Annotated in this window: 94 protein-coding genes (1 of these 94 cut by a window edge); 45 read left to right on the top strand and 49 right to left on the bottom strand. The window is 71.1% G+C overall.

Translation table 11 applies throughout. The features are described from left to right. Positions 1 to 177: 177 nt before the first annotated feature. Positions 178 to 1,104, bottom strand: coding sequence for a LysR family transcriptional regulator (locus ACFYWJ_RS16055; protein ID WP_355277453.1), 927 nt, complete (start codon positions 1,102 to 1,104; stop codon positions 178 to 180). 67 nt (positions 1,105 to 1,171) lie between these two features. Next, positions 1,172 to 2,680: an NAD(P)/FAD-dependent oxidoreductase gene (locus tag ACFYWJ_RS16050; protein WP_355277455.1), complete on the bottom strand. Its 1,509-nt coding sequence runs from the start codon at positions 2,678 to 2,680 to the stop codon at positions 1,172 to 1,174. Positions 2,681 to 2,751: 71 nt separating this feature from the next. Here ACFYWJ_RS16050 and ACFYWJ_RS16045 point away from each other — a divergent pair, with 71 nt between their 5' ends. Further along, entirely contained in the window at positions 2,752 to 3,306 is a 555-nt protein-coding gene (locus ACFYWJ_RS16045; RefSeq protein WP_355277457.1) for a GNAT family N-acetyltransferase, read from the top strand. On the opposite strand, the gene ACFYWJ_RS16040 is transcribed toward ACFYWJ_RS16045, so the two are convergent. Beyond that, on the bottom strand, positions 3,295 to 4,092 hold the full coding sequence (locus ACFYWJ_RS16040) for a tyrosine-protein phosphatase (RefSeq protein ID WP_355277458.1): 798 nt from the start codon (positions 4,090 to 4,092) through the stop codon (positions 3,295 to 3,297). The two genes, ACFYWJ_RS16045 and ACFYWJ_RS16040, sit on opposite strands and share 12 nt — an antisense overlap. A 61-nt stretch (positions 4,093 to 4,153) precedes the next feature. Continuing rightward, a complete protein-coding gene (gene zapE / locus ACFYWJ_RS16035; RefSeq protein ID WP_355277461.1) occupies positions 4,154 to 5,173 on the bottom strand; it encodes a cell division protein ZapE in 1,020 nt (339 codons plus the stop codon). Positions 5,174 to 5,208: 35 nt separating this feature from the next. On the opposite strand from zapE, the gene ACFYWJ_RS16030 reads away from it, so the two are divergent. The 4 genes from ACFYWJ_RS16030 to msrB all read left to right on the top strand — a co-directional run bounded on the left by ACFYWJ_RS16030 (position 5,209) and on the right by msrB (position 9,475). Further along, positions 5,209 to 5,970, top strand: coding sequence for a pyrimidine reductase family protein (locus tag ACFYWJ_RS16030; RefSeq protein ID WP_355277462.1), 762 nt, complete (start codon positions 5,209 to 5,211; stop codon positions 5,968 to 5,970). A gap of 32 nt (positions 5,971 to 6,002) precedes the next feature. Next, entirely contained in the window at positions 6,003 to 7,556 is a 1,554-nt protein-coding gene (locus ACFYWJ_RS16025; protein WP_355277465.1) for an alpha/beta hydrolase, read from the top strand. Between the two features lie 84 nt (positions 7,557 to 7,640). After that, positions 7,641 to 8,981, top strand: a complete 1,341-nt coding sequence (locus tag ACFYWJ_RS16020) for a glycosyltransferase family 87 protein (protein ID WP_355277468.1) — start codon at positions 7,641 to 7,643, stop codon at positions 8,979 to 8,981. A gap of 65 nt (positions 8,982 to 9,046) precedes the next feature. After that, on the top strand, positions 9,047 to 9,475 hold the full coding sequence (msrB, locus tag ACFYWJ_RS16015) for a peptide-methionine (R)-S-oxide reductase MsrB (protein ID WP_355277471.1): 429 nt from the start codon (positions 9,047 to 9,049) through the stop codon (positions 9,473 to 9,475). Positions 9,476 to 9,524: 49 nt separating this feature from the next. On the opposite strand, the gene hemQ is transcribed toward msrB, so the two are convergent. The 4 genes from hemQ to hemE form a co-directional block, all read right to left on the bottom strand. Next, a complete protein-coding gene (hemQ, locus tag ACFYWJ_RS16010) occupies positions 9,525 to 10,220 on the bottom strand; it encodes a hydrogen peroxide-dependent heme synthase (RefSeq protein WP_355277473.1) in 696 nt (231 codons plus the stop codon). 69 nt (positions 10,221 to 10,289) lie between these two features. Then, the gene (locus ACFYWJ_RS16005; RefSeq protein WP_355277476.1) at positions 10,290 to 10,445 is read right to left on the bottom strand and encodes a hypothetical protein; all 156 of its coding nucleotides are present in this window, start codon (positions 10,443 to 10,445) and stop codon (positions 10,290 to 10,292) included. A 125-nt stretch (positions 10,446 to 10,570) separates the two neighbouring features. After that, complete coding sequence (locus tag ACFYWJ_RS16000; protein ID WP_355277479.1) at positions 10,571 to 11,929, bottom strand: protoporphyrinogen oxidase; 1,359 nt, start codon at positions 11,927 to 11,929, stop codon at positions 10,571 to 10,573. A gap of 197 nt (positions 11,930 to 12,126) precedes the next feature. Continuing rightward, complete coding sequence (gene hemE, locus ACFYWJ_RS15995; protein WP_355277481.1) at positions 12,127 to 13,182, bottom strand: uroporphyrinogen decarboxylase; 1,056 nt, start codon at positions 13,180 to 13,182, stop codon at positions 12,127 to 12,129. A 317-nt stretch (positions 13,183 to 13,499) separates the two neighbouring features. Between hemE and ACFYWJ_RS15990 the strand changes: the two genes are divergently transcribed. Together ACFYWJ_RS15990 and ACFYWJ_RS15985 are read left to right on the top strand one after the other, a co-directional pair. Further along, positions 13,500 to 14,051 (top strand): DUF3000 domain-containing protein, encoded by a 552-nt coding sequence (locus tag ACFYWJ_RS15990; protein WP_355277831.1) that lies wholly within the window; start codon positions 13,500 to 13,502, stop codon positions 14,049 to 14,051. A gap of 22 nt (positions 14,052 to 14,073) precedes the next feature. Further along, the gene (locus tag ACFYWJ_RS15985) at positions 14,074 to 15,321 is read left to right on the top strand and encodes an HRDC domain-containing protein (protein WP_355277484.1); all 1,248 of its coding nucleotides are present in this window, start codon (positions 14,074 to 14,076) and stop codon (positions 15,319 to 15,321) included. Positions 15,322 to 15,372: 51 nt separating this feature from the next. Here the strand turns inward: ACFYWJ_RS15985 and ACFYWJ_RS15980 are convergent, their stop codons facing one another. Genes ACFYWJ_RS15980 through ACFYWJ_RS15970 form a run of 3 tightly spaced genes read right to left on the bottom strand, consistent with a single transcriptional unit; the run spans position 15,373 to position 18,106 of the window. Continuing rightward, positions 15,373 to 16,419 carry an ABC transporter substrate-binding protein gene (locus ACFYWJ_RS15980; RefSeq protein ID WP_355277487.1) on the bottom strand — a complete coding sequence of 349 codons (1,047 nt, stop codon included), beginning with the start codon at positions 16,417 to 16,419 and terminating at the stop codon, positions 15,373 to 15,375. 3 nt (positions 16,420 to 16,422) lie between these two features. After that, the gene (locus ACFYWJ_RS15975) at positions 16,423 to 17,310 is read right to left on the bottom strand and encodes an ABC transporter permease (RefSeq protein ID WP_355277490.1); all 888 of its coding nucleotides are present in this window, start codon (positions 17,308 to 17,310) and stop codon (positions 16,423 to 16,425) included. After that, positions 17,300 to 18,106, bottom strand: a complete 807-nt coding sequence (locus ACFYWJ_RS15970; protein ID WP_355277492.1) for an ABC transporter ATP-binding protein — start codon at positions 18,104 to 18,106, stop codon at positions 17,300 to 17,302. The genes ACFYWJ_RS15975 and ACFYWJ_RS15970 overlap by 11 nt, the downstream gene beginning before the upstream one ends. A gap of 165 nt (positions 18,107 to 18,271) precedes the next feature. Here ACFYWJ_RS15970 and ACFYWJ_RS15965 point away from each other — a divergent pair, with 165 nt between their 5' ends. The 4 genes from ACFYWJ_RS15965 (at position 18,272) to ACFYWJ_RS15950 (ending at position 22,804) form a co-directional block, all read left to right on the top strand. Continuing rightward, complete coding sequence (locus ACFYWJ_RS15965; RefSeq protein ID WP_355277494.1) at positions 18,272 to 20,359, top strand: ATP-binding protein; 2,088 nt, start codon at positions 18,272 to 18,274, stop codon at positions 20,357 to 20,359. Continuing rightward, positions 20,356 to 21,033: a response regulator gene (locus ACFYWJ_RS15960; RefSeq protein ID WP_355277496.1), complete on the top strand. Its 678-nt coding sequence runs from the start codon at positions 20,356 to 20,358 to the stop codon at positions 21,031 to 21,033. Before ACFYWJ_RS15965 ends, ACFYWJ_RS15960 begins: the two co-directional genes overlap by 4 nt. A gap of 341 nt (positions 21,034 to 21,374) precedes the next feature. Continuing rightward, entirely contained in the window at positions 21,375 to 21,893 is a 519-nt protein-coding gene (locus ACFYWJ_RS15955; RefSeq protein WP_355277499.1) for a hypothetical protein, read from the top strand. Between the two features lie 77 nt (positions 21,894 to 21,970). Continuing rightward, positions 21,971 to 22,804 (top strand): class I SAM-dependent methyltransferase, encoded by an 834-nt coding sequence (locus tag ACFYWJ_RS15950; RefSeq protein ID WP_355277502.1) that lies wholly within the window; start codon positions 21,971 to 21,973, stop codon positions 22,802 to 22,804. Positions 22,805 to 22,852: 48 nt separating this feature from the next. Here ACFYWJ_RS15950 and dxs read toward each other — a convergent pair whose 3' ends face one another. Next, positions 22,853 to 24,751 carry a 1-deoxy-D-xylulose-5-phosphate synthase gene (gene dxs, locus ACFYWJ_RS15945; RefSeq protein WP_355277505.1) on the bottom strand — a complete coding sequence of 633 codons (1,899 nt, stop codon included), beginning with the start codon at positions 24,749 to 24,751 and terminating at the stop codon, positions 22,853 to 22,855. A gap of 304 nt (positions 24,752 to 25,055) precedes the next feature. Between dxs and glsA the strand changes: the two genes are divergently transcribed. Beyond that, the gene (gene glsA / locus ACFYWJ_RS15940; RefSeq protein ID WP_355277833.1) at positions 25,056 to 26,864 is read left to right on the top strand and encodes a glutaminase A; all 1,809 of its coding nucleotides are present in this window, start codon (positions 25,056 to 25,058) and stop codon (positions 26,862 to 26,864) included. Between the two features lie 67 nt (positions 26,865 to 26,931). After that, the gene (locus ACFYWJ_RS15935; protein ID WP_355277508.1) at positions 26,932 to 27,603 is read left to right on the top strand and encodes an SIMPL domain-containing protein; all 672 of its coding nucleotides are present in this window, start codon (positions 26,932 to 26,934) and stop codon (positions 27,601 to 27,603) included. An 80-nt stretch (positions 27,604 to 27,683) separates the two neighbouring features. Here ACFYWJ_RS15935 and ACFYWJ_RS15930 read toward each other — a convergent pair whose 3' ends face one another. Next, on the bottom strand, positions 27,684 to 29,051 hold the full coding sequence (locus ACFYWJ_RS15930) for a TRAM domain-containing protein (RefSeq protein ID WP_355277511.1): 1,368 nt from the start codon (positions 29,049 to 29,051) through the stop codon (positions 27,684 to 27,686). After that, positions 29,048 to 31,045, bottom strand: coding sequence for an APC family permease (locus tag ACFYWJ_RS15925; RefSeq protein WP_355277513.1), 1,998 nt, complete (start codon positions 31,043 to 31,045; stop codon positions 29,048 to 29,050). The genes ACFYWJ_RS15930 and ACFYWJ_RS15925 overlap by 4 nt, the downstream gene beginning before the upstream one ends. A gap of 172 nt (positions 31,046 to 31,217) precedes the next feature. On the opposite strand from ACFYWJ_RS15925, the gene ACFYWJ_RS15920 reads away from it, so the two are divergent. Together ACFYWJ_RS15920 and ACFYWJ_RS15915 are read left to right on the top strand one after the other, a co-directional pair. Next, a complete protein-coding gene (locus ACFYWJ_RS15920) occupies positions 31,218 to 31,883 on the top strand; it encodes a TrkA family potassium uptake protein (RefSeq protein WP_355277516.1) in 666 nt (221 codons plus the stop codon). A 5-nt stretch (positions 31,884 to 31,888) separates the two neighbouring features. Then, the gene (locus tag ACFYWJ_RS15915) at positions 31,889 to 32,560 is read left to right on the top strand and encodes a TrkA family potassium uptake protein (RefSeq protein ID WP_218716949.1); all 672 of its coding nucleotides are present in this window, start codon (positions 31,889 to 31,891) and stop codon (positions 32,558 to 32,560) included. Positions 32,561 to 32,601: 41 nt separating this feature from the next. Here the strand turns inward: ACFYWJ_RS15915 and ACFYWJ_RS15910 are convergent, their stop codons facing one another. From ACFYWJ_RS15910 to ACFYWJ_RS15900, 3 genes are all read right to left on the bottom strand, one after another. Beyond that, on the bottom strand, positions 32,602 to 33,222 hold the full coding sequence (locus ACFYWJ_RS15910; protein WP_355277519.1) for a sigma-70 family RNA polymerase sigma factor: 621 nt from the start codon (positions 33,220 to 33,222) through the stop codon (positions 32,602 to 32,604). Between the two features lie 129 nt (positions 33,223 to 33,351). Next, positions 33,352 to 34,089 (bottom strand): DUF3159 domain-containing protein, encoded by a 738-nt coding sequence (locus tag ACFYWJ_RS15905; protein ID WP_355277521.1) that lies wholly within the window; start codon positions 34,087 to 34,089, stop codon positions 33,352 to 33,354. 3 nt (positions 34,090 to 34,092) lie between these two features. Then, a complete protein-coding gene (locus tag ACFYWJ_RS15900; RefSeq protein WP_355277522.1) occupies positions 34,093 to 34,500 on the bottom strand; it encodes an OB-fold nucleic acid binding domain-containing protein in 408 nt (135 codons plus the stop codon). Positions 34,501 to 34,574: 74 nt separating this feature from the next. Between ACFYWJ_RS15900 and ACFYWJ_RS15895 the strand changes: the two genes are divergently transcribed. Next, the gene (locus ACFYWJ_RS15895) at positions 34,575 to 35,360 is read left to right on the top strand and encodes a serine aminopeptidase domain-containing protein (RefSeq protein ID WP_355277525.1); all 786 of its coding nucleotides are present in this window, start codon (positions 34,575 to 34,577) and stop codon (positions 35,358 to 35,360) included. 88 nt (positions 35,361 to 35,448) lie between these two features. On the opposite strand, the gene ACFYWJ_RS15890 is transcribed toward ACFYWJ_RS15895, so the two are convergent. Together ACFYWJ_RS15890 and dut are read right to left on the bottom strand one after the other, a co-directional pair. Next, positions 35,449 to 36,354 carry a DUF3710 domain-containing protein gene (locus tag ACFYWJ_RS15890; RefSeq protein WP_378831321.1) on the bottom strand — a complete coding sequence of 302 codons (906 nt, stop codon included), beginning with the start codon at positions 36,352 to 36,354 and terminating at the stop codon, positions 35,449 to 35,451. 5 nt (positions 36,355 to 36,359) lie between these two features. Further along, a complete protein-coding gene (dut, locus tag ACFYWJ_RS15885) occupies positions 36,360 to 36,830 on the bottom strand; it encodes a dUTP diphosphatase (RefSeq protein WP_218716944.1) in 471 nt (156 codons plus the stop codon). A gap of 72 nt (positions 36,831 to 36,902) precedes the next feature. Between dut and ACFYWJ_RS15880 the strand changes: the two genes are divergently transcribed. Beyond that, entirely contained in the window at positions 36,903 to 37,439 is a 537-nt protein-coding gene (locus ACFYWJ_RS15880; RefSeq protein WP_355277530.1) for a DUF3093 domain-containing protein, read from the top strand. 16 nt (positions 37,440 to 37,455) lie between these two features. Here the strand turns inward: ACFYWJ_RS15880 and ACFYWJ_RS15875 are convergent, their stop codons facing one another. Further along, complete coding sequence (locus ACFYWJ_RS15875) at positions 37,456 to 37,758, bottom strand: DUF4193 domain-containing protein (RefSeq protein ID WP_218716942.1); 303 nt, start codon at positions 37,756 to 37,758, stop codon at positions 37,456 to 37,458. A gap of 374 nt (positions 37,759 to 38,132) precedes the next feature. Here ACFYWJ_RS15875 and cei point away from each other — a divergent pair, with 374 nt between their 5' ends. Then, on the top strand, positions 38,133 to 38,816 hold the full coding sequence (gene cei / locus ACFYWJ_RS15870; RefSeq protein WP_355277532.1) for an envelope integrity protein Cei: 684 nt from the start codon (positions 38,133 to 38,135) through the stop codon (positions 38,814 to 38,816). Positions 38,817 to 38,861: 45 nt separating this feature from the next. On the opposite strand, the gene ACFYWJ_RS15865 is transcribed toward cei, so the two are convergent. After that, positions 38,862 to 39,758 carry an inositol monophosphatase family protein gene (locus ACFYWJ_RS15865; RefSeq protein WP_355277535.1) on the bottom strand — a complete coding sequence of 299 codons (897 nt, stop codon included), beginning with the start codon at positions 39,756 to 39,758 and terminating at the stop codon, positions 38,862 to 38,864. Positions 39,759 to 39,853: 95 nt separating this feature from the next. Here ACFYWJ_RS15865 and ppgK point away from each other — a divergent pair, with 95 nt between their 5' ends. From ppgK to ACFYWJ_RS15850, 3 genes are all read left to right on the top strand, one after another. Then, positions 39,854 to 40,612 (top strand): polyphosphate--glucose phosphotransferase, encoded by a 759-nt coding sequence (ppgK, locus tag ACFYWJ_RS15860; RefSeq protein WP_355277537.1) that lies wholly within the window; start codon positions 39,854 to 39,856, stop codon positions 40,610 to 40,612. Positions 40,613 to 40,856: 244 nt separating this feature from the next. Then, positions 40,857 to 42,224, top strand: a complete 1,368-nt coding sequence (locus ACFYWJ_RS15855; protein WP_387162676.1) for an RNA polymerase sigma factor — start codon at positions 40,857 to 40,859, stop codon at positions 42,222 to 42,224. A 245-nt stretch (positions 42,225 to 42,469) separates the two neighbouring features. Next, positions 42,470 to 43,360, top strand: coding sequence for an MHYT domain-containing protein (locus tag ACFYWJ_RS15850; protein WP_355277538.1), 891 nt, complete (start codon positions 42,470 to 42,472; stop codon positions 43,358 to 43,360). Here ACFYWJ_RS15850 and ACFYWJ_RS15845 read toward each other — a convergent pair whose 3' ends face one another. Genes ACFYWJ_RS15845 through ACFYWJ_RS15835 form a run of 3 tightly spaced genes read right to left on the bottom strand, consistent with a single transcriptional unit; the run spans position 43,361 to position 45,494 of the window. After that, positions 43,361 to 44,539, bottom strand: coding sequence for a cation:proton antiporter (locus tag ACFYWJ_RS15845; protein ID WP_355277541.1), 1,179 nt, complete (start codon positions 44,537 to 44,539; stop codon positions 43,361 to 43,363). 5 nt (positions 44,540 to 44,544) lie between these two features. Next, on the bottom strand, positions 44,545 to 45,027 hold the full coding sequence (locus ACFYWJ_RS15840) for a TrkA C-terminal domain-containing protein (protein WP_355277544.1): 483 nt from the start codon (positions 45,025 to 45,027) through the stop codon (positions 44,545 to 44,547). A 38-nt stretch (positions 45,028 to 45,065) separates the two neighbouring features. Continuing rightward, on the bottom strand, positions 45,066 to 45,494 hold the full coding sequence (locus tag ACFYWJ_RS15835; RefSeq protein ID WP_387162680.1) for a DUF952 domain-containing protein: 429 nt from the start codon (positions 45,492 to 45,494) through the stop codon (positions 45,066 to 45,068). Positions 45,495 to 45,841: 347 nt separating this feature from the next. Here ACFYWJ_RS15835 and ACFYWJ_RS15830 point away from each other — a divergent pair, with 347 nt between their 5' ends. Further along, a complete protein-coding gene (locus ACFYWJ_RS15830; RefSeq protein ID WP_029903635.1) occupies positions 45,842 to 46,036 on the top strand; it encodes a hypothetical protein in 195 nt (64 codons plus the stop codon). Between the two features lie 93 nt (positions 46,037 to 46,129). On the opposite strand, the gene ACFYWJ_RS15825 is transcribed toward ACFYWJ_RS15830, so the two are convergent. Then, positions 46,130 to 46,888, bottom strand: a complete 759-nt coding sequence (locus ACFYWJ_RS15825) for a TetR/AcrR family transcriptional regulator (protein ID WP_355277548.1) — start codon at positions 46,886 to 46,888, stop codon at positions 46,130 to 46,132. Positions 46,889 to 47,013: 125 nt separating this feature from the next. Here ACFYWJ_RS15825 and ACFYWJ_RS15820 point away from each other — a divergent pair, with 125 nt between their 5' ends. Together ACFYWJ_RS15820 and ACFYWJ_RS15815 are read left to right on the top strand one after the other, a co-directional pair. Next, positions 47,014 to 48,753: a DEAD/DEAH box helicase gene (locus ACFYWJ_RS15820; RefSeq protein WP_355277835.1), complete on the top strand. Its 1,740-nt coding sequence runs from the start codon at positions 47,014 to 47,016 to the stop codon at positions 48,751 to 48,753. Next, complete coding sequence (locus ACFYWJ_RS15815; RefSeq protein ID WP_355277551.1) at positions 48,753 to 49,295, top strand: hypothetical protein; 543 nt, start codon at positions 48,753 to 48,755, stop codon at positions 49,293 to 49,295. The genes ACFYWJ_RS15820 and ACFYWJ_RS15815 overlap by 1 nt, the downstream gene beginning before the upstream one ends. Positions 49,296 to 49,333: 38 nt before the next feature. Here ACFYWJ_RS15815 and ACFYWJ_RS15810 read toward each other — a convergent pair whose 3' ends face one another. After that, on the bottom strand, positions 49,334 to 50,068 hold the full coding sequence (locus tag ACFYWJ_RS15810; RefSeq protein ID WP_355277554.1) for an SDR family oxidoreductase: 735 nt from the start codon (positions 50,066 to 50,068) through the stop codon (positions 49,334 to 49,336). A gap of 147 nt (positions 50,069 to 50,215) precedes the next feature. Here ACFYWJ_RS15810 and ACFYWJ_RS15805 point away from each other — a divergent pair, with 147 nt between their 5' ends. After that, positions 50,216 to 50,818, top strand: a complete 603-nt coding sequence (locus ACFYWJ_RS15805) for a TetR/AcrR family transcriptional regulator (protein WP_355277555.1) — start codon at positions 50,216 to 50,218, stop codon at positions 50,816 to 50,818. Positions 50,819 to 50,828: 10 nt separating this feature from the next. Here ACFYWJ_RS15805 and ACFYWJ_RS15800 read toward each other — a convergent pair whose 3' ends face one another. Further along, on the bottom strand, positions 50,829 to 52,508 hold the full coding sequence (locus ACFYWJ_RS15800; RefSeq protein ID WP_355277838.1) for a DEAD/DEAH box helicase: 1,680 nt from the start codon (positions 52,506 to 52,508) through the stop codon (positions 50,829 to 50,831). A gap of 397 nt (positions 52,509 to 52,905) precedes the next feature. Between ACFYWJ_RS15800 and ACFYWJ_RS15795 the strand changes: the two genes are divergently transcribed. Then, positions 52,906 to 53,895: a YihY/virulence factor BrkB family protein gene (locus ACFYWJ_RS15795; RefSeq protein WP_355277841.1), complete on the top strand. Its 990-nt coding sequence runs from the start codon at positions 52,906 to 52,908 to the stop codon at positions 53,893 to 53,895. Here the strand turns inward: ACFYWJ_RS15795 and ACFYWJ_RS15790 are convergent. After that, a complete protein-coding gene (locus tag ACFYWJ_RS15790) occupies positions 53,868 to 54,104 on the bottom strand; it encodes a DUF3039 domain-containing protein (RefSeq protein WP_355277558.1) in 237 nt (78 codons plus the stop codon). The two genes, ACFYWJ_RS15795 and ACFYWJ_RS15790, sit on opposite strands and share 28 nt — an antisense overlap. A gap of 143 nt (positions 54,105 to 54,247) precedes the next feature. Between ACFYWJ_RS15790 and ACFYWJ_RS15785 the strand changes: the two genes are divergently transcribed. Next, on the top strand, positions 54,248 to 54,607 hold the full coding sequence (locus tag ACFYWJ_RS15785; protein WP_355277844.1) for a DUF3099 domain-containing protein: 360 nt from the start codon (positions 54,248 to 54,250) through the stop codon (positions 54,605 to 54,607). Here ACFYWJ_RS15785 and ACFYWJ_RS15780 read toward each other — a convergent pair. Further along, positions 54,578 to 55,969: an MFS transporter gene (locus tag ACFYWJ_RS15780; protein WP_355277560.1), complete on the bottom strand. Its 1,392-nt coding sequence runs from the start codon at positions 55,967 to 55,969 to the stop codon at positions 54,578 to 54,580. The genes ACFYWJ_RS15785 and ACFYWJ_RS15780 overlap by 30 nt on opposite strands. 201 nt (positions 55,970 to 56,170) lie before the next feature. Here ACFYWJ_RS15780 and ACFYWJ_RS15775 point away from each other — a divergent pair, with 201 nt between their 5' ends. From ACFYWJ_RS15775 to ACFYWJ_RS15765, 3 genes are all read left to right on the top strand, one after another. Further along, entirely contained in the window at positions 56,171 to 56,917 is a 747-nt protein-coding gene (locus tag ACFYWJ_RS15775) for a VOC family protein (protein ID WP_355277562.1), read from the top strand. A gap of 339 nt (positions 56,918 to 57,256) precedes the next feature. Further along, on the top strand, positions 57,257 to 58,774 hold the full coding sequence (locus tag ACFYWJ_RS15770) for a methyltransferase (protein WP_355277564.1): 1,518 nt from the start codon (positions 57,257 to 57,259) through the stop codon (positions 58,772 to 58,774). A gap of 168 nt (positions 58,775 to 58,942) precedes the next feature. Continuing rightward, positions 58,943 to 59,911, top strand: a complete 969-nt coding sequence (locus ACFYWJ_RS15765) for a sigma-70 family RNA polymerase sigma factor (protein ID WP_022566390.1) — start codon at positions 58,943 to 58,945, stop codon at positions 59,909 to 59,911. 111 nt (positions 59,912 to 60,022) lie between these two features. Here the strand turns inward: ACFYWJ_RS15765 and ACFYWJ_RS15760 are convergent, their stop codons facing one another. Then, a complete protein-coding gene (locus tag ACFYWJ_RS15760; RefSeq protein WP_355277567.1) occupies positions 60,023 to 62,767 on the bottom strand; it encodes a GNAT family N-acetyltransferase in 2,745 nt (914 codons plus the stop codon). Next, a complete protein-coding gene (locus tag ACFYWJ_RS15755; protein ID WP_355277569.1) occupies positions 62,760 to 64,001 on the bottom strand; it encodes an acetoin utilization protein AcuC in 1,242 nt (413 codons plus the stop codon). Before ACFYWJ_RS15755 ends, ACFYWJ_RS15760 begins: the two co-directional genes overlap by 8 nt. A 129-nt stretch (positions 64,002 to 64,130) precedes the next feature. On the opposite strand from ACFYWJ_RS15755, the gene ACFYWJ_RS15750 reads away from it, so the two are divergent. After that, on the top strand, positions 64,131 to 64,817 hold the full coding sequence (locus tag ACFYWJ_RS15750) for a metal-dependent transcriptional regulator (RefSeq protein ID WP_355277572.1): 687 nt from the start codon (positions 64,131 to 64,133) through the stop codon (positions 64,815 to 64,817). Between the two features lie 3 nt (positions 64,818 to 64,820). Next, positions 64,821 to 65,801: a UDP-glucose 4-epimerase GalE gene (gene galE, locus ACFYWJ_RS15745; protein WP_355277574.1), complete on the top strand. Its 981-nt coding sequence runs from the start codon at positions 64,821 to 64,823 to the stop codon at positions 65,799 to 65,801. 13 nt (positions 65,802 to 65,814) lie between these two features. Here galE and ACFYWJ_RS15740 read toward each other — a convergent pair whose 3' ends face one another. After that, positions 65,815 to 66,978, bottom strand: coding sequence for a DUF4192 domain-containing protein (locus ACFYWJ_RS15740; RefSeq protein ID WP_355277577.1), 1,164 nt, complete (start codon positions 66,976 to 66,978; stop codon positions 65,815 to 65,817). Between the two features lie 137 nt (positions 66,979 to 67,115). After that, positions 67,116 to 67,856: a sensor domain-containing protein gene (locus ACFYWJ_RS15735; protein WP_355277580.1), complete on the bottom strand. Its 741-nt coding sequence runs from the start codon at positions 67,854 to 67,856 to the stop codon at positions 67,116 to 67,118. A 195-nt stretch (positions 67,857 to 68,051) separates the two neighbouring features. Between ACFYWJ_RS15735 and ACFYWJ_RS15730 the strand changes: the two genes are divergently transcribed. The 4 genes from ACFYWJ_RS15730 to speD all read left to right on the top strand — a co-directional run bounded on the left by ACFYWJ_RS15730 (position 68,052) and on the right by speD (position 73,982). Then, positions 68,052 to 68,996 (top strand): PAC2 family protein, encoded by a 945-nt coding sequence (locus ACFYWJ_RS15730; RefSeq protein ID WP_355277582.1) that lies wholly within the window; start codon positions 68,052 to 68,054, stop codon positions 68,994 to 68,996. Between the two features lie 56 nt (positions 68,997 to 69,052). Continuing rightward, positions 69,053 to 71,551, top strand: a complete 2,499-nt coding sequence (locus ACFYWJ_RS15725; protein WP_355277585.1) for a DUF3516 domain-containing protein — start codon at positions 69,053 to 69,055, stop codon at positions 71,549 to 71,551. A 104-nt stretch (positions 71,552 to 71,655) separates the two neighbouring features. Beyond that, positions 71,656 to 72,771 (top strand): type III PLP-dependent enzyme, encoded by a 1,116-nt coding sequence (locus ACFYWJ_RS15720; protein WP_355277588.1) that lies wholly within the window; start codon positions 71,656 to 71,658, stop codon positions 72,769 to 72,771. Positions 72,772 to 72,779: 8 nt separating this feature from the next. Further along, positions 72,780 to 73,982 (top strand): adenosylmethionine decarboxylase, encoded by a 1,203-nt coding sequence (gene speD, locus ACFYWJ_RS15715; protein ID WP_355277591.1) that lies wholly within the window; start codon positions 72,780 to 72,782, stop codon positions 73,980 to 73,982. A gap of 68 nt (positions 73,983 to 74,050) precedes the next feature. Here the strand turns inward: speD and ACFYWJ_RS15710 are convergent, their stop codons facing one another. Further along, positions 74,051 to 74,659, bottom strand: coding sequence for a TetR/AcrR family transcriptional regulator (locus ACFYWJ_RS15710; RefSeq protein ID WP_355277593.1), 609 nt, complete (start codon positions 74,657 to 74,659; stop codon positions 74,051 to 74,053). 154 nt (positions 74,660 to 74,813) lie between these two features. On the opposite strand from ACFYWJ_RS15710, the gene ACFYWJ_RS15705 reads away from it, so the two are divergent. The 3 genes from ACFYWJ_RS15705 (at position 74,814) to ACFYWJ_RS15695 (ending at position 76,969) form a co-directional block, all read left to right on the top strand. After that, positions 74,814 to 75,374: a hypothetical protein gene (locus tag ACFYWJ_RS15705; RefSeq protein WP_355277596.1), complete on the top strand. Its 561-nt coding sequence runs from the start codon at positions 74,814 to 74,816 to the stop codon at positions 75,372 to 75,374. After that, a complete protein-coding gene (locus ACFYWJ_RS15700) occupies positions 75,371 to 76,312 on the top strand; it encodes an alpha/beta fold hydrolase (protein ID WP_355277598.1) in 942 nt (313 codons plus the stop codon). The genes ACFYWJ_RS15705 and ACFYWJ_RS15700 overlap by 4 nt, the downstream gene beginning before the upstream one ends. A 96-nt stretch (positions 76,313 to 76,408) precedes the next feature. After that, entirely contained in the window at positions 76,409 to 76,969 is a 561-nt protein-coding gene (locus ACFYWJ_RS15695; RefSeq protein ID WP_355277601.1) for a hypothetical protein, read from the top strand. A 56-nt stretch (positions 76,970 to 77,025) separates the two neighbouring features. Here ACFYWJ_RS15695 and ACFYWJ_RS15690 read toward each other — a convergent pair whose 3' ends face one another. The 6 genes from ACFYWJ_RS15690 to ACFYWJ_RS15665 all read right to left on the bottom strand — a co-directional run bounded on the left by ACFYWJ_RS15690 (position 77,026) and on the right by ACFYWJ_RS15665 (position 80,607). Continuing rightward, on the bottom strand, positions 77,026 to 77,238 hold the full coding sequence (locus ACFYWJ_RS15690) for a 4-oxalocrotonate tautomerase family protein (protein WP_355277604.1): 213 nt from the start codon (positions 77,236 to 77,238) through the stop codon (positions 77,026 to 77,028). Positions 77,239 to 77,252: 14 nt separating this feature from the next. Continuing rightward, positions 77,253 to 77,993 (bottom strand): SDR family NAD(P)-dependent oxidoreductase, encoded by a 741-nt coding sequence (locus ACFYWJ_RS15685; RefSeq protein ID WP_355277607.1) that lies wholly within the window; start codon positions 77,991 to 77,993, stop codon positions 77,253 to 77,255. Between the two features lie 81 nt (positions 77,994 to 78,074). Then, on the bottom strand, positions 78,075 to 78,665 hold the full coding sequence (locus ACFYWJ_RS15680) for a TetR family transcriptional regulator C-terminal domain-containing protein (RefSeq protein ID WP_355277608.1): 591 nt from the start codon (positions 78,663 to 78,665) through the stop codon (positions 78,075 to 78,077). A gap of 47 nt (positions 78,666 to 78,712) precedes the next feature. Further along, on the bottom strand, positions 78,713 to 79,315 hold the full coding sequence (locus ACFYWJ_RS15675) for an energy-coupling factor transporter transmembrane protein EcfT (RefSeq protein WP_355277610.1): 603 nt from the start codon (positions 79,313 to 79,315) through the stop codon (positions 78,713 to 78,715). Next, positions 79,312 to 79,992, bottom strand: coding sequence for an ABC transporter ATP-binding protein (locus ACFYWJ_RS15670; RefSeq protein WP_355277611.1), 681 nt, complete (start codon positions 79,990 to 79,992; stop codon positions 79,312 to 79,314). The genes ACFYWJ_RS15675 and ACFYWJ_RS15670 overlap by 4 nt, the downstream gene beginning before the upstream one ends. A 21-nt stretch (positions 79,993 to 80,013) precedes the next feature. After that, positions 80,014 to 80,607 (bottom strand): biotin transporter BioY, encoded by a 594-nt coding sequence (locus ACFYWJ_RS15665; RefSeq protein ID WP_355277613.1) that lies wholly within the window; start codon positions 80,605 to 80,607, stop codon positions 80,014 to 80,016. 186 nt (positions 80,608 to 80,793) lie between these two features. On the opposite strand from ACFYWJ_RS15665, the gene ACFYWJ_RS15660 reads away from it, so the two are divergent. Next, positions 80,794 to 81,888, top strand: coding sequence for a LuxR family transcriptional regulator (locus ACFYWJ_RS15660; RefSeq protein ID WP_355277615.1), 1,095 nt, complete (start codon positions 80,794 to 80,796; stop codon positions 81,886 to 81,888). A 10-nt stretch (positions 81,889 to 81,898) separates the two neighbouring features. On the opposite strand, the gene ACFYWJ_RS15655 is transcribed toward ACFYWJ_RS15660, so the two are convergent. From ACFYWJ_RS15655 to ACFYWJ_RS15645, 3 genes are all read right to left on the bottom strand, one after another. Continuing rightward, positions 81,899 to 82,546: a serine protease gene (locus tag ACFYWJ_RS15655; RefSeq protein WP_387162804.1), complete on the bottom strand. Its 648-nt coding sequence runs from the start codon at positions 82,544 to 82,546 to the stop codon at positions 81,899 to 81,901. Positions 82,547 to 82,631: 85 nt separating this feature from the next. Then, the gene (locus tag ACFYWJ_RS15650) at positions 82,632 to 82,868 is read right to left on the bottom strand and encodes a hypothetical protein (protein ID WP_355277618.1); all 237 of its coding nucleotides are present in this window, start codon (positions 82,866 to 82,868) and stop codon (positions 82,632 to 82,634) included. A gap of 107 nt (positions 82,869 to 82,975) precedes the next feature. Further along, complete coding sequence (locus ACFYWJ_RS15645) at positions 82,976 to 83,884, bottom strand: hydrogen peroxide-inducible genes activator (protein ID WP_355277620.1); 909 nt, start codon at positions 83,882 to 83,884, stop codon at positions 82,976 to 82,978. Between the two features lie 109 nt (positions 83,885 to 83,993). Between ACFYWJ_RS15645 and ACFYWJ_RS15640 the strand changes: the two genes are divergently transcribed. The 3 genes from ACFYWJ_RS15640 (at position 83,994) to ACFYWJ_RS15630 (ending at position 85,978) form a co-directional block, all read left to right on the top strand. Beyond that, positions 83,994 to 84,581 carry a peroxiredoxin gene (locus tag ACFYWJ_RS15640; protein WP_019048020.1) on the top strand — a complete coding sequence of 196 codons (588 nt, stop codon included), beginning with the start codon at positions 83,994 to 83,996 and terminating at the stop codon, positions 84,579 to 84,581. Positions 84,582 to 84,620: 39 nt separating this feature from the next. Further along, on the top strand, positions 84,621 to 85,160 hold the full coding sequence (locus ACFYWJ_RS15635) for a carboxymuconolactone decarboxylase family protein (RefSeq protein WP_355277623.1): 540 nt from the start codon (positions 84,621 to 84,623) through the stop codon (positions 85,158 to 85,160). 116 nt (positions 85,161 to 85,276) lie between these two features. Next, positions 85,277 to 85,978, top strand: a complete 702-nt coding sequence (locus ACFYWJ_RS15630; protein ID WP_355277625.1) for a PhzF family phenazine biosynthesis protein — start codon at positions 85,277 to 85,279, stop codon at positions 85,976 to 85,978. A gap of 2 nt (positions 85,979 to 85,980) precedes the next feature. On the opposite strand, the gene ACFYWJ_RS15625 is transcribed toward ACFYWJ_RS15630, so the two are convergent. Then, on the bottom strand, positions 85,981 to 87,048 hold the full coding sequence (locus ACFYWJ_RS15625; protein ID WP_355277627.1) for a hypothetical protein: 1,068 nt from the start codon (positions 87,046 to 87,048) through the stop codon (positions 85,981 to 85,983). Positions 87,049 to 87,106: 58 nt separating this feature from the next. Next, entirely contained in the window at positions 87,107 to 87,697 is a 591-nt protein-coding gene (locus tag ACFYWJ_RS15620) for a DUF5134 domain-containing protein (RefSeq protein ID WP_355277629.1), read from the bottom strand. A gap of 116 nt (positions 87,698 to 87,813) precedes the next feature. Here ACFYWJ_RS15620 and ACFYWJ_RS15615 point away from each other — a divergent pair, with 116 nt between their 5' ends. Beyond that, positions 87,814 to 88,305 (top strand): GNAT family N-acetyltransferase, encoded by a 492-nt coding sequence (locus ACFYWJ_RS15615; RefSeq protein ID WP_355277632.1) that lies wholly within the window; start codon positions 87,814 to 87,816, stop codon positions 88,303 to 88,305. 15 nt (positions 88,306 to 88,320) lie between these two features. On the opposite strand, the gene ACFYWJ_RS15610 is transcribed toward ACFYWJ_RS15615, so the two are convergent. Both ACFYWJ_RS15610 and ACFYWJ_RS15605 read right to left on the bottom strand, forming a co-directional pair. Beyond that, positions 88,321 to 89,544 carry an aminotransferase class III-fold pyridoxal phosphate-dependent enzyme gene (locus ACFYWJ_RS15610; protein ID WP_355277635.1) on the bottom strand — a complete coding sequence of 408 codons (1,224 nt, stop codon included), beginning with the start codon at positions 89,542 to 89,544 and terminating at the stop codon, positions 88,321 to 88,323. A 54-nt stretch (positions 89,545 to 89,598) separates the two neighbouring features. Further along, a complete protein-coding gene (locus tag ACFYWJ_RS15605; RefSeq protein WP_355277636.1) occupies positions 89,599 to 90,240 on the bottom strand; it encodes a Pr6Pr family membrane protein in 642 nt (213 codons plus the stop codon). Positions 90,241 to 90,432: 192 nt separating this feature from the next. Here ACFYWJ_RS15605 and hrpA point away from each other — a divergent pair, with 192 nt between their 5' ends. Further along, complete coding sequence (gene hrpA, locus ACFYWJ_RS15600; protein ID WP_355277639.1) at positions 90,433 to 94,638, top strand: ATP-dependent RNA helicase HrpA; 4,206 nt, start codon at positions 90,433 to 90,435, stop codon at positions 94,636 to 94,638. Between the two features lie 12 nt (positions 94,639 to 94,650). Here the strand turns inward: hrpA and nrdR are convergent, their stop codons facing one another. Both nrdR and ACFYWJ_RS15590 read right to left on the bottom strand, forming a co-directional pair. Then, positions 94,651 to 95,124, bottom strand: coding sequence for a transcriptional regulator NrdR (gene nrdR, locus ACFYWJ_RS15595; RefSeq protein WP_355277642.1), 474 nt, complete (start codon positions 95,122 to 95,124; stop codon positions 94,651 to 94,653). Between the two features lie 54 nt (positions 95,125 to 95,178). Continuing rightward, positions 95,179 to 95,411, bottom strand: partial view of a hypothetical protein gene (locus tag ACFYWJ_RS15590; protein ID WP_355277644.1) — the 3' end only. 976 nt of this gene lie beyond the right edge of the window; only the last 233 of its 1,209 coding nucleotides appear in the window; its start codon lies off the right edge, out of view — the gene reads right to left on this strand; it ends in the stop codon at positions 95,179 to 95,181.

Here is a 95,411-nt window from a genome sequence, read left to right as displayed (position 1 = left end):
CGCTGCCGACAGCCCACGCCGAGCTCCGACGCCGGCGCCCAGTCCGCGCCGAGACCCGAAAACCGCGCCAGCTCTCCGCCACCGAGGACGGTCGGACGTCGGCACCGTCAGCCGGTTCAGCTCTCGGCTGTGGACCGGTGCGGCGGCACTGTCGGGCCGTGGGACGTCGCCAGCCGGTCAGGCAGGCGCCACGACCAGGTCGGGGCGTGGGGCCTCGCGCAGGACGGTGCCGATGAGGTCGCGCAGGGCGCGGTGACCCGCGTCGGCGGTATTGCGCGGGTGCCAGGCCATGGCGACGACGGGGGCCGGGAGCGGGAGGGGGATCTCGAAGGTCGTCAGGCCGAGGGAGAGGGCGGCGGGGCGGGCGAGCAGTTCCGGGGCGGGACAGACCAATTCGGTGGTGGCGACGGTGAACAGCGCGGTGGACAGGTCGGGGACGGTGGCGACCACGCGCCGGGTGCGGCCGTGCAGGGCCAGGCGGTCGTCGATGGGGCTGTGCGTGCGGCCGGTGGCCGAGACCTCCAGGTGCTGGGCGGAGGCGTAGGCGGCCACGGTGGGGCGGTCGGCGCCGAACGGGTGCCCCGCGGCGGCGAGGCCGATCCAGCGGTCGGCGAACAGGCGGGTGACCACCGTCTCAGGGTCGGTCTGGCCGATCATGCCGACCTCCACGTCGACCCGGCCGTCGCGCAGGGCGACCACCGTGTCCGCGGCGTCGGCGGCCAGCACGCGCACCGTGACGCCGGGCAGCTGGGCGCGGACCGCGGCCAGCAGCGGACCGGTCAGCCGGGGAGCGACCGAATCGGCCACCCGGACAACGAAATCGCGATGGCGGCCCGCCCCGGTGTCGTCGCGGGCGGTGAGCAGCAACCGCGCCTGGTCGACCAGTCCGGCGACGTCGTGGCGCAGCTCCAGCGCCCGCGGGGTCGGCACCAGCCGGCGACCGGAGCGCACCAGCAGCGGGTCGCCGAGGACCGCGCGCAGCCGGGTGAGGGTGCGGCTCATCGCCGAGGTCGACGTGTGCAGACGCCGGGCCGCCTCGGTCACGCTGTTGGTCTCCAGCAGTGCGTCGAGGGCGAGCAACAGGTTCAGATCCAGCGCGTCCACGCGAGGATTATCACCAACGCGAGGATCACCGCCAAGTGTTGTCGCGGCGGCGATCCTGCGTGTCGGGCTACCGCTCGGCAACCGGCGCGGGCGCGGGTGCCACGGGGACGGTCGCCGGATGTTCGCGCAGCACCCGCCGGTAGGTGGCGGGCCGCACCGGGCGCACCCACTGGGCCAGCCTGCTGGTCAGCGGCAGCGGGGTGCGCAGGTCGTCGAGCATCTCGTCGATATTGGCCAGCGAGAACGGCACCACCGACGCGCCCTGGGCGTGATAGCCCGCCGAGCGTTCCCGCGACCAGTGCAGCCGCTCGTCGATCTCGGAGTTCATCTGCTCGGGCATCGGCGGCACGAACTTCCCGGTGAGCAGCCCGGCGATCCAGTGCGCGCCGACTTCCGCGCTCAGCGCGCTCACATTGGAGCTGTTGTAGCCGGCGAAGGTCAGGTTGGGCACCTCGACCGGCAGGATGTTGCGGAAGAGCCGGAAATCGCCCACCTCGTCGGTCAGGCTGCGCCGCACGAACGGGGTCAGGAACGGCACCTCCTGCTGGTATCCGGTGGCGCAGACGACGATCTCGGCCAGCTTCAGCGTGCCGTCGGACAGGCGCACGGCGGGCCCGTGCTGCCCGCCGATCAGCTCGGTGACCTCGGTCTCGCGGTGGACGGTGATCCGGCCCGCCTCGACCTGCTCGGCGAAGCCCTCGGTCGCCAGGCTCGCGCTGCTGTTGGTCATCTCCTCGATGCCGCCCGTCGGCAGCAGATCGAGCTCGCGTAGCCGGAGCTTGCGGGTCACCCGCTCCTGGACCAGATCCAGGTTCGCCTGCCGCAGGCTGAGCGCGTCGAGCCAGCGCTCGATGCGGCGCGGCTCCCGCGACCGGAAGTGCGCCTCGCCGAGGCGGGTGAGCAGCAGTCGCTCGTAGTCGAGGCCGAGATCGAGCGTGCGCGGCATCTTCCAGGTGAGCCTGCGCGCGACGACGCTGGTCTCGTCGGCCAGATGGCTGACGGCCTCGGCGACATCACAGGCCGACTTGCCGTAGCCGATCACGACCACGGAGCGGTCGCGGGCCTGCTCGACGTCGTGGAAGTCCGACACGTGCACCAGCCGCCCGCCCGCGGCCGCGAACGCCGCCGCGCCGGGCAGCGCGGGCAGCACCGGGTCGCTGAACACGCCGTTGGCGACGATCAGGTGATCGCAGGTGGTGCGGTGCACGCCGTCGCGATCGCGGACCTCGAGCAGCCAGCCGCTGTCGACCGGGTCGGCGGCGACGACCTCGGTGCCCAGCCGCAGGTGTTCGGCCAGACCGAACTCCTGGACGTACCCGGCCAGGTAGGCCTGGATCTGCTGGCCGTCGGGCCAGCGCGGGAAGTCCTCGGGCATCGGGTAATCGCTGAAGTGGTACCGGACCTTGCTGTTCTGCGCGCGCAGCCCCGGATAGCGTCGGGTGGCGCTCCACACACCTCCGACATCAGGGGCCCGGTCGAACACCTCGACCGGGAAACCCGCCCGACTCAACACTTTCGCGCAGGCCAAACCCGCCACTCCCGCACCGACGATCCCGATGCGGCTACCGCTCGTCATGGCGAGGAGAGTACTCGGCACCGGCGCGCGGGTGCCACCGCCGCCGGGCCGACCCGTGCTGTACTGGAACTATGACCAACAGTTCCGTCGTCGTCGATCGGGCCGGGCTCTGGGATGCCGAGGAGCTCAGTGACGTCGCCGCGGCGACCTTCCCGCTGGCGTGCCCGCCGGAGGCCACCCAGGGCGATATCGAGATCTTCCTCGAGCAGATGCTCTCGGGCGAGCGGTTCGGCGAGTACCTGTCCGATCCGGAGCGCACGGTCCTCAAGGCCGTCGAGGGTGACGAGATCGTCGGCTACGCCATGCTGGTGGCGGGCAGGCCGACCGATCCGGAGGTGGATGCCCAGGTCAGCCCAGGTGCGGTGGTCGAGCTGAGCAAGATGTACGTGTTGCCGGGGCACCACGGCAGCGGCGTCGCCGCGGCCCTGATGACCGCGGCGGTGGCGACCGCCCGCGACGCCGGCGCTGCGGTGCTGTGGCTGGGCGTGAACCAGGCCAACGAACGCGCCCAGAAGTTCTACGCCAAGCACGGTTTCACCCAGGTGGGCACGAAGACGTTCCCGGTCGGCAGCCAGGTGCACTCCGACTTCGTCTACGAACGGGCGCTGGGCGACTCAGTCGAGTAGCGCGGCCCGCAGCGCGGTGACCTCGGCGTCGGACAGGCCGAGGCCGTCACGCACGTAGCCGTCGAAGCTGCCGTAGCTCTGGTCCGCCTGGTCGAACGCGGCGTCGAGCCAGCTCTGCTGGACGCCGTTGAGCGGGTCGGTGGGCGCGGCGCCGCGGTAGACGTTGGAGGCCAGGTAGTCCGCGGTGACGGTGGCCCGGTCGACGCCGAGCACGGTCAGCAGGACCGCCGAGGTCCAGCCGGTCCGGTCCTTGCCCGCACTGCAGTGGTAGAGCACGCCGGTGCCGTCGGCGGCGATGATGTCGCGCAGCACGGCGGCGAACGCCTCGTTCGCGCCGGGCGCGGTGATGAACGCGCGGTACATGCCCTCGCCGCCGAACAGCGCGCCAGCCAGGATCAGCGGCGGCGCCTGGCCGATGACGTCGTAGGAGTTGCCGACCGCGCCCGCGGGCAGCCGGTCGGCGCCGAGGCCGCGCTCGTAGCCGGTGCGCAGGTCGTCGACGACGCGCACGCCGAGGGCGCTGAGCCGGGCCAGATCCTCGGGGGTCGCCTTGTCCAGCGCGCCGGTGCGGAACACCAGCCCGGTGCGCACCCGGTGCCCGTCGGTGGTGCGGTAACCGCCCGCGTCCCTGGCGTTCTGGACGCCGGTGAGGCCGAGCAGCCGATCGGCGGTGGTCTCACTGGCGGGCGCTGGTGCGGCCACGGCCTGGCCGAGTGCCGGACCGAGCAGCACCGCCACTCCGGTCGCGGCGGCCAGACTCGCGCGCAGAGCACGGCTACGGGTCACGACAGGGCTCCTTCGACGACGCCGGGTCACGGTCAGGACGAACGTACCCGGCGCCGGTCGGTTACGCGGCGGCGGCCTCGAAGCGCGACAGTGCCAGCAGTCGCGAGATCGCGCGCAGGTACTTCTTGCGGTAGCCGCCGTCGAGCATCTCCTGGGAGAAGATCTCGTCGAGCTTGGCGCCGGAGACCGTCACCGGGATGCTGGCGTCGTAGAGGCGGTCGGCCAGCACCACGATGCGCAGCGCGACGGCCTGGTCGGTCACCGGGTGGACGCCGGAGATGAACACCGAGGTCACGCCGTTGATCAGGGCGCCGTACTTCGACGGGTGCAGCGTGCTCAGGTGCTTCAGCAGCGCGTCGTAGTCGTCGAGGGTGGAGCCCGGGGTGGTGGCGGCCCGTTCGGCCAGGATGTCCGGCGAGGTCGGCTCGGGAGCGGGCGGCAGGTCGCGGTGGCGGTAGTCGGGACCGTCGACGCGCACCGGCTCGAAGATGGAGCCGAGCTTCTTGATCTCGCGCAGGAAATCCTGTGCGGCGAAACGGCCCTCGCCGAGCTGGCTGGGCAGCGTGTTGGAGGTGGCCGCGATCGAGACGCCCGCTGCGGAGAGTTCGGTGAGCAGGCGCGAGACCATGGTCGTGTCGCCCGGATCGTCGAGCTCGAATTCGTCGATGCAGAGCAGGCTGTTGCCGGAGAGCCGCTCGACGGCGTTGACGAAGCCCAGCGCGCCGACCAGGTTGGTCAGCTCGCCGAAGGTGCCGAACGACTTGGGCGCGGGCGCGCTGTGGAAGATCGAGGCGAGCAGGTGGGTCTTGCCGACGCCGAACCCGCCGTCGAGGTACAGACCGGCGCCGCTGACGGCCTTCTTCTTGCCGAACAGGCTCTTCTTGGACGCGGCCTTGTGGATCTTGGCGACCTGACCGGCGAATTCCTCGGCCTTGGCGACCGCGGCGGCCTGGCTCGGTTCCTTGGGGTCGGGAATGTAGGAGGCGAAGCTGACCTCGTCGAACATGGGCGGGGGCACCATCTGCGCGACGAGCTGGTCGGCCGGGACCTCCGGATGGCGATCGACGAGGCGTTCTTGCATGAACGAATCGTACGGACGTGGTTGCATCGGATCCTATGCAGCGTATCCACAATGTGACCCAGCTCGCAGACCTCGACGACGACGCACTGGCCAGGTGCTATGCCTACCCCCGCCAGCTGGAACGACCCTGGGTGCGCGCCAACTTCGTCAACAGTATCGACGGGGCGTTCACCGTCGACGGGGTCTCGGCGGGACTGGGCACCGACGCTGACCACCGCGTGTTCGGGCTGCTGCGGGAACTGGCGGAGGTGATCGTCGTCGGCGCGGGCACGGTGCGCGCGGAGGACTACGGCGGCGCGCACCCCGATCCGGACCGGCGGCGCGCGCACTTCCGGCACGGGATCGGCGGGTCGGCAGACGGCACGCCGCCACCGATCGCCGTCGTCACCGCGAGCGCGCGCCTGGATCCGGCGTCGCGGTTCTTCACCGACGCCGAGACCGCCCCGCTGATCATCACCACCGCCCACGCGGCACCGGAGCAGGTCGACGCGCTGGCGGCGGCGGGCGCGGAGGTGGTGGTCGCCGGGGAGGCCGCGATCATGCCCGCCGCGCTGCTGCGGGTGCTCGCCGAGCGCGGCCTGCAGCGGGTGCTGTGCGAGGGCGGTCCGCACCTGTTCGGCCAGCTGGCCGAGGCCGATCTGGTCGACGAACTGTGCCTGACCACCGCGCCGGTGCTGGTGGGCGGGGCGGGCGGGCGAATCTCGCTGTCGGCGAGCGGTTTCGACATCCCGATGCACCGCAGGCAGCTCGTGCTCGCCGAGGACGGCACCGTACTGGCCCGCTGGGCCCGTCGATGAAACCTGGCGCCGAACCTGGCAGTGTGTAGCCCATGCGCTGGACTCGGGCCGCGGCGACGGCCGCGACACTGTCGATCATGCTCGCGGGCTGCGGGGCCGGACCGTCGGATCGGCCCGTCGTCGCTGTCGAGCGGCCGGGGGTCGGTGGCGCGCAGACCGAGACACCCACGGTGCCCGAACCGGCCACGGCGGAGACCCCCAAGACCGACCTGGCCTGGAAGGACTGCACCGCCGCCACGCTGGGTTCGCTCGACTTCGGTCCGGCCCCGGCCGGGCTGGTGCTCGAATGCGCCGACTTCTCCACCCCGATCGACACCGCGGGCACCGTGCTCGGCACGTTCCGGGCGGGCGCGCTGCGGGCCCGGCTGCCGCAGACCCCGGCCGACGCCGCGCCGCTGGTGCTCACCTCCGGCGCCGATCGTTCCTCGGCCTCGACGCTGGCCGGGCTGGCGATCGGGCCGAACAGCGCGCTGCTGGCCGCGCAGCCGATCGTCGCCGTCGACCGGCGCGGGATCGGCGCCTCCCAGCCCATCGACTGCATCCCGGCGCAGCTGCGCGCGGTGATGACCGACCTCGGCCAGTTCGGGATCGGCAGCGACGACCAGGTCGGCGCCGTGGCCGGCTACAGCCAGGACGCCACCATCGCCTGCCGCGACTTCCTGCAGCCCTACGAGGGCACCTTCGACGCGCCGCACGCGGCCGACGACATCGAACAGCTGCGCAAGCAGTGGCAGGTCGACAAGATCAACCTGCTCGGCACGGGCAACGGCGGCAAGGTCGCGCTCAGCTACGCCCGCCGCTACGGCGACCACCTGGCCCGGCTGATCCTGGACGCCCCCGAACCGGTCGGCGCCGACCTCACGACGATGACCGAGGCCGCCGTCACCGGCGCCGAGGCCGCCGTGACGGCGTTCGCCCAGCGCTGCAAGGCCGCCAACTGCGCCCTGGGCGCCGACCCGCGCGCCACCGTCATCGGGCTGGTGGCCAAGGCGAACAGCGGCGGCCTCGGCGATATCTCGGGCGCCGACCTCTCGACCGCGCTCACCGGCTTCCTGTCCAGCCCGCGCGGTGACCAGGCGAGCCGGGTCACCGCGCTGGCCGACATCCTCGCCGCCGCCGACCGCGGCGACCGCGCCCCGCTGGCGGCGCTGGTGGCCCGCGAATCCGCGGCGATCAACTCCGACGGCGAATTCGTCAACCGGTGCACCGACAGCCAACAGCCCCCGACCCCGGACCGGGCCCGCGAGCTCGCCGGAACCTGGGCCGGCAAATATCCGGTTTTCGGTCGCACCGCCGCGATCGGGCTGATGGTCTGCTCGGCCTGGCCGGTCTCGACCGCGCCGCCGCTGCCGACGAAGCTGGACCTGCCGGTGCTGGTGTTCGCCGGTGCCGCCGACCCGATCGTCGGCGGGGCCGCGGCCTCGGTCACCGGCGCGCTCGGGGCGGCGGGCGCCCGGCACGCCACCATGACCTGGCAGGGCTGGGGGCACCCGGTGACCGCGCACTCCGGCTGCGCGCAGAAGGCGGTCGCCGACTACCTCGCGGAGGCGAAATTGCCCGCCGACGGCGGTGCCTGCCCCGCCTGATCCAGGTCGTACGACCATGTGATTCCGGCGCGTCGGACGGGTCCGGCGACACCATCGCTACCCGATCCGGTGTACCGTGCCCCAGTGTTGTTCCGACAGCTCGAGCCCCGCACCGCTCGCACCTCCGCCGAGGTGATCAAGTTCGCACTCTGGCCCTTCGCGGTCATGACCGTGCTGAACCGTGTCTTCATCAAGGCGGTCAACGGATTCGTCACCGACGACTACCGGCCTGTGTACAACGCCTCGTTCGAGTTCCTGAACGGCAGGCCGCTGTACACCGCCGACTTCTCCTCGGTCGACCCGCACTATCTGTACTACCCGAGTGGAACGCTGCTGATCGCGCCGGTGGCGGTCATCGAGTACGAGCTGTCGCGCTGGCTGTTCATCGGCCTCAACGCCGTCGCGATCCTGATCGCCTGGTACCTGCTGCTGCGCCTGTTCAAGTTCGGTCTCGGGTCCGTCGCCGCGCCCGCGCTGCTGCTGGCGATGTTCGCCTCCGAGACTGTCACCAACACGCTGGTCTTCACCAATGTCAACGGCTGTCTGCTGCTGGCCGAGATGGTGTTCCTGCACCTGTTGCTGGCGCGACGCGACCTCTGGGCCGGTGTCGCGCTGGGGTTGAGCATCTCGGTCAAACCCACGCTGGCGCCGCTGCTGCTCGTCGCGGCCGTGCGCGGCCAGTGGAAGGTCTTCATCACCGCGCTCGGCGTGCCGCTGACGCTCACCGCGATCGCCTGGCCGCTGTCGGCGGATCCCGAGAAGTTCTTCACCCGGGTGGTGCCGTATCTGGCGCAGACGCGCGACTACTTCAACAGCTCGATCGGCGGGAACGGGCTCTACTACGGCCTGCCGCACTGGCTGATCCTGCTGGTGCAGGGTGTGATGGCCGCGGTGGTCGCGGTGACGCTGTGGCTGCTGTGGCGCTACTACCGCGACGACGAGCTGTTCTTCGTCACCACGTTCTCCGGGGTGCTGCTCACCGCGTCGTTCCTGCTGCTCTCGCTGGGCCAGATGTACTACTCGATGATGCTGTTCCCGTTCCTGCTGTCGGTGGTGCTGCGCAATTCCGTGCTGCGCAACTGGCCCGCCTGGCTGGCGATCTTCGGGTTCATGACCTACGACAAGTGGCTCTCGGACCGCTGGCAGAGCACCGGGCGCACGCTCGAGTACCTGCGGGTGACCTTCGGCTGGGGTCTGCTGCTCGTCGTCGTGTTCTGCGTGCTGGGTGACCGCTACCTGGCCGCGCGCCGCGAGGGCAGGCTGCGGTTCGGCATCGACCCGGCGTGGATGGCGAGCGCGCCGGATTCGCGCGACGGTTCCGACGACGACAAGCCCGCGCCCGCCGCGGTCTCCCCCGCGCCCGATCGCGACGATCCCGTCGCGCCGGAAGAGCCGGTCGACGACCGCGAACCCGCGCTGAAATAGAGCACGGCCCGTGCTGTGACGCGACGATCGCGGCGCGCACCGGCCGAAACCATTAGCGTGGAGTGATGAGTTCCGATACTTCGTTACCCACGCCGCGCATCCAGCTGACGCCGCAGCAGTGGCGGGCGAAACTGGACCCGCAGGAATACGCCGTTCTCCGCGAGGCCGCCACCGAGCGCCCGTTCGTCGGGGAATACACCGACACCAAGACCGAGGGCGTCTACACCTGCCGCGCCTGCGACGCCGAATTGTTCCGCAGCACCGAGAAATTCGACTCGCACTGCGGCTGGCCGTCGTTCTTCGACCCGGCCGATTCCGACGCGGTGATCCTGCGCGCCGACGACTCGCTCGGTATGCGCCGGGTGGAGGTGCTGTGCGCGAACTGCCACAGCCACCTCGGCCACGTCTTCGAGGGCGAGGGCTACGCGACGCCCACCGACCAGCGGTACTGCATCAACTCGATCGCGCTGCGCCTGCAGCCCACCGAGGACTGACACGACGAAGGGCCCGGTCGAGGCGACCGGGCCCTTCGTCGTGTCCTGACTACGGCAGCGCGGTGACCAGCTGGTCGACCTCGACGCGCGGGCCGGTGAAGAACGGGATCTCCTCGCGCACGTGCAGGCGGGCCTCGGTGGCGCGCAGGTCACGCATCAGGTCGACGATGCGGTGCAGCTCGGGGGCCTCGAAGGCGAGGATCCACTCGTAGTCGCCCAGCGCCATCGAGCTGACGGTGTTGGCGCGCACGTCCGGGTAGCCGCGGGCCGCCTTGCCGTGATCGGCGAGCATCTTGCGCCGCTCCTCGTCGGGCAGCAGGTACCACTCGTAGGACCGCACGAACGGGTACACGCAGATGTAGTTGCCCGGGTCCTCCCCCGCCAGGAACGCGGGGATGTGGCTCTTGTTGAACTCCGCCGGGCGGTGCACCGCCACATTGCTCCACACCGGGGCGCTGGCCCGGCCCAGTTCGGTGGTGCGCCGGAAGTCGGCGTAGGCGGCCTGCAGGTCCTCGACGCGCTCGGCGTGGGTCCACAGCATGAAGTCGGCGTCGGCGCGCAGGCCGGCCACGTCGTAGATGCCGCGCAGCACGACACCCTTGTCGGCCAGGCCGTCGAAGAACGCCTGCGCCTCCTTGATCGCCGCGGCCCGGTCCTCGCCGAGCACGCCCGGCTGCACCTGGAACACCGAGAACATCAGGTAGCGAATGGTGGAGTTGAGGGCCTGATAGTCGAGTCGCGCCATGGATCCATGGTGCCACTGCGGTGATTTCGCCTGCCGGGTGGGCGGGGATACGGGTTCCGCCGGTGGTCGTCAGTCGGTCACCGGCCTGCCCGCCCGCCACGGCGAGGTCTCGTCGCTGCCGAAAACCGAGGTCACGGTGGTCGCCGCACCCGCGTGCAGTTCGACCGGGCCGAGCTCGGGGTCGAGGATCAGGGTGCGGGTGGGCTGGTCGCCGGTGGTCGTCACAGCGCGCGATCATGCAGCATCGCTATCGAACCCGGTCGGGGACACGCCGGGTGAGTGCGTCGAGACATGTCCAGCCCCGTGGATCGGCGCAGCGGTCGTCGACCCGGCCGCTGTCCGCGGCGACCCTACTCGACGGTGGAGGTGAGGGCGCTCGCGATGCGGTCGGCCGCGGCGGTGCCCGAGGCGACGCAGGCGGGGACGCCGACGCCGTGGAGGTAGGCGCCCGCTACGGCGAGGCCGTCGAGGTCGGCGACGGCGGTCTCCAGGGTGGCGATGCGGTCGGTGTGGCCGGGGGCGTACTGGGGCAGGCCGCCGGGCCAGCGCTGGACGACGGACTGGAGGGGGGCGATCTCGGCGCCGGTCACCGTGGTCAGGTCGGCGACGGCGGCGGCGACGAGTTCCTCGTCGGACCAGGACAGCGGGGCTTCGTCGCCGAAGCGGCCGAAGGACGCGCGGACCAGAGCGACCTCGCGGGCGCCGAGGTGCGGCCACTTGCGGCTGGACAGCGTGAAAGCCTTGGCGCGCAGGGGTTCTCCGGTGGCGACGAGGATGCCCGAGTTGTCCGGCAGGCCGGTGGCGAGCGGCAGCGCCATGGCGACCAGCGCCGAGGAGGACAGGTCGATCTCCCCGGCGGCCGCGGCGGCGACCGGCGACACGTGGTGCAGCAGCCGGGCGGTGACCGGGGCCGGGGTCGCCAGGACGACGGCGTCGACGAGGCCGATCGGGTCGACCACCCACCCCCGGGGCGCGGTGGCCACCCGGGTGGCCGCGAGGGTGGTGACCAGGCGCGCGGCCGACGCCGTGGTCAGGGCGGCGAGCAGGGCGCCGTAGCCGTCGCGCAGGCCGCCGAAGACCGGCGCGGTGCTCGGCGGCGGCAGGGCCTCGCGGACCGCGTCGGTGAGGCTGCGGGCGCCGCGGTCCAGGGCGGCGGCGAGGGTGGGCAGCGCGGCGCGGACGCCGATCGAGGCGCTGGTGCCCGCGTAGACGCCGCCCAGCAGCGGGTCGACACTGCGCTCGACCACCTGTGGCCCGAAGCGATCGGCTACGAGACTGTGCACGTCGACATCGGCACCCGGCGTCCAGTCGAAGGCGCGCTGCGGCTCGGCCGCGACCCGCGCCAGCGTCGCGTCGTCGACGAGCCCGCGCAGGGACTCGGCGTCGGAGGGGATACCCATCAGCGTCCGCCCTGGCAGCGGATGCGGCGCCCCCTGCGCCCACACCAGCGGCCGCTTGCCCGCCGGGCGGACGAGCTGGTCGGCGATGCCGAGCTCGGTCATCAGCTCGATCACCTCGGGCCTGCGCCCGACGAACGCCTCGGCGCCGAGATCCAGTGGCTCCCCGGCCAATTCGCCGGTGTGCAGCACGCCGCCGACCCGCGCGCGCTGCTCGAGCACCACGATATCGGCCTCGGCGCCCAGCCGCTGCCGCAGTCGATACGCCGCGACGAGCCCACTGATGCCGCCACCGATGATCGCGATCCGCATGCTTCGACCGTAGTCGCGCGGCGACGACCGCCGGAACTCACACCCTCGACGCTGTCACCGGGATCACCACCCACGCCCCGGATCTCCGCGAGCGCATCCACGCCGGAACCAGCAGGAGGTACCAAGGCGCGGCCATCGAGCTGTCGACCGGCGACTGCCGACCCCGTCCCACCGGACGGGGCGGGCGCGACGGGAAACTACAGCGAGTGCACCAGGTCGACGAGCGCGGTCAGCACGCCCGGATCGGTCTCGGGCTGCACGCCGTGTCCGAGGTTGAAGATGTGGCCGGTCGCGCCGAGGGTGATGGCGTCGTCGGCCTCGCGCAGGATGCGGCGGGTCTCGGCCTCGACCGCGTCGAACCCGGCGAACAGGATCGCCGGATCCAGGTTGCCCTGCAAGCCTTTTCCGGCGCCGACGCGGCGCACGGCCTCGGTCAGCGGCACCCGCCAGTCGACGCCGACCACGTCCGCGCCCGCCTCGCCCATCGCCCCGAGCAGCTCGCCGGTCCCGACCCCGAAGTGGATGCGCGGCACGCCCGCGGCGGCGACCTCGGCGAACACGCGCTCCGAATGCGGGAGCACGAACTCGCGGTAGTCGGCCAGCGACAGCGCGCCCGCCCAGGAGTCGAACAGCTGCACCGCGTCGACCCCGGCGGCCAGCTGGGCCTGCAGGAACGCGATGGTGATGTCGGTGAGCGTGCCGAGCAGGGCGTGCCAGGTCTTCGGGTCGGCGTGCATCATCGCCTTGGTGCGCTCGTGCTGCTTGCTCGGCCCGCCCTCGACCAGGTAGGACGCCAGGGTGAACGGCGCGCCGGCGAACCCGATGAGCGGGGTGTCGCCGAGCGCGTCGGTGAGCAGGCGCACGCCCTCGGCGACCGCGCCGACCTCTTCGGGCCGCAGCCGCGGCAGGGCCCGCACATCGGCCTCGGTCCGCACCGGCGAGGCGACGACGGGGCCGACGCCCGGCACGATGTCGAGGTCGATGCCCGCCGCCTTGAGCGGAACGACGATGTCGGAGAACAGGATTGCCGCGTCGACGCCGTGGCGGCGGATCGGCTGCATGGTGATCTCGCACACCAGCTCGGGGTCGAAGCAGGACTCGAGCATGCCGATGCCCTTGCGCAGCTCCCGGTACTCGGGCAGCGAGCGGCCCGCCTGGCGCATGAACCACACGGGGCGCCTGCTGGGCGTCGCGCCGGTGGCGGCGGCCAGGAAGGGGGCATCGGTCAACCGGCGGCGGGTGTAAGTGCTCATCACCGCCCATCCTAAGCGGCCATCGCTGCCGGCTCCGGAGCGCCACCTCACCCCCGATCGGGTGGGCGATCCCGCCACGACCGCGGATCGCCGACGGAATTCCCCCGCGTCGCGCATCGCGCATCCCATCGACGCCGAGAATGCGCCCTGCGCAACACAGCCCGCGCACGACGCGCACAGGCGGCGCGCCTCCGACGACGCCGGGCACGCACGGTCTACCGTTTCTCCTCGTGACACCGCTCGACATCCGCGACGGCGCCGCACCGACCGGGGGAACGCCCCGCGAGCCTGCTTCTTTCCGGGCGGCGGTCGATGCGATGGGCACCGCAACCGTGCACCCTCGAATCGAGCTGGCGCCTATCCGTCCCCCGCAACGGTTGGCGCCGTTCTCCTATGCGCTCGGCGCCGAGGTCACCCACCCCGACAGCGCCATCGTGCCGATCGATTCCGAGGGCGACGCCTTCGGCAGGCTGATCCTGCTGCACGACCCGGACGGCGACGAGGCCTGGCACGGTGTGTTCCGGCTGGTCGCCTACATCCAGGCCGACATCGATGCCGCGCTCGCCGCCGACCCGCTGCTGCCCGAGGTGGCGTGGAGCTGGCTGGTCGACTCCCTGGAGTCGCGCGGCGAGCCGTTCACCGCCCTCGGCGGCACCGTCACGGCCACCAGTTCGGTCCGCTACGGCGACATCGCGGGCCCGCCCCGGGCCCATCAGCTGGAGCTGCGCGCCTCCTGGACGGCGATGAACACCGAGATGCGGCGGCACGTGGAGGCGTTCTGCGAGGTCCTGGCCTTCGCCGCCGGGCTGCCACCCGCCGGGATCACCCATTTGCGACCGGAGTCCTATACCCGCACCGATCACCCTTGATCGCCACGTAGAGTTCACGTTTATGCCGGTCGCCGAGGATCCAACCGCAGCAGAGCCCCTGCTCGCCCCCGCCGAGGGGGTGCCACCCGTGCTGGCGACCGCCGACGAGGTCGCCGCGGCGGCCCGCACGCTGGCCGCGGGCACCGGTCCACTGGCCGTCGACGCCGAGCGTGCGTCCGGTTTCCGCTACTCGGCGCGGGCGTACCTGATCCAGCTGCGCCGCGCGGACGCCGGCTCCTTCCTGATCGATCCGATCCCGGTGACCGACGCGCTGACCCCGCTGGCCGAGGCGATCAACCCGCTCGAATGGGTATTGCACTCGGCCGACCAGGATCTGCCCGGCCTGGCCGAACTCGGGCTGCGCCCGGCCCGGCTGTTCGACACCGAGCTCGGCGGCCGGATCGCCGGCTACGAGCGCGTCGGCCTGGCCGCGATGGTGGAGAACCTGCTGGGCCGCTCGCTGCGCAAAGGGCACGGGGCCGCCGACTGGTCGACCCGCCCGCTGCCCGACGAATGGCTCAACTACGCCGCCCTGGACGTGGAACTGCTGCTGGAACTGCGCGACACCGTCGCCGCCGATCTCACCGATCAGGGCAAGATCGAGTGGGCCGCCGAGGAATTCGAGCACGTCCGCACCATGGAGCCGCCCGCGCCGAAGGCCGATCGCTGGCGGCGCACCTCCGGCATCCACACCCTGCGGCGCCCGCGTCAGCTGGCGATCGTGCGGGAACTGTGGACCACCCGCGACGAGCTGGCCCGCGCCCGCGACGTCGCGCCCGCCCGCATCCTGCCCGACGCGGCGATCGTGGCCGCGGCCACCGGCGAACCGCGCAGCATCGCCCAGCTGCGCACCCTGCCGGTCTTCGGCGGCCCGCGCCAGCGCCGCTACTCCCGTGACTGGCTGGCCGCGGTCGAACGCGGCCGCACCCTGCCGGACAAGGAACTCCCCCCGCTGACGCTGCCCTTCGACGGTCCGCCCCCGGTCAACCGCTGGGAACGCCGCGACCCCGCCGCCGCGGCCCGCCTGACCACCGCGCGCGGCGCGATGGGCGAGCTGTCCACCGAGTACGCCATCCCCGTCGAGAACCTGCTCTCCCCCGATCTGGTCCGCAGGCTGTGCTGGGACGGGCTGCCCGACTACAAGAACGTCGGCGAGCCCGACGAGCTGTCGGCCACGATCGAGGAGTTCCTGCGCGCGGGCGGCGCCCGGCCGTGGCAGCGCGCGCTGGCCGTGCCCGCCCTGACCAAGGCACTGACCCCCGACGCCTAGCGCCTCGGCCCCACCGCTGGACGCGGCAGGGCCGAGGGCGCCGGACACCGATCAGGGTGCGGGCTGCGCCTGCTCGACAAACCGGTTGGTGTAGGTGGCCGCGAGGTCGATCCGGTCGCGGACCGGGGCCACATTGCGCGAGTACTGACCGAGGATGCGCAGAACATTCTGGGCGCCTTCGGTTTTCATGAGGCCGTCACCGTTGAACATGCCGATCGAGTCCCGGATCGACTGCACATAGAGGGCCGGATCGCTGCCCGCGTACTGCGAGGGCATCGTCGCGGCGATCTCCTCCGGGGTGTGGGTGTCGATCCAGCGCAGGGTCTGCACGAACGCGTTCGCCAGCTTCTGCACGATCTCCGGATGCGCGGCGACGGTGTCGCATTTCATGTAGAGCGAGGAGGCGGGGTACAGACCGCCGAGCGCGGCGCGGGTCCCCTCCTCGTTGCGCATGTCGGTGAGGATCTTCGCGTCGCCGGACTGCACCATCTTGGCCACGGTCGGGTCGGTGGTCATGCCCGCGTCGATGCCGTCGTGGTTCATGCCGGCGATGAAGGTCTGGCCCGCACCGACTTTCACCCGGGTGTAGTCGGAGGTGCTCAGGCCCGCCTGGCCCGCCAGCGCCTGGGTGAGGAAGTCGGTGGACGAGCCCAGCGAGGTGACGCCGAGTTTGCGGCCTCGGAAGTCGGCCGGGGTACGGATGTCCTCGGCATCGGCGGTGGCGACCAGCTCCACCTCCCCCGGCACATCGGCGAACTGGACCACGGTCTGCAGGCACTGGTCCTTGGCCTGCAGGTCGATGGTGTGGTCGTAGAAGCCGACCACGGCCTGCACGTCGCCGGTGAGCAGCGCGGTCTCGGCGCTGGCGCCGGACTGTTCACCGAGCAGCTTCACGTCGAGGTCGTTGGCGTCGAAGGCACCGAGTTGCTGGGCCAGCATGGCGGGCAGATAGATCACCTTCTCCAAACCGCCCACCATGATGGTGATCTGGGGCCTGCCGTCGGCCATCGGGATGGTGCGCGAGTCACGGCAGCCGGTGGCCACCAGCAGCGAGCTGATCGCGAGCAGGGCGACGGCGAGCGTCTTGCGGTACCTCATCGCCTACACCCCGTGCCCGGACTGCGCCTGCGAGGGACGCCATTTCAGCAGCCGGTTCTCCGCGACGCCGATCAGCCATTCCGCCATCAGCGCGACCACGGTGATGATGATCATGCCCGCGTAGATGCCCGCCGCGTCGAAGGTGCCCTGCGCGTTGGAGATCAGCAGGCCCAAACCCTTACTGGCACCGGCGTATTCGCCGACGACCGCGCCGATCAGCGCGAAGCCGAAGGCGGTGTGCAGGCTGGACAGGATCCAGGTGGTGGCACTGGGCAGCACGATCGACCCGAGGATCTGGCGCTTGCTCGCGCCGAGGATGCGCGCGTTGTTGATGACGTTGCCGTCGACCTCCCTGGCGCCGGTGAAGGCGTTGAAGAACACCGCGAAGAACACCAGCACCACCACGGTCGCCACCTTGGACTCCAGGCCGAGACCGAACCAGATGATGAACAGCGAGGCCAGCACGATGCGCGGAACGGCGTTGAGCGCCTTGATGAACGGCGCGAGCACATCGGCCCAGTAGCGGCTGCGGCCCAGCAGCGTGCCCAGGACGACACCGGCCACGGTGCCGATAACGAAGCCGAGCACGGCTTCCTGCACGGTGGTGAAGATCTGCAGCCAGATCGAACCGAACTGCGTTCCCTCGGTGAACCATTCGACCAGGCGGTCCCAGATGAGCGAGGGCTTGGAGTAGAAGAACGGGTCGATCCACACGCTGGCGACCAGTTCCCACGAACCCAGCCACAGCGCGATGAGCGCGGCCCGCAGGCCCCACACCCGCAGCTTGGACCTGCGGTGTTTCGCCTTGACCCGGGCCAGGATCTGGTCCTCGGTCTCCGCCTCGACCTCCGGCACGGTGACCGCGATCTTGTCCATCGTCTCAAGCGACACGGGTCGCTCCCTTCGTGCGCGCCGCCTCGACCTGATCGCGCAGCGTTTCCCAGATTTCCTTGTAGAGGTCGCGGAACTCCTCGGTGAGCCGCACCTCTTCGACATTGCGCGGCCGCTCGAGGGTGACGCGGAAGTCGCCGCACACCGTCGCCGGGCTCGCGGTCATCACCACGACCCGATCGGCCAGGGCGATGGCCTCCTCCAGGTCGTGGGTCACGAAGATCACCGCGGCGTCGGTGCCGGCCCACACGCGCAGCAGTTCGTCCTGCATGAGCTGGCGGGTCTGCACGTCGAGCGCGCTGAACGGCTCGTCCATGAGGATGATCTCGGGCTCGTTGACCAGCGTCTGGGCCAGCGCGACGCGCTTGCGCATGCCGCCGGAGAGCTGGTGCGGGTAGTAGTCCTCGAACCCGGCCAGGCCGACGATGCGCACCCATTCGGCGGCCTTCGCCTTGGCCTGCGCCTTCGACACGCCACGGAAGCGCGGGCCGAGCGCGACATTGTCGATGACGCTGCGCCAGGGCAGCACCGCGTCCTGCTGGAACATGTAGCCGATGCCGTCGGGAATGCCGTCGACGTCCTTGCCGCGCACCAGCGTCCGGCCCGCCGAGGTCGGCTCGAGGCCGGACACCAGCGAGAGGGTGGTGGACTTGCCACACCCGGTCGGGCCGACCACGGCGACGAATTCGCCCGCCGCGACCGTGAAGTCGATGTTCTTCACCGCCGTGTGGATGCCACCGTCGGTTCCGGGGAAGCGCTTCGTCGCGCCCCGGAGTTCGATGAGTGGATTGCTCATTGCTGCTCCTGTGTCCGGCGCCGCTGCTGTGATGTGCGGCCGCTATCGAAAGATAAGTGGGCTGGGTCACAGGGCGCGCGCTTGTGCGCACAACCAGCGCAACCAGCGATTCCGCAGGTTCTGCGCATTGTGCTCACGCGTTCGGGGCGTGCTTAGACTGAGCCGGTGAGGCTGTTCCCCCGGGGCGTCCGGCTGCGGACGCAGATCGTGTTGCTGCAGGTCGCGCTGGTCGCGCTGACCCTGGGGCTCGCGTTCGGGGTGTTCGCCTACCTCAGCGATCAGCGCCTCACCGCCGAGTACGGGCAGCGGGCGCTGGCGATCGCGCGGACCGTCGCCAGTGATCCGGTGGTGCGCGCGGAGGTCGCCCGGTACGCGGCCCTGCCGCTGACGCCGGGACCGTCACTGCGCGCCGAACTCGTGGCCGGGGACCTCGAGCGGACCGCCGAGGCGGCGCGACAGCGCACCGGCGCGCTGTTCGTGGTGATCACCGACGAGGCCGGGTTGCGCCTGGCGCATCCCGATCCGGCCCGGCTGGGCGAGATGGTGAGCACCGATCCGTCACAGGCGCTGGGCGGGGCCGAGGTGGTGATCAGCGAGCAGGGCACGCTCGGCGATTCGGTGCGCGCGAAAGTGCCGGTGCGCGCGCCGGATTCGGATCGGGTGGTCGGCGAGGTGAGTGTCGGCATCTCGACCGAGGCGGTGGGGGAACAGCTGAGCAGCGACCTGAGCAAGGCCGGGGTGCTGGTGCTCGGTGCGCTCTTCGCCGGCATCGCGGGGTCGATCCTGCTGGCCCGGCGCTGGCACGGGCTCACCCTGGGTCTGCAACCCGCGGAGCTGGCCGAACTGGTGCGCGAACAGGACGTGGTGCTGCACGGCATCGGGGTCGGCGTGGTCGCGGTCGACGACCGGTGGCGCACCACAGTGATCAACGACGAGGCGCGCGCCCTGCTCGGGATCGAGGGCGAGAGCGGCCGTCCGGTGGAGACGATCGGGCTCACCGCCCGCGTGCTCGCGGCGTTCCGGGCCGCCGACGGGCTCCCGGTCCAGGCCGCGGTCGGTGACCGGATCGTGGTGGTCACCGCGCGAATGGTCACCCGCGACGGGCGCTCGCTGGGCGCGGTGCTCGACGTGCGCGACCGCACCGATGTCGAATCGCTGACCCGCCAACTCGACGCGGTGCAGTCGATGAGCACCGTCCTGCGTGCCCAGCGCCACGAATTCGCCAACCGGCTGCACCTGCTCAGCGGGCTGCTGCACGGCGACCGGCCCGGCGAGGCCGCGCGCTACATCGACGAACTGCTCGGCTCCGGCCCCCTCGGCGCCGCCATGCCGGGCATCGACGCGGTCCGCGACCCGTATCTGCAAGCCTTCCTCGCCGCCAAGGCCGCGCACGCCAGGGAGAACGGCGTCCAGCTGCGGTTGGGGCCGAACACCTGGGTCGACGCGAATCTCGCTGCGCCGGTGGATGTCACGACCGTTCTCGGCAATCTGCTCGACAACGCAATCGACGCGGTACGCCCTGGTACCCCCAGCACCGCCCTGGTGAGCGCCCCGCGAGCTGCTCCCGACGACTCGGCCCAGAACTCGCCGAATACTGCTGGTGCCGAACCCGATTCGACAGCGGTGCCCGTCCGCGAGGTGACTCCACTGCCTCCGGTCGACGCGGCCCGCCGATCGGCCGAAACCCGGACAGGTTCACCGGCACTGCCCGCCGGGGAATTCCCCGACACGGATACCGCGCGAATCAGCACGGGATCCGTATCACCACCCGACACAACACCGACTGCCCCGGCAGCGACCCACACCGACACGGCACCCGCAGCACAGCCCGACCCGACAGCAGCACAGCCCGACACGGCACCCACGGCGGAGTCCGGCGAAGACCTGACCGGGTCGGGGACCGAACCGCGAGGTCGGCGTGCCGAGTCCGGTTCGCGCTTCGCCGCTTCCGCGGCGGTGGTGGAAGTCGAACTGGTGCAGGAGGGTTCGACGCTGCACATCACGGTGGCCGACAGTGGGGGCGGGGTGGCGCCGGATCTGGTGGACGATCTGTTCGCGGACGGGGTGTCGACCAAGCCGGGGGTGGGGGTGCCGGGCGGGCGCGGGGTGGGACTCACGCTGTCCAGGCAGGTGGCCAGGGCACTCGGCGGGGATGTGTGGCTGGCGTCGGCGGGGACGCCCGGCGGGGCGCTGACCGGGGCGGAGTTCATCGCGCGTCTGCCGGGCGTGCTGACCGAGGGAGAGCCGACGTGAGCCGGACCGAATTCAGCGTGCTCGTCGTGGACGACGACTTCCGGGTGGCGAACATGCACGCCGGAATCGTCGGGGCGCTGCCGGGATTCGCCGTCGGTGCGGTCGTCAACACGGTGGCCGCGGCACGACAGGCGCTGGCCGAGAACGCCGTCGACCTGGCCCTGGTGGACGTGTACCTGCCCGACGGGTCCGGGATCGACCTGGTCCGGGACCTGCGCTGCGACGCCATGATGCTCACCGCCGCCACCGAATCCGCCACGGTGCGGGCGGCGGCGTCGGCGGGCGCCCTCTCCTACCTGGTGAAGCCGTTCGATCACACCGTGCTCGCCGCGCGCCTGGCCGGATACGCGCGCTACCGGCGGATCCTGGCGGCCCCGGACGTCACCGCCCGCGACGTCGACGCCGCCTGGGACGCGCTGCGCCCGGCCCCACCCGCACCCGACCGCGCCACCACCGCGTCCTCCCCCACCCGGGAGCTGGTGTTACGGGCGGCCCAGGCCGCGGACGCGCCGATGTCGGCGGGCGAGATCGCGACCGCGATCGGCATCTCCCGCGCCACCGCCCAGCGCTACCTCGCCGCCCTCGTCACCACCGGCGACCTGCGCATGCGGCTGCGCTACGGCGCGACCGGCCGCCCCGAACAGGAGTACTCCCCCACCCGCCGCCCCTCGTAGGCGCGCGACAACCGCACCGCGCGACCACTGCACGGCAGCCCCGCGCCCACCACACCACAGCGCCCGCCCACCGCACCCGTCCACCACTGCACCGCAGCCGCGCGCCCACCACACCACAGCAGCCCACGCCCACCGCACCACGCGACCGCACCGCAGCCCACGCCCACCGGCCCACAGCCCGGACCTGGCCGACCGCGGCCCGAGCCCACCACACCGCGACCGCACCGTGATCCGCTGTCGGCGTGGCGCCGGCGACGCGGCACCGCGTCCGTTCGATGTGTACGCACGGTCACCGGTGGGTATTGAACGGGGTTACGCCCCACACGGTTTGGAGTACGGCCTTGACCGACCCGCGCTTTCCGCAGCCCTATCAGCCGCCCCGATTCCCGGTGGGCCCACCCGAACCCAACGCCGTCACCGCCATCTTCGCCGGCATCCTCGCCATCCTCGGCGGCCTGCGCGGCGTGTTCGGCGCGGTGGCCATCCCGTTCCTGACCACCGACGCCGACTTCGACCCGACCGGGTTCTGGAGCAAGATCCAAGTGCTGCTGGGGATTTCGGCGCTGTGCTCACTGGTCCTGCTCATCGGCGGGATCCTGATGCTGGCGCGCAAGCAGATCTCGCGCGTCCTGATCGGGCTGGGCGGTACCGGCACGCTGGTGCTGTCGGTCGTCACCTCGATCGCGCTGTACAACCATCTGGACGCGCGGACCGACGATTCCACCTCGCTCACCGTGTCCTTCGATTCCGATCTGAGCGTGCTCAACGCGATCGGGTTCCTGTTCAATATCGGCCTGCTGGTGCTGACCTTCCTGCCGAGCACGGGTCGCTGGCTGGCGCACCGACGGCCCGCGTACTGACCGAAATTCCCTCGACCCGGTGACCGCTCGGCGCTAGCGTGGCTCCTCGCCCGCCGTCACCGTCGAGAGGATCCACCGTGTCCGAAGCCGAGGCCATCGCCGCCAACCGGGCGAACTGGGACGACCGGGCCGATGTGCACGCGCGCTCGCGGATGTACGACGTCGACGCCTTCCTGGCCGACCCGGCCGCGATCTCGTCGGTGGTGCGCAACGACCTCGCCGTCCTGGCGCCCCATCTGCCCGGCACCGGGATCGTCGGGCGCTCGCTGCTGCACCTGCAATGCCACATCGGCACCGACACGGTGTCCTGGGCCCGGCTGGGCGCGGTGCAGGTGCACGGGCTCGACCTGTCGCCGAACTCGCTGCGGCACGCGGCGCGCATCGCCGCGGCCGACGGTCGCGACATCACCTGGGTCGAGGGCGACGCGCGCTACGCCTCCTCGGTGCTCGACCGGACCTTCGACACCATCGTGACCAGCGCGGGCACCATCGTCTGGCTGCCGGAGCTGACCGCGTGGGCCCGCTCCATCCACGACCTGCTCGTCCCCGGCGGCGTGTTCGTCCTTCGTGACGACCACCCGATCCTGGGCGCGATGGAGTTCGGGCCGTGGGAGATCAACGACGACTACCTCGCCGGCGGCGGTACCCGCACCTACTCCGACGCGGGCACCTACACCGAGGACTCAGAGGGCTCGATCACCCACACCACCAATCACGAATGGCGGCACGACCTGGGCGAGGTCGTGGGCGCGCTGCTCGGCGCGGGCCTGCGGATCGAGGCGCTGCACGAACTGCCCTACATGGATTGGCGCCCGTTCGACGAACTCGTCGCCGACGAGCGGGGCTGGACGCTCCCGCCGGGGACACCGCGCATCCCCCTGAACTTCGCCGTCGTCGCCCGGCGGCCGTGAACGCGCCGCGCGCCCGGTGACACTCACCGGGCGCGCGGGATGCGGGCGTCAGCGTGACTGCAGCCAGCCGCCGATGCGCTGGGCGATGGCCTCGGCGGTCAGCCCCAGTTCCTCGAGGATCTCCCCGCGCGAGGCGTGGTCCAGGAACTGCTGGGGCACACCGAGATCGCGGGTCGGCACGTCGAGACCGGCGTCGCGCAGACGCGCCGAGAGCGTGGACCCGATGCCACCGTGCAGGCCGCCGTCCTCGACGGTGACGACGAGACGGTAGTTCTCGGCCATCTTGACCAACGTGTCCGACACCGGGATGACCCAGCGCGGGTCGACGACGGTGACCGAGATGCCCTGCGGCTCCAGGAGTTCGGCGACCCGCATGGCCGTCTCGGCGAACGGGCCGACCGCGACGAGCAGGACGTCGCCGTGCTGGGCCTGCGCCGAGCCCGCGGCCGGGACCGCCAGCCGCAGCACGTCGACACCGTCGAGCCGTTCCACCGCGGTGATGTCCTCGGCGACACTGCCTTTCGGGAACCGCAGCACCGTCGGGCCGTCGGAGATCGCCAGCGCCTCGGCGAGTTCCTCGCGCAGGGTGGCGCCGTCGCGCGGGGCGGCGACCCGGATGCCGGGGATGATGCCGAGCAGCGAGAAGTCCCACATGCCGTTGTGGCTGGCGCCGTCGGGGCCGGTGATGCCCGCGCGGTCCAGCACCACCGTGACCGGCTGCTTGAGCAGCGCGACATCCATCAGCAGCTGATCGAACGCGCGGTTGAGGAAGGTGGAGTAGATCGCGACGACCGGGTGCATGCCGCCCAGCGCCAGCCCCGCCGCCGAGGCCATCGCGTGCTGCTCGGCGATGCCCACGTCGAACATGCGGTGCGGGAAGCGCTCGCCGAAGGGCGCCAGGCCGGTGGGGCCGGGCATGGCCGCGGTGATGGCGACGATGTCCTCGCGCCGCGACGCGTGGTCGATGAGTTCCTCGGAGAACACCGCGGTCCAGCCCTTGGCCTTCTTGCCCGCGAGCGGGCGGCCGGTGAGCGGGTCGATCGGATCGCAGGCGTGCATCTGGTCGGCGACATGGTTCTCGGCGTGCTCGTAGCCGTTGCCCTTGCGGGTGACCACGTGCACGACGACCGGTCCGCCGAAGTCCTTGGCGCGCCGCATGGCCGCCTCGAGCGCGACCAGGTCGTGGCCGTCGACCGGGCCGACGTACTTCATGCCCAGATCGGAGAACAGCTCCTGCGGGCTCACCGCGTCCTTGATCCCCGCCTTGAGCGCGTGGACCATCGAGTACGCCGAATCCCCCACCGCGGGGATGCTCTTGAGCAGACGCTTCCCGGCGTCGAGGGCGTGCTCGTAGGCGGGCTGGGTGCGCAGCGCGGTCAGCCGGTCGGCGAGGCCGCCGATGGTCGGCGCGTAGGAGCGGCCGTTGTCGTTGACCACGACCACCACCGGGCGGTCGGGCGCGCCCGCGATGTTGTTGAGCGCCTCCCAGCACATGCCGCCGGTGAGCGCGCCGTCCCCGACGACGGCGACGACGGTGCGGTTCTGCTCGCTCAGCGCGAAGGCCTTGGCCAGCCCGTCGGCGTAGGACAGCGCCGCCGAGGCGTGCGAGGACTCCACCCAGTCGTGTTCGCTCTCGGCGCGGCTCGGGTAGCCCGACAGGCCGTCGCGCATGCGCAGCGAGTCGAACCGGTCCTTGCGGCCGGTGAGGATCTTGTGCACGTAGGCCTGATGGCCGGTGTCGAAGATCAGCGGATCGGCCGGGGAGTCGAAGATCCGGTGTAGCGCGATGGTCAGTTCGACCACGCCTAGGTTGGGGCCGAGGTGGCCTCCGGTGGCGGCGACCTTCTGCACCAGGAACTCGCGGATCTCGTCCGCCAGATCCCGCAGTTGCGGCACGCTCAGCCGGCGCAGATCTTCGGGTGAATCCACCCGCGACAGCACTCCCACCTGAACTCGCTCCCTCCGGACTACTGTGTGATCCGCCCAGTGTATTTGGCCGCGCGAGCGGCCCCGGCTCGCGGCCCCTTCCGGGCGCCTCACGCCGAGGATCACAGTCGGGGCGCCGGTCGGCGCGGCACGCCGCTGAACAGGGCGCGCCGCCGCCTGACGCCGTCACCACGGGCCGCGATCGCCTGTGAGGACTATCTCCCCCGCGCGCCCCCACGGGACCGGCCACGCGGCGTCCTAGAGTGGCGCTGTGGCCGAACCGGACGGTGTTGCGCGCACGATCGACCCCGGCGTGGTGGCGGCCATGCTCGACGAGGTGTACGCGGTCTGCCGGGACGACACCTCCGGCGCGCCCGCCGACTACATTCCCGAACTGGCCGCGGTCGCGCCCGACTCGTTCGGGCTGTGCCTGGCCACCGCGGACGGGCTGATCTACCAGGTCGGCGACACCGACATCGGGTTCACCATCCAGTCGATCTCCAAGCCGTTCACCTACGCGCTCGCGCTGGCCGATCGCGGCCTGGACGGGGTGGCCGCGCACATCGACGTCGAGCCGTCGGGCGAGCCGTTCAACGAGATCGCCCTCGAGCCCGACACCCAGCGCCCGAGCAATCCAATGATCAACTCCGGCGCGATCACCGCGGCCTCGCTGATCAGCGGCCGGGACGCCGCCGACAAGTTCGAGCGGGTCCGGCGCTGCTACTCCCGCGTCGCCGGGCGGGAGCTGACGATGGATCAGGCCGTCTACGAGTCCGAGGCGCGCACCGGCTACCGCAACCGCGCGATCGGCTACATGCTGCGCTCGGTCGGCATCATCGACGTCGACCCCGACGACGCGGTCGACCGCTACTTCCGGCAGTGCTCGATCGAGATCACCTGCGCCGATCTGGCCCTGATGGCCGCGACGCTGGCCGACAACGGGGTGAATCCGAAGACCAGGGAGCGGGCACTGTCGACCGCGCTCACCGAGCGGGTGCTCAGCGTGATGACGACCTGCGGCATGTACAACGCGGCCGGTGACTGGGTGACCACGGTCGGCCTGCCCGCCAAGAGCGGCGTCGGCGGCGGGATCATCGCCGTGCTGCCCGGCCAGCTCGGGATCTCGGTGTACTCCCCGCGCCTGGACGCCCAGGGCAACAGCGTGCGCGGGGTCGCGGCCTGCCGGGAGCTGTCCCGGCGGCTCGAACTGCACTTCTGTCACGTGACCCGCGCCGCGCGCACCGCCATCCGGGCCGACTACTCGGTCGCCCAGGTGCCCTCGCGGCTGCGCCGCTCCCCCGCCGACGCCGCGGTGCTGGCCGACCACGGCGACCGCGCCCGGGTCTACGAACTGCACGGCGACCTGCTCTTCGCGGGCGCCGAGCGCACGGTGCGCTCCATCGAGAGCAAGGTCGGCGACCTCGACGCCCTGGTCGTCGACCTGCGCCGGGTCGGCGAGGTGAGCGCGGTGGCGCGCGAGATGCTGGCGGCGCTGCAGACCGCACTGGTCCGCCGGGGCTGCCGGGTCGCGCTCGTCGATCCCGAGGCCCGGCTCGGGCACGAGGCGTCGAGCCTGGACCCCGAGGATCCGCGGGGGCGGGTGTTCATCGACCGCGACACCGCGACCGAGTGGTGCGAGGACATCATCCTGACCAGGCACCGCCCGCCGGGCGCGGATCCCCGCCGCTCGATCCCGCTCGACGAACATCCGCTGCTGGTCGGCCTCGACCCCGACAATCGCACCCGGCTGGGCAAGGACTTCGAACCTCGGACCATCGCGCGCGGCGAGGTGATCGCCGATCGGGGCGACCCGCGCTGCGGGCTCTTCCTGATCCTGGAGGGCCGGGTGCGGATGACCTTCCCCGGCACCGACGGGCGCGTGCACCGGCTGGTGACGCTGTCGGCGGGGATGTCGTTCGGCGAGATCCCGATGCTGCTCGGGCAGCCGTTCGTCAACGAGATCATCGCCGAGACGCCGGTGCGGGTGGCGGTGATGCGGCCGGAGATCTTCGATCAGCTCACCCACGACCACCCGCAGCTGAAACTGGCCCTGCTGCAACGCCTCGCCGCGGGCGCGTACGCGCAGATGGAAGCCGCGGTGCGGACCCTGTCCGGCAACGCGGGCAACTACTGACGGGGAACTCGGGCCCGCGGCGAGACGTTGGGCAGCACAGCATCCTTCGACGGACGGGAGTAGCGCGGTGGGCAAGAAGACCTGGCAGGCGAGCACCACGATGGTCGGGCGCGGCACGGTCCGCGCGGTCCCGGATCTGCTCCGGGTCACGCTGTCGGTGGAGTCGCGCGCCGACACCGTCGCCGCCGCCTACGGCCGCGCCGGTGATCGGGTGAGCGCCGTCGTCGCCGCCCTGCGCGCGGCCGGGGTGAGCGACGCCGACATGGCCACCAGCGGGCTGAGCGTGCGCACGGAGACGGTCTACACCGATCAGGGACGCAGCGAGATCTCCGGCTACCTGGCCACCACCGGGCTCAGCATCGCCCTGCGCGAGGGCACCGGCACCGAGCCCGCCGAGACGGTGGCGGCCGCGGTGACCGCGGGCGGCGACGATGTCCGCCTGGGTGGCCTGACCCGGGGGATCGCCGATCCCGAGCCGCTGCTCGCCCAGGCCCGCGACGCCGCCTTCGACGACGCGAAGACCAAGGCCGAGCAGTACGCCGCCCGCGCGGGTGTCGCCCTGGGCGCGGTCGTGCAGATCACCGAGGACACGGCCGTGCCGCTCCCCCGCGCCTACGACATCAGCGCCGAGATGGACAGCGCGCCGATGCTCATGGCCCGCGCGAGCTCCCCGGTGCCGGTGGTTCCCGGGGAGACCGAGATCGGCGCGTCTGTCCGGGTCACCTGGGCTCTGGACTGATCCGGGTTCGGTGGCCGCGGGACCGGCGGCGTCCGCTGAGCGTCCAGCGGGGCCACTGCCCGCGGTGGCCCGCCGACTCCTCAGCGGTCGAGCAACGCCACGCATTCGACGTGGTGGGTGGCCGGGAAGGCATCGAAGGCACGCAGATCGGCGAGGTGGTACCCGGCGTCGAGGTACAGGCCGAGGTCGCGCGCGAACGACGCCGGGTCGCAGCCGATGTGGACGATCCGACGGGGATCGGCGTCGGTGACCGCGGCCACGATCTCCTTGCCCGCGCCCGCGCGCGGCGGATCGAGGACAACGACATCGGGCCCGTCCCCGTCGCCCCGGGTGCGCACCCAGCGTTCGACGCGGTCGGCGCTCAGGTCCAGCCACGGCAGATCGCGCAAGGCGGCGACACCGTCGGCGACGGCGGAGCGCGCCGATTCGACGGCAGCGACCGCACCGGTCTGCCCGGTCTGCTCGGCCAGGCGCGCCGCGAACACCCCGACACCGCTGTAGAGATCCCAGCCGGAGCCACCGGGCGCCAGCCCCGACCACTCCGCGACCAGGTCCGAATAGCATTGCGCGGCACCGCGATGCGCCTGCCAGAAGCCCGTGGCCGAGAGTTCCCAGCGCCGGCCCGCCACGTATTCCACGGCCCGGCCGGTGCCCGCCATCACCCACTCCTCGCGGGGCGCGTTGGTGGCCGATTTGCGGGCGGCGGCCCGGTCCCGGACCGCGCCGCGCTCGTCACCGCCGGGGCCGCCGGACTCCCGGCGACGAGTCGGTCGCTGACCACGGCCGCGGCCCGCACCGCGTGGCGTCGCCGGGCGGCCGCCGGGCTGCGCGGTGTCGGGCACCGCGGCCAGTTCCACGATGTGGCGCACACCGTCGCCGTCGACGGCGACGACCAGGTCCGAGCCCGGTGTCCAGAGCCGGTCGGCGATGCCGTCGAGCGCGCCGGGCACCGGCTGCGGGCACCGCAGGTCCGCGATCACGTCGGTGCTGCGGAACCGGTGCACCCCGGCCCGGCCCGCCCCGTCGACGACCAGCCGCACGCGCGTGCGCCAGCCACCGGTGTCCGTGCCGGCATCCCCGGCGATCGGCTCGACCGTCACCTCCCGGTCCACCCCGGCCAGCCTGCGCAGCTGCTCGGCCACCACGGTGGCCTTGAGCGCGCGCTGCGCGGCGGGCGTGGCGAAGGAGAAATCGCAGCAGCCCGCGCCGCCCGGCCCGGACACCGGGCAGGTGGCGGGCACCCGATCCGGCGACGCCTCGATGATCTCGACCGCGTCGGCCCGGCAGAACGATCCGCCGCGATCCTCGGTGACCCGCGCGCGCACCAGTTCGCCAGGCAGGCCGTGGCGCACGAACACCACGCGGCCCTCGTGCCTGCCGACACAGAATCCGCCGTGCCCCGGCGGGCCGAGCCGGATCTCGAATTCCTGTCCGCGCCACTCACTCATCGGCGACGACCCGGCTCTTCGAACCCGCGCCGCACCGACCCCGGCGCGTTCCCCTCGGCCGCCTGCTTGGCGCGGGCCGAGGAACTGAGCTGCCACGGCACACTGGTGACCATCACGCCCGGCTCGAACAGCAGCCTGCCCTTGAGCCGCAGCGCGGACTGGTTGTGCAGCACCTGCTCCCACCAGTGCCCGACGACGTACTCGGGGATGAACACGGTGACGACATCGCGCGGCGCGTCCTTGCGGACCCGCTTGACGTAGTCCAGCACGGGCTTGGTGATCTCGCGGTACGGCGATTCGATCACCTTCAGCGGGACGTTGATCTCGCTGTTCTCCCATTCGCGCACCAGCCGGCGGGTGTCGGCGTCGTCGACGTTGACCGTGATCGCCTCGAGCGTGTCCGGGCGGGTCGCGCGGGCGTAGGCCAGCGCGCGCCGGGTCGGCAGGTGCAGTTTGGAGACCAGCACGATGGAGTGGGTGCGGCTGGGCAGCACGCCGTCCCAATCGGATTCGTCGAGTTCGCGCGAGACCGAGTCGTAGTGCTTGCGGATGAGCTTCATCACGATGAAGATCGCGACCATCGTGATGATCGCGATGTAGGCGCCCGCGAAGAACTTGGTGATCAGCACGATCACCAGCACGGTGCCGGTCGCGGTGAGGCCGACCGCGTTGATCACCCTGGACCGCTTCATCTTCGACCGCTGCGCCGGATCGGTCTCGGTGCGCAGCAGCCGGGTCCAGTGCCGCAGCATGCCGGTCTGGCTCAGCACGAACGAGACGAACACACCGACGATGTAGAGCTGGATGAGCTTGGTCACCTCGGCGCCGAACAGCACGACGAACGCGATCGCGGCGCCGGACAGGAACAGGATGCCGTTGGAGAAGGCCAGCCGGTCGCCGCGGGTGTGCAGCTGACGCGGCAGGTAGCGGTCCTGGGCGAGGATCGAGCCGAGCACCGGGAAACCGTTGAACGCGGTGTTGGCGGCCAGCACCAGGATCAGCGCGGTGACGATGGTGATGAAGAAGAAGCCGATCGGGAAGCCGTGGAAGACGCTCTCGGCGATCTGCGCGATCAGGGTCTTCTGGTGGTAGTCGGCGGGCGCCCCGACCAGGTTCGCGGTGTCGTGGGCGTAGACGATGCCGATCTTCTGCGCCAGGATGATGATGCCCATCAGCAGCACGATCGCGATGGTGCCCAACATGAGCAGCGTGGTCGCGGCATTGCGCGACTTGGGCTTGCGGAAGGCGGGCACGCCGTTGCTGATCGCCTCGACACCGGTCAGCGCGGCACAGCCGGAGGAGAAGGCGCGGGCGATGAGGAAGGCGAAAGCCAGCCCGTAGAGGTGCTCGTCCTCGGCGTTGAGCCCGAACCCGGCCGATTCGGCCTGGATGTCGTCGCCCAGCACGAAGATCCGGAACATGCCCCAGCCCAGCATGACGAACATGCCCGCGATGAAGGCGTAGGTCGGGATCGCGAACGCGGTGCCGGATTCGCGGATACCGCGCAGATTGATCGCGGTGAGGACGGCGATCGCCACCACCGCGAACAGCACCTTGTGCGTCGCGACGAACGGGATCGCCGAGCCGATGTTGGAGGCCGCCGAGGAGATCGACACCGCCACCGTGAGCACGTAGTCGACCAGCAGCGCGCTGCCGACGGTCAGTCCGGCGTTGGGGCCCAGGTTCTTCGTCGCGACCTCGTAGTCGCCACCGCCGGAGGGGTAGGCGTGCACGTTCTGCCGGTAGCTGGCGACCACCACGGCCATCACGAACGCGACGGCGACACCGACCCAGGGGGCGTACATGTAGGCCGAGATGCCCGCGGCCGAGAGCACCAGGAAGATTTCCTCCGGCGCGTAGGCCACCGACGACATGGCGTCGGAGGCGAACACCGGCAGCGCGATACGTTTGGGCAACAGCGTGTGGCCGAGCGAATCGCTACGGAACGGCCTGCCGAGCAGCAATCGCTTGGCTGCCGTCGTCAACTTGGACACCGGGCTGAGCATAGAGGAGATCGCGGCCGCCTTCGCGCGCACGTCGGCGGCGCACGAGCGCGGTGTCGTGATTGTTTGTGCCGCGTCGCCCGGGGGAAAATGGGCGATGGAAGCATCCGGCGGGTACGGTCCAAGCCGGATGCCACGGGTTGGCCAGGAACGAGGGTGCACGGTGTACGTAGTGATCATGGGGTGCGGACGGGTCGGCTCGTCGCTGGCGCGCGCTCTGGTCCGGGTGGGTCACGAGGTCACGGTGATCGACCGCGATCCCAGCGCGTTCCGCCGGCTGGGCGAGGGCTTCACCGGGCAGGAAGTGATCGGTGTCGGTTTCGACCGGGATGTGCTGACCCGCGCGGGGATCGAACGCGCCGACGCCTTCGCCGCGGTGTCCTCGGGTGACAATTCCAACATCATCTCGGCCCGGGTGGCCAGGGAGATGTTCGGCGTCGAACGGGTCGTCGCCCGGATCTACGACGCCAAGCGCGCCGAGGTCTACGAGCGGCTCGGCATCCCGACGATCGCGACGGTCCCGTGGACCACCGACCGGTTCCTGCGCACCCTCATCGGCGACAACTCGACCACCACCTGGCGCGATCCCACGGGCGCGGTGGCGGTCACCCAGCTCACCCTGCACGAGGACTGGTCCGGCCGCACGGTGCGCGATCTGGAGCGCGAGCTCGGGGTGCGCGTGGCGTTCATCCTGCGCTTCGGCCAGGGTCTGCTGCCCGACTCCAAGACCATCGTCCAGGCCGACGACGTGGTCTACGTCGCGGCGACCTCCGGCAGTGTCGGTGAGGCGGTCGCCATGGCCGCCAAGGCTCCCACGAACGAGGACTGAAGAACATGAAGGTGGCCATCGCCGGAGCGGGCGCCGTCGGGCGCTCGATCGCCAGGGAACTGCTACGCGGCGGGCATCGGGTGATGCTGCTGGAACGTCAGCTCGACCACATCGACCCGCCCGCCATCCCGGACGCCGTGTGGGTGCACGCCGACGCCTGTGAGCTGTCGCTGCTGGAGAACGCGGGACTCGAGACCTACGAGGTCGTCATCGCCGCCACCGGCGACGACAAGGCGAACCTGGTGCACAGTCTGCTCGCCAAGACCGAGTTCGGTGTCCGCCGGGTGGTCGCGCGGGTCAACGATCCGCGCAACGAATGGCTGTTCAACGAGTCGTGGGGCGTCGACGTGGCGGTGTCGACGCCGCGGCTGCTCGCCTCGCTCGTCGAGGAAGCCGTCTCGGTCGGCGATCTGGTGCGGCTGATGACGCTGCGGCAGGGCCAGGCCAACCTGGTCGAGATCACCCTGCCCGCCGACACCCAGCTCGCGGGCAAGCCGGTCCGCAGCCTGGTCATGCCGCGCGACACCGCCCTGGTGACCATCCTGCGCGGCGGCCGGGTCATCGTGCCCCAGCCCGACGACCCGTTCGAGGGGGACGACGAACTGCTGTTCGTCACCTCGGTGGAGGCCGAAGAGGACCTGCGCCTCACCCTGGCCACCCACGGCATCAAACCGTAACTCCCCGATACGGTTCCCGACGCGCGGGCGGCGCGGACGATTCAGGCGACCTTCAGCTCCGCGCGCAGCTTGTTGAGCGCGCGGTGCTGCATCACCCGCACGACGCCGGGGCTGGTGCCGATGGCCTCGGCGGTCTGGGCCGCGCTCCAGCCGAGCACGATCCGCATCACCAGCACCTCGCGGTGGTTGGGCGCGAGCACCTGCATGAGGTCGCGGGTGGCCGCGCGGCGCTCCAGCGCCAGCGCCCACTCCTCGGGGCCCGCGGCGCCGCACGCGGCGTCGGGCAGTTCGGCCATCGGGTAGGCGGTGTGCTTGGCGCGGCGGAACGCGTCGGAGACCTTGTTGGCGGCGATCCCGTAGACGAAGGCCAGGAACGACTTGCCCTGATCGCGGTAGCGCGGGATGGCGGTCACGGTGGCCATCAGCACTTCCTGGGTGACATCGTCGGCGGTGACGGTGAGATGCCCGGTGGCGCCCATCCGGGCCGAGCAGTAGCGCCGGACCAGCGGGTGCACCAGGCGCACGATCTCGGCGACGGCATCGCGATCACCGGCCGCGGCGGGGCCGATCAGCGCGTCGAGTTCGGCTCCGATGCGCTTGCTCTCCGACAGCACGGAGGCGTTCGACTTCTTCGAGACGTCGGGGCGGTGCTCGGTAGCCATCATGGTCGCCGGTCCTTTCACGATCACTGCGTTTTTCGGTACGCATTGATCGTGCGACGAACTCGACGGTGCTACCAGGCACCCCAGGGTGGGTACTTCCCCACCTCCGAAAGTGGGGCCGGTCACGCCTCAGGCGCGGGCGGAATCCGTTCCGGCGCCGGATTTCTCGATCGGCAGGTGGCCGGCCCGGCGCACCGCCCACACGGTGACCACCAGGGCCACCGCGGTCAGCGGCCAGCCCATGCCGATCCTGGCCACGGCCAGCCAGGTGGTGTGGTCGGTGTCGTAGAGCTGGGACTGGACCAGGTAGCGGGCGCCGAAGACGACCACCCACACGACGGTGGCCAGGTCGTAGAGCCTGCGGATGCGCCGATCGGCCCGCCAGCCGGTGCCGTGCCCGTTGAGCGCACCCCAGATCACCCCGACCAGTGGCCAGCGGAACAGGATCGACAGCGCGAACACCCCGCCGTACACGAGGCTGGTGTAGATGCCGAACAGGAAGAATCCCTTGGCCTCGCCCATCCGGTAGGCGATGAACGCGCACACGCCGACGCCGAGGAAGCCCGAGATCGCGGGCTGCACCGGGCTGCGCTTGTAGAGCCGCCAACCCAGCACGCCCGCGGCGACGCCGAGGGCGGCCCAGATGGCCGCGGTGAGCCCGGCGAAGGTGTTCACCGGGACGAACACCAGCACGGGCAGGGTGGAGTAGATCAGGCCGCTGATGCCGCCGAGCTGCTCGAGCAGCGTCTGCTCGGCCTGCTCGACCTCGGCGTCCACCGCGGGGTCGACCGGCTCATCGGTCGCCACCGGCAGCGCCACGGTGGGCTCGGGGTCCGCCTCGATGCGGTAGTCGTCGCTGGAGGGCATACGTCAGCTGTTCCCGCGCAATTCGTAGTAGGGGTTGAAGATCACCTTGCGGCCGTCGCGGTCGCCGACGCGGCCACGGACCAGGATCCGCCTGCCCGGCTCGATACCGGGGATGCGCCTGCGGCCGATCCAGACCAGGGTGATCGCGTCGGTGCCGTCGAAGAACTCGGCCTGCACCGTGGCGCCCGCGGCCTTGGGACACGCCTCGACGCTACGGAGCCTGCCCAGGATGGTGGCTTCCTCACCGCGACAACAGTCCACCGCGCGCCGGGCGCCGGAGGCATCGGCGGTCTCCGCCAGTTCCTCGGCGTCGAGCTGGTCGATGTCCGCGGTCAAACGGCGACCGAGTCGACGAAAATATCCCGAGTCCGGACCCGATCCCGACTTGCGTCCGCCCGTGGATGACGACATGGCACGCTTCTCCCGCTAGTTGGCCGTACACCGCCACTGTAGATGGGCAAACGATCGGCCGCTACGCTCGGTCCGTGTTGCGCTCCCCATCCCAGGTCACCGTGGTCGCCCTGCCCGGAACCGGTTCCGACGCCGATTTCGCCGCCCGTGCGTTCGGACCGGCAGCGGCCGCGCACGGACTGGCGTTCCAGGCCGTCGAACCGGACCCCCAGGCCGTGATCGCGAGCTGTACCGCGGCTTTGGACGCCGCCGCAGCGCGCGGCCCCGTCCTGGCCGCAGGGATCTCCCTCGGCGCCGCGATCGCGCTCGACTGGGCAGCCGGGCACCCGACCGCGGTGGTCGGTGTCATCACGGCATTACCCGCCTGGACGGGTGCCGAAACCGCCGCCTGCCCGGCCGCGCTCAGCGCGTCGGTTACCGCCGAGCAACTGCGCGCCGACGGGCTGGACGCGGTGATCGAGCGGATGCGCGCCTCCAGCCCGGCCTGGCTGGCCGACGCGCTCACCCAGTCCTGGCGCGGCCAGTGGCCGCACCTGCCGCGCGCGCTCGACGAGGCCGCCGCCTACGCCTGGCCGGCACTCGAGCGGCTGGCGGACACCCGCGTGCCGGTCGCCGTGGTCGGCGCGAGCGACGACCCGATCCACCCGATCGCCGTGGCCGAACAGTGGGCCGCGACGCTGCCACAGGCGCGGCTGCGTCGAGTGACCCTGGACGAGCTGGGTGCCGATCCAGCGGTACTCGGACACGCGGGCTTCGCCGAATTGGACGCGATGTCGGCCGATTCGGCGCCCACTCTGCCCGCTGCGGGACAAGCAGCGGGCAGCCCTGCGGGACAACTGATTTCGCGAGCACACGGGTAACTCGCCCAGCACGCCACCCAACCCGGCCCGGTCGGCAGCCGACTACCTCCCCACGACCGGCAGAAGTCACGGAGAGGCGGGCCGGCCGCTAGTTCAGGCCGAGCTGCTGCATGGCCGACCCGTCGGCACCGCGGCGCGGCTCGTCGGGCATCTTGGGCGGCAGCGCCGAGGCCGGCGCGGCCTGCGCGGCGGCGGCCTGGGCGGCCAGCGCCTGCTGCTGGGCGAGCACCTGCTGCTGATGAGCGGCGGCCAGCTGTTCGGCCAGTTCCTGCGGCAGCACCACCGGGAGCGGATCGCGCACCGGCAGCGGCTCGTCACCGCGCCGCACCACGGCATCGGCCAGGACGGCCCGGGCGGCGGTGATCAGCGGGCTGCGCTCGTCGACCGCGCCGGACGGACCGGCGGCGACCAGGCGAATCATCCAGCGCGGTCCGTCGACACCGATGAACCGCAGGTCGGCGCCCTCGGTGATGGCCTTGACCTCGCGGCCCCACGGCCCCTTCTCCACGGCGACGCTCGCGCCGTCACCGCGCAGCGACTCGGCCAGATCGGCGGCGACCGTGCGCCACTGCCCGGCCGACTTCGGCGCCGCGTAGGCGGCGACGGTGAGCCTGCCGTGCTCGGTGGCCAGGTGCACCGCCTGCGGGGTGCCGTCGGGGCTCATCTCGACCTGCAGCTGCCCGCCCGCCGGGACGGGAATGACCACCGACCCCAGATCGAGGCGGCGCGCGACCATCTCGTCGGACACCTCGCTGATGTCGTACGGGCCCGCGGCGGCATCCGGCTCGTGGTCGAAGTTGCCGTAGATGCGCTCGTCGGTCGGGGCGTCGTCGAAGTCCAGGTGCGCGAAGTCGGGGCGCTGGAACTCGTCGGTGTCGTACTCGTCCTCGAACTCGTCGAAGCCGTCGGCATCGGTGTAGTCGTCGGCGTCCGCGTACTCCGCGTCGTCGTAGGCCGCGTCCTCGCGAGGCGCGCGCTTCTTCTTCCCGAACAGACCCATTACGCCTCCTCACCGGCCAGGCTGGCATGCCCGCCGCTCGACCCGTATCCGCCGGTGCCGCGCGCGGTCTCGTCGAGATCGTCGACCTCGGCGAAGTCGACCAGCTCGACCCGCTGCACCAGCAACTGCGCGATGCGATCGCCGCGCCGCAGCTCGATCGCCGTGCGCGGATCGTGGTTGATCAGGCACACCTTGATCTCACCGCGATAGCCCGCGTCCACCGTGCCGGGGGTGTTGACCACGGACAATCCCGCCTTCGCGGCCAGCCCGGACCGGGGATGGATCAACCCGACCGTGCCGACCGGCAGCGCGATCGCGATCCCGGTGCCGACCAGCACCCGCTCGCCCGGTTCGATGATCACGTCCTCGGTGGTACAGAGATCGACGCCCGCGTCACCCGGATGGGCACGCGTCGGCACGGGGATGCCGGGATCGAGCCGCCGCAGCGGAATCGGTGCAAGTGCGTTCACATCGGTCGAGCCTACGCGGTCGGCGCCGGACCTTCTCGTTGCCGCCCTGGTGCGGTGACCTAGTGTTGAGGGGTGCCCGACCAGCCCCATTCGCCGACCACCGACACCGTCGACACCGAGCGCTCAGCGTCCTCGGGACACGGTGCCTCGCCCTACCGCGAACGCCTCTGGGTGCCGCTGTGGTGGTGGCCGATCGGGTTCGCCATCGCGGGCCTGCTGGCCGCCGAGATCCACATGGGCGCGCCGGGTCTGCGGGCCTGGCTGCCCTACGTGCTGCTGGCGCCGATCCCGGTCTGGATCCTGCTGTGGATGTCGCGGCATCGCCTCGAGGTCACCGTCGCGTCCGACGGTACGGCGGAACTGCGCGTCGACCGTGCCCACCTGCCGGTGAGCTTCGTCGCGCGCGCCGCGGCCGTCGCACCGACGGCCAAGAGTGCGGCGCTGGGCCGACAGCTCGACCCCGCCGCGTATGTGCAGCACCGGGCCTGGATCGGTCCGATGGCGCTGCTCGTTCTGGACGACCCGGACGACCCGACGCCGTACTGGTTGATCAGTACGCGCAGGCCGGACCGGGTCTTGGCCGCGCTCGGGCTCCCGAGCGCGGGCTGACCCGTCTCGCGTCGCGTCAGGCGGCGCAGTCCATGCAGATCAGCTGGCCGCCCTTCTCGCTGGCCAGTCGGCTGCGGTGGTGCACGAGGAAGCAGCTCGAACAGGTGAACTCGTCGGCCTGCTTCGGGACCACCCGAACGCTGAGTACCTCGTCGGACAGGTCCGCGCCGGGAAGCTCGAACGATTCCGCCGTATCGGACTCGTCGATGTCCACGACGGCGGACTGCGCCTCGTTGCGGCGGGCCTTCAGCTCCTCGAGCGAATCCTCCGACACTTCGTCGGATTCGGTGCGCCGCGGTGCGTCATAGTCGGTTGCCATGTCGTCTTCCCCTCAGTCCTTACTCCGTATATCCCGGATCGGTTCGATGGCCGTACCCCACTGGGGTCCGGCGTCCGTACCGCCCCGCCGGTGGTGCACCTCACACGTACACCGGCCGCCTATCAGCGTCGATCGAGGATCGATGACTCCGACAGCGTTCGGTTAACGCAGGACATGCCCTTGTTGTTCCCGCGACCGACCACCGTTTCACCGGTGATTATTCGATCTGGGCGGCCAGACAATAGCGGACCTACGGACAAATGTCGCAATCAAAACCCGGCCGAGTCGAAACCGACGACGAATCTTCACCTGGCGGGAAACTCGCCGAGACCTCCCGCACTCGCGCATCGCCACCGGACTCGTAGAGTGAGCGCGTGGTTTCACTGATCACCGAAGGCAGCGCGACCGATCGCGACGGCAAACCCTTCCCGCGACGGCGGCCCGAGCTCTGGCTCGCGCTCGTCCTCGTGCTGGCTCTGGTGAGCCTGTTCGTCTGGATCACGGCGTTTCGGACCCATGACGACAGCAACGAGCCGATGGCCTGCAACGCCCCGAGCACGCCGACGGCCACCAACGCGGCCCAGCCCGCCGCGCTGGGCACCCGGATGAACCCGTCCCGGCTCGACGACGTCGACCCCGCGGCCCTCTCGGAGTCGAAGGTGCGGGTCTTCAACGCCAACGGCAAGAGCGGCCAGGCCGGCCACATCGCGGCCGCGCTGGGCGACCTCGGGTTCGCGGGCGCGCCGGGGACACAGGTCGGTAACGATCCGGTCTACGTCAGCGGCGACCTCAACTGCACCGGTCAGATCCGGTACGGCGTCAACGGGCGGCCCGCCGCCGCGTCCGTGCAGCTGGTCGCGCCGTGCGCCGAGCTGATCGAGGATCCGCGCACCGACGACACCGTCGACCTGGTGCTCGGCCTGGCCTTCGGCGAATCGCTGCGCCCCGGCGCCGACGCCGAGGAGGTGCTGCGGTCGCTGAAGAACCTCGCGCCCGGCGCCAGCTCGTCCTCCATCGATCCCGAACTCCTGGACGCCGCCCGCACCGTCAAGTGCTGAGCCGAGCCACGCGCCGCGGGTCAGCATGCCCGCGGCGCGTGCGCGTCAGTCGGGCAGGGCGGTCGTCGCGCCGACCCGGGTGAGCAGGGCGGTCAGCTCGGTCGCCACGCCCGGCGCGGACACGATCGTCAGCTCCCCCGCGGCGCCACCGACGGTGACATCGGGGACGTGCACCACGGCACCGGCCTCGGCGGCGATCAGCGCGCCCGCGGCCCAGTCCCAGGCGTTGAGCCCGTGCTCGTAGTAGGCGTCGAGTTCGCCGGCCGCGACATGGCACAGGTCCATGGCGGCGGCACCGAGCCTGCGGATGTCGCGGATCTCCGGGAGCACCTCGGTGAGGAAGCGCGCCTGCGCCGCGCGCCGCTGCCTGCCGTAGGCGAAGCCGGTGCCGACGAGCGCCACCGTGAGCGAATCCTCCTGCGCGCAAGCCAGTTTCACGCGGGTACCGTCGGCGCGCACGGCGTAGGAGCCGGCCCCGCGCGCGGCGCTGTAGGTGGTCGCCGCGGCCACGTCGACGACCGCGCCCGCGACCGGTTCACCGTCGCGCACCGCGGCCACCGAGACCGCGTAGCCGGGCAGGCCGTAGAGGAAGTTCACGGTGCCGTCGATCGGGTCGACGACCCAGGTGATCGCCCCCGGCGCCGTGGCGCCGACATCGCCGCCGCCCTCCTCGCCCAGGATCGCGTCGGCGGGCCTGCGCTCGGCCAGCAGCGCGCGGATCAGCTGCTCGGATTCGGTGTCGACGACGGTGACCGGATCGGTGATGTGACCCTTGGTCGCCACCGCGCCCTCGACGGGGCCGTCGGCGGCGAACACTTCGGGTCTGCGGGCACGCACGTGCGCGGCCGCCGCCTCGGCGAGTTCGACGGCCAGCAGCCGCAACTCCTCGTGGTCGGCGGCGGTCGGGGCGAGGACGGTCTCGGACACGATGGGTTCGGGCACGACTCCATCGGATCACATGTGGCGACGCCTCGCGCGCAGGGTGACTACCGCTACTCTTTGTCAGGCACATCGGCGCGTCAGCAAGGGGTTGAACCATGTCCGCTCGGGGGCACGCATTCGGCATCGATATCGGCGGTAGCGGGGTGAAGGGCGCCGTGGTCGACCTGGCGACCGGCACGCTGACCCACGAGCGCCTCAAGATCGCCACGCCACAGCCGGCCACGCCGGACGCCGTCGCGGCCGCGGTGGCCGAACTGGTCGCGCTGGCGGACTGGGACGGCCCGGTCGGCATCACCCTGCCCTGCGTGGTGCTCGACGGCCACGCCAGGACCGCCGCCAACATCGACCACGCGTGGATCGGCACCGACGCGCGCGAGCTGTTCTCGAAGGCGCTGGGCGGGCGCGCGGTGACCGTGCTCAACGACGCCGACGCCGCCGGGCTGGCCGAGGACAGCTACGGCGCCGCCGGCGAGCTCGACGGGCTGACGCTGCTGCTCACCTTCGGCACCGGGATCGGCTCGGCGCTGCTCTACGACGGCACCCTGGTGCCCAACTCCGAGCTGGGCCACCTGGTGGTCGCCGGCGACGAGGCCGAGCACCTGGCCGCGGCGTCGGTCAAGGACCGCGAGGAGCTCAGCTACCCGCAGTGGGCCGAGCGGGTGAGCACCGTGCTGCGGCACCTCGAGGACCTGTTCTGGCCGAAGGTCATCGTGGCCGGTGGCGGCATCAGCCGCGACCACGAGCAGTGGATACCGTTGCTCACCAACCGAACTCCGGTGATCCCGGCCGTGTTGAAGAACACCGCGGGTATCGTCGGCGCGGCCATGGCCATCGACAAGGGCATCGCGCCGTAGCCCGGCGCGGAGGTCGGCGCAACGCCTGGGTGGCATCGTGCCATGAGTACCCTGGTTGGATCGTTACAATGGAACACGTCCGGCGGTGAGCCGGTGAAACCTTCCGGCCGCGGCCGGTCGCGCGGAGGCCGGTGCACAGACCGGCTCCACCCGACCGACGCACCGCCGGTGCAACCCGACCGACCGCTCCGCCGGAAAACCACTCTGGCGTGACGCCGCACGAGACCGTCACGAAAGGGCGTACGTGGTAGCCACGAATACCCGTCAGACCGCCGACTCGGCCGACGCCGACGCCGACGCCACCACCCCGGCCAAGAAGGCTCCGGCCAAGAAGGCCGCCGCCAAGAAGGCTCCGGCGAAGAAGGCCGTCGCCAAGAAGGCCCCGGCCAAGAAGGCCGCCGCCAAGAAGGCGCCCGCCAAGAAGGCCGCCGCCAAGAAGGCGACGGCGGCCGAGGGTGGCGAGGAACAGCTCGACGACGAGTCGATCGAGCTCGACGATCTCGGCGACCTGGAGGTCTCCGAGGACGAGCTCACCGACGGTGACGCCCTGGTCGAAGAGGTGGCCGAGGACACCACCGAGGAAGCCGAGACCGAGGAGCCGTCCGAGAAGGACAAGGCCTCCGGCGATTTCGTGTGGGACGAGGAGGAGTCCGAGGCGCTGCGTCAGGCGCGCAAGGATGCCGAGCTCACCGCGTCCGCCGACTCGGTGCGCGCCTACCTCAAGCAGATCGGCAAGGTCGCGCTGCTGAACGCGGAGGAGGAGGTCGAGCTCGCCAAGCGGATCGAGGCCGGCCTGTTCGCCGCGGAGAAGATGCGCGAGTTCGCCGAGGCGGGCGAGAAGCTGTCGGTGACCACCCGCCGCGATTTCAACTGGATCGTGCGCGACGGCAACCGGGCCAAGAACCACCTGCTCGAGGCCAACCTCCGCCTGGTGGTCTCGCTGGCCAAGCGCTACACCGGTCGCGGCATGGCGTTCCTGGACCTGATCCAGGAGGGCAACCTCGGTCTGATCCGCGCGGTCGAAAAGTTCGACTACACCAAGGGTTACAAGTTCTCGACCTACGCGACGTGGTGGATCCGCCAGGCCATCACCCGCGCCATGGCCGACCAGGCCCGCACCATCCGTATCCCGGTGCACATGGTCGAGGTCATCAACAAGCTCGGCCGCATCCAGCGCGAGCTGCTCCAGGACCTGGGCCGTGAGCCCACCCCGGAGGAGCTGGCCAAGGAAATGGACATCACGCCGGAGAAGGTGCTGGAGATCCAGCAGTACGCGCGTGAGCCGATCTCGCTGGACCAGACCATCGGCGACGAGGGCGACAGCCAGCTCGGCGACTTCATCGAGGACTCCGAGGCCGTCGTCGCGGTCGACGCGGTGAGCTTCACCCTGCTGCAGGATCAGCTGCAGTCGGTGCTGGAGACGCTGTCCGAGCGTGAGGCGGGCGTGGTGCGGTTGCGCTTCGGCCTCACCGACGGCCAGCCGCGCACCCTCGACGAGATCGGCCAGGTCTACGGCGTGACGCGCGAGCGCATCCGTCAGATCGAGTCGAAGACGATGAGCAAGCTGCGCCACCCGAGCCGGTCGCAGGTGCTGCGCGACTACCTCGACTAGCGCGTTTCGACACGGAGGCCCGTGTCCATCTTCGGATGGGCACGGGCTTTTTTGTTTCCGAATGCACATTCCGATCGGTCGGTATTCCCAATAAACCGGACTCGGTAACCTTTTCGTGACCAAACCCACAGTGTCGGATTGCGCTGTGAACGACACGGATTCGCGATCTTCGCCGTATCGTCACATCCAGTTTTTCGTTCTACCGCCGCCGGTTCGCGGTACTTGGCATTGAGGGTTTTCGCGGCGTGCTCGACATTTATCACTTCAGCTACGGGTGGATCACTCCCGTTCTCGCGTATTTCATGTCCGTCACCGGATGTCTGCTCGGCCTGCAGTGCGCGGCCCGCGGCCGCAACGCGGTGGAGGGGCGGGTCAGCTGGCTGGTCGGCGCCGCGATCGCGATCGGCGGAACCGGCATCTGGGTCATGCATTTCATCGCGATGCTCGGCTTCTCGATCCGCGGCGCGGAGATCCGCTTCGACATTCCGCTGACGCTGTTCAGCGCGCTCACCGCGATGGTGGTCGTCGGGATCGGGCTGTTCATGGTCAACAAGCCCCAGCCCACGCTGCGCTCGCTGCTGGCGGGCGGGACGATCACCGGGCTCGGCGTCGGCACCATGCACTACACCGGCATGTACGCGATGAAGTCGACGGCGACGGTCAGCTACGACGCGAAGATCGTCGCGCTGTCGATGGTGATCGCGGTGGTCGCCTCGATCGTGGCGCTCTGGTTCACCTTGCGCGTCAAGGGTTTTCTGGCGACGGTCGGCGCGGCCATCATCATGGGCGTCGCGGTCTGCGGCATGCACTACACCGGCATGGCCGCCATGCACGCCCACTCCGATCACCACGCGGCACCGCCCGCGGGCTCGGGCGCGATGGACCTGCTGGCCCCGCTGATCGGGGTGAGCAGCATCGTCACCATGCTGGTGTTGATCAGCGTGAGCCTCACCGAGATCGAGAACGAGGAGGCGCTGCCGCGGATGTGGCTGACCTCCCGGCGCGGGCCCCGGTCGCGCCCGCAGCGGGACGTCGCGCCGGTGGCACCGATGCCGCCACATCCCTACGTGGAACACCACACCGAGGAACTGGTCTACGACGGCGTCGGCGCCTGGCCGCGCCGGGTGGTGGACTGATCAGCTCGGCGCCAGACCCGCACGGCGCCGGGTGAATTCGACGACCGGCTCGACGACCCTGGCCGCGATCGGCCCGAGGATCGCCATCAGCAGCACGTAGGCGGAGGCGAGCGCGGCCAGCCGGGGATCGACCTTGCCGTAGGTGACCGCCAGCCCGGCGATGACGATGGAGAACTCGCCGCGCGCCACCAGCGCGGCGCCCGCCCTGGCCCGGCCCATCCGGCGGATCCCCTGCCTGCTCGCCGCCCACCAGCCGACCGCCATCTTGGTGCCCGCGGTGACCACCGCCAGCGCCACCGCCCAGCCGAACACCGGCGGGATCGCGGCCGGATCGATGGACAGCCCGAAGGCGACGAAGAAGATCGCGGCGAACAGATCGCGCAGCGGCTCGAGCAGCTTCGCCGCCTCGTGCGCGGTGGACCCGGAGATCGCGATGCCGAGCAGGAACGCGCCGACCGCGGCCGAGACGTTCAGCGCCGAGGCCGCGCCCGCCACCAGCAGCGCGGCACCGAGCAGTTGCAGCAGGAACACCTCGCGGTCGGCGCTGTCGAGCACGGCCGAGACCACCCGGCCGAACCGCAGCGCCACCACCAGCACCACCGAGATGGTGGCCAGCGCGACGGCCAGCGACACCAGCCCGCTCAGCAGGCTCAGCCCGGCCAGCATCATGGTCAGGATCGGCAGGTACACCGCCATCGCCAGGTCCTCGAGCACCAGGATCGACAGCACCACCGGGGTCTCGCGGTTACCGAGCCGGCCGAGGTCGTCGAGCACCTTGGCGACGATCCCCGACGACGAGATGTAGGTGACGCCACCGAGCACGACGGCCCCCGTCGCGCCCCAGCCGAGGATCAGCGCGACCGCGGCACCGGGCAGCGCGTTGGCCACCAGATCCACCACGCCCGCCGCCCAGGAGCGCCGCAGCCCGGTCATCAGTTCGGGCGCGGTGTACTCGAGCCCGAGCAGCAACAGCAGCAGCACGACGCCGATCTCGCTCGCCAGATGCCCGAACTCGGTGGCCGCCTCCAGCTGCAGATAGCCACCGCGCCCGAAGGCCAGACCACCCAGCAGATACAGCGGGATCGGCGACATGCCGAACCGGGCCGCCACCCGCCCGCAGATCCCCAGCGCGAACAAGATCACACCGAGCTCGAGCAGAGCCAGGGCCTGCGAGGTCACGGCGGTCAGCCGTGCGCGAGGATCTTCGCGGCCGCGTCGAGGCCGTCCGGAGTGCCGACGACCACGAGCAGGTCACCCTCGGTGAAGGTGAAGTCGGGCCCCGGCGACGGGTGCAGCTGACCGGCGCGCATCACCGCGACGATCGAGGTCTTGGTGCGGGTGCGCATGGCGGTCTCGCCGAGTGTGCGTCCCGCGTACGGTGATTCGTCGAGGATCGCGAGCTGGCGGGTGGTGATGCCCGGCAGATCGCGATGGTCGTCGTTGAGTTTGGCGACCAGCTGCGGCGCGCCGAGCAGGTTCGCCAGCACCGACGCCTCGTCGGTGGACAGCGGCACCTGGGCCGCGATCGCGTCCGGGTCGTCGTGTTTGGACACGATCAGGTCGATGTCGCCGTCGCGGTGGGCGACCACCCCGACCCGACGACCCGACTTGACCTCGAAATCCTTGCGCACTCCGATTCCCGGTAGCGCTGTGACGTCGACGTTCACACCTTCCACAGTAGTCGCGCCGCCACCGCGAATGTGGCCTACGCCACTGTGCCGCGCCGGGGCGTATCGAAGCGCCCGTCCGGGCCGGGCAGGTACGCGACGGCCTCGAGCACGGCGGCGACGGGCAGCGGCGCGTACAGGTGCGGGAACAGCATCGAGGCCGGATCGGTCGGCACCCCCGGCTCCCAGCGCACCTCGCCGGTGAACCGGGACGGGTCGAGCCAGAGCACCACCAGGTCGGTGCGCCCAGCGAAGAGCCGGTTGGCGGGCAGGTGGACCTGCGCAGGGGTGGACAGATGCACGAACCCGCTCTCCGACAGCGAGGGCGGCCTGCGTTCACCTACCCGACGGGCGTCGGCCCATTCTTGGGAAGAACACAGGTGAACAAGCGTGTGGGTGTCGGACGTCACGGGTAATCTCCGGGTAGACAACAGGATCGGACGTCCAAGACCCTGCCACAGGATCATCGGAACTCCCTCGATACGCGGTCGGCCCGGTACGTAACGAGCAACACCGCAGCGAGCGACATATCGATGAGTGACAGGGAGCGAGTGGGAGGTGGCAGCGACGGCACCGCGAGTGGTCGGCGTGGGCTCGAGAGCATGACCAGCACGTGTTCGCTTTCAGCGAAACCGCAGGTCGTGTTATCGAAAACACAAAGATTCACTTCCGGGAACAAAGCCTGAACCCCGAACGTCTGAGAGAGTAGTCGTACCACTGCTGGGAAGTAGCGGACGCGAGCCACGTGGAGTGACCACGGGGCCCACACCTAGGCGAACGGCCACGCAGCGCCGGGAGCCGGGACGGAGGAGTCATGCCAGGAACCCTGACCAGCACCCCACTGACCGCGGTCGATCGTTGCGATCGTTGCGGGGCGGCTGCCCGAGTGCGTGCCGTTCTTCCCGCGGGTGGCGAGTTGCTCTTCTGCCAGCACCACGCGAATGAACACATGGACCGTTTGCGCGAGCTCGAAGCCGTGATCGACACGGAATCCGCTCCCGCCCTCTGACCACTCCTCGCGTCCGAAACAACAACATCTGACAACAGAACACCCGACAGCGGGCGATCCGGAATCCGGACGCCCGCTGTCGCCGTCTCCGGGTCAGCCCGCCGCGTCGGCGAGGATGCCGTCGACCAGGGTCGCGACGCCGTAGGCGAAGGCGCCGTCGGGATCGGCCGGCGCCTGGTAGTGCTCGCCCACGGTCGCGCCGACCCGGCCCGCCAGCGGGAACTCCGCGGCGGGCATCACCCGTGCCAGCAGGGGTCCGTGCACCTGCCACCAGTCGGCGTCGCTGAGCTGGGCCGTCGCACCCGCCGCCGCGATGGCGAGGCGGGCGTTGCCGGTGGCGAAGTCGGTGAGCACCGCGATCGCGCGATCCATCGCGAGGTCGTCGAGCCCGATGCCCTCGATCGCGGCGAGCTGACCTTCGTAGCGGCGCATCCGGGCGGGCCCGAGCACCTGCCGCCACGGCGAGACCTCGAGCAGCCAGGGGTGCGCGATCAGCTCGGCCCGGATCCGGGCGGCCACCGCGATCATCCGGTCGCGGATCGGCAGGTCGGCCGGGATCGGCGGGTCGTCGGCGGCGACGGCGTCGACCATGAGCACCAGCAGCGCCTCCTTGCTGGGCACATAGGTGTAGAGACTCATGGCGCGCAGCCCGAGGTCGGCGGCGACCGCGCGGATCGTCAGCTTGTCGATCCCGTCGCGATCGGCCAGGGCGATGCCCGCGGCGACCACGGCGTCGACGGTGAGCCCGGGTTTCGGGCCGCGGGCGCCGGGCCTGGCGGGCAGCGCGTGCCGCCACAGCAGCTCGAGGATGCGGGTGGCCTGCGCGGTGGACTCGTCGCCGTCGGTGGGCACGCGCGGTCCTTTCTGGCGGTCGGGAACAAACTCAGTACAGTGTACGTTGTTAGGTCGTTCGCGCTGCCCGATCAGAGGAGACCGCTCTGCCCGCCACCCAGGCCACCTATCTCCCCGACCGTCACCTGTTCGCCCTGTGGACGTGGACCGGTCACGGTGCGGGCCCCGCGCCCACCGACCTCGGCGATCGGGAACACCTCACGCTGGCGCTGCCGGTCGGCGAACGCGGCGCGATCGAACCGACCGAGATCCCGGCCGCCGTGGTGACGCCCGCCGAGCTGGCCGGACTGGCTCCCGACGACCTCGCGCCGTCGACGCTGGCGTGGCGCGCGGTGCTCGCCCAGGACACCGACGTGCGGCCCGACATCCTGCCGATCGCCGCCCACGCCGTCCCCGACGCCGTCGGCACCGCGATCTTCTCGGCGGAGCGAGCCGCGCGGGTGCTCCGGGAGACCGAGCTCGCCGCTACCGAACTCACCGGCCTGCTCGACGCCACGCTGCGCCCGTATCAGGTGCGGGGCGTGAGCTGGTTGCACGAGACCGTCGCGGCGTACGGCGGCGCGGTACTGGCCGACGAGATGGGGCTCGGCAAGACCGTGCAGACCATCGGCTTCCTGCGCGGCCGGTCCGCGGGCCCGCAACTGGTGGTGTGCCCGACCTCGCTGGTCGGCAACTGGGTCCACGAGATCACGCGGTTCGCGCCCGCTCTGACGGCCGTGTCCTGGCGCGGTGGCGCGGTGCCCGCCGCGCCCGGCACGATCGTGGTCACCGGGTATCCGACGCTGCGGCTGCACGGGACCGCCCTGACCGAGACCCGGTGGGCGACCGTGGTGTTCGACGAGGCCCAGGCGCTGAAGAATCCGCGCACGCAGGTGTCGCGGGCCGCCAAGGCCCTGCCCGCCGACGCCAAGCTCGCGCTGACCGGCACGCCGGTGGAGAACCATCTCGACGAACTGTTCGCGCTGCTGCACCTCACCGTGCCGCGACTGTTCGCCCACCGCACCCAGTTCCGGCGCCGGTTCGTCAAACCGATCGAGGAGGGGTCGGCCACGGCGGCGGCCCGGTTGCGGGACGCGGTGGAACCGGTCCTCCTCGGCCGCAAGAAGATCCAGGTCGCGGCCTCGCTGCCGGCGAAGATCCACAGCGATCTGCTGTGCGACCTGACGCCGGAACAGGAACGGGTCTACGACGCGGTGCTCGCCGAGGCACTCGACGAGGGCTTCGGCTCCGGGCTGCAACGCCAGGGGCGCGTGCTCGCGGCGCTGACCGGGCTCAAACAGGTCTGCAACCATCCCGGCCTGGTCTCCGGCGACCTGGACGAACTGGCCGGGCGCTCCGGGAAACTCGACCTCTGCACCGACATCGTGGCGACCAATCTCGACACCGGCGACCCCACGCTGATCTTCACCCAGTACCGCGCGACCGGTGAGCTGCTGGTGCGGCATCTCGCCGAACAGTTCGGCATCACCGCGCCGTTCTTCCACGGCGGGCTCGACGCCGACCAGCGCGCCGGGATCGTCACCGCGTTCCAGTCACCGGACGGCCCACCGGTGCTCGTGCTGAGCCTGCGCGCGGCGGGCACCGGCCTGACGCTCACCCGCGCCGCCGACGTGATCCACTTCGATCGCTGGTGGAATCCGGCCGTCGAAGCGCAGGCCTCCGACCGCGCGCACCGGATCGGGCAGACCCGCACCGTCACGGTCACCACGCTGACCAGCTCGACCACGGTCGAGGAGCACATCGCCGCGATGCACACCCGGAAATCGGCGCTGACCGATCTGTCCGACGCGGCGGGCATCGCCGACCTGGCCCGCCTCGACGACGACGCCCTCGTCGACATCCTGCGCCGGAAGCGAGAGAACTGATGGCCGACAACGAATTCGGTTACACGCCCTGGGGCAAGGACTGGGTCCGGCTGGCCGAGCCGCTGCGCCAGACCAAGCCGGAACCGCTGCTGCCGCGCGCCCGCAGCATCGCCCGCAATCACGGCGTGCGCACCGAGATCGAGGGACGCACGGTCCGCGCGCATCTGCATCGGGGTGGTCAGGCCTCGGTCGCCCATGTCGAGGTGGTGCCGCTGACCCGGGCCGAGGTGACCACGATCGCGCGGGCGATTCCCGATTCCTCGGTGGTCACCGACGAGATGCACCGCGCGCTGCTCGACGCGGGTCACGCGCCCGCGCCGACCCTGGCCAGTACCGACTGCTCGTGTTCGGCGCGCACCGACCGGTGCGTGCACGTGCTCGCGGTGCTGTACACGATCGCCCGGCAGGTCGACGAGAATCCGCGGCTAGCCCTGGAACTCCAGGGCTATTTCGACGCGACCACCGACACCGCGGCGCCCGTCCAGGAACAGCGCTGGACCAGCATCAACGCACTCGATCCCGCGCGCTTCTTCGCGGTCTGACGCGCCGGGGCACCGCCGCCGCGCGGTGCCCCGGCGACTCAGGCGTTGGTGCCGCCGTCGATGGTGATGACCGCGCCGGTGATGGTCCGCCCGGCGGGACCGGCGAGGAAGGCGACGAGATCGGCGACGTCCTCGGGCGCGCCGAAGCGCCCCAGCGCGTTGAACTCCCGCTGGACCGGCGCGTGATCGCTGCCCGCCGGGTTCATGTCGGTGTCGGTGGGTCCCGGCTGGACCAGGTTGACGGTGATGCCGCGCGGGCCCAGTTCGCGGGCCAGCGCCTTGGTGTAGCCGTTGAGCGCGGACTTGCTCAGGTTGTAGAGCGCCAGGCCGCCGAAGAGCGCGCGGTCGGTCAGGTTCGAGCCGATGGAGATGATCCGCCCGCCCTCGCCCAGATGGGCCAGGGCGGCCTGACCCGCGACGAACGGGGCGCGCGCGTGGATGTTCAGCGCCCGGTCGATCTCGTCGAGGCCGAATTCCTCGTAGGGCTTGGCCGGGAAGATGCCCGCGTTGTTCACCAGCACGTCCAGCCCGCCCAGGTCCCGGGCGGTCCGGTCGACCGCGGCGGCGATCTGCCCCGCGTCGGCGCTGTCGGCGCGCAGCGGCAGCGCCCGCCTGCCCAGCGCCTCGATGTCGGCGGCGACGGCCTTCGCGGCGATCTCGTCGCGCTGGTAGGTGAACGCCACGTCGGCGCCCGCACCCGCCAGCTTGCGGGCGATGGCGGCGCCGATCCCCCGGCTGCCACCGGTCACCAGGGCCACGGTGCTGCTCGTCATCGGTTCGCTCCTTTGTGTAGTGATCAATACACAAATAGCCAAGCGCACGACGCCGAGCCGCGTCAAGAGTTTCTTATCGATCGATACAGAATTTACGAGCGGGGGCTCGACGAGGTAAGTTTGTCGATCGACACAGAAAGGTTCGCCATGGCAGAACGCGGCCGCCCACGCGGTTTCGATCGCGACGTCGCCCTGCGGCGTGCCATGGAGGTGTTCTGGGAACGCGGCTACGACGGCGCCTCGATGGCCGACCTCACCACCGCCATGGGCATCAACTCCCCCAGCCTCTACGCCGCCTTCGGCGACAAGGAAGCCCTGTTCCGTGCCGCGGTCGAGCTCTACGGCCGGACCGAGGGGTCACGCACGGCACGGGCGCTGCGCGAGGAATCCACCGCCTACGCCGCGATCGAGGCGATGCTGCGCGACAACATCACCACCTACACCGACCCCGGGCTGCCGCACGGCTGCATGGTGGTCCTGGCGGGCGCGACCTACACCACGCGCAACGCCTCGGTCCGCGAGTTCCTCGCCGAGGCCCGCCGGCACACCACCGCCGACATCCACGCTCGGCTCGACCGCGGCGTCGCCGACGGCGATCTGCGGCCCGGCACCGATACCGCCGCGCTGGCGACGCTGTACAGCACCGTCCTGTACGGGCTTTCGATTCAGGCCAGGGACGACGTCGGCCATGCCGAGCTCAGCGCCGCCGTCGACAGCGCGCTGCGCGTGCTCGCGGCGTCGACGACGTAGCGTCCGCGCGCTACTGGCGCCGCAGGGCCGCGATGCGCTCGGTCAGCTGGTCGGCGGTCGCCAGAGCCGTGGGCGGACCGCCGCATTCGCGCCGGAGCTCGCCGTGGATCACGCCGTGCGGCTTGCCGGTGCGATGGTGGTGCATCGCGACCAGGCTGTTGAGTTCACGGCGCAGTTCCCCCAGCTTGTCCGAGGTCGCGACCCGTTCGACGACCGCGGCGGGCGCGGGGACGGCGGCGTCCTGGGCACTGCGGTCGGCGAGCTGACGGGTCTGCCGTTCGCGCAGCAGCGCGCGCATCTGGTCGGCGTCGAGCAGGCCGGGGATACCCAGGTAGTCGGCTTCCTCGTCGCTGCCCGCGATGGTGGCGGTGCCGAAGGAGGAGCCGTCGTAGATCACCTGGTCGAGCTCGGCGTCGGCGGCCAGGGCGACGAAGGACTTCTCCTCCTCGCCCGGCTCGTCCTTGGTCTTGTTCGCGTCGATCAACAGTTCGTCGTCGAGCGCGTTCTTCTCGCGATGCGGCTTGCCGATCACGTGGTCGCGCTGGAGTTCGAGCTGGGCCGCCAGGTCGAGCAGCACCGGCACCGACGGCAGGAAGACGCTGGCGGTCTCCCCCGGCTTGCGGGCACGCACGAACCGGCCGATGGCCTGGGCGAAGTACAGCGGCGTCGACGCGCTGGTCGCGTACACGCCGACGGCCAGGCGCGGCACGTCGACGCCCTCGGACACCATGCGCACCGCGACCATCCACGGCTGGGTGCCCTTGGCGAACTCGTCGATACGGCTCGAGGACTGCGGGTCGTCGGAGAGGACCACCGCCGGCCGCTCCCCCGAGATGTGTTCCAGCAGTTCGGCGTAGTCGCGGGCGCGTTCCTGGTCGGTGGCGATCACCAGGCCGCCCGCGTCGGGGATGCCCGAGGCGCGCAGCTGGCGCAGGCGGGTGTCGGCCGCGCGCAGCACCGCCGAGATCCAGTCGCCCGCCGGGTCCAGCGCGGTGCGCCAGGCGCGCGCGGTCTGTTCGGCGCTGAGCGGCTCGCCGAGGCGGGCGGTGTGCTCCTCGCCCGCGCTGTCGCGCCAGTGCGCGTCACCGGAGTAGGCCAGGAAGACCACCGGGCGCACGACGCCGTCGGCCAGGGCGTCGGCGTAGCCGTAGGAGTGGTCGGCGCGCGAGCGCGGGAAACCGGCCTCGTCGGGTTCGTAGGTGACGAACGGGATCTTGGAATCGTCGCTGCGGAACGGGGTTCCGGTCAGCGCGAGCCTGCGCGTCGCGTCGCCGAAGGCCTCCTCGGTGGCCTCGCCCCAGCTCTTGGCGTCGCCCGCGTGGTGGATCTCGTCGAGGATCACCAGGGTGCGGCGATTCTCGGTGCGCACCCGGTGCCGCGCGGGGTGGGCCGCGATCTGGGCGTAGGTCACCACGACGCCGTGGTAGTCGCCGGAGGTGCCGCCGGTGCTGTTGGAGAAGCGCGAGTCCAGCTGGATGCCGGAGCGGGCGGCCGAGGCGGCCCACTGGTGCTTGAGGTGCTCGGTCGGCGCGACGACGGTCACCTGGTCGACCGTGCGATCGGCCAGCAACTCCGCGGCTACCCGCAGCGCGAAGGTGGTCTTACCCGCGCCGGGGGTCGCGACCGCGAGGAAGTCGCGCGGCTTGGTGGCCAGGTATTTCGTGAGCGCGCGCCGCTGCCAGGCGCGCAGGGAACCCCCCGACGCACCCCCCGCGGCCGCATCGCCCGGTGTACCCGCTTCTCTCGCCGCAGCGACGCCACCCGACCCAGTCACGCAGACGACCCTAGCCGCCCGATGCGGCGTGTCGCCAAACCGACGCGGGGTGGGCGACAGGCATCACAAACGAGCCCGAGGTCACCGGCCATTTACCTGTCACCCGCCGACACGATGCCCGGCCCGCACCACACGGACCACCGTCGTGCGGGATGCTGGAGACACCATGAGCAACGACCAGATCCGGGCAGCCGACGCGGCGCACCCGCCGCAGGCACCCCTGCCCGGCGGTCCGCCCGCGCCGCCCGCGGCCCCGGCCGGGGCCGCCGGGCAACGTCCCCGCGAACACGCCCGGGTGACGCGGTGGCTGCTCATGGCGTGGCGACTGGTGGTCCGGGTGGCCCAGAAGTGCTGGAACAACTCGATCTTCGCCAAATCGGCGGCCGCCGCCTTCTGGCAGACGCTCTCGCTCGCGCCGCTGCTGCTCGGCCTGCTCGGCAGCCTCGGCTACGTGGGCGGGCTCTTCGGCCCCGACACGGTGCAGATCGTGGAATCCAAGATCATCGCGTTCAGCCGGGAGTTCTTCAGCCCGTCGGTCGTCTCCGACCTGATCGAACCCACCGTCGACGACGTGCTCGGCCGCGGGCGCGGCGCGGTGGTGTCGGTGGGCTTCGTGCTGTCGCTGTGGGCCGGGTCCTCGGCGATGGCGACCTTCGTCGACGCGATCGTGGAGGCCCACGATCAGCAGGATGCCCGGCATCCGGTCTGGCAGCGGATCTTCGCGCTGCTGCTCTACGTGCAGTTCCTGGTGGCGGCGGTGCTGATCCTGCCGGTGATCGCGCTCGGGCCCACCCGGATCGGCCGGGTGCTGCCCGAGACCTGGCGCGAACCCGGCCTGCGCCTGATCGACACGTTCTACTACCCGATCGTCGGGTTGCTGCTGATCGTCGGGCTGACCACGCTCTACAAGCTGGCGCTGCACCGATCGCTGCCCTGGCACCGGCTCTTCGGCGGCGCGCTGGTGGCGGGGGTGTTCTTCCTGGCCGCCAGCGACCTGTTGCGCCGGTATCTGGCCTGGATCACCGCCACCGGGGTGAGCTACGGCGCGCTGGCCACGCCGATCGCGTTCCTGCTGTTCACCTATTTCCTCGGCTTCGCGGTGATCCTCGGCGCCGAGTTCAACGCCGCGGTGCAGGAGTTCTGGCCGGCCAGGGCCACCCGGATGGAGCAGGTCAAGGAGTGGCTCAGCAACCAGGTGCGCGGTGACGACGACGAACGCGACGAGGCGGCCGACGCCTCGGCGGAGGCATCGACCGCACCGAACGCGGAGCCGGTTCAGTCGCCCTTGCGCAAGCCGTCGTAGACCTTCTTGCAGTCCGGGCAGACCGGCGAACCGGGCTTGGGCGAACGCGTCACCGGGAAGACCTCGCCGCACAGCGCGACGACCATGGTGCCCATCACGGCACTCTCGGCGATCCGGTCCTTCTTCACGTAGTGGAAGAACTTGGGGACGTCGTCGCCGGTCGTCTCGTCGGTCGTGGTTTCCGGGCGTACCAGAGTGTCTGTACTCACGCCTTCCATGATGCCGCATCCCGGGCGCGTACCGCTGACCAGCCGCGTGTGCGTTCGCCGGCGTCGAGTGGAAGACTCGGGGTATGCAGTCCCACGGCGACACCCCCGGCGCCGACGAGCCGACACCGGCCCCGGAGGTGACGATGCCCGCCGCGCCGAGTTCCTCGCGCGGCTATTTCCCCGGCGCCGACGCCAAGCACCCGGTGCTCATCACCGAAGCCGCGCCGTCGCTGGACGACCAGCATCGCGCCCGCGTCCGCCGCTACACGATCATCATGGCCTTCCGCATCCCCTGCCTGATCCTGGCCGCGATCGCCTACAGCGCGTTCGAGAACCCGCTGATCTCGATCCTGATCATCGTGGCCTCGGTGCCGCTGCCGTGGATCGCCGTGCTCATCGCCAACGACCGGCCGCCGCGCACCAAGGACGAGCCGAGCCGCTGGGACGGCAGGGCCAACCAGATCGCCCTGGACTCACGCCCGCACAAGGCCATCGACGGCTGACGTCCGCGGGCGCCGCACCAGCATCGACATCAGCGCCGCCAGGCCGCACAGCGCGCCGGCGAGATACCAGGCCAGATCGTAGGAACCCTGCAGGTCGCGGATGAGTCCCGCGCCGGTGGCCGCGATCGCCGCGCCGACCTGATGGGCGGCGAACACCCAGCCGAACGCGATCGGCCCGTCGGCGCCGAACAGCTCCCGGCACAGCAGCACGGTCGGCGGGACCGTGGCGATCCAGTCCAGGCCGTAGAAGATCACGAAGACCCACATGCTGGGCTGGGTGTGCGGACCCAGCAGCGAGGGCAGGATCAGCAGCGAGAGCCCGCGCAGCGAGTAGTAGCCGAGCAGCAGGTAGCGCGGATCGACCCGGTCCGAGAGCCAGCCGGAGGCGATCGTGCCCGCCACATCGAAGACCCCGACCAGCGCCAGCAGCCCCGCCGCGGTGGTCGGCGGCATGCCGTGATCGTGGGCCGCGGTCACGAAATGCGTGCCGACCAAGCCGTTGGTCGACGCGCCGCACACCGCGAAACCGCCTGCCAGCAGCCAGAACCCGGGCCTGCGCGCGGCCGAGGCCAAGACCCTCAGCGCCCGGCCCGCGCCGCCGGCGACCGTGACGCGCGTCCCCGCGTCCGAGCCCTCCGGCGCGCCGTAGGCCCGCACGCCGACATCGCTCGGGTAGTCCCGCACGAACAACCACACCAGCGGCACCACCGCCAGCGCGACACCCGCCACGAGCACCGACGGCAGCCGCCAGCCGTGCTCGTGCGCAAGCATCGACACCAGCGGCAGGAACACCAGCTGACCGGTCGCGCCCGCGGCGGTCAGCACGCCGGTGACCAGGCCGCGGCTGCGCAGGAACCAGCGGCCGGTGATGGTGGCGACGAACGGCATCGACATCGACCCCACGCCCACCCCGACCAGCAGGCCCCAGGTCGCCACCAGCTGCCAGGCCTGGGTCATGAACACCGTCAGGCCACTGCCCGCCGCGATCAGCACCAGCGCCGAACACACCACCCGGCGGATGCCGAAGCGGTCCATCAGCGCGGCAGCGAACGGCGAGATCACGCCGTAGAGCAGCATGTTCAGGGAGATGGCGGCCGAGATCGTCGCGTGCGACCAGCCGAACTCGGCGTGCAGCGGGTCGATCAGGACGCTGGGCACCGAGCGGAAGGCGGCGGCGCCGAGCAAGGCGACGAAGCCGACGCCCGCCACGATCCACGCGGGATGCGGGGCGCGACGACGCCGGGTGGTCACCGGCGCGGCGTCGGTCGGCCGATCGATGGCCCCCGCGCCGCCGGGGACGGGCGTGGCGCGGTCGGCCGGGTCGTCGCCGGTGGGCGGCAGGGGCGCGCGGAGATCGGTCACCGGAACAGGGTGCCGGAACTTCGCGGCACGAACGAGTGGCCGCGATGACATCTTTCGTCGACATCCTGCCAACTCGCCGCCCGGCGTTATCGCGGTCGACAGCGCGCCCGTTGCCGCCTACCGTGCGGACAGGACCTCCGCCCCCGCGCCGACGATCGGTCGGCCGCGCCGGGACCCGAGCCACACCGAAACGGAGACAGCATGATTCGCTGGACGTGGGCCTTTCTCGACCGTCCCGCCACCGGTTTCGACGACTGCGTGCGATTCTGGGCGACGATCACCGGCTGCACCGTGTCCGAACCCCGGGGCGCCGACGGCGAATTCGTGACCCTGCTGCCCGCCACCGGTCCCGCCTGGCTGAAGATGCAGCGTGTCGGGGACGACGGCGGCATCCATCTCGACCTCGACGTCGACGACATCCCCGCCGCGGTGGCGAGCGCGACCGACCTCGGCGCCCGGGTCGTCACCGTCGAGCGCGACTACACCGTGCTGGAATCGCCCGCCGGACAGACGTTCTGCTTCACCCCGGTTCGCGAGGCCGCCGCGTCCGCGGACGCGACCCCACCCCCGGTCGTCGTGTCGACCGCGCCCGACGGCACCGTGACCCGCCTCGATCAGATCTGCCTGGACCTGTCCCCCGCCGACATCGCGACCGACACCGCCTTCTGGCAGGCGCTGACCGGCTGGACCCACCGGCCGGGCCGTCGTCCCGAGTTCTCCCGCCTGCGCGGCCCCGATCAGCCGCTGCACTTCCTGCTCCAGCGCCTCGACGAGCCGCGCCCCGCCGCCGCCCACCCGGACCTGGCCTCCTCCGATATCACCGCCACCGCCGCCTGGCACGAATCGCTGGGTGCCACCCGGGTCGCGGACGGCGAACGCTGGATCGTGTTGCGCGACCCGGGTTCCGCGCTCTACTGCGTCACCGGCCGCGACCCGTACACCGGCTGAACCACCCGGCCGGGACCGCCGTCGTCACCGCCCCGGGCTCCTGCCGGACGAACGATCGACGACCGGACACGATGCGCGAGTACCAGAACGAGCCTGGGCGCCGGTGACCTCTACCCCATCGACGGCCAGACAGGGTCCGGGACCGGCCTGGTGGCGGCCACGGCAGACAGCCCCATCGACGCCGGACATGGTCCGGGAGTGGCCGGTGGCGGCGACGGTTGCCAGCCCAGCACCGTCGGCACGGAGGCGGCCCCTCCAGCGGTGGGCGCGTGCAGTGCCGTACGACACGCGCCTGTAACTGGTCGATCCGGGCGCGCGTCGCCCTGGCAGAGTAGGCGGGTGCCTACGAACCCCACCGCCACCGGTTCCCTGCTCACCGCGCTGTGCCCGGACCTGCGCGCGGCGCTGATCCGGGTCGGCTACGACGCCGACACGCTGGTGGACGCGCTCGGCCCCGACGTGCACGCCGCGCTGGGCCGGTCCGAGCCGGTGCCGGTGCGCCGGGCCGCGCGGGCGGCCGGGGAGCTGGGCACGCTGATCCGGCTGCTGCTGCTCGGTGACGCGCTGCCGGAACGCGAGGTCGCCGCCGCGCTGTCGCCGGTGCGGATCGACGACGCCGTCGCGGCGGGGCTGCTGGCCCGGAACGGCGACGACCTCAGGGCCGCACTGGATCTGCGCCCGCTCGACACCGGCGCGGGCACCCGCTGGATCCTGTCCGACCTCGACGATTCGATGCGCAGGCGCACCCTCACCGAGGACCACGTCCTCGGTGTCGGGCACGCGTCGCTGTCGCTGCTGCGCGCCACACCGACCGAACCGGTGGGCACCCTGCTCGACCTGGGCACCGGCTGCGGTGTGCAGGCCGTGCACGCGGCGAGCTACGCGGGCCGGGTCACGGCCACCGACGTCAACGCGCGGGCGCTGTGGCTGGCCCAGGCCACCGCCGCCCTGAACGAACTCGACATCGAACTGCGGGAAGGGTCCTGGTTCGAACCGGTGGCGGGCCGGAAGTTCGATCAGATCGTGGCCAATCCCCCGTTCGTGGTCGGCCCGGCGCGCATCGAGCACACCTATCGCGACTCCGGGCTGGCCCTGGACGGTGCCAGCGAACTGGTGATCGGGCAGGCGCCCGGCCTGCTGGCCCCCGGCGGCACCGCGGCCATGCTCGCCGCCTGGGTGCACGTCGAGGGCCAGGACTGGCGGCAGCGGGTGTCGTCGTGGCTGCCCGCCCACGGCGTCGACGCCTGGGTCGTGCAGCGCGACGTCGCCGATCCGGCGCTCTACGTGGGCACCTGGCTGCGCGACGCGGGCCTGGACCCGCGTGACCCGGCCGCCCAGGCCCGCGCGGAGGCGTGGCTGGCGGCGTTCGAGGCCGCCGACGTGGAGGGCATCGGGTTCGGGTTCGTCTACCTGCACGCCATCGACGGACCGACCGAGCTGATGGCCGAGGACCTCACCCACGGCTTCGATGATCCGCTCGGCGACGAGGCGCCCGCCTACTTCGCGCGCTCGGCGTGGCTGCGCGCGGTGGCCGCCGACGACACCCTCGCCTGGACCTCCCGCTTCGCGCCGAGCCCGGCCACCGCCCTGGAGCGGGTGTATCTGCCCGGTGAGCACGGCTGGGCCGAGCAGGTCGCGCGGCTGCATCGCGGCGACGGCCCGCGCTGGCAGCACGAGGTCGACGAGTCGACGGTGGCCCTGGTCGCGGGAATGCGACCGGATGGTCTGCCGTTGTACGAACTGCTCGAACTGCTGGCCCTCGCCGAGGGCGCCGACGAGGTGACCCCGGAGTTCGCCGCCCAGGCACTCGGCGTCGTGGCCGGTCTGGTGCGCCACGGATTGGTCCGACCCGTGTAAGCCGCCCGGTGGTGGGCCGAGTTCCGGGCACGGTGCTCTTCTCAGGAACTTCTCAGCCGTACCGGTGGGAACCCGCAGCTCAGAGCGGTTTATCACCGGCACGATCGGGAACTTTCTCTAAGTCGGGTCCGTTGATCGGAGTGAGACACCACCGACAGGAGGCAAGTCATGACAAGCCCCGCCACTACTCGTGTGCGCCCCAGCGAGTCCGATATCGACGCCCAGAGCCCGGCCGCCGACCTGGTACGCGTGTACCTGAACGGAATCGGCCGCACGGCACTGCTCACGGCGGCCGACGAGGTCGAGTTGGCCAAGCGTATCGAGGCGGGCCTGTATGCCCAGCACCTGCTCGAGACCGGTAAGCGGTTATCGGCGACCCGCAAGCGTGATCTGGCGATTCTGGTCCGCGAAGGGCAGGCCGCCCGCTCGCATCTGCTCGAGGCCAACCTGCGCCTGGTCGTCTCGCTGGCCAAGCGCTACACCGGCCGCGGCATGCCGCTGCTCGACCTGATCCAGGAGGGCAACCTCGGACTGATCCGCGCGATGGAGAAGTTCGACTACGCCAAGGGCTTCAAGTTCTCCACCTACGCCACCTGGTGGATCCGCCAGGCCATCACCCGCGGTATGGCCGACCAGAGCCGCACCATCCGGCTCCCCGTGCACCTGGTCGAGCAGGTCAACAAGCTCGCCAGGATCAAGCGTGAGCTGCACCAGCAGCTCGGCCGCGAGGCCACCGACGCCGAACTCGCCAACGAGTCGGGCATCCCGGTGGAGAAGATCGCCGACCTGCTCGACCACAGCCGCGACCCGGTCAGCCTGGACATGCCGGTCGGCAACGACGAGGAAGCCCCGCTGGGCGACTTCATCGAGGACTCCGAGGCCACCTCCGCCGAGAGCGCGGTCATCGCCGGCCTGCTGCACCACGACGTGCGCAGCGTCCTGGCCACCCTCGACGAGCGCGAACAGCAGGTCATCCGCCTGCGCTTCGGCCTCGACGACGGTCAGCCCCGCACCCTGGACCAGATCGGCAAGCTGTTCGGTCTGTCCCGCGAGCGGGTCCGCCAGATCGAGCGCGAGGTCATGTCCAAGCTGCGCAAGGGCGAGCGCGCCGACCGGCTGCGCGCCTACGCCAGCTGATCCCGAGAACCCGACGGCCCCGCGGGGTCGTCTGCCGAAACGCCGACCGGTGTCCGCGATCTCACCCCTCCGGGGTCGCGAGCCGGTCGGCGTTGTTCGTCGGGGACCCGCTCAGGCCAGCCTGCGCGGACCGGTGTCGAAGCGGCTCGGTTCCGGGCCGATCCGGGCCCTGGCGTAGATGATCTCGGCCGAGGACGGTGCCGCGAGCACCGGATCACAGGACAGCTCGCGCATCTGCGGGATGTCGTCGAACAGGGCCGAGATGCGCTGCGCCAGCTCGGCCAGGGCCGCCTTGTCGACGGCTGGCCCGGCCTGACCCCCGGACAGCAGCGGCGCGGCCCGTGGCGCCTCGATCAGGGCCACGGATTCCTCCGCGGTGAGCGGCAGCGCGCGGAAGGCACGGTCGCCGAGCAGCTCGATGATCAGGCCCGAGAGCCCGAACTCGATGACCGACCCGAACGACGGGTCGTCGGTGACCCGCAGCACGCACCCCATGCCCTTGGTCGCCATCTTCTGCACGTGCAGCAGCGGATCGCCGCAGATCTCCACCAGGTCGGTATAGGCCTGGCGGACCGCGTCGGGGGTCCACAGGTCAAGCCGCACCCCGAGCAGGTCCGGCCTGCGCCGCCACAGCTCCCCGGTGGCCTTCGCCGCGACCGGATAGCCCAGTTCCTCGGCGGCGGCGACCGCCTGTTCGGCGTCGTGCACCGCCCGGAACTCGACCACCTCGATGCCGTAGCAGCTCAGCAGCCGCACCGTCTCCTCGTCGGTGAGCCAGCGCCCGCCCGATTCCGCCAGCCACCCCGTCACCAGGGCCGACGCGGCCGCGGTGTCGATGCCGGGCGGCCGCACGACCGGGGAGACCGGCCGGTCCCGCCAGCGGGCGTAACGCTCGGCCCTGGCCAGTGCCCTGGCCGCGCGTTCCGGGTCCGGATACGACGGGATGGAGCCTCTGGCCGGCGCGCCGCCGGTCGTGCGGACCGCGAGCAGCTTCGGAATGCCCGACTCGGCGACGAAGGTGGTCAGCACCGGCTTGTCCTTGCCGGGCGCCGAGGCGGCCGCGGCCCGGAGCGCGTCGGCGAAGCCGGTCATCGGCACCGGCACCGGCGGTGCGACGACGACGATCACCGCGTCGACCTCGTCGCTGCGCAGCGCGGCCTGCACCGCTTCCCGGTAGTCGGCGGGGGTGGCGTCCGGCCCCAGATCCACCGGTCCGTCGACCGGCGCGCTGGCGGCCCGCTCGGTCGGCCGCGCGCTGGGACCGCGATCCAGCGCCGTGGCGGGCCGGTGCACGCGCAGGCCCTCGCTGTGCGCGGCGTCGATGGCCAGCCAGTTCAACGCGGCGCTGTTGCCGACCACCGCCACCCGTGGCCCGCGCGGCAACGGCTGACTGGCCAGCAGCGCGGCGCAGTCGAACAGCTCCGAGATGGAGTCGACCTGGATGATCCCGGCCTGGGCGAACAGGTCGCGCACCACCGTGCGATCCATATCGGCGCCCGCCGCCAGCCGGCCGCTGCTCACCGCCACGATCGGCTTGCCGCGCGCCACCCGCCGGGCCAGCCGGGAGAACTTGCGCGGATTACCGAAGCTCTCCAGGTACAGCAGGATCACCTCGGTATCGGCGGCGGTGTCCCAGAACTGCAGCAGATCGTTGCCGGAGACATCGGCGCGGTTGCCCGCCGACACGAACGTCGACAGGCCGAGATTGCGGGCTGCCGCCTCCCCGAGGATCGCCGCGCCCAGCGGGCCGGACTGGCAGAAGAACCCGATCCGCCCGCGCTCGGGCAGCACCGGGGCCAGGGTGGCGTTGAGCCCCACCGCCGGGTCGGTGTTGGCGATACCGAGCGCGCTGGGGCCGACCACCCGCATGCCGTGGCCGCGGGCCGCGGCGACCAGCTCGTGTTCGGCGGCCAGGCCCTCGGGTCCGGTCTCGCCGAAACCCGCCGTCAGCACCACCAGGCCCTTGACCCCCTTGGCCATGCAGTCGTCGAGCACCGACCCGATGGCGGCCGGTGGTACCGCGACGACCGCCAGGTCCACTTCGTCGGGGATCTCGCGCACCGTGGCGTAGGCGCGCACCCCCCGCACCGACCGCCGGTGCGGGTTCACCGGGAACACCGGGCCGCTGAAGCCGCCGGCGAGCAGGTTCGCCAGTACCGCGCCGCCGACCCTGGTGGCCTCCGGCGACGCGCCGATCACGGCCACCGAGCCCGGTGCGAGCAGGTTGCCGACGCTGCGCGCCTCCGAGGCTGCCTCGCGCGAATCCCGCACGGTGCGCAGCGCTTCGGTGGGGTCGATCGCGAATTCCAGATGCACCTCGGCGCCGTCGCGACTGCGCTGCAGCTGATAGCCGGCATCGCGGAAGACGGTGATCATCGCCTCGTTCTCGGCGAGCACCTCCGCGACGAAGGCCACCACCTCGTTCTCGGCCGCCGCCCCCGCCAGGTGCTCGAGCAGCACCGAGCCGAGCCCGCGGCCCTGGTGCTCGTCGGCGACCACGAACGCGACCTCGGCGGCGCGCGGGCCCTGCCGGTCGAGCAGCTCGTAGCGGGCGACGCCGATGATCGCGTCCCCGAGCAGGGCGACCAGTCCCACCCGGTCGCGGTAGTCCACGTGGGTGGTGCGGTACATGTCCTTGGGCGAGATCCGCGGGTACGGACCGAAATAGCGCAGATACCGGGTGCGATCCGACAGCGCGGCGTGGAACACGGCCAGCGCGGGCGCGTCGGCGGGCACGATCGGGCGCACCCGGACCACGCCGCCGTCGGAGGCGAGCACGTCGCCGTACCAGTGCTGGGGTGGCGCAGGCGGATTCGCGGGCGTATCGGGGGTGTCGGGGAGCAGCGGCTCAGTCACGAGGGTCCTCCGGGTCGAGCCCGAGCAGGGCGAAACTCGCCCGCCGGGTGGCCGTGATGGCGGTGTCGACGGCCCGCTGGGCGCGGATCTGGCCGGCGTCACCGAGCTCGGGGGTGCCACCGGGACCGTCCCAGGGCCGGTAGGCGGTGTCGCCACCGTCACCCATGCTGGTCGGCGGCTGGACCCGGGGCGCGGCGGCGCGTACCTGCTCGATCCAGTCGGCCGGGACCGGGGTCTCCGGTGCCAGCGGCCGGTCCAGGGCGGCGGCGAGCAGATGCGTCCAGGCCCGCGGCACCACCCGGACCACCCCGTATCCGCCGCCACCGATGGCCAGCCAGCGCCCCTCGGCGTACGTGTCGGCCAAATCACGCATCGCCAGGAAGGCCGCGCGCTGACCGTCCACGGTGAGTTCGAGATCGGCCAGCGGGTCCTCCCGATGGGTGTCCACGCCGCACTGGCTGACGATGATCTGCGGCCGGAACGCGGCCACCGCGCCGGGCACCACCGCGTGGAATCCGCGCAGCCACTGGGCATCCCGGGTGCCGGGCAGCAGCGGCAGGTTGATCGAGGTGCCCTCGGCCGCCCCGATGCCGGTCTCGGTGGGCCAGCCGGTGTTGGGCCACAACGTCGCCGGGTGCTGGTGCAGCGAGATCGTCAGCACCCGCGGATCGGCGTAGAAGGCGCGTTGCACGCCGTCGCCGTGATGGACGTCGACGTCGAGGTAGGCGATGCGGTCGAAGCCGTGATCGAGCAGCCACGAGATCGCGATCGCGGCATCGTTGTAGATGCAGAAGCCCGCCGCCGCGTCGGGCATGGCGTGATGCATGCCACCACCGATGCTCACTGCCCGCCGGGTCCGCCCGGCCGCGATCTCCCCGGCGGCGGCGAGGGTTCCGCCCACGATGACCGACGCCGCCTCGTGCATGCGTGGGAAGATGGGATTGTCGGCGGTTCCCAAGCCGTACACCGTGTCCTCGGGCGTCGGTGGGCCGTCACCGGCCCGCCGCACCGCCTCGATGTAGGCGCTGCTGTGCACCCGCAACAGGTCGGCCCGGGTAGCCGCGGCCGGCGCCAACGGCTCGACACCGTCGAGCACGCCCAGACTTTCGGCCAGCGACATGGTGAACTGCAGACGCGCCGGTTTCATCGGGTGCTCCGGACTCCAGGTGTAGCCGAGGAATCGCTCGGTCCACACGACGGTCCCGGGCTCTTCGCTGCGCGGCGGCGTGACCATGCTCGCCACGCTAGTCGGAAGCAGCGACCCCCGTGACGCGTTGACATGCAGTAGAAATAGGGCCGCCGGTCCGGCGGGCGGACGGGCGTTCGCGCGTGGGTAGAATTCGTGCCGACGAAGGGGTAACAGGTGAAGGATCTGGTCGACACCACGGAGATGTATCTCCGTACCATCTACGACCTCGAGGAAGAGGGCGTGGTGCCGCTGCGGGCGCGTATCGCCGAGCGGCTCGAGCAGAGTGGTCCGACGGTGAGCCAGACGGTCGCGCGGATGGAACGCGACGGCCTCCTGCTGGTCGCGGGTGACCGCCACCTCGAGCTGACCGACAAGGGCCGCGCCATGGCGGTCGCGGTGATGCGCAAGCACCGGCTCGCCGAGCGGTTGCTGGTCGACATCATCGGCCTCGACTGGCAGAACGTGCACGCCGAGGCGTGCCGCTGGGAGCACGTGATGAGCGAGGAGGTGGAACGGCGCCTGATCGAGGTGCTCAACCACCCGACCACCTCGCCCTACGGCAATCCCATCCCCGGGCTGGACGAGCTCGGCCTCGGCGATACCCCCGCTGCCGAGGAGACGCTCGTGCGGCTGTCCGACCTGCCCAACGGCGCGCTGCACGCCGTCGTGGTGCGCAGGCTGGCCGAGCACATCCAGACCGACCCGGAGGTCATCGGCAGGCTGCGCGAGGCGGGTGTGGTGCCCGACGCGCGCGTCACCGTCGAGACCAAGCCGGGTGCGGTGCTGATCACGGTGCCGGGGCACAGTGGTTTCGAACTGTCCGAAGAGATGGCGCACGCCGTCCAGGTGAGGCTGGTCTGATACGTGAAACTTCTGGTCACCGGCGGCGCCGGCTACGTGGGCGGCGTCTGCGCCGCCGTCCTGCTCGAGGCCGGCAACGAGGTGGTCGTCGTCGACGACCTCTCGACCGGTAACGCCGACGGCGTCCCCGCCGGCGCCCGGTTCGTCCAGGGTGACATCGCCGTCGCGGCACCGGAGTTGCTGCGCGCCGAATCCTTCGACGGCGTCCTGCATTTCGCGGCACAGTCGCTCGTCGGCGAGTCGGTGGAGCAGCCGGAGAAGTACTGGCAGGGCAATGTCGTCAAGACGCTGACCCTGCTCGAGGCGATCCGCGAGACCGGCACCCCGCGCCTGGTGTTCTCCTCCACCGCCGCGACCTACGGCGAACCGGAGCAGGTGCCGATCACCGAGGCCGCGCCGACCCGCCCCACCAACCCCTACGGCGCGAGCAAGCTGGCCATCGACCACGCCATCACCTCCTACGCGGTGGCGCACGGTCTGGCCGCGACGAGCCTGCGCTACTTCAACGTGGCAGGCGCCTACGCCGGTCTCGGTGAGAACCGGGTCGTGGAAACGCATCTGATCCCCCTCGTGTTGCAGGTGGCGCTGGGCCACCGCAAGGCCATCTCCGTCTACGGCACCGACTGGCCGACGCCGGACGGCACGTGCGTTCGGGACTACATCCACATCCGCGACCTGGCGCAGGCGCATCTGCTCGCCCTGTCCTCGTCGCAGCCGGGCAGCCACCGGATCCTCAATCTCGGCTCGGGCACCGGTTTCTCGGTGCGCGAAGTGATCTCGGCGTGCGAGCGGGTGACCGGCCTGGCGATCGAGGCGATCGACGCGCCGCGCCGCGCGGGCGATCCGGCGGTCCTCATCGCCTCCAGCGACCGGGCGATCGCCGAGCTGGGCTGGCGGCCCGAGCACAACGATCTCGACGAGATCGTCTCCGACGCCTGGGAATTCCTGCGTTCGCTGGGTGACAAGGCACACAGCGCGCGCTGAGTTCCGCCGATCTTCATGACCGGAGTGGGCCGATGTCGACCCCCAGATCGGCCGCGATCTGGTGACCGCAGTGCGCGAGTTTGCGGAGCCGTTCCGGCCGCAAACCGCTCTGCAACGAGGTCTCCAGCAGCACGGCCATCGGGTGGGTCGCGTCGGCGTCCACCGCGGCGGCGAGGGCGACGCCGGCGAACGGGCCGTCCCCGCGCAGGTAGGCGCTGAACCCCAGCAGCGCGGCGGCTTCGGCGCGATCGGCGCCGGGGGTGGCCCGGGCCAGCTGGGCCCACAGCTGCTCGGCGGCCTCGGCGTGATCGCCCAGCGCCAGCCCGTACATCGCGTCCCGGATCGGCCGGTCCCGCAGCGTGGCGGCCAGCTGCGCGAGTTCGCGATCGGCGCGCGACGCCCCGGAGGCGGCGTCGGCAATCTGCCACAGCACCCATTCCAGCGCCCGGCGCTGATAGGCCACCGCGTGCCCGGCGCGCGCCGCCGCGGACAGGCCTTCGCGATAGCGCGCGACCGCGGGTCCGAGCCTGGTCTGCACCCGGGCGCGCAGGTGCCGGTCGGGCCGGACCAGGGCGGTCAGTTCGTTGCGGGAGCCGCGGATCTGCCTGCCGTCGAGGACGTGCGAGAGCGCCACCATCGACGCCGCCGGATCCCCGACGACCCCGCCCGCACCGCGCTGGAACAGGTCGCGGAACCGTGCTCCCGCCACGATCGCGGGCACCGACCAGGCCCCGCACACGGCGACGCCCTCGTCACCGAGCGCTTCGAGCAGCGACGCCGCCCGCAGCGCGGGCAGCACCCCGGTCCCGGCCTCGTCGACGAAGACCGCCAGCACCCCACCGGCGTGCTCACGCAGGCAGATCGACCCGACACAGGCGGTGAACTGGCCGATCCGGTGCGGATCGCCCAGTGCGTCCAGATCGAAGCGCACGACCGCCTCGATCGCCGTGGCATCGCCCCCACCCGCGCCGCGCAGCACCGCGACGACCAGCGAGCGTTCGGGGACGAAACCGAGCATGGCGGGCAGGGCGGCGATGAGCTCGCCGGGATCGTCCACCCGCAGCGGCGGCTGCGGCAGTCGCGCGGGATAGCCGGGCGTGGATTCGGCGCAGGTGAGCGCCCGGGGAAAGGGTCCGGAGCGGGTGGCCCGGCGGGTGGAGTTCGTCGAAGGTGTCATGGCTCCACCGTGCCCGGGGCCGTGGTCGGCGCCGGACAGCCGACCTGGGCATTCCGCCGCCCTGTTGACGGCGTCGCGGCTGTGGAGCGATCCCGGTCCCGGCGTCGCGCCCGGACCGGACTTGTCACCCCCGCGTGCTAGGCCTCGCGCACCCGGCGCACGGCGGTCGCGAACATCTCCGCGACGGCCTGGTCGTCCGGCTGCCCCGCGCCGAAGGTCATCGACGTCACCGTGATCCGCACATCGCCGACCTGCCCGATCGAGGTCTGCATCGTCTGGGTCAGCCCTGGCCCACCGACATCGGGAACAACGGTGCGCCGCAACGACACCGCGTCGTCGGCGCCTCCCGGGACGGCGGTGCCGAGCACGGTCGAGACGGTCGATTCCGCACCCGCCCGGCTGACCCGGATCTGCTCGCACCCCGCGAGCCGGTCGCGCAGGCGCGCGGCCGCCTCGGTGGTGCGCGCCAGTTCGACGGTGAGCGTGGCCCGGCTCGCGTCGTCGTTGCCGACCGCGACCGCGGCCGGTTCGCCGCCCGGCTCTGGGTCCGGTGGCGTGCATCGCGACGGGCTGACGGTGGCCCCGGCCCCGACCCCGTCCAGATCGCCCGCCGCCGCGGCCGCTGCCTGCGGCGGCAGCACCACGGCCGGATACCGGGCCGGGAACTGCTGCGCGGTGGGCAGCAGATCGGCGAGCGCGCCGTCGACGTGCCGGACCGCCATCGCGCTCTGGGCGACCGGCGTGCCGCTGATGCTCTCGCCACACCCGGTCAGCGCGAGCCCGGCGACCGCCACCGCGCAGACGAGGGTCCGGCGCCGCTGCCCGGGGCGCCGGACCGGATCGCCGTGGTGGGCCGGTGTCGTTTCCGCCACGTTCACCCCTCCCACTGTGCCGCACCGGGCCGGTCGGGGCGTGATCGCCACGCCGCGCGGGAATGTCGAGGCAGCGGTGGCTGTTGTGTAGCAGGACGAGCCGTCCTCCGGCCGTGTGCGACGCGTCTGCTCGCGTGGGGGACAATGGAGAACGCCTCCCCCGCCGCGAGCGTTGGTGGACCGCGCAGGAAGGAGTACGCGATGGATGACCAGTCGCACATGTACGAGCTGGAGTTCCCGGCACCGCAGCTGTCGTCGGACGACGGCGCGGGCCCCGTGCTGGTGCACGGGCTGGAAGGTTTCACCGACGCCGGTCACGCCGTGCGCCTGGCGACCACCCATCTGCGCGAGAGCCTGGAATCCGAGCTCGTCGCCTCCTTCGACGTCGACGAGCTGCTCGATTACCGCTCGCGCCGGCCGCTGATGACGTTCAAGACCGATCACTTCGCCGAGTACGCCGAGCCCGAGCTGAACCTGTGGGCGCTGCGCGACACCGCGGGCACCCCGTTCCTGCTGCTGGCGGGCCTGGAGCCGGATCTGCGCTGGGAGAAGTTCACCACCGCGGTGCGGCTGCTGGCCGAGCAGCTCGGTGTGCGCCGCACGATCGGGCTGTCCGCGATCCCGATGGCGATTCCGCACACCCGGCCGCTGGGTGTCACCGCGCATTCCTCGGACCGTTCGCTGATCGGTGACCACCAGCGCTGGCCCGGTGAGCTGCAGGTGCCCGGCAGCGCGTCCTCGCTGCTCGAGTTCCGGATGGCCCAGCACGGCCACGAGTCGCTCGGGTTCTCCGTGCACGTGCCGCACTACCTGGCCCAGACCGACTACCCGGAAGCCGCCCAGACGCTGCTGGAGAACGTCGCCGACAGCGCCGGCCTCGAACTGCCGCTCACCGCGCTGGGCGAGGCGGCCGCGCGCGTGCGCGAGCAGGTCGCCGAGCACATCGCGGGCAACGAGGAGGTCGAGACCGTCGTGACGGCGCTGGAACGCCAGTACGACAGCTTCGTGACCGCCCAGGAGAGCCAGTCCAGCCTGCTGGCCGGCGACGGTGAACTGCCCAGCGGCGAGGAGCTCGGCGCCGAGTTCGAGCGGTTCCTCGCCGAGCAGGGCGGTTACGGCGACAACGCCCGCGACAGCGAGGACTGACCCGCCGGGCCGTGCTGACGGGGGCCACGCCCACCCCGCCCACTAGGGTGGTCGGAGTGGATCTGACCGACCTGCTCGAAATCCCCGGGACCGACGCCGACGCGCTCTACGAGTCGTTCGCGGCGTGGGCCGCCGAGCAGGGCACCCCCCTGTATCCGGCGCAGGACGAGGCGCTGATGGAGCTGGCGTCGGGGTCCAACGTGATCCTGGCGACGCCGACCGGCTCGGGCAAGTCCCTGGTCGCGGTCGGCGCGCACCTGTTCGCCATGGCCAACGGGCAGCGCAGCTACTACACCGCGCCGATCAAGGCGCTGGTCAGCGAGAAGTTCTTCGCGCTGTGCGAGGTGTTCGGCGCGGCGAACGTCGGCATGGTCACCGGCGACGCGGCGGTCAACGCCGACGCCCCGATCATCTGCGCGACGGCGGAGATCCTGGCGAACCTGGCATTGCGCGAGGGCCCCGACGCCGAGGTCGGCCAGATCGTGATGGACGAGTTCCACTTCTACGCCGATCCCGATCGCGGCTGGGCCTGGCAGGTTCCGATCATCGAGCTGCCGCGCGCGCAGTTCCTGCTGATGTCGGCGACCCTGGGCGAGGTCGACTTCTTCGCCGAGGATCTCGAACGCCGCACCGGCCGCGCCACGGCGGTGGTCGCGGGCACCGAACGCCCTGTCCCCCTGACGTTCTCCTACGTGCGCACCCCCATCACCGAGACGCTCGAAGAACTGGTCACCACCCATCAGGCGCCGGTGTACGTCGTGCACTTCACCCAGGCCGCCGCGCTGGAGCGCGCGCAGGCGCTGACCAGCGTGAACTTCGCCACTCGCGCCGAGAAGGACGCGATCGCCGCCGCCATCGGCGAGTTCCGGTTCGCCGCCGGTTTCGGCAAGACCCTCTCGCGGCTGATCCGGCACGGCATCGGCGTGCACCACGCGGGCATGCTGCCCAAGTACCGCAGGCTGGTGGAGAAGCTCGCCCAGGACGGCCTGCTGAAGGTGGTGTGCGGCACCGACACCCTCGGCGTCGGCATCAACGTGCCGATCCGCACGGTGCTGCTGACCGGGCTCACCAAGTTCGACGGTGTCCGCACCCGCAGGCTCAAAGCCCGTGAGTTCCATCAGATCGCGGGCCGCGCCGGTCGCGCCGGCTTCGACACCATGGGCACCGTCGTCGTCCAGGCGCCCGAGCACGAGGTGGAGAACGCGCGCCTGATCGCCAAGGCGGGCGACGACCCGAAGAAGCAGCGGAAGGTGCAGCGCCGCAAGCCACCCGAGGGTTTCGTCTCGTGGAGCGAGGAGACCTTCGACCGGCTCGTCGCCGCGCAGCCGGAGCCGATGGTGTCGCGCTTCGCGGTGACCAACGCCCTGCTGCTCAACGTGATCGCCCGGCCCGGCAACTGCTTCGACGCCATGCGCCACCTGCTCGAGGACAACCACGAGCCGCGGCCCGCCCAGCGCAAGCACATCCTGCGCGCGATCCGGCTCTACCGCGCGCTGCGCGATGCCGGTGTGGTGCAACAGCTCACCGAGCCCGACGCCAAGGGCCGGATGGCCCGGCTCACCGTCGACCTGCAGCGTGACTTCGCTCTCGATCAGCCGCTCTCGCCGTTCGCGCTGGCCGCCTTCGAACTGCTCGATCGCGAAAGCCCCACCTACACACTCGATGTCGTCTCGCTGATCGAGGCGACCCTGGAGGACCCGCGCCAGCTGCTGATGGCCCAGCAGCACAAGGCCCGCGGCGCCGCGGTGGCCGAGATGAAGGCCGACGGTATCGAATACGAGGAGCGCATGGAGCTCCTGGAAGAGGTCACCTGGCCCAAGCCGCTGGCCGAGCTGATCGAGCCCGCGTTCGAGACCTACCGGGCCGGGCATCCCTGGGTCTCGGAGTTCGCGCCGTCGCCGAAGTCGGTGGTGCGCGACATGATCGAGCGCGCGATGACCTTCGCCGAGCTGATCTCGTTCTACGAGCTGGCCCGTTCCGAGGGCGTGGTGCTGCGCTATCTCGCCGACGCCTACCGCGCGCTGCGCCGCACGGTGCCCGACGCGGCGCGCACCGAGGAACTCGACGACCTCGTCGAATGGCTGGGCGAGCTGATCCGCCAGGTGGATTCGAGCCTGCTCGACGAATGGGAGCAGCTCACCAACCCCGGCGCGGAGAACGACGCCGAACAGGTCGCGTTCGGCGCGGAGTCGGTGCGCCCGATCTCGGCCAACGAGCGAGCCTTCCGGGTGATGGTGCGCAACGCCATGTTCCGCCGCGTCGAACTGGCCTCACGACAGCGCTGGTACGACCTCGACGAACTGAGCCCCGGACCCGACTGGGCCGAGGACTTCGCCCCCTATTTCGACGAGTACGCCACGATCGGCACCGGCCCCGACGCCCGCGGCCCGCAGCTGTTCCAGGTGGAGCGGCGGCCGGGTTTCTGGCACGTGCGCCAGGTGCTCGACGACCCCGCCGGCGACCACGGCTGGGCGCTGACGGCCATCGTCGATCTGGAGGAGTCCGACGCCGCGGGCGAGGTCGTGTTCGACGAGGTCACGGTGTCGGCGGGCTGAGTGATACCCGTTCACTATCGTCGAAAATGATGAATGTTTGACGGATTCGTTGTTGGGTAGGCGCCGCTGATAGTCTCTCCCGGCCGCCGACCGAAAGTTCAACTATGCCCGAATCCCCGTACCTTGTCATCTACCCCGAACGGGTACGTGCCAATTACCGAGCTCTCGCAGCCGCCGTGTCGGCGCGGCGCAGCCGGGGCACCCGGATCAGGTACGCGGTGAAAGCGGCACCGGTCGACGAGTTGCTGACCCTGCTCGACGCCGAGGGCGCCGAGTTCGACGTGGCCAGCATCGGCGAGATCGACCAGGCGCTGCGCCTGGGGATCGACGCGGGCAAGCTCTGCTACGGCAACCCCATCAAGAAGAGCGCCCACATCGCGCGCGCCTTCGCCCTGGGGGTGCGCCGCTACGCCTTCGACACCGAGGACGATCTGCTGCGCATCGCCGAGCACGCCCCCGGCGCCGAGGTCGAGTGCCGGTTCCTGTCCTCGGCGCCGGAGTCGCGCACCCCCTTCGGCACCAAGTTCGGCTGCGCGCCGAGCGAGGCGCTGCGGCTGCTGGTGCGCGCCCGCGATCTGGGCCTGGTGGTGGGCGGCCCGTACTTCCACGTCGGCTCCCAGCAGCTCGATCCGGCCGCCTGGCGGATCGGCATCCGGCAGGCCGGTGAGATCGTGACCGCGTTGGCGGACAAGGATATTCACGTCGCCGCGGTCAACGTGGGCGGCGGTCTGCCGATCTCCTACGTCGACGCGGCCCCCGAACTCGACGCGATCGCGGCCGCCATGACCGCGGCCGCCGCCGAGTTCCTGCCCGAGTCCACCGGCCTGGTCGTCGAACCCGGCCGCGCGCTGGTGGGCAACGCGGGCACCATTCACGCCGAGGTCGTCGGCGTGCGATTCGCGCCGGATGGCCGGCGCTGGGTGTATCTCGACATCGGCCGGTACAACGGTATGGCCGAGACGGAGAACGAGTACATCGCCTACCGGTTCGTCACCGATCGCGACGGCGATCCGGTGGATGAGGCGGTGGTCGCGGGTCCGACCTGCGACGGCGACGATGTACTGTATCAACGCACGAAGGTCCTTCTGCCGACCACGTTGCGAGCCGGTGATCAGATCCAGATCCTCGACACCGGCGCCTATACCGCGAGTTATTCGTCGGTGTCCTTCAATGGTTTTCCGCCCTTGACCGTTCATGTCTCGGGCGCTGAGCGAGAGTGAGTTTGCCCATGACGGCGGAATTCACCGGCTGGCATGTGCTGGCCGAGTTCGGTGGTGTCGACACAGACCTGTGTGACGATCTCGAACGACTCGAATCGGCGTTGCGTGAGTCTCTGATCGCGGCGGGCGTCACCATCTGCGATGTCGTTCACAAAAAGTTCGATCCGCAGGGGGTGACCGTCCTCGCCCTGTTGTCGGAGTCCCACGCCTCGATTCACACCTATCCGGAGTCCGGCGACATCTTCGTCGACGTCTTCACCTGCGGCAGCATCGGCGCCGGTGCGACGAAGGCGGTAGAACTCCTGCGAGACAAGTTGTCTCCCAAGGACGTTCGGATGAAGGTCGTCCAGCGTGGCCACGGTGCCGAGAAGATCTACGAACCGGTGGGCGACGGCCTGACCCGGATCTGGGATCTGCACGAGGTGATCGTGGACACGAACACCCCGTTCCAGCACATGGTGATCGCGCGGACCGATCAGGGCATCTCCCTGTTCTCCGACGACGACCGCCAGTCCACCGAGTTCTCCCAGGTCACCTACCACGAGGCCATGATGGTCCCGGCGTTCGTGCTGGCCGAGAAGCTGGACCGGGTGCTGATCATCGGTTCCGGTGAGGGTGTGGCCTCGCAGATGTCGGTGGCGGCGGGCGCGACCCTGGTCGACCACGTCGACATCGACCAGCGCGAGGTCGAGCTGTGCGCCCGGCACCTGCCCTACGGCTACACCACCGAGGAACTGGCGGCCGCGGTCGCCGGCGAGGGTCCGGTGCACGTGCACTACGCCGACGGCTGGGACTTCCTGGCCAACGCGCAGGAGGCGGGCACCCGCTACGACGTGATCGTCATCGATCTGCCGGACGAGCGCGTCGAGGACGCCCAGCACAACCGCCTCTACGAGGCGGAGTTCCTGTCCCGATGTAAGGCACTGCTGGCGCCCGGCGGCGTGCTGTCGGCCCAGGCCGGCTGCGCGACCATGTGGCGCAACGAGACCCTCAAGCGCTCGTGGGGCCGGTTCCACGAGCAGTTCGCCACCGTGGTCCCCTACGGCAGCGACGAGCACGAGTGGACCTTCCTGTTCGGCCTGAACGAGAAGATCGACGACCCGGTGCGCGGCATGACCGACCGCCTGGCCCTGCTCCCCTACCGCGCCGAGACCATCGACGCCCGCGCCCTCGAGCGCGGCGCGATCGAGCCCTACGCCCTGCGCGCCTGAGCTCGCTTCGCGACAGCCACCGAAGGCGGTGACCCGGACCCCGGGTCACCGCCTTCGTCGTTTCCCCGTCAGCCGCCGAGCATCGCGGCGAACGCGCGCAGCGTCGCCAGCAACTCCGTCAACCACTCCGCGGACTTGTCGGGTTCGACGACGCCGTCGATGGCGACGCCCTTGGCCACCGCGATCAGCAACCGGGCCAGGGTCGGCGGCGTGATCGGAAAGGCCTCGAGTCCGGCTTCAGCGAAGAGCGCGGTCAGCAAGGCGGTCACGGTGCGGTGCACCGTCTCGTCGCGCTCGGCGAGCTCGCGGCGCAGCATGGGACTGTGCCGGGAGGCAACGGCCAGTTCGGATTTGAGCATCGCCCACCGCCGTTCCCGCGCCGCCTCGAGCATCCAGCGCTCGAAGGCCGCGAACCGCTCGTCGACCGTGCCGTCGCCGACCGCCGCGCTGATCGTGGCGATCTCGGCATCGAGGAACTGATCGAGGACCGCCAGCGCGAGGTCCTCCTTACTGGCGAAATTCGAATAGACCGCCCCCCGACTGAATCCGGCCGCCTCGGCGACCTGATTGTTCGAGGTCGCGGCGTAGCCATCGCGCAGGTAGAGCACGGTGGCCGACTCGATCAGCTTCGCGCGGGTCAGCGCGTGCGATTCCGTCCGGCTCAAGCGTTTCTGCACGGCCTGACCCTACCGGTGCGCCGCGAATGTCCCCCGATGCCATTGACGGGGACGGGTGTGACCGGGCACACTCTCCCCATTCAGATGTCGATAGCATCTGAATGCTGATGACATTTCAGTGCCCGTACCAACCTTCTCGAGAATCGAGTACCCCGTGACCCGAGCATTGCCTTCCGGCATCGGCCTGATGCCGGTCCGCCGGCCCGATGACCACCGCCCCCGGCTCGACCGCCTCTCGACGGTGCCGATCACCGACCTGGCGCGGCGATTCAGCGCCGCCACCCCGACCTCGGCGCAGGATCTGGACCGTTTGGACGGCGATCTGATGTTGCGCGGCTTCGCGCCGGTCGGCACCGGGGTGCTACAGCGGATCCTGTCGCGGCCCTCGTTCTTCTGGATGGGCAAGTCGTTCCGCCGCGTCGACGACGAGCTCATCGCGGGCCACAACTTCTTCACTGCCCTCGGCGGCTCCAGGGGGCTGCCGTTCGCCGCGACGATCGGCCCGTCCGTGGTCGACGGCAGGCCCGCGGTCCGCATCGACTACGGCGATCCGCGCCTGGCCGGGACATGGTTGACCCGGCGTCTCTACGACGAACTGCGGGAGATCGAGCCGGGCCTCTGGCTCGGCCCCGGATTTCTGCGGATCGGACAACGCCGAGTGACGGCGTGCTGGTTCGCGGTCGACAGCTCGGTCGGCTACGGGGAGGTGCGATGAGGACAGCACACCGCGCGGTCGTCGCCGTGGCCATCGGGCTCCTCACCGCGCACAGCGGATCAGCTGGAGCGCAACCACTTCCGGTTCCGTGGAGCATGCTCGACGGCGTGCGGGCACAGCTACAGACGCCCGGTGCGGCCCCGCCGGGGTCGAACGACTGGTCCTGCACCCCCTCGGCGGCACATCCGAATCCCGTGGTGCTCGTCCACGGCGGCCTCGTCAACCGGACGATCAACTGGCAGACCATGTCCCCGCTGCTGGCCAACGCCGGATACTGCGTGTTCGCGCTGACCTACGGCTCCCCCGGCTGGGCGACACCCACCGAATGGACACCGGGCGCGATGCGTCCAGTGGCCGAGAATGCCCGCCAGATCGGCGATTTCGTCGCCGAGGTCCGGCGGGCGACAGACGCGGGCAAGGTCGACATCCTCGCCGAGTCGTTCGGCACGCTCTCCTCCAACCACTACGCGAAGTACCTGGGCGGTGCGGCCTCGGTGGAACGGATCGTCGCGCTGTCGGGGCTGTGGGAGGGAACCGACGTGATGGCTCTGGATCGGCTGCGCGAGTCGCTGCGCGGCACCGGGATCGACACGCCGCTGTGGAATCTGGTCGCTGCCACCGGCTGCGAGATCTGTCCACAGGTCGTGCGCGGCTCGGACTATCTCACCGCGCTGTCCCGCGACGGGGTCTACGCGCCCGGCGTGCGCTATACCAACATCACCTCGCGGTACGACATCCTGCTGACGCCCTATCCGACCAGCCTCGTGCCGGGACCGGAGACCACGAACATCGTCCTCCAGGACGGGTGCGAGCAGGACTTCACCGAGCATTTCAGCATCGCCGCCAGTCCACGCACGGTCTCCTTCGTCCTGGGTGCGCTGGATCCGGCGCACGCGCCACCGGTGCCGTGCGAGCTCGCCACACCGTTCGGGAGCTGAGCGCGCTCGGCGGACAAGCGGGCCATTCCGGTGTCGTGGCGCGCCGAACGTTGGCAGTATGCAAGATGCACAGCATCGACAGAATCGAGTCCGCTCATGACGCCGACACCGTTGTCCGCCGACGGTCTGATGCCGGTCCGCGCGCCGTCGGGCCATCGCCCGCGCCTGGACGCCCTGTCGCGGGCCGGGCTCACCGAGTTCCGCGCGCTGTTCGACGCGGCGCCCGCGGTGACCGAACGCGACTTCGCGCGGCTCGACGGTGATGTGACGATGCGGTCGTTCCCCGGGTCCGCCGAGCGGGTGCTCGGGCCGGTGATGGCGCGGCCGTCGTATTTCTGGGTGGCGAAATCGTTTCGTCACGTCGACGGCGGGGTGGCGGTCGGCCACAACGTCTTCCGCCTGCTCGGCGGCATGCGGGCGCTGAATTTCGTGGCGACGGTGGGTGATTCCGTGCTCGACGGGCGCGCGGCGGTGCTGTTCGACTACGACGATCCGCGGGTCGGTTCGCGGCGGCCCGCCCGGCGGATCTACGACGAACTGCGGGAGATCGAGCCGGATCTGTGGCTGGGCCCGAGCTACTTCCTGACCCGGGGCAAGCGGATCCCGATGGGCTGGTTCGCCCTCGACGCCGCGGTGCCGTTCGACGGTCCGGCCTGACGAAACGGCGGTGCGCCGGGCGCGGGAGACCCCGCACCCGGCGCACCGTGGCACTCTCAGCCGCGCGCCGCGCGTTGCGCGCGATACTCGGCGACGTTGACCCCGCCGACGCCCCAATCCGTCAGCGCCACTTCGTCGATCACCACATAGGTGCTGTCGGGCGACTTGCCGAGCACCTCGAACAGCAGGTCGGTGACGCCCTTGATCAGCTGTCCCTTCTGCTCCGGGGTGACCCCTTCATCGGTGACCTTGATGTTGACATACGGCATGGTTGGTTTCCTTTCTACGCCGCTCTACCCGAGATGAACCCGCCGTCGACGGGGAGGATGTGGCCGGTGACGAACTCGGCGTCGGTCAGGTACAGCACGGCCGCCGTGGTGTCGGCGACCTCGCCGATCCGGCCGAGCAGGGCAGCGCCCGCGGCGGCGCGCTCGTCGCCGTCACCGAACAGCGGGGTGCGGATGATGCCGGGCGCGACCGCGTTCACCCGGATCCGGGCGGGCGCGAGTTCCGCGGCCAGGCTGGTGGTCAGGGCGTGCACGCCGCCCTTGCTGATCAGCGCGGCCGACGCGGGCAGCCCGGTCATCGCGTGGTCGATGAGCACGGTGCCGATGTTGACGACACTGCCGCCGTCGCCCTGGGCGAGCAGCTGGCGCACCACGGCCTGGGTGGTGAAGTAGGTGCCCTTGAGGTTGCCTCCGAGATAGCGGTCGAGCTCGGCCTCGGTGACGTCGACGAAGGGGGTCGCGCCGAACACGCCCGCGCTGTTGATCAGCGCGTCGACCCGGCCGAATCGCTCGAGGGCGGCGCGGACGTACGCCGATCCCGTTGCGGGCGAACCGATATCACCGGCCACGGTGGCCACGCGATCCGGCGCGTCCAGTTCCGCGGCGACGACGGCGAGCTTGTCCGCGTCGCGCCCACCCAGGACCACCGCGTCGCCTCTGGCGACGAAGGCGCGGGCGACATCACGCCCGATTCCGCTGGATGCCCCGGTCACGACGACCGTCTTCGGAGTCGACATCGACTGTTCCTTTCGAGTTCGGATACGACCGGTCGTCTCAGGATGGACGACCGGCAGGGTGGGGACGCGGGTATAGCTCGGTTACGGCCGGAAGTAGTCGTCGAGCAGGCGGCGCAGACACTTGTCCAGCGGCTCGACGGTGCGGTCGATCTTCATCCGGATGACCGCGCCCTCCCAGGACTCCAGCAGCAGATCGGCGAGGTCGACGGCGTCGATGTCGGCGCGCACCGTCCCCTCGGCCTGCGCGGTCCGCAGGGCGCCCGCGACGCCGTCGCGCCAGGCCGCCCAGGCCGCCGAGAGCGCGGTGCGCAAGGTCTCGCTGCCCTCGAGTTCACCGCCGAGATTGGCGATCAGACAGCCACCGGTGTAGTCGGCGGCGACGAAGTCCGCGGTCAGCGTGGCGAAGAAGCCGCGCAGACCGGTGAGCGCGTCGGGGGCGCCGGCGAAGGCCGCGGCCAGGTTGCGCTGCACGCAGAGCGAATGATGCTCGATCACCGCGTGCGCGAAGCTCTCCTTGCTGTCGAAGTAGTTGTAGAACGACCCCTTCGGCACGCCGACCTTGTCGAGCACCTGCTTGATGCCGGTGCCGTGATAACCGTTGGACAGCAGGCCGACCGCGCCCTCCTCGATCAGGAGTGCTCGGGTGTCGTCGCTACGCCGGGGCCGTGCCATGCGAACGACTATACGACCGGTCGTCTACTAATGGCAAGAGCCCATCGTCAGTCGTCGTCGACGCCGCGCGCCGCCAGCGCCTCCCCCATCGCGTCGGCGGTCCGCAACGCGCGCACCAGCACGGGCGTGACCAGGGCCGTCGCCGACCAGGACACCCCGCGAGCGCGGCGCGCCTCGGCGACGTCGTGCACGATCTGCGCCAGCAACGGAACGCAGCGAATGGCCAGGGCCAGCAGCAGCCCCACCCGCTCGGGATCCACCCCGACCCGGCGCAGCGGCCCGAGCGCGCGGGTGAGGGCGTCCAGCAGGTCGGTGACCCTGGTCGTCACGGTGACCAGCGCCGCGAGCGCGACCGAGGCGAGCAGCACAGCGCAGACGACGATCGCCCGGGTCGGCGAGGTGGTGAGCAGCTGGAACACACCGATGATCAGCGTCATCCACAGCACCGGCCGGATCTGGGCCAGCGCCACCCGCCAGGAGATCCGCGCGAGCGCGAACAGGCAGGCGATCGCGAGTACGAGCACACCCACCCCCGGCAGACCGCGCACGAAGACGGTCATCGCGACGATCGCGACGACGAGCAGCACCAGCTTCGCCCCCGCGGGCATCCGGTGCAGCGGGGAATCGCCGGGACGGTAGAGGCCGATCACTCGACGAGCCGCCGGTACGCGCCGACCGCGTCCGCGGGCGGGCCGTCGTAGGCGACGGAGCCGTTGTCCAGCACCACGACTCGATCGAAGCCGTCGAGCAGGGCGAGCTGGTGGGTCACCACGATCACCTGCTGGTCGAGGGCGTTCAGCGCCTCCGACACCCGGCGGGCGTTGCGCAGGTCGAGCAGGGTGGTCGGCTCGTCGGCGACGATCACCTCGGGCTCACGGATCAGCGCGGAACCGATCGCGAGCAGCTGCTTCTGCCCGCCCGAGAGCAGATGCGCCGGATGGTCGGCGTGCGCGCTCAGCCCGAATCGGTCCAGCATCCGGGTCACCCTGGCCGCGATCTCGGCGCGGCTCAGGCCGCTGCGCCGCAGCGAGAACGCCAGGTCCTCGGTGACGGTCGGCATCACGATCTGGGTGTCGGGATCGGTGAACACGAAGCCGACCTTGCGCCGCACCTGGGCGCCCTTGCGGGCGGCGTCGATCCCGTCGACGGTGACGGTGCCCGAGGTCGGCTTCAGCAGGCCGTTGAGCATCCGCGCCAGCGTCGACTTCCCCGAGCCGTTGGCGCCGATGAGCCCGACCCGCTGCTCGGTGATCCGCAGGTCGATCTCTCGCAGGACGGTCCGGTCGCCGAACCGGTGGCCCACCCCGTCGAGGACGATCTCGCTCACGCGCGCCGCCTGCCCGCCCGCTCAGCCACGGATCAGTCCGGGATAGGCCCGGTGCACACCCTTGGCCACCACGGTGGCGATGACGACCTTGGCCAGGTCGCCCGGCACGAACGCGAAGTTGGTCGAGATCGCGGCCCAGAGCCCGAGGTCGGTGCGGACCAGCAGGCCGGCGGTACCGAACAGGTAGATGACCACGATGCCGCCGAGCGCGTTGATCAGCAGGCCCGGCACGATCGGGTACTTCGGCAGGATCAGCGCGGTCAGCGACCCGATCACCAGCGTGGCGGGAATCCAGCCGATCAGATAGCCCGCGGTCGGCGAGGCCAGCGCGGTCAGGCCGGTGCGACCGCCCGAGAGCAGCGGCAGGCCGATCAGGGTCAGCGCGATGAAGACCGCGACGGCGGCGGTGCCCTTGCGCGCGCCGAGGATCGCACCGGTCAGGATCACACCGAGGGTCTGCAGGGTGATCGGCACGCCACTGAATCCCACGGTGATCGCGCCCGGCAGCCCCAGGGCGGCGATCAGCGCGGCGAACACCGCGATCTGTGCCAGGTCCCGCGCGGCGAAACCGACCGCGGGCTTAGGGGATTTCTCGATATCGGACACAGCGGACATCCTTCACCATGGAATTGAACGACGTTCAAGATAGCAGGTGAGCCGCCTGCGTCCGCGGCCGGAAGACATCGGCGAGCATTTCGCCGCGCCCGAAGATCGATTACGATTCGAAGGTTGGGACTTCCCGGGCGGCGCTCGCCGCACAACGGCAGCGCGCCGACAACCCGTGGCCGAGGAAGGGCCATCATGTCGATAGCGCTACAACGTTTTTCGAACTTGATCGCCGCGATCTACGGCGCGGGCAACGACCCGGACCGGTGGGACTCGGTGATCGGGGAGATCACCGACACCTTCGGCGCGGTCCACGGCTTCCTGGTCATCGCCGATCCGGTCGGTGACCGGTTCGCGATCAAATCCTCGGGGGCCAGTAGCCCGCCGGATCTGCCCGCGCAGCTAGAGCGCGTCGCCGAGCGGGTCCAACAGCTGCCGGTCGGCAGCACCGCCACCAGTGACGACCTGTTCGCCGTGCCGGAGCACGGCAGCGCGCTGGCCGACCAGGTCAGTGCGAACGGCCTGTCCAACAGCTTCCTGGCCCGGCTCAGCGACGATCGCCCGTCGTCGTGGATCTGCCTGACGATGCCCGATCACCAGTCGATCACCGGCCATCCCGCGGGCCTGGCGCTGCTGCGGGTGCTCGTGCCGCACCTGCGCGGCGCGCTGCGCACCCAGTCCAAGCTGGTCGAACTGTCCCGGGACCGGGCCTTCGCGCTCGCGACCCTGGAGCAGGCGCACTACGGGATCATGATCGTCACCACCGACGCGGCGCTGGTGTTCGCCAACTCGATGGCCGAGCGGATCACCGAGGCGTCCGACGGGTTGTCGGTGGACGCCTTCGGCTGTCTGCGGGCCGGATCCCCGACCACCCAGAAACAGCTCAGGGACCTGATCAACTGCGCCGCCGACCCCGGGTTCTCCAGCGGCAACGTGGCCGTCACCCGCTGTTCCGGCCGCAAGCCGCTGATTCTGCGGGTGTCCCCGCTCGACGGCATCGCCGGCGACGGACTGTGGCACCGCGCGGTGCTGCTGCTGCTCGTCGATCCGGACCACGACCCCGAGCCGGAGCCGGAGGCGCTGCACGATCTGTACGGCCTGACCGACGCCGAGACCATGGTCGCCATGGGGGTGCTGCGCGGCGACGGCTTGCCCGCCGTCGCCGATCAGCTCTCCGTCTCGGTATTCACCGCCCGCACGCACCTGCAGCATATTTTCGCGAAGACGAAAACACACCGGCAGGCGGAATTGGTTCGGCTTCTGTTGACCACTGCCATTTCCGCGCAGTAACTATTCGCAATCAAATCGGATGGAATCCTGCACCGATTCCGCCGCGCGCGTCGACATCCGCGAGAATCAGCGAGAAATTCGCGCCGACCTGCGGGCCGATGCACGGCAGCCCGATATAGCCGTTGACGATCGCGACGAGCGTCGAACCGACGACGACGGGCGCGCCGGAATCACCGAGGATCACGCAGATCTGGGTCAGCGTCCACGAGGCGCCACCGAAGACGTCTCCGTAGACCAGCCCACAGGTCTGCCCTGTCGTCCGTCCTTCCTTGCAGGCGACGGCCGGGAATTGCGCGGGCACGCCGACGTCGGTGATCGTGGTCGAGCCGACCCGGTTCACCGGGATCACCGCGCTCTCGTCGAAGGCGATGACCGCGTAGTCGAGATCGCTGCCGAGCACCGCGATCGTGCCGACGTTGCCTGCCTCGGGATCGGCCTCCGCGGCCACTCCCATGCCCTCACCGGCGGCGGCGCAGTGCGCGGCAGTGAAGCCGACCAGCCGACCGGCACCATCCCAGCCGATCGTCGTGAGTGTGCAGGTCGAGCCGTCGTCGAGGACGATGCCGGAGCCACCACCGAGCGTCACCGGGGCGGCTCCCTGCGCCGTCCCGACAGTGCCGACAGTGCCCCAGACCAGCAGCAGCGTGGCGGCGGCGATCCACCACCGACCCCATGTCGTAGGGGCACTCCCGCGCTGAAGTGCGGGAGTGCCTTGATTGCTTCTCGTTTTCGGCATCTGCGTGTCAGACCACGCAGACCGGGTACAAGAAGGGAACGGTGATCAGGACGATGCCGCATGCGAGGAAGGCACCGGGGATCGTGATGAACGGTGACAACACAACGGGCTCGACCTGAACCGGAACCGGTGCGACGGGGACGGGGTCCGCCGCGGGTGCTGCGCCGGCGACGCCGGCACCTAGAGCGATCATCGGCGCACAAGCGAGCACCGCGATGGTTGAACGTACTTTGTACATGGCCATTCCTTCGACTGTCTCCCACATTTGTCGTGCCGATCCCACGACGGAATCGTCACCCTATAAAGGACAGCACCGACGGCCCGGAATATCGTCGTACGAACAGATGAGATCTAAAAGGGCCGCTTCGATCGGATCACAGCTGCGAGGTATTCGTAATCCTCGGCCCGCGCGGATGACCCCCGATATGCCAGCCCGATCGTGCGGCCCGGCGCGGGATCGGCGAAGCGCGCGGTGTCGAGGGTGGCCCGCGCGGTCTCGGTGGCCACGGCCATCTGCGGGATGAGGGTCACCCCGAGGCCGCCCGCGACGCACTGCACCACGGTCGTCAGCGAGGCGGCGCGGGTGTCGCCGACCGCGCCGGGGTGCACCTCGGCGGTACGGCACAGCTCGAGCGTCTGGTCGCGCAGGCAGTGGCCTTCGTCCAGCAGCAGCAACGGCATGTCGGCCAGCACCGGCGCGGCCAGGTCGGTGCGCCCGGCGAGCTCGTGCCCGCGCGGGGTGACGAGCACGAATTCCTCGGAGTACAGCGGGATCTCGACCAGGCCGGGGGCGTCGGTGGGCAGCGCGAGCAGGGCGACGTCGAGCACGCCGGTGCGCAGCCCGTCGAGCAGCCGGGCGGTCTGGTCCTCCACCACCTGTGGCACCAGCGCGGGCAGTTTGCGGCGCAGCTCGGGCAGCAGGTCCGGCAGCACGTAGGGCGCGACGGTCGGGATGATGCCCAGCCGCAGCACGCCGCCGAGTCCGTCACCGGTCGCCGAGGCTACGAAACGGTCGGCCGCCTCGAGGGTCGCCATCGCCTGCGGCAGCAGTCGCATGCCGGCCGCGGTGACCAGCACGCGACGGGTGCTGCGCTCGATGAGCTGCAGTCCGAGGCCGTTTTCCAGTGATGCCAGCGCCTGCGATAACGTGGGTTGGCTCACAGTCAAACGCGCTGCGGCGGTACCGAAATGCCGATATTCGGCCACGGCGACGAACGCACGCAGCTGCGAGAGGGTTGGCTGATAAGTCTGATCAGTCACGCCTATCAGTGTACGACGAGCGATCGGCTTTACCTTTCAGTACGCTTTCGGCAAGATCACCGCGGGCTCACACGACGAGCGCGACCACACCACGAATGAGGAGATGAGCATGGCTCTGCTGACCATCGGCGACCAGTTCCCGGCATACAACCTCAAGGCCGTCATCGGAGGTGACCTGTCGAAGGTCGACGCGCAGCAGCCGGACGATTACTTCACCCAGATCACCAGCGACGACCACGCGGGCAAGTGGCGCATCGTGTTCTTCTGGCCCAAGGACTTCACCTTCGTGTGCCCCACCGAGATCGCCGCCTTCGGCAAGCTGAACGAGGAGTTCGCCGACCGTGACGCCCAGGTGCTCGGCGCCTCGGTCGACAACGAGTTCGTGCACTTCCAGTGGCGCGCCCAGCACGAGGATCTCAAGACCCTGCCCTTCCCGATCCTGTCGGACCTCAAGCGTGAGCTGGCCGCCGCCACCGGCGTACTCAACGCCGACGGCGTCGCCGACCGCGCCACCTTCATCGTCGACCCGAACAACGAGGTGCAGTTCGTCTCGGTGACCGCCGGTTCGGTCGGCCGCAACGTCGACGAGGTGCTGCGCGTGCTCGACGCCCTGCAGTCCGACGAGCTGTGCGCCTGCAACTGGAAGAAGGGCGATCCGACCATCAACGCGGGCGAGCTGCTCTCGGCCAGCGTCTGATCCACCCTTCCCACCGAACACCAGAGGAGCCCCACTGTCATGAGCATCGAGAACCTGAAGAACTCCCTCCCCGAGTACGCCAAGGACCTCAAGCTCAACCTGTCGTCGATCGCGCGCACCACGGTGCTCAGCGAGCAGCAGCTGTGGGGCACCCTGCTCGCCTCGGCCGCCGCGACCCGCTCGGCCACCACGCTGCGCGAGATCGCCGAGGAAGCCGCCGACGTGCTGTCCGCCGAGGCCTACGAGGCCGCGCTGGGCGCCGCGTCGATCATGGGCATGAACAACGTGTTCTACCGCGGCAAGGCGTTCCTGGACGGCCGCTACGACGATCTGCGCGCCGGGCTGCGGATGAACATCATCGGCAACCCCGGTGTCGACAAGGCCGACTTCGAGCTGTGGTCGTTCGCAGTCTCCTCGATCAACGGCTGCGCGCACTGCCTGGAGGCGCACGAGAAGACCCTGCGTGAGGCCGGTGCCTCGCGCGAGGTGATTTTCGAGTCGCTGCGCGCGGCGGCCATCGTCGCCGGTGTCGGCCAGGCGGTGCAGTCCACCGAGGCCCTGGCATCGGCCGCCGTCTGAGGTAGCGCCCCGCGGCCCCCGACCGGAATCCGGTCGGGGGCCGCGGTCGTTTCCCGAGGACACGACCGGGCGCGCGATCCTGCCGGGCCCGCGTACCGGCCGGTAGGCTCGCGATCATGAACGCACATGATGTGCCCGATGCCCCGGACATCCAGGTCGAGGTCGTCCGAGTGTTCACCGACCCCGCCGGGCAGCTCGGCAACGCGCTCGGCATCGCCCGCGCGGGTGACGTCGTCGCGCTCGACAAGCAGGAGCTGGCCGCGCGGCTGGGCTTCAGCGAGACCACCGTCGTGCAGGACCCCGTGGACGGGATCGCCGACGTCCGGATCTACACGCCCACCGTGGAATTGCCGTTCGCCGGGCATCCGAGCGTCGGCACCGCGTGGTGGCTGGCCGTGCAGCGCACGCCGGTGCACACCCTCCAGGTGCCCGCGGGACCCGTCGCCGTCGCCCAGACCGACGGGCTGACCTGGATCACCGCCCGCGCCGAATGGGCGCCCGACTTCACCTTCCACGAGCTGGCCACGGCCGAGGAACTGGCGCTGCTGCGGCCCGACGACTTCAGCACGGGCCAGCACTACTTCTGGACCTGGACCGACGAACCGCGCGGCGCCCTGCGCTCCCGCATGTTCGCCCCCGCCATGGGCATCGCCGAGGACGAGGCCACCGGCGCGGCGGCGGTCGCGCTCACCGCCCAGTTGCGCCGCGGTCTGGTGGTGACCCAGGGCCAGGGGTCCCAGCTCTACACCGAATGGGATTCCGACGGCTGGGTGCGGCTCGGCGGCCGGGTCGCCGAGGACCACGTGGTGGTGCTCTGAGCTCAGCTCCCCAGCGGGCCGCCGAAGCGGCGTAGCCAGGGTGGGCGGGCGGTCCAGTGCCCGCGCCGCGGGGTGTCGGGTCCGGCCAGGTCGGCGAGGATGCGGGTCTCCAGGTGCCGGGGCGGGGTGCGCTGGTCGTCGGCGGCCAGGCGCGCGAGCACGTCGTGCACGCCGCGGACCCGGTCGGCGAACTGCGCGAGGCCGGGCGTGGTCATGGTGGCCAGCTTGTTCTCGATGTGGTGGTGCTCGAGTTCGGCGACCGCGTCGAGGGCGTAGGCGTCGGCGAGGGCGAGCACCGAGCCCGGTGGACACCAGTGCCGCGTGCTGCCGACGCGGATGGTGCGCTGCTCGGCCAGCCGCTCCACGCCCTCGGCGAGCAGCCGGGTGACGACGGGGACCCGCAGGCCCAGTTCGCGCCCGATCGCCCGGTAGGTGCGCCCGCCGTAGTAGGCGAGCACGAACACCTCGCAGTGGCTGTCGAGCGGATCGGCGAAGCCGAGCCGGGCCGACGCGGCGAGCCAGGGCAGGTCGTCGCGGTCGTGCCGGTCCAGCCGCAGTCGCTGGATCGCGAGCCGGTGGACCTGGGCGAGCAGCCAGGTCTGCTCGGCGTCGAACTGCGGTTCGCCGCGCCCCCGGTAGGGCGCGGGCAGTTCCGGCTCGCCCACGGGCGGGCGGTCGCCGCCCACCCGGGAGCCGTCGCGGCCGTAGACCGCGCCCCGGCCGAAGCCGGTGTCGGAGCCGGGGTCGCGCCGCTGCCCGCCGGCGAATGCCGAACGGCCCCACGGCGTCCCGAGATCGGGGCCGTGGTCGTCCGCGAGATCGGCCGGTGGGTCCGGCGGCTCGGCGTCGGCCGTCCACGGGGTCGTGCGGAGTCGCCGATATCCCTCGCGGACAACGTCTTCGGCCGCACCCCGCCGGTGCAGGACCCGCAGCGCCAGCCCGAAGGCCGCCGCACCGGTGGCCCGGAAGAGGGTGCGCAGCGCCTCGCGGTCGTCCGGCTCGGACGGGAGGTCGGGGACGGACCGCTCGACGCCACCGACCGCCGGGTCGGGACCACGCTGCCGGTTCATCGTCGAATTCCTGTCCACACAACGGCAATTCGCAGCGCGAGCGGTTGTGGATCGGTATTCACCGTCCGATCGCGGCGATCAGCATGAAGGCGGTACCGATATCCATCACCACATGGGGGATCAGCGCCGAGCTCAGTGGATGGGCACCGGCCGGGTGGACGAACCGGTGCGGGCGCGGTCCGTGACCGACGGTACCGAGCGCGAGCAGGGCGTCCAGCGCGAACAACGCGGCCAGCGCCAGCGCGGGCCAGGCCGGTCCACTCACCGTGTGCCCGCCGCCGTGCCCGGCCATCGCGTACAACATCGCCGCGGCGGCGAGGGTGTGGTAGCCGAGCGCCATGACCCCGTCGGGACCCTCGGCAGCACCCGCCCGCAGCACGACGACGCGCTCGGCCAGCAGGATCGCGAAGGCGACCGTGAGCGCGGTGAGGACACCGCGCACGGCCAGCGGATGGGTCGCGGCGGGGAAGATCAGCATGGCCAGCATCACCAGGCACATGAGCAGGTGGGCGCTGTCGGCCGCCGCATCGACCCGGTGCCCGGGCGCCACCCGGCCGGTCAACCGCCGCGCGACGATGATCGTCGCGAGCACGAACGCGGCGACCACCGGCCACCGGACGAGTGCATAGTGCTCAACGAATTCGGCCACACCCCACCACCTTCGAGTCGAGACCCGCGCACCCCATGCTCGCATCGACCGGCGTCCCCGCGGGCGGGTTTGCCCCCAGGCGAGAGCACCCGCGGGAGATGACGGATCATGGACCGATGTCCGACGCACCCTCCGTGGCCTCGGCGCAGGCACTGCGCGTGACGGTCGACGACCTCTCCGACGCCCCGATCCGCGACCTGCTGACCGGCCATCACACCGAGATGGCCGCCAACTCCCCCGCCGACAGCATGCACGCCCTCGACCTGGCCGCCCTGCGCGATCCCGCGGTCACGGTGTGGAGTGCCTGGGCGGGCGCCGAGCTGGCCGGGTGCGGCGCGCTCAAGGAACTCGACGCGGGCCACGGCGAGATCAAGTCCATGCGCACCGCCGACGGGTTCACCGGCCGCGGCGTCGCCGCGCGGGTGCTGGCCGACATCGTCGCGGCGGCGCGACGACGCGGCTACACGCGGCTGAGCCTGGAAACCGGCTCGAACGCGTACTTCGCACCCGCCCGCCGCCTCTACCTACGGCACGGGTTCACCGAGTGCGCGCCCTTCGCCGACTACGTCCTCGATCCACACAGCCAGTACTTCACGCTGGCCCTCTAGCCACCGGCCCCGCGCTCAGCCCAGGGCGCGGGTGAAGCCCTCGACGAGCTCGGCGACCTGGGCGTCGGTCATCACGAACGACGGCGAGATCTGCATGGCGCCCTGACCGGCGGCGCGACCCGAGATGCCGTGCTCGCGCAGGGTTTTCACCAGGCCGGGCCCCTCGGACGGGTCGGCCAGCTGCACCGCGGCCACCGCGCCGAGCCCACTGCGCACCTCGGCGACGCGCGGATGCTCGGCCAGCGGCGCGAGCAGCGTGTGCAGGGTGCTCTCCAGGCGGGCCGCCTCCTCGAGCAGCCCCTCGCGTTCGACGATGGCGAGGTTGGCCAGCGCCGCCGCCGCGGCGCCCGCGTGCCCGCCATAGGTGTAGCCGTGTCGCCACCAGACGCCGCCCGCGAAGAACGGCTCGGCCAGGTGCGGTGCGATGAAGACCGCACCCATCGGCACGTAGCCCGAGGTCAGGCCCTTGGCGGTGGTGACGAGGTCGGGTTCGAGCGCGAACTTGGTGGAGGCGAACCAGGTGCCGCCGATCCGGCCGAAACCGGTGACCACCTCGTCGGCGACGAACAGGATGTCGTTGTCGCGGCAGATCTGGCGCACCTCGGCCAGGTACCCCGCCGGCGGCAGGTACACCCCGCCCGCGCCGATGATCGGCTCGCAGAAGAAGGCCGCGATCTGCTCGGCGCCGATGCCCTCGATCAGGGCGAGCAGCGATTTCGCGTCGTCCCACTCGACGGTGCGGGTGTCGGCGACGAGTTCGCCGTACCCCTCCCGGTTGCCGGCCAGGCCACCGATCGAGGTGCCCGCGTAGTGCATGCCGTGGTAGGCCAGGCGGCGGCCGACCAGGATCTTCTTGTCGGTGCGGCCGAGTTCGTGCCAGTAGCGGCGAGCCAGCTTGGCGGCGGTCTCCACCGAGTCCGAGCCACCGGAGGTGAAGAAGATCTTGCTGCCCGGCACCGGCGCGATCGCCGACAGTTTCTCGGCCAGTTCCTGGGTCGGCGGTTCGGTGAGGTCACCGAAGTTGGAGTAGTGCGCGATGGTGCGCAACTGCTCGGCGACCGCGTCGGCGATCTCGGCGCGACCGTGCCCGACATTGGCGAACCAGAGCCCGGCGGTGGCGTCGAGGTACCGCGTGCCCGCGGTGTCGTAGACGTAGGCACCGTCACCGCGAGCGACGACGAACGCACCGTCCCGAGTGACGGCACCCATATCGGCGAATCCATGCCAGAGCGCATTCATGGCTCCACACTTACCCGAACCGGCCCGGCCGCGCTCGCCGGACTCGCGGATGTCTCAGTCCGCGGACTTGCGCTCCCGCCACCACGCGGGGAGGTCGCCCAGCGACGCCATGGCAACCGCCAGTGCCGCGAACACCAGGGTCAGCACGACCAGCCCGATCGCCATCGACAGATAGCCCTGCTGCCGCGGGTCGATGAACGGATAGGGGTACCAGTCGGCGATCGGGCCGCGGATCAGGGTGTAGACGCCGTAGATCAGCGGGAAGATCAGCCACTGGCCGATCAGCGCCGGGCTCGGGCGCAACCGCTGCGGCATCGCCACCAGCAGCCAGTCCACGACCAGCACCAGCGGCAGGTACCGATGCATGACGTCGTTGATCCACTTGTCGTTGAGCATCACGTCGATCCGGGACAGCAGGACCGCGTAGACGACCATCGTGATGAGCATGTACAGCGTCGCCGCGCCGCGGAAGAGCTGCCAGCCACGGCCCTGCGGGGCGAGGAATCCGCCGACCAGCAACACGATCACGCCGAGGATGTTCGACTCGATGGTGAAGTAGCTCAGGTAGTTGGTGAGCGAGAAGGTCACGGAGTCGATGTTGCGCAGCGGGATCCACAGCAGCGCGACCACGCCGAGGACGCCGAACCCGATCCGCAGAATCCTGATCCACCACGCCGTGCCCACCGCTGCGCTCATGTCGGGATCATCGCACGCCCCGACGGCGAAAACGCCGGTCTACGGCGTCGCGTCGCGGCATCGATGGCGACGGCTCCGGACACGCGCGGGCCGACGGGCCGGGCCGACGGTGTGTCGTTGGTCTCCGCCGCACCGGCCGTCGGCGGCGTGCCGGGAAAACCGGTGGCGGCCTTCGCTAGGCTGGTAGGCGCAATGACCAGGACAGCTAGCACCGGTACCCGCGCGCTGCGCACCCGCCTGGCGGAGGTCTCGCTGCGCGACGAACACCGGCTCCGGCGCAAGCTCGACCGGTCGCGCCCCGAGGATCTGCCCGCACTCGAGGCGGAGATCGCCGCCGCCGAGACCCGCGTGGCCAATCGCCGCGCGGCGGTTCCGCGGATCACCTACCCGGAACAACTCCCGGTCTCCGCGCGCCGCGACGACATCGCCGCCGCGATCGCCGCGCACCAGGTCGTGATCGTGGCAGGCGAGACCGGCTCGGGCAAGACCACCCAGATCCCCAAGATCTGCCTCGAGCTCGGCCGCGGCATCCGCGGCACCATCGGCCACACCCAGCCGCGCCGACTCGCCGCCCGCACCGTCGCCGAGCGCATCGCCGAGGAACTGGGCACCGAGCTGGGTGACGTGGTCGGCTACACGGTCCGCTTCACCGACCAGGCCTCGGACCGGACGCTGGTCAAGCTGATGACCGACGGCATCCTGCTCGCCGAGATCCAGCGCGACCGGCTGCTGCGCCGCTACGACACGATCATCATCGACGAGGCGCACGAGCGCAGCCTCAATATCGACTTCCTGCTCGGCTACCTGAAACAGCTGCTGCCCCGGCGCCCCGACCTCAAGGTGATCATCACCTCGGCGACCATCGATCCCGAGCTGTTCGCCCGTCACTTCGCCGACGCGCAGGGCACGCCGGCACCGATCGTCGAGGTGTCGGGCCGGTCGTATCCGGTCGAGCTGCGCTATCGCCCGCTGTCGCTGGAGCTGCCCGGCGCCGAGGACGACGAGGACGACACCCGCGTCGTCGACCGCGACCCCACCGACGCCATCGCCGACGCGGTCACCGAGCTGTTCGCCGAGGGCGACGGCGACGTACTGGTGTTCCTGTCCGGCGAACGCGAGATCCGCGACACCGCCGACACCCTGCGCGACCTGAGACTCCCGCGCACCGAGATCGTGCCGCTCTACGCGCGCCTGTCGGCGGCCGAGCAGCACAAGGTGTTCGCCCCGCACATCGGCCGCCGGGTGGTGCTGGCCACCAACGTCGCCGAGACCTCGCTGACCGTGCCGGGCATCCGCTATGTGGTCGACCCCGGCACCGCCCGCATCTCCCGCTACTCGATGCGCACCAAGGTGCAGCGGCTGCCGATCGAACCGGTCTCGCAGGCCTCGGCCCGGCAGCGTTCCGGCCGCTGCGGCCGCGTCGCCGACGGCATCTGCATCCGGCTGTACTCCGAAGACGACTTCGAGTCGCGGCCCGCGTTCACCGAGCCGGAGATCCTGCGCACCAATCTCGCCGCGGTCATCCTGCAGATGACGGCGCTCGGCCTGGGTGACATCGAGAGCTTCCCCTTCGTCGAGGCACCCGATCGTCGTGCCATCCGCGACGGCATCGCGCTGCTCGAGGAATTGGGCGCACTGGCCCACGGCAGCGCGAAAGCGGTGGACGGCGAAGCGGATTCGGGTGGCCATCTCACGCTCACCCCGATCGGCCGGGAGATGTCGCAGCTGCCGGTCGACCCCAGGATGGCGCGCATGCTCGTCGAAGCGCACCGCAACGGGTGCCTGGACGAGGTGCTGGTGATCGTGGCGGCGCTGTCCATCCAGGACGTGCGCGAACGGCCGGTGGAGCATCAGCAGGCCGCCGACACCCGGCACGCGCGGTTCACCGTCGACGGGTCGGATTTCCTGGCCTACCTGCGGCTGTGGGACTACCTGACCGAACAGCGCAAGTCGCTGTCGTCCAACCAGTTCCGCCGGATGTGCCGTGAGGAGTTCCTGCACTACCTGCGGATCAGGGAGTGGCAGGACCTGCACGGTCAGCTGCGCACCATCACCCGAGGACTCGGCTGGAACGCGGGGAACGCACCCCGGGAGAACACCGACGCCGCCGTCGAGGACGGTGCGTCCCCGCAGCGCGGGCGGCGCGGCGGCGGACGCGATGCCGACCGCGAACAACCGCTGTCGACCGCCGACGCGGGCGACCGGTCGTCGGCACGACAGCGCGGTGGCTCGTCCCGACGCGGGCGCGGGGCGCGGCCGGAGCGGGGATCGGCGACGGACACCGCGACGGCGAAAGGCGCTCGCGGATCAGCGGATTCGGCCGCAGCGGCCGAGGAGGCCATGCCGTGGCCGAGCGCGCAGATCCATCAGTCCCTGCTGGCGGGCATGCTCTCGCATATCGGGGTACGTGAGGCGGAGTCGCGGGAGTTCCTCGGCGCGCGCAACGCCAAGTTCATGATCTTCCCCGGGTCCTCGCTGGCCAAGAAGCCGCCGCGCTGGGTGATGGCGGCCGAACTGGTGGAGACCTCGCGGCTGTGGGGCCGGATCGCGGCGAAGGTGGAACCCGAATGGGCCGAGCGGCTCGCGGGCGATCTGGTGAAACGCACCTACTCCGAACCACATTGGTCGTCGAAGCGGGGCGCGGCGCGAGCCTACGAGCGGGCCACACTCTACGGCGTTCCGCTGGTCACCGGCCGTCCCGTCGACTACGGGCGGATCGATCCGGAACTTTCGCGCGAGCTGTTCCTGCGGCACGCCCTGGTGCAGGGCGAATGGCAGACCAGACACGGCTTCTTCGCCCGCAACCGCGCGCTGATCGACGATGTGGCCGACCTCGAGCATCGGGCCCGGCGCCGCGACATCCTCGTCGACGACGAGGTGCTGTTCGAGTTCTACGACCAGCGCGTCCCCGCCGACGTCGTCTCGGTGCGGCATTTCGACAGCTGGTGGCGCAAGGCCGAACGCACCGATCCCGCCCTGCTGGACTTCTCGACCGACACCGTCGTCAACGCCGGTGCCGCCGCGCTCGATCCGACCGATTTCCCCGACGCCTGGCGCCAGGGCGAGCTCAGCTTCCCGCTCACTTACCAGTTCGAGCCCGGCCAGGACGACGACGGGGTGACGGTGCGCATCCCGGTCGAGCAGCTCGCGCACGTGCGGGCCGTCGGCTTCGACTGGCTGGTCCCCGGCATGCGGGAGGAACTGGCCGCCGCGTTCATCAAGACCCTGCCGAAGACCCTGCGCCGCCAGGTCGTTCCCGCTCCCGATTTCGCGGCGGCCGCGCTGCGCGAGCTGGTCCCCCGGGCCGAGCCGCTGCGCACCGGGCTGGCCAGGGAGCTCTCCCGGCTGGGTTCGGTCACCATCACCGCCGACGATCTCGCACCCGGCACGCTCCCCGATCACCTGCGGATGACCTTCGCCGCGGTCGACGGCCGGGGCACCGTACTCGCCAAGTCCAAGAATCTCGCCCAGCTGAAAACCCAGCTGGCCGCCCAGGTGTCGGCCTCGGTGGCACGGGCCACGGCGGGCGCGGAGCGGGCGCCCGCCACCGTGTGGACCTCCGAGTCGCTGGGTTCGGTCGCGTCGACCGTGCGCCGCGAGGTGGCCGGGCAGACCGTCACCGGGTATCCGGCGCTGGTGCCCGAGGGCGAGGGGGTGGCCGTGCGGGTGCTCAGCTCGCCCGCCGAGCAGGCCGCCGCCATGCGCGCCGGCGTGCGCACCCTGCTGCTCGCCGCGATCCCGACCTCCACCCGCGCCGTCACCGCCGGGCTGCCCGCCGCCGACCGGCTGGCCTTGAGTCAGAACCCCGACGGCTCACTGGACAAGCTGGTCGAGGACTGCCGGGTGGCCGCCGCCGACGAACTCATCGCCGCCGCGGGCGGACCGGTCCGGACACCGCAGGAGTTCGACACGCTGGTCGCCACCGTCCGGCCCCAGCTGGCCGGCGCCGTCACCGGGCTGATCCGGGCCGTGGCGCCGGTGCTCTCGGCCGCGCACCGGGCCCGCGCGGCCCTGGCCGACACCACCGAGACCGATATCGCCGACGATGTCCGCCAGCAGCTCGACGATCTGCTCTTCCCCGGTTTCGTCGCCGAATGGGGGCGGGCCAGGCTGCGCGAACTCCCGCGCTACCTGCTCGCCGCGGCGCAGCGGCTGGAATCGCTGCCCGGCTCGGCCGTGCGCGATCGCCAGGGCATGGTCGAGGTCGACCGGATGCTGGCGGCCTACGACAAGCTGGTGCGCAGCCTGCCCGAGGGGCGCCGCAACGCCCGCGACGTCACCGAGATCTGGTGGATGATCGAGGAACTGCGGGTGAGCCTGTTCGCGCAGAAGCTCGGCACGCCGTATCCGGTGTCGGCCAAGCGGATCGAGAAGGCGATCGGCGCGATCCGGCGCTGACCGACCGGCGGGTCAGTCGGTCGGCGCCGCGACGGCCGCCGCGCGCGCCTTGCGCATCTCGGTGATCTCGCGCTCGAAATCGGCTGCGCTGGTGAAGGATCGGTACACCGAGGCGAAACGCAGGTAGGCCACCTCGTCGAGATCGCGCAGCGGACCGAGGATGGCCAGGCCCACCTCGTGGCTGGGCACCTCGGGCGAGCCCTTGGCGCGCACCGCGTCCTCGACCTGCTGGGCCAGCAGGTTGAGCGCGTCGTCGTCGACCTCGCGGCCCTGGCAGGCGCGCCGGACACCGACGATCACCTTCTCGCGGCTGAACGGTTCGGTGACACCACTGCGCTTGACCACCGACAGGATCGCGGTCTCGACGGTGGTGAACCGGCGACCGCAGGACGGACACGACCGCCTGCGGCGGATCGCCGTACCCTCCTCGACTTCACGCGAGTCGACGACTCGCGAGTCAGGGTGTCGGCAATACGGGCAATGCATCCGAGGGTTCCTTCGTCGAGGCGCACTCCATGGCACTTGACAGAATACCTGTCACTACTGCACCACCTGCCACTGCGTGGTCAGGTCCGCGATCAGCTCGGGCAACCGGGCGAACATCCGGCCCCGGGTGAGCTTGGCGGGGAAGGGTTCGGCGAAGACCGACACCGCGTGCGCCGGGTCGGCGGTGAGGTCGAGATGGCGCGGCACCAGGTCCGCGGTGATGTAGGCCCAGCGCGCGTCGCGGTCGGCCCAGTTGAAGTCGGGCAGCGGCATCCGCAGGCCGAGTC

Origin of the sequence: Nocardia sp. NPDC003269 (genome assembly GCF_042888005.1) — a bacterium.
GTDB lineage: Bacteria > Actinomycetota > Actinomycetes > Mycobacteriales > Mycobacteriaceae > Nocardia.
Note: the sequence above shows the minus strand (reverse complement) of the source record. Positions and strands in the feature narration are given on the sequence as shown.

Bases quoted from the DNA above. Each gene is read 5' to 3' on its own strand.
- ACFYWJ_RS16050 (WP_355277455.1), bottom strand. From the start codon at position 2,680: ATGACGAGCGGTAGCCGCATCGGGATCGTCGGTGCGGGAGTGGCGGGT.
- ACFYWJ_RS16045 (WP_355277457.1), top strand. From the start codon at position 2,752: ATGACCAACAGTTCCGTCGTCGTCGATCGGGCCGGGCTCTGGGATGCC.
- zapE (WP_355277461.1), bottom strand. From the start codon at position 5,173: ATGCAAGAACGCCTCGTCGATCGCCATCCGGAGGTCCCGGCCGACCAG.
- ACFYWJ_RS16030 (WP_355277462.1), top strand. From the start codon at position 5,209: ATGCAGCGTATCCACAATGTGACCCAGCTCGCAGACCTCGACGACGAC.
- ACFYWJ_RS16025 (WP_355277465.1), top strand. From the start codon at position 6,003: ATGCGCTGGACTCGGGCCGCGGCGACGGCCGCGACACTGTCGATCATG.
- msrB (WP_355277471.1), top strand. From the start codon at position 9,047: ATGAGTTCCGATACTTCGTTACCCACGCCGCGCATCCAGCTGACGCCG.
- hemQ (WP_355277473.1), bottom strand. From the start codon at position 10,220: ATGGCGCGACTCGACTATCAGGCCCTCAACTCCACCATTCGCTACCTG.
- ACFYWJ_RS16000 (WP_355277479.1), bottom strand. From the start codon at position 11,929: ATGCGGATCGCGATCATCGGTGGCGGCATCAGTGGGCTCGTCGCGGCG.
- hemE (WP_355277481.1), bottom strand. From the start codon at position 13,182: ATGAGCACTTACACCCGCCGCCGGTTGACCGATGCCCCCTTCCTGGCC.
- ACFYWJ_RS15990 (WP_355277831.1), top strand. From the start codon at position 13,500: ATGGGCACCGCAACCGTGCACCCTCGAATCGAGCTGGCGCCTATCCGT.
- ACFYWJ_RS15985 (WP_355277484.1), top strand. From the start codon at position 14,074: ATGCCGGTCGCCGAGGATCCAACCGCAGCAGAGCCCCTGCTCGCCCCC.
- ACFYWJ_RS15980 (WP_355277487.1), bottom strand. From the start codon at position 16,419: ATGAGGTACCGCAAGACGCTCGCCGTCGCCCTGCTCGCGATCAGCTCG.
- ACFYWJ_RS15970 (WP_355277492.1), bottom strand. From the start codon at position 18,106: ATGAGCAATCCACTCATCGAACTCCGGGGCGCGACGAAGCGCTTCCCC.
- glsA (WP_355277833.1), top strand. From the start codon at position 25,056: ATGCTCGACGAGGTGTACGCGGTCTGCCGGGACGACACCTCCGGCGCG.
- ACFYWJ_RS15930 (WP_355277511.1), bottom strand. From the start codon at position 29,051: ATGAGTGAGTGGCGCGGACAGGAATTCGAGATCCGGCTCGGCCCGCCG.
- ACFYWJ_RS15915 (WP_218716949.1), top strand. From the start codon at position 31,889: ATGAAGGTGGCCATCGCCGGAGCGGGCGCCGTCGGGCGCTCGATCGCC.
- ACFYWJ_RS15910 (WP_355277519.1), bottom strand. From the start codon at position 33,222: ATGGCTACCGAGCACCGCCCCGACGTCTCGAAGAAGTCGAACGCCTCC.
- ACFYWJ_RS15905 (WP_355277521.1), bottom strand. From the start codon at position 34,089: ATGCCCTCCAGCGACGACTACCGCATCGAGGCGGACCCCGAGCCCACC.
- ACFYWJ_RS15900 (WP_355277522.1), bottom strand. From the start codon at position 34,500: ATGTCGTCATCCACGGGCGGACGCAAGTCGGGATCGGGTCCGGACTCG.
- ACFYWJ_RS15875 (WP_218716942.1), bottom strand. From the start codon at position 37,758: ATGGCAACCGACTATGACGCACCGCGGCGCACCGAATCCGACGAAGTG.
- ppgK (WP_355277537.1), top strand. From the start codon at position 39,854: ATGTCCGCTCGGGGGCACGCATTCGGCATCGATATCGGCGGTAGCGGG.
- ACFYWJ_RS15835 (WP_387162680.1), bottom strand. From the start codon at position 45,494: ATGATCCTGTGGCAGGGTCTTGGACGTCCGATCCTGTTGTCTACCCGG.
- ACFYWJ_RS15830 (WP_029903635.1), top strand. From the start codon at position 45,842: ATGCCAGGAACCCTGACCAGCACCCCACTGACCGCGGTCGATCGTTGC.
- ACFYWJ_RS15815 (WP_355277551.1), top strand. From the start codon at position 48,753: ATGGCCGACAACGAATTCGGTTACACGCCCTGGGGCAAGGACTGGGTC.
- ACFYWJ_RS15810 (WP_355277554.1), bottom strand. From the start codon at position 50,068: ATGACGAGCAGCACCGTGGCCCTGGTGACCGGTGGCAGCCGGGGGATC.
- ACFYWJ_RS15805 (WP_355277555.1), top strand. From the start codon at position 50,216: ATGGCAGAACGCGGCCGCCCACGCGGTTTCGATCGCGACGTCGCCCTG.
- ACFYWJ_RS15795 (WP_355277841.1), top strand. From the start codon at position 52,906: ATGGCGTGGCGACTGGTGGTCCGGGTGGCCCAGAAGTGCTGGAACAAC.
- ACFYWJ_RS15785 (WP_355277844.1), top strand. From the start codon at position 54,248: ATGCCCGCCGCGCCGAGTTCCTCGCGCGGCTATTTCCCCGGCGCCGAC.
- ACFYWJ_RS15775 (WP_355277562.1), top strand. From the start codon at position 56,171: ATGATTCGCTGGACGTGGGCCTTTCTCGACCGTCCCGCCACCGGTTTC.
- ACFYWJ_RS15765 (WP_022566390.1), top strand. From the start codon at position 58,943: ATGACAAGCCCCGCCACTACTCGTGTGCGCCCCAGCGAGTCCGATATC.
- ACFYWJ_RS15755 (WP_355277569.1), bottom strand. From the start codon at position 64,001: ATGGTCACGCCGCCGCGCAGCGAAGAGCCCGGGACCGTCGTGTGGACC.
- ACFYWJ_RS15740 (WP_355277577.1), bottom strand. From the start codon at position 66,978: ATGACACCTTCGACGAACTCCACCCGCCGGGCCACCCGCTCCGGACCC.
- ACFYWJ_RS15730 (WP_355277582.1), top strand. From the start codon at position 68,052: ATGGATGACCAGTCGCACATGTACGAGCTGGAGTTCCCGGCACCGCAG.
- ACFYWJ_RS15720 (WP_355277588.1), top strand. From the start codon at position 71,656: ATGCCCGAATCCCCGTACCTTGTCATCTACCCCGAACGGGTACGTGCC.
- speD (WP_355277591.1), top strand. From the start codon at position 72,780: ATGACGGCGGAATTCACCGGCTGGCATGTGCTGGCCGAGTTCGGTGGT.
- ACFYWJ_RS15700 (WP_355277598.1), top strand. From the start codon at position 75,371: ATGAGGACAGCACACCGCGCGGTCGTCGCCGTGGCCATCGGGCTCCTC.
- ACFYWJ_RS15695 (WP_355277601.1), top strand. From the start codon at position 76,409: ATGACGCCGACACCGTTGTCCGCCGACGGTCTGATGCCGGTCCGCGCG.
- ACFYWJ_RS15690 (WP_355277604.1), bottom strand. From the start codon at position 77,238: ATGCCGTATGTCAACATCAAGGTCACCGATGAAGGGGTCACCCCGGAG.
- ACFYWJ_RS15685 (WP_355277607.1), bottom strand. From the start codon at position 77,993: ATGTCGACTCCGAAGACGGTCGTCGTGACCGGGGCATCCAGCGGAATC.
- ACFYWJ_RS15680 (WP_355277608.1), bottom strand. From the start codon at position 78,665: ATGGCACGGCCCCGGCGTAGCGACGACACCCGAGCACTCCTGATCGAG.
- ACFYWJ_RS15665 (WP_355277613.1), bottom strand. From the start codon at position 80,607: ATGTCCGCTGTGTCCGATATCGAGAAATCCCCTAAGCCCGCGGTCGGT.
- ACFYWJ_RS15660 (WP_355277615.1), top strand. From the start codon at position 80,794: ATGTCGATAGCGCTACAACGTTTTTCGAACTTGATCGCCGCGATCTAC.
- ACFYWJ_RS15650 (WP_355277618.1), bottom strand. From the start codon at position 82,868: ATGGCCATGTACAAAGTACGTTCAACCATCGCGGTGCTCGCTTGTGCG.
- ACFYWJ_RS15640 (WP_019048020.1), top strand. From the start codon at position 83,994: ATGGCTCTGCTGACCATCGGCGACCAGTTCCCGGCATACAACCTCAAG.
- ACFYWJ_RS15635 (WP_355277623.1), top strand. From the start codon at position 84,621: ATGAGCATCGAGAACCTGAAGAACTCCCTCCCCGAGTACGCCAAGGAC.
- ACFYWJ_RS15630 (WP_355277625.1), top strand. From the start codon at position 85,277: ATGAACGCACATGATGTGCCCGATGCCCCGGACATCCAGGTCGAGGTC.
- ACFYWJ_RS15625 (WP_355277627.1), bottom strand. From the start codon at position 87,048: ATGAACCGGCAGCGTGGTCCCGACCCGGCGGTCGGTGGCGTCGAGCGG.
- ACFYWJ_RS15615 (WP_355277632.1), top strand. From the start codon at position 87,814: ATGTCCGACGCACCCTCCGTGGCCTCGGCGCAGGCACTGCGCGTGACG.
- ACFYWJ_RS15610 (WP_355277635.1), bottom strand. From the start codon at position 89,544: ATGAATGCGCTCTGGCATGGATTCGCCGATATGGGTGCCGTCACTCGG.
- ACFYWJ_RS15605 (WP_355277636.1), bottom strand. From the start codon at position 90,240: ATGAGCGCAGCGGTGGGCACGGCGTGGTGGATCAGGATTCTGCGGATC.
- hrpA (WP_355277639.1), top strand. From the start codon at position 90,433: ATGACCAGGACAGCTAGCACCGGTACCCGCGCGCTGCGCACCCGCCTG.
- nrdR (WP_355277642.1), bottom strand. From the start codon at position 95,124: ATGCATTGCCCGTATTGCCGACACCCTGACTCGCGAGTCGTCGACTCG.